This window comes from Roseomonas populi (genome assembly GCF_024594815.1).
Classification (GTDB): domain Bacteria; phylum Pseudomonadota; class Alphaproteobacteria; order Acetobacterales; family Acetobacteraceae; genus Roseomonas; species Roseomonas populi.
Genome location: NZ_JANJOU010000008.1, coordinates 55,185 through 168,927, shown reverse-complemented (window position 1 = coordinate 168,927; position 113,743 = coordinate 55,185). Strand labels below are relative to the sequence as shown.

At 71.1% G+C, this 113,743-nt stretch carries 97 protein-coding genes and 1 pseudogene (2 of these 98 only partly in view); 51 read left to right on the top strand and 47 right to left on the bottom strand.

The genetic code is table 11. The features are described 5' to 3' along the window. The 3 genes in view from NRP21_RS11585 to NRP21_RS11575 are tightly spaced (each overlapping or abutting the next) and all read left to right on the top strand, a layout consistent with a single transcriptional unit that may run on beyond the window. Positions 1-521, top strand: partial view of an FAD binding domain-containing protein gene (locus tag NRP21_RS11585; protein ID WP_257716355.1) — the 3' portion only. It extends 358 nt beyond the left edge of the window; the window shows 521 of its 879 coding nt (coding positions 359-879); the start codon falls outside the window, past its left edge; the stop codon is at positions 519-521. Continuing rightward, the gene (locus NRP21_RS11580) at positions 518-994 is read left to right on the top strand and encodes a (2Fe-2S)-binding protein (RefSeq protein ID WP_257716354.1); all 477 of its coding nucleotides are present in this window, start codon (positions 518-520) and stop codon (positions 992-994) included. The genes NRP21_RS11585 and NRP21_RS11580 overlap by 4 nt, the downstream gene beginning before the upstream one ends. Further along, on the top strand, positions 984-1,790 hold the full coding sequence (locus NRP21_RS11575) for a CoxG family protein (RefSeq protein WP_257716353.1): 807 nt from the start codon (positions 984-986) through the stop codon (positions 1,788-1,790). Before NRP21_RS11580 ends, NRP21_RS11575 begins: the two co-directional genes overlap by 11 nt. Before the next feature lie 9 nt (positions 1,791-1,799). Here NRP21_RS11575 and NRP21_RS11570 read toward each other — a convergent pair whose 3' ends face one another. Both NRP21_RS11570 and NRP21_RS11565 read right to left on the bottom strand, forming a co-directional pair. Continuing rightward, positions 1,800-2,279 (bottom strand): MarR family winged helix-turn-helix transcriptional regulator, encoded by a 480-nt coding sequence (locus tag NRP21_RS11570; protein ID WP_257716352.1) that lies wholly within the window; start codon positions 2,277-2,279, stop codon positions 1,800-1,802. 364 nt (positions 2,280-2,643) lie between these two features. Further along, complete coding sequence (locus tag NRP21_RS11565; protein WP_257716351.1) at positions 2,644-3,594, bottom strand: cupin domain-containing protein; 951 nt, start codon at positions 3,592-3,594, stop codon at positions 2,644-2,646. 81 nt (positions 3,595-3,675) lie between these two features. On the opposite strand from NRP21_RS11565, the gene NRP21_RS11560 reads away from it, so the two are divergent. The 6 genes and pseudogenes from NRP21_RS11560 to NRP21_RS11535 all read left to right on the top strand — a co-directional run bounded on the left by NRP21_RS11560 (position 3,676) and on the right by NRP21_RS11535 (position 10,162). Next, positions 3,676-4,512 carry an IclR family transcriptional regulator gene (locus tag NRP21_RS11560; RefSeq protein ID WP_257716350.1) on the top strand — a complete coding sequence of 279 codons (837 nt, stop codon included), beginning with the start codon at positions 3,676-3,678 and terminating at the stop codon, positions 4,510-4,512. A 72-nt stretch (positions 4,513-4,584) separates the two neighbouring features. Further along, entirely contained in the window at positions 4,585-5,580 is a 996-nt protein-coding gene (locus tag NRP21_RS11555; RefSeq protein WP_257716349.1) for a Bug family tripartite tricarboxylate transporter substrate binding protein, read from the top strand. Positions 5,581-6,223: 643 nt separating this feature from the next. After that, positions 6,224-6,622 (top strand): annotated as a pseudogene (locus NRP21_RS11550) (Csu type fimbrial protein); the annotation flags it as partial. 12 nt (positions 6,623-6,634) lie between these two features. After that, on the top strand, positions 6,635-7,357 hold the full coding sequence (locus tag NRP21_RS11545) for a fimbrial biogenesis chaperone (RefSeq protein ID WP_308219882.1): 723 nt from the start codon (positions 6,635-6,637) through the stop codon (positions 7,355-7,357). Further along, positions 7,335-9,695, top strand: coding sequence for a fimbria/pilus outer membrane usher protein (locus NRP21_RS11540; RefSeq protein ID WP_257716348.1), 2,361 nt, complete (start codon positions 7,335-7,337; stop codon positions 9,693-9,695). The genes NRP21_RS11545 and NRP21_RS11540 overlap by 23 nt, the downstream gene beginning before the upstream one ends. After that, positions 9,686-10,162, top strand: coding sequence for a Csu type fimbrial protein (locus tag NRP21_RS11535; protein WP_257716347.1), 477 nt, complete (start codon positions 9,686-9,688; stop codon positions 10,160-10,162). Before NRP21_RS11540 ends, NRP21_RS11535 begins: the two co-directional genes overlap by 10 nt. A 45-nt stretch (positions 10,163-10,207) precedes the next feature. Here the strand turns inward: NRP21_RS11535 and NRP21_RS11530 are convergent, their stop codons facing one another. Further along, entirely contained in the window at positions 10,208-10,558 is a 351-nt protein-coding gene (locus NRP21_RS11530; protein WP_257716346.1) for a hypothetical protein, read from the bottom strand. A gap of 317 nt (positions 10,559-10,875) precedes the next feature. Between NRP21_RS11530 and NRP21_RS11525 the strand changes: the two genes are divergently transcribed. Genes NRP21_RS11525 through NRP21_RS11515 form a run of 3 tightly spaced genes read left to right on the top strand, consistent with a single transcriptional unit; the run spans position 10,876 to position 13,222 of the window. Next, positions 10,876-12,006, top strand: a complete 1,131-nt coding sequence (locus NRP21_RS11525) for an acyl-CoA dehydrogenase family protein (RefSeq protein WP_257716345.1) — start codon at positions 10,876-10,878, stop codon at positions 12,004-12,006. Beyond that, a complete protein-coding gene (locus NRP21_RS11520; protein ID WP_257716344.1) occupies positions 12,003-12,773 on the top strand; it encodes a 3-ketoacyl-ACP reductase in 771 nt (256 codons plus the stop codon). The genes NRP21_RS11525 and NRP21_RS11520 overlap by 4 nt, the downstream gene beginning before the upstream one ends. Beyond that, a complete protein-coding gene (locus tag NRP21_RS11515) occupies positions 12,773-13,222 on the top strand; it encodes a MaoC family dehydratase (RefSeq protein ID WP_257716343.1) in 450 nt (149 codons plus the stop codon). Before NRP21_RS11520 ends, NRP21_RS11515 begins: the two co-directional genes overlap by 1 nt. 7 nt (positions 13,223-13,229) lie before the next feature. Here NRP21_RS11515 and NRP21_RS11510 read toward each other — a convergent pair whose 3' ends face one another. Both NRP21_RS11510 and NRP21_RS11505 read right to left on the bottom strand, forming a co-directional pair. Next, on the bottom strand, positions 13,230-14,033 hold the full coding sequence (locus NRP21_RS11510) for a shikimate dehydrogenase family protein (RefSeq protein WP_257716342.1): 804 nt from the start codon (positions 14,031-14,033) through the stop codon (positions 13,230-13,232). After that, the gene (locus NRP21_RS11505) at positions 14,030-14,278 is read right to left on the bottom strand and encodes a hypothetical protein (RefSeq protein WP_257716341.1); all 249 of its coding nucleotides are present in this window, start codon (positions 14,276-14,278) and stop codon (positions 14,030-14,032) included. Before NRP21_RS11505 ends, NRP21_RS11510 begins: the two co-directional genes overlap by 4 nt. Before the next feature lie 133 nt (positions 14,279-14,411). Here NRP21_RS11505 and NRP21_RS11500 point away from each other — a divergent pair, with 133 nt between their 5' ends. Further along, positions 14,412-16,025, top strand: a complete 1,614-nt coding sequence (locus NRP21_RS11500; RefSeq protein WP_257716340.1) for an ABC transporter substrate-binding protein — start codon at positions 14,412-14,414, stop codon at positions 16,023-16,025. Between the two features lie 43 nt (positions 16,026-16,068). Here NRP21_RS11500 and NRP21_RS11495 read toward each other — a convergent pair whose 3' ends face one another. Then, positions 16,069-17,055 carry an NAD(P)-dependent oxidoreductase gene (locus tag NRP21_RS11495; protein WP_257716339.1) on the bottom strand — a complete coding sequence of 329 codons (987 nt, stop codon included), beginning with the start codon at positions 17,053-17,055 and terminating at the stop codon, positions 16,069-16,071. Next, positions 17,052-17,819, bottom strand: coding sequence for an enoyl-CoA hydratase/isomerase family protein (locus NRP21_RS11490; protein ID WP_257716338.1), 768 nt, complete (start codon positions 17,817-17,819; stop codon positions 17,052-17,054). The genes NRP21_RS11495 and NRP21_RS11490 overlap by 4 nt, the downstream gene beginning before the upstream one ends. Positions 17,820-17,890: 71 nt before the next feature. Here NRP21_RS11490 and NRP21_RS11485 point away from each other — a divergent pair, with 71 nt between their 5' ends. The 4 genes from NRP21_RS11485 to NRP21_RS11465 are packed head-to-tail and all read left to right on the top strand — an operon-like array spanning position 17,891 to position 23,433. Further along, positions 17,891-18,901, top strand: coding sequence for an ABC transporter permease (locus NRP21_RS11485; RefSeq protein WP_257716337.1), 1,011 nt, complete (start codon positions 17,891-17,893; stop codon positions 18,899-18,901). Further along, positions 18,898-19,782, top strand: coding sequence for an ABC transporter permease (locus NRP21_RS11480; RefSeq protein WP_257716336.1), 885 nt, complete (start codon positions 18,898-18,900; stop codon positions 19,780-19,782). Before NRP21_RS11485 ends, NRP21_RS11480 begins: the two co-directional genes overlap by 4 nt. Continuing rightward, positions 19,752-21,836, top strand: a complete 2,085-nt coding sequence (locus NRP21_RS27890) for an ABC transporter ATP-binding protein (protein ID WP_308219881.1) — start codon at positions 19,752-19,754, stop codon at positions 21,834-21,836. The genes NRP21_RS11480 and NRP21_RS27890 overlap by 31 nt, the downstream gene beginning before the upstream one ends. Before the next feature lie 43 nt (positions 21,837-21,879). Continuing rightward, positions 21,880-23,433, top strand: coding sequence for an acyl CoA:acetate/3-ketoacid CoA transferase (locus tag NRP21_RS11465; protein ID WP_257716335.1), 1,554 nt, complete (start codon positions 21,880-21,882; stop codon positions 23,431-23,433). 123 nt (positions 23,434-23,556) lie between these two features. On the opposite strand, the gene NRP21_RS11460 is transcribed toward NRP21_RS11465, so the two are convergent. The 5 genes from NRP21_RS11460 to NRP21_RS11440 all read right to left on the bottom strand — a co-directional run bounded on the left by NRP21_RS11460 (position 23,557) and on the right by NRP21_RS11440 (position 28,407). After that, positions 23,557-24,060 carry a hypothetical protein gene (locus NRP21_RS11460; protein ID WP_257716334.1) on the bottom strand — a complete coding sequence of 168 codons (504 nt, stop codon included), beginning with the start codon at positions 24,058-24,060 and terminating at the stop codon, positions 23,557-23,559. A gap of 467 nt (positions 24,061-24,527) precedes the next feature. Next, the gene (locus NRP21_RS11455; protein WP_257716333.1) at positions 24,528-25,517 is read right to left on the bottom strand and encodes a Bug family tripartite tricarboxylate transporter substrate binding protein; all 990 of its coding nucleotides are present in this window, start codon (positions 25,515-25,517) and stop codon (positions 24,528-24,530) included. A gap of 33 nt (positions 25,518-25,550) precedes the next feature. Further along, positions 25,551-26,588 carry an Ldh family oxidoreductase gene (locus NRP21_RS11450; RefSeq protein WP_257716332.1) on the bottom strand — a complete coding sequence of 346 codons (1,038 nt, stop codon included), beginning with the start codon at positions 26,586-26,588 and terminating at the stop codon, positions 25,551-25,553. Further along, positions 26,585-27,340, bottom strand: a complete 756-nt coding sequence (locus tag NRP21_RS11445; RefSeq protein WP_257716331.1) for an MBL fold metallo-hydrolase — start codon at positions 27,338-27,340, stop codon at positions 26,585-26,587. Before NRP21_RS11445 ends, NRP21_RS11450 begins: the two co-directional genes overlap by 4 nt. A gap of 11 nt (positions 27,341-27,351) precedes the next feature. Further along, positions 27,352-28,407 (bottom strand): Bug family tripartite tricarboxylate transporter substrate binding protein, encoded by a 1,056-nt coding sequence (locus NRP21_RS11440; RefSeq protein WP_257716330.1) that lies wholly within the window; start codon positions 28,405-28,407, stop codon positions 27,352-27,354. A gap of 237 nt (positions 28,408-28,644) precedes the next feature. Here NRP21_RS11440 and NRP21_RS11435 point away from each other — a divergent pair, with 237 nt between their 5' ends. The 5 genes from NRP21_RS11435 to NRP21_RS11415 all read left to right on the top strand — a co-directional run bounded on the left by NRP21_RS11435 (position 28,645) and on the right by NRP21_RS11415 (position 35,603). Next, complete coding sequence (locus NRP21_RS11435) at positions 28,645-29,577, top strand: GntR family transcriptional regulator (RefSeq protein ID WP_257716329.1); 933 nt, start codon at positions 28,645-28,647, stop codon at positions 29,575-29,577. Positions 29,578-29,777: 200 nt separating this feature from the next. Further along, positions 29,778-32,435: an aconitate hydratase AcnA gene (gene acnA / locus NRP21_RS11430; RefSeq protein ID WP_257716328.1), complete on the top strand. Its 2,658-nt coding sequence runs from the start codon at positions 29,778-29,780 to the stop codon at positions 32,433-32,435. A gap of 67 nt (positions 32,436-32,502) precedes the next feature. Then, positions 32,503-33,495 (top strand): Bug family tripartite tricarboxylate transporter substrate binding protein, encoded by a 993-nt coding sequence (locus NRP21_RS11425; RefSeq protein WP_257716327.1) that lies wholly within the window; start codon positions 32,503-32,505, stop codon positions 33,493-33,495. Between the two features lie 31 nt (positions 33,496-33,526). Beyond that, the gene (locus NRP21_RS11420) at positions 33,527-34,600 is read left to right on the top strand and encodes a lactonase family protein (RefSeq protein WP_257716326.1); all 1,074 of its coding nucleotides are present in this window, start codon (positions 33,527-33,529) and stop codon (positions 34,598-34,600) included. Positions 34,601-34,634: 34 nt separating this feature from the next. Further along, on the top strand, positions 34,635-35,603 hold the full coding sequence (locus NRP21_RS11415) for a GntR family transcriptional regulator (protein ID WP_257716325.1): 969 nt from the start codon (positions 34,635-34,637) through the stop codon (positions 35,601-35,603). On the opposite strand, the gene NRP21_RS11410 is transcribed toward NRP21_RS11415, so the two are convergent. The 4 genes from NRP21_RS11410 to NRP21_RS11395 all read right to left on the bottom strand — a co-directional run bounded on the left by NRP21_RS11410 (position 35,578) and on the right by NRP21_RS11395 (position 39,029). Next, positions 35,578-36,543, bottom strand: coding sequence for a Bug family tripartite tricarboxylate transporter substrate binding protein (locus NRP21_RS11410; RefSeq protein WP_257716324.1), 966 nt, complete (start codon positions 36,541-36,543; stop codon positions 35,578-35,580). The genes NRP21_RS11415 and NRP21_RS11410 overlap by 26 nt on opposite strands. A 251-nt stretch (positions 36,544-36,794) precedes the next feature. After that, positions 36,795-37,487 carry a hypothetical protein gene (locus NRP21_RS11405; protein ID WP_257716323.1) on the bottom strand — a complete coding sequence of 231 codons (693 nt, stop codon included), beginning with the start codon at positions 37,485-37,487 and terminating at the stop codon, positions 36,795-36,797. A 24-nt stretch (positions 37,488-37,511) separates the two neighbouring features. Beyond that, positions 37,512-38,534, bottom strand: a complete 1,023-nt coding sequence (locus tag NRP21_RS11400) for a Bug family tripartite tricarboxylate transporter substrate binding protein (protein WP_257716322.1) — start codon at positions 38,532-38,534, stop codon at positions 37,512-37,514. Positions 38,535-38,594: 60 nt separating this feature from the next. Continuing rightward, on the bottom strand, positions 38,595-39,029 hold the full coding sequence (locus NRP21_RS11395) for a type II 3-dehydroquinate dehydratase (RefSeq protein ID WP_257716321.1): 435 nt from the start codon (positions 39,027-39,029) through the stop codon (positions 38,595-38,597). Positions 39,030-39,304: 275 nt separating this feature from the next. Between NRP21_RS11395 and NRP21_RS11390 the strand changes: the two genes are divergently transcribed. Then, positions 39,305-40,117 (top strand): GntR family transcriptional regulator, encoded by an 813-nt coding sequence (locus NRP21_RS11390; protein WP_257716320.1) that lies wholly within the window; start codon positions 39,305-39,307, stop codon positions 40,115-40,117. A gap of 213 nt (positions 40,118-40,330) precedes the next feature. On the opposite strand, the gene NRP21_RS11385 is transcribed toward NRP21_RS11390, so the two are convergent. The 4 genes from NRP21_RS11385 to NRP21_RS11370 form a co-directional block, all read right to left on the bottom strand. Next, complete coding sequence (locus NRP21_RS11385; RefSeq protein ID WP_257716319.1) at positions 40,331-41,929, bottom strand: copper resistance CopC/CopD family protein; 1,599 nt, start codon at positions 41,927-41,929, stop codon at positions 40,331-40,333. A gap of 32 nt (positions 41,930-41,961) precedes the next feature. After that, positions 41,962-42,468, bottom strand: coding sequence for a YcnI family copper-binding membrane protein (locus NRP21_RS11380; RefSeq protein ID WP_257716318.1), 507 nt, complete (start codon positions 42,466-42,468; stop codon positions 41,962-41,964). 40 nt (positions 42,469-42,508) lie between these two features. Beyond that, entirely contained in the window at positions 42,509-42,985 is a 477-nt protein-coding gene (locus NRP21_RS11375; protein WP_257716317.1) for a copper chaperone PCu(A)C, read from the bottom strand. A 279-nt stretch (positions 42,986-43,264) separates the two neighbouring features. Beyond that, complete coding sequence (locus tag NRP21_RS11370) at positions 43,265-43,609, bottom strand: DUF2946 family protein (RefSeq protein ID WP_257716316.1); 345 nt, start codon at positions 43,607-43,609, stop codon at positions 43,265-43,267. 518 nt (positions 43,610-44,127) lie between these two features. On the opposite strand from NRP21_RS11370, the gene NRP21_RS11365 reads away from it, so the two are divergent. From NRP21_RS11365 to NRP21_RS11355, 3 genes are read left to right on the top strand one after another with little or no spacing between them, the layout of a single operon-like run. Next, positions 44,128-45,216, top strand: coding sequence for an efflux RND transporter periplasmic adaptor subunit (locus NRP21_RS11365; protein WP_257716315.1), 1,089 nt, complete (start codon positions 44,128-44,130; stop codon positions 45,214-45,216). A 3-nt stretch (positions 45,217-45,219) separates the two neighbouring features. Then, positions 45,220-48,384 carry an efflux RND transporter permease subunit gene (locus NRP21_RS11360; protein WP_257716314.1) on the top strand — a complete coding sequence of 1,055 codons (3,165 nt, stop codon included), beginning with the start codon at positions 45,220-45,222 and terminating at the stop codon, positions 48,382-48,384. A 5-nt stretch (positions 48,385-48,389) separates the two neighbouring features. Beyond that, entirely contained in the window at positions 48,390-49,775 is a 1,386-nt protein-coding gene (locus NRP21_RS11355) for a TolC family protein (RefSeq protein WP_308219880.1), read from the top strand. A 67-nt stretch (positions 49,776-49,842) separates the two neighbouring features. Here NRP21_RS11355 and NRP21_RS11350 read toward each other — a convergent pair whose 3' ends face one another. Together NRP21_RS11350 and NRP21_RS11345 are read right to left on the bottom strand one after the other, a co-directional pair. Beyond that, positions 49,843-50,646, bottom strand: coding sequence for an IclR family transcriptional regulator (locus tag NRP21_RS11350; RefSeq protein WP_257716313.1), 804 nt, complete (start codon positions 50,644-50,646; stop codon positions 49,843-49,845). Positions 50,647-50,785: 139 nt separating this feature from the next. Continuing rightward, a complete protein-coding gene (locus NRP21_RS11345) occupies positions 50,786-51,700 on the bottom strand; it encodes a dihydrodipicolinate synthase family protein (protein ID WP_257716312.1) in 915 nt (304 codons plus the stop codon). Positions 51,701-51,966: 266 nt separating this feature from the next. On the opposite strand from NRP21_RS11345, the gene NRP21_RS11340 reads away from it, so the two are divergent. From NRP21_RS11340 to NRP21_RS11320, 5 genes are all read left to right on the top strand, one after another. Beyond that, the gene (locus tag NRP21_RS11340; protein WP_308219879.1) at positions 51,967-53,403 is read left to right on the top strand and encodes an FAD-binding oxidoreductase; all 1,437 of its coding nucleotides are present in this window, start codon (positions 51,967-51,969) and stop codon (positions 53,401-53,403) included. 22 nt (positions 53,404-53,425) lie between these two features. After that, positions 53,426-55,117, top strand: coding sequence for a dihydroxyacetone kinase family protein (locus NRP21_RS11335; RefSeq protein WP_257716311.1), 1,692 nt, complete (start codon positions 53,426-53,428; stop codon positions 55,115-55,117). Between the two features lie 21 nt (positions 55,118-55,138). Further along, the gene (locus tag NRP21_RS11330) at positions 55,139-56,143 is read left to right on the top strand and encodes a Bug family tripartite tricarboxylate transporter substrate binding protein (protein ID WP_257716310.1); all 1,005 of its coding nucleotides are present in this window, start codon (positions 55,139-55,141) and stop codon (positions 56,141-56,143) included. Between the two features lie 114 nt (positions 56,144-56,257). After that, positions 56,258-57,211 (top strand): tripartite tricarboxylate transporter substrate binding protein, encoded by a 954-nt coding sequence (locus NRP21_RS11325; RefSeq protein ID WP_257716309.1) that lies wholly within the window; start codon positions 56,258-56,260, stop codon positions 57,209-57,211. Between the two features lie 87 nt (positions 57,212-57,298). Continuing rightward, entirely contained in the window at positions 57,299-58,279 is a 981-nt protein-coding gene (locus NRP21_RS11320; RefSeq protein WP_257716308.1) for a Bug family tripartite tricarboxylate transporter substrate binding protein, read from the top strand. Between the two features lie 74 nt (positions 58,280-58,353). Here NRP21_RS11320 and NRP21_RS11315 read toward each other — a convergent pair whose 3' ends face one another. Both NRP21_RS11315 and NRP21_RS11310 read right to left on the bottom strand, forming a co-directional pair. Beyond that, positions 58,354-61,839 (bottom strand): AAA family ATPase, encoded by a 3,486-nt coding sequence (locus NRP21_RS11315; protein ID WP_257716307.1) that lies wholly within the window; start codon positions 61,837-61,839, stop codon positions 58,354-58,356. Positions 61,840-61,848: 9 nt separating this feature from the next. Beyond that, positions 61,849-63,123, bottom strand: coding sequence for a metallophosphoesterase family protein (locus NRP21_RS11310; protein WP_257716306.1), 1,275 nt, complete (start codon positions 63,121-63,123; stop codon positions 61,849-61,851). A gap of 198 nt (positions 63,124-63,321) precedes the next feature. Here NRP21_RS11310 and NRP21_RS11305 point away from each other — a divergent pair, with 198 nt between their 5' ends. Genes NRP21_RS11305 through NRP21_RS11295 form a run of 3 tightly spaced genes read left to right on the top strand, consistent with a single transcriptional unit; the run spans position 63,322 to position 66,802 of the window. After that, on the top strand, positions 63,322-64,890 hold the full coding sequence (locus NRP21_RS11305; RefSeq protein ID WP_257716305.1) for an ABC transporter substrate-binding protein: 1,569 nt from the start codon (positions 63,322-63,324) through the stop codon (positions 64,888-64,890). An 8-nt stretch (positions 64,891-64,898) separates the two neighbouring features. Then, positions 64,899-66,152: a 3-oxo-tetronate kinase gene (gene otnK, locus NRP21_RS11300; protein WP_257716304.1), complete on the top strand. Its 1,254-nt coding sequence runs from the start codon at positions 64,899-64,901 to the stop codon at positions 66,150-66,152. After that, positions 66,149-66,802: a class II aldolase/adducin family protein gene (locus NRP21_RS11295; protein WP_257716303.1), complete on the top strand. Its 654-nt coding sequence runs from the start codon at positions 66,149-66,151 to the stop codon at positions 66,800-66,802. The genes otnK and NRP21_RS11295 overlap by 4 nt, the downstream gene beginning before the upstream one ends. A gap of 6 nt (positions 66,803-66,808) precedes the next feature. On the opposite strand, the gene NRP21_RS11290 is transcribed toward NRP21_RS11295, so the two are convergent. The 9 genes from NRP21_RS11290 to NRP21_RS11250 form a co-directional block, all read right to left on the bottom strand. Beyond that, on the bottom strand, positions 66,809-68,056 hold the full coding sequence (locus NRP21_RS11290; protein ID WP_257716302.1) for an aspartate aminotransferase family protein: 1,248 nt from the start codon (positions 68,054-68,056) through the stop codon (positions 66,809-66,811). Between the two features lie 69 nt (positions 68,057-68,125). Continuing rightward, entirely contained in the window at positions 68,126-70,291 is a 2,166-nt protein-coding gene (locus NRP21_RS11285) for an alpha-ketoacid dehydrogenase subunit alpha/beta (protein ID WP_257716301.1), read from the bottom strand. Between the two features lie 34 nt (positions 70,292-70,325). Further along, entirely contained in the window at positions 70,326-72,581 is a 2,256-nt protein-coding gene (locus tag NRP21_RS11280) for a N,N-dimethylformamidase beta subunit family domain-containing protein (RefSeq protein WP_257716300.1), read from the bottom strand. Continuing rightward, complete coding sequence (locus tag NRP21_RS11275) at positions 72,578-72,925, bottom strand: hypothetical protein (protein ID WP_257716299.1); 348 nt, start codon at positions 72,923-72,925, stop codon at positions 72,578-72,580. The genes NRP21_RS11280 and NRP21_RS11275 overlap by 4 nt, the downstream gene beginning before the upstream one ends. A 10-nt stretch (positions 72,926-72,935) precedes the next feature. Continuing rightward, positions 72,936-73,988 (bottom strand): extracellular solute-binding protein, encoded by a 1,053-nt coding sequence (locus tag NRP21_RS11270; protein ID WP_257716298.1) that lies wholly within the window; start codon positions 73,986-73,988, stop codon positions 72,936-72,938. A 31-nt stretch (positions 73,989-74,019) separates the two neighbouring features. Continuing rightward, the gene (locus NRP21_RS11265; protein ID WP_257716297.1) at positions 74,020-74,742 is read right to left on the bottom strand and encodes a GntR family transcriptional regulator; all 723 of its coding nucleotides are present in this window, start codon (positions 74,740-74,742) and stop codon (positions 74,020-74,022) included. Beyond that, positions 74,739-75,560 carry an ABC transporter permease gene (locus tag NRP21_RS11260; protein WP_257716296.1) on the bottom strand — a complete coding sequence of 274 codons (822 nt, stop codon included), beginning with the start codon at positions 75,558-75,560 and terminating at the stop codon, positions 74,739-74,741. The genes NRP21_RS11265 and NRP21_RS11260 overlap by 4 nt, the downstream gene beginning before the upstream one ends. After that, positions 75,557-76,423: an ABC transporter permease gene (locus tag NRP21_RS11255; protein ID WP_257716295.1), complete on the bottom strand. Its 867-nt coding sequence runs from the start codon at positions 76,421-76,423 to the stop codon at positions 75,557-75,559. Before NRP21_RS11255 ends, NRP21_RS11260 begins: the two co-directional genes overlap by 4 nt. After that, positions 76,420-77,508: an ABC transporter ATP-binding protein gene (locus NRP21_RS11250; RefSeq protein WP_408639616.1), complete on the bottom strand. Its 1,089-nt coding sequence runs from the start codon at positions 77,506-77,508 to the stop codon at positions 76,420-76,422. Before NRP21_RS11250 ends, NRP21_RS11255 begins: the two co-directional genes overlap by 4 nt. Before the next feature lie 100 nt (positions 77,509-77,608). On the opposite strand from NRP21_RS11250, the gene NRP21_RS11245 reads away from it, so the two are divergent. Genes NRP21_RS11245 through NRP21_RS11235 form a run of 3 tightly spaced genes read left to right on the top strand, consistent with a single transcriptional unit; the run spans position 77,609 to position 83,011 of the window. After that, the gene (locus NRP21_RS11245) at positions 77,609-79,912 is read left to right on the top strand and encodes a penicillin acylase family protein (RefSeq protein WP_257716293.1); all 2,304 of its coding nucleotides are present in this window, start codon (positions 77,609-77,611) and stop codon (positions 79,910-79,912) included. After that, entirely contained in the window at positions 79,909-81,387 is a 1,479-nt protein-coding gene (locus tag NRP21_RS11240; RefSeq protein WP_257716292.1) for an amidase, read from the top strand. The genes NRP21_RS11245 and NRP21_RS11240 overlap by 4 nt, the downstream gene beginning before the upstream one ends. 40 nt (positions 81,388-81,427) lie before the next feature. Then, entirely contained in the window at positions 81,428-83,011 is a 1,584-nt protein-coding gene (locus tag NRP21_RS11235; RefSeq protein WP_257716291.1) for an ABC transporter substrate-binding protein, read from the top strand. A 36-nt stretch (positions 83,012-83,047) separates the two neighbouring features. On the opposite strand, the gene NRP21_RS11230 is transcribed toward NRP21_RS11235, so the two are convergent. The 4 genes from NRP21_RS11230 to NRP21_RS11215 are packed head-to-tail and all read right to left on the bottom strand — an operon-like array spanning position 83,048 to position 87,577. Next, positions 83,048-84,241 (bottom strand): acyl-CoA dehydrogenase family protein, encoded by a 1,194-nt coding sequence (locus NRP21_RS11230; protein WP_257716290.1) that lies wholly within the window; start codon positions 84,239-84,241, stop codon positions 83,048-83,050. A 14-nt stretch (positions 84,242-84,255) separates the two neighbouring features. After that, positions 84,256-85,056 carry an enoyl-CoA hydratase-related protein gene (locus NRP21_RS11225; RefSeq protein WP_257716289.1) on the bottom strand — a complete coding sequence of 267 codons (801 nt, stop codon included), beginning with the start codon at positions 85,054-85,056 and terminating at the stop codon, positions 84,256-84,258. Next, a complete protein-coding gene (locus tag NRP21_RS11220; protein ID WP_257716288.1) occupies positions 85,053-86,210 on the bottom strand; it encodes a CaiB/BaiF CoA transferase family protein in 1,158 nt (385 codons plus the stop codon). The genes NRP21_RS11225 and NRP21_RS11220 overlap by 4 nt, the downstream gene beginning before the upstream one ends. After that, positions 86,207-87,577: an MmgE/PrpD family protein gene (locus NRP21_RS11215; RefSeq protein WP_257716287.1), complete on the bottom strand. Its 1,371-nt coding sequence runs from the start codon at positions 87,575-87,577 to the stop codon at positions 86,207-86,209. The genes NRP21_RS11220 and NRP21_RS11215 overlap by 4 nt, the downstream gene beginning before the upstream one ends. Before the next feature lie 174 nt (positions 87,578-87,751). Here NRP21_RS11215 and NRP21_RS11210 point away from each other — a divergent pair, with 174 nt between their 5' ends. The 3 genes from NRP21_RS11210 (at position 87,752) to NRP21_RS11200 (ending at position 90,553) form a co-directional block, all read left to right on the top strand. Further along, positions 87,752-88,576 (top strand): IclR family transcriptional regulator, encoded by an 825-nt coding sequence (locus tag NRP21_RS11210; RefSeq protein ID WP_257716286.1) that lies wholly within the window; start codon positions 87,752-87,754, stop codon positions 88,574-88,576. A gap of 106 nt (positions 88,577-88,682) precedes the next feature. Continuing rightward, positions 88,683-89,453, top strand: coding sequence for an SDR family NAD(P)-dependent oxidoreductase (locus NRP21_RS11205; RefSeq protein ID WP_257716285.1), 771 nt, complete (start codon positions 88,683-88,685; stop codon positions 89,451-89,453). A 116-nt stretch (positions 89,454-89,569) separates the two neighbouring features. Next, positions 89,570-90,553 (top strand): Bug family tripartite tricarboxylate transporter substrate binding protein, encoded by a 984-nt coding sequence (locus tag NRP21_RS11200; protein ID WP_257716284.1) that lies wholly within the window; start codon positions 89,570-89,572, stop codon positions 90,551-90,553. A 4-nt stretch (positions 90,554-90,557) separates the two neighbouring features. Here NRP21_RS11200 and NRP21_RS11195 read toward each other — a convergent pair whose 3' ends face one another. After that, positions 90,558-91,862: an aspartate aminotransferase family protein gene (locus tag NRP21_RS11195; protein WP_456300236.1), complete on the bottom strand. Its 1,305-nt coding sequence runs from the start codon at positions 91,860-91,862 to the stop codon at positions 90,558-90,560. 35 nt (positions 91,863-91,897) lie between these two features. Then, entirely contained in the window at positions 91,898-92,908 is a 1,011-nt protein-coding gene (locus NRP21_RS11190) for a phosphotransferase (protein ID WP_257716283.1), read from the bottom strand. Positions 92,909-93,350: 442 nt separating this feature from the next. Here NRP21_RS11190 and NRP21_RS11185 point away from each other — a divergent pair, with 442 nt between their 5' ends. Beyond that, positions 93,351-94,106, top strand: a complete 756-nt coding sequence (locus tag NRP21_RS11185; RefSeq protein ID WP_257716282.1) for a sulfite exporter TauE/SafE family protein — start codon at positions 93,351-93,353, stop codon at positions 94,104-94,106. 58 nt (positions 94,107-94,164) lie between these two features. Here the strand turns inward: NRP21_RS11185 and NRP21_RS11180 are convergent, their stop codons facing one another. Continuing rightward, positions 94,165-94,791 (bottom strand): TetR/AcrR family transcriptional regulator, encoded by a 627-nt coding sequence (locus NRP21_RS11180; RefSeq protein ID WP_257716281.1) that lies wholly within the window; start codon positions 94,789-94,791, stop codon positions 94,165-94,167. A 119-nt stretch (positions 94,792-94,910) separates the two neighbouring features. On the opposite strand from NRP21_RS11180, the gene NRP21_RS11175 reads away from it, so the two are divergent. The 3 genes from NRP21_RS11175 to NRP21_RS11165 all read left to right on the top strand — a co-directional run bounded on the left by NRP21_RS11175 (position 94,911) and on the right by NRP21_RS11165 (position 100,422). Next, positions 94,911-96,047, top strand: coding sequence for an efflux RND transporter periplasmic adaptor subunit (locus NRP21_RS11175; RefSeq protein ID WP_257716280.1), 1,137 nt, complete (start codon positions 94,911-94,913; stop codon positions 96,045-96,047). A gap of 13 nt (positions 96,048-96,060) precedes the next feature. Continuing rightward, positions 96,061-99,234, top strand: a complete 3,174-nt coding sequence (locus NRP21_RS11170; protein WP_257716279.1) for an efflux RND transporter permease subunit — start codon at positions 96,061-96,063, stop codon at positions 99,232-99,234. A gap of 228 nt (positions 99,235-99,462) precedes the next feature. Then, positions 99,463-100,422, top strand: coding sequence for a Bug family tripartite tricarboxylate transporter substrate binding protein (locus NRP21_RS11165; RefSeq protein WP_257716278.1), 960 nt, complete (start codon positions 99,463-99,465; stop codon positions 100,420-100,422). 74 nt (positions 100,423-100,496) lie between these two features. Here NRP21_RS11165 and NRP21_RS11160 read toward each other — a convergent pair whose 3' ends face one another. From NRP21_RS11160 to NRP21_RS11130, 7 genes are all read right to left on the bottom strand, one after another. Next, positions 100,497-101,270 (bottom strand): SDR family NAD(P)-dependent oxidoreductase, encoded by a 774-nt coding sequence (locus NRP21_RS11160; protein ID WP_257716277.1) that lies wholly within the window; start codon positions 101,268-101,270, stop codon positions 100,497-100,499. A gap of 13 nt (positions 101,271-101,283) precedes the next feature. Beyond that, positions 101,284-102,270, bottom strand: coding sequence for an NAD-dependent epimerase/dehydratase family protein (locus NRP21_RS11155; RefSeq protein WP_257716276.1), 987 nt, complete (start codon positions 102,268-102,270; stop codon positions 101,284-101,286). 4 nt (positions 102,271-102,274) lie between these two features. After that, the gene (locus NRP21_RS11150; protein WP_257716275.1) at positions 102,275-102,946 is read right to left on the bottom strand and encodes an amino acid ABC transporter permease; all 672 of its coding nucleotides are present in this window, start codon (positions 102,944-102,946) and stop codon (positions 102,275-102,277) included. A gap of 10 nt (positions 102,947-102,956) precedes the next feature. Continuing rightward, the gene (locus NRP21_RS11145; RefSeq protein ID WP_257716274.1) at positions 102,957-103,628 is read right to left on the bottom strand and encodes an amino acid ABC transporter permease; all 672 of its coding nucleotides are present in this window, start codon (positions 103,626-103,628) and stop codon (positions 102,957-102,959) included. Between the two features lie 51 nt (positions 103,629-103,679). After that, positions 103,680-104,546 (bottom strand): substrate-binding periplasmic protein, encoded by an 867-nt coding sequence (locus tag NRP21_RS11140; RefSeq protein WP_257716273.1) that lies wholly within the window; start codon positions 104,544-104,546, stop codon positions 103,680-103,682. 116 nt (positions 104,547-104,662) lie between these two features. Then, a complete protein-coding gene (locus NRP21_RS11135; protein ID WP_257716272.1) occupies positions 104,663-105,583 on the bottom strand; it encodes an allantoinase PuuE in 921 nt (306 codons plus the stop codon). Further along, positions 105,583-106,062: an ureidoglycolate lyase gene (locus NRP21_RS11130; protein ID WP_257716271.1), complete on the bottom strand. Its 480-nt coding sequence runs from the start codon at positions 106,060-106,062 to the stop codon at positions 105,583-105,585. Before NRP21_RS11130 ends, NRP21_RS11135 begins: the two co-directional genes overlap by 1 nt. Positions 106,063-106,602: 540 nt before the next feature. On the opposite strand from NRP21_RS11130, the gene NRP21_RS11125 reads away from it, so the two are divergent. The 7 genes from NRP21_RS11125 to NRP21_RS11095 all read left to right on the top strand — a co-directional run. Beyond that, positions 106,603-107,292 (top strand): hypothetical protein, encoded by a 690-nt coding sequence (locus NRP21_RS11125; RefSeq protein ID WP_257716270.1) that lies wholly within the window; start codon positions 106,603-106,605, stop codon positions 107,290-107,292. 282 nt (positions 107,293-107,574) lie between these two features. Further along, the gene (locus tag NRP21_RS11120) at positions 107,575-108,720 is read left to right on the top strand and encodes an acyl-CoA dehydrogenase family protein (RefSeq protein ID WP_257716269.1); all 1,146 of its coding nucleotides are present in this window, start codon (positions 107,575-107,577) and stop codon (positions 108,718-108,720) included. Between the two features lie 16 nt (positions 108,721-108,736). Next, positions 108,737-109,597, top strand: coding sequence for an amidohydrolase family protein (locus tag NRP21_RS11115; protein ID WP_257716268.1), 861 nt, complete (start codon positions 108,737-108,739; stop codon positions 109,595-109,597). A 17-nt stretch (positions 109,598-109,614) separates the two neighbouring features. After that, complete coding sequence (locus NRP21_RS11110) at positions 109,615-111,084, top strand: class I adenylate-forming enzyme family protein (protein WP_257716267.1); 1,470 nt, start codon at positions 109,615-109,617, stop codon at positions 111,082-111,084. Between the two features lie 78 nt (positions 111,085-111,162). Continuing rightward, positions 111,163-112,020 (top strand): GntR family transcriptional regulator, encoded by an 858-nt coding sequence (locus NRP21_RS11105; protein WP_308219878.1) that lies wholly within the window; start codon positions 111,163-111,165, stop codon positions 112,018-112,020. A 137-nt stretch (positions 112,021-112,157) separates the two neighbouring features. Then, entirely contained in the window at positions 112,158-113,153 is a 996-nt protein-coding gene (locus tag NRP21_RS11100) for a Bug family tripartite tricarboxylate transporter substrate binding protein (RefSeq protein WP_257716265.1), read from the top strand. An 83-nt stretch (positions 113,154-113,236) separates the two neighbouring features. Beyond that, positions 113,237-113,743, top strand: the 5' portion of a protein-coding gene (locus NRP21_RS11095; RefSeq protein ID WP_257716264.1) for an alpha/beta fold hydrolase. Its footprint extends 360 nt past the window's final position; the window shows 507 of its 867 coding nt (coding positions 1-507); its start codon is at positions 113,237-113,239; its stop codon lies off the right edge, out of view.

The window sequence follows — 113,743 nt, the reverse complement described above, 5'->3', positions numbered from 1 at the left end:
CCACGACGGACCCGCCGACCTGTCTTGCCGCGCTGGAGGCAATGCTGGTGCTGGGTAGCGCCCGCGGGTATCGGTACCTGCCGGTTACAGATTTCCTGGTGGACTACTATGCAAGTGCACTGGAGCCTGACGAGGTCCTGACCGAGATCCGCATTCCGGCGCCGCGCTTCGATTTCGGCTACCACGCTCGCTTCCATCGGACGGCGGCCGAACACCGCCCCCTTATCAACCTCGCTCTCCTTGCTCGACGCGACGGCGACGTCGTGGGCGAGGCACGGTTGGTGGTGGGGGCGACCACGGTTGTGCCAACCCGCGTTGCAGCCGCCGAGGCCGTCCTTGCCGGCCGCAGGGTCACGGCCGCGCTGGCACGGGAAGCGGCCGACATCGTGGCAGAGGCGATCGACCCTGTGTCCGACATTCGCGGTGGCTCCGCCTTCCGTCGCGACATGGTGCGGGTCGTTGCGCGTCGTACGATTGAGCGCCTGGTGGAGCAGGACAGTGAAGGCAGGATCGTTGCATGAGCCGGGTTACGATCGAAGTGGTCGTTAACGGCCAGCCGCACCGGGCGGAGATACCCGCACGGCGGCTGCTGGCGGACTTCATCCGAGATGACCTGTTCCTGACAGGCACAAAGCGCGGCTGCGAAACCGGCGTGTGCGGCGCCTGCTCGGTTCTTCTGGATGGGGAGGTCGTCAAGTCCTGCCTTTCCCTGGCTGTTCAGGCCGAGGGGCACGAGATCACGACGGTCGAAGGAATCACCTCGGGCGGGGAACTGCATCCGTTGCAGGCCTCGTTCGCCGAGCATGGTGGATTTCAGTGCGGCTACTGCACGCCGGGCATGCTCATGGCCGCCATCGCAATCCTGAACGAGTCGCCGAGCCCAACCGAGGCGGAGGTCCGTGCCGGACTGAGCGGCAACCTGTGCCGCTGCACCGGCTACGTCGGCATCGTCGAATCGATCATGGCTGCCGCGGAGAAGATGCGTGGAACTTGAGAAGACACTGACCATCGCAGCGCCGGTGGCACGGGTTTGGGCGCTGCTGCTCGATCCGAAGATCATGGCTGGCTGTGTCCCCGGTACCGGATCGGTCGAGGTACTGAGCGATACCGAGTACCTGGCGGAGATCAAGGTCAAGATCTCCTTCATTGCCGCGCGCTTCAAGGTGAGGACACGGATCCTGGAGGCTCGGGCGCCGGAGTACCTGCGCATCGAGGGCACGGGTGAGGATGCGTCCGTCACGAGCTCAATGCGCCAGAGCAGCGAGTTGTTCCTGACCGACCTTGGCGACGGCAGCACTGAAATCCGCGTGAAGGCAAAAGCGGATGTACTGGGCCGGCTCGGATCCTTCGGCCTTGCCATGATGAAGACCAAGGCCGATCGCATGTGGGAGGAGTTCGGCGCGAATTTCACTGCTGTCGTGCTGCGCGACATGGAATTGGGGCACGGTGCGGACAGCGCGAAGCCGGATGGCCAGGCCTACGCTCCTCCGGGCTCTCCGGCCCTCACGCCCGTTCAGGATGCCGCAGGCGATGCAGCAGCCGAAGGGCTCGGTCCCGTCCTGGCGCCGCAGCCCGTGGGCACGGTACCGCAGGGCCAGCAGGAAGGCTCGACGAAGCCTCGCTGGTGGCAGCGCCTCGTTGGAACAACCCTTTCGCCAACGGGGCTCGGGGAGCGTCGCCTGGCGAGCGACATCTACGTCGAACTGCATCGCGCGGACGGCGTGGTGAAGGTGCTCTGGCCCGCTAGCGCTGCGCCCGAGGCTGCCCGATGGCTCAAGGATCTACGATAAGGGCCGCCGTCAGTCGAGGATCGGAGTCGCCTCCCGCGCAACGTGGTAGACGTTCCGCATCATCGTCCGCAGCACGCGGAACAAGGTCGTTCGGTCCTCGTCGCTGATACCTTCGAAGGCATTGGCGATTTGCGCGGCCGTGGTGGGCAACAGCACCTCAGCGAAACTCGTGCGGCCTTTCTCCGTCAGATTGACCCGCGTTGTCCGGCGGTCGTCCGTGGGGGAGGTTCGGCGGACGAGGCCGCGCTCCTCCAGGGTGCCTACGACGCGTCCAACGAATGAGCGCTCCAGCGTCGTGATGCGCGCCAGCTCAGTCAATGTGAGGTTGTCCGAGTACTGCAGAGTCGAGATCAGGCGCCAGTCCGATTGGGTGAAGCCGTGCCGACGAAGGTCCACGACGACGTTGCCGTCGAACCGGGTGAGGATGTGCGCCAGGAAGAACATCGGGTGGTCAAGGAGATCGAAGCGACTATCATGCTTCGTGTCCATGCTGGCCGTCCGGTCCGGCCGCTCACGTGAACGGGCCCCGTTACCTTTCATTTCGCATCGTTCCCGCTGCGGTGCGTCGCGGCTTGGTCATGTGGCCGGCGGAAGCGCCGGCCGGGCGATGCGCGTCCAACTGCGTACTCAAACTCCAGCCCTCTGCCGCTCTTCCCGCTGAAGATCGCAGAAAGCTATCGCATATCGCTCATCATCTTCCCAGCGCCCCAGGCTCGCCGCGCTTCGCCTTTGCTCCTAACCGGCGCCGATTGACCGTCATTGCTTCGTCGGCCGGCCGATCTCACGGGTGGCGGCGGAGCGGGGGAAAGGTGCCTGGGTGGGGCGGGCAGGTGCCCGACCCACCCACCTGCACTTACGCCGCCTCGAAGCGCACCGTCTCCGGCTCGGCGGTGCCGATCACCTGCCACACGGTCACCGGTCCCGCGCTGTTGTTGCGGAACCAGTGGCGGCGCCCGGCCGGGTTCATCACCAGGTCGCGCGGGCCCAGCTCAACCTCTACGCTGTTTCCGGCCTCATCCTCCCAGCCCACAGTCAGGCTGCCCTCCAGCACCAGGAAGGCGTCCTCCACATCGCGGGAATAGGGCTTCACGCCGGCGCCCACCGGGATGCCCAGCATCTCCTTGCGGCAGGTGTCGCTCTCGATGCCGCCAGGGCCGACATAGACCTTCCGGGTAAAGCCCGCCGGATCCCAGAGGGTCGGCTGCTCGCTGTGGCGGATCACGTAGCGCGCCATGTGCTGGTTCAGCGGGTGCTCGCCGGTGGGGCTGAAGGGGATGGTGTGGCCCGGCTCCGCACCGAAGCTGCGCGCCAGCTCCGGCGCGGTGTTCTTCGGGTGGTAGAGGTAGCGCGGCGGCAGCGGCTTGCCGACATCGACGCTGATGGACATCAGCACGGGCTCGATCCCGTCGTTGCGGAAGCCGTGGCCGATGTCGCGGGCGTTCAGGATCATGTCCTTCGGGCCGAGCTTCACCTCGACCACCTCGCCGTCCTTCTCCCATCCCACCGTCAGCACGCCGTCGATGATCAGGAAGCTCTCCTCGATCTCGTGCGCGTGGCAGGCCGCGTACTTACCGACGTGCTTGTAGATAAGGCTGACCGTGAAGTGCTCCGGCTTCAAGGTGGAGTTGTCGCCCACCTTCGGCGACCCGCCGGCGCCGATATAGCGCATCTGGGCGCGCTCCAGGTCCGGGAAGCCACGATTGCTGGGGAAGGCGTCCCAATCGAACGTCTTGGCGACGTGGCGGCCCACATGGGCGCGGAGCTCGGCCTCGAGGGTAGAGGGAACGGGGGCAAGGACGTTCATGGTGCGCTCTCCGGCTGCTTCCGGCCATCGCCGGCACAGCAAGACTATTCACCGCCCGTTTTGAATGCTAGACACCGTTTTATGGACAAACAGAGTAGCGCAGTCGGCGAGAGTGGCGGCCCGGTGGACGACCGCTACATCGTTCCTGGGCTTCAGCGCGGGCTGGAGGTGATGCTGGCCTTTACGCCGGAGCGGCGACGCATGACGCTGACGGAAATGGGGCAGGTCGTGGGCGTCACCCGCTCAGCCGTGTTCCGCATCGCCTACACGCTCGATCAGCTCGGCTTCCTCACCTACGATCCGGGCACGCGCACCTATGCGCTGGGGCCTCAGGTGCTCCGGCTGGGCTACGGCTATCTCGCCTCGCGCGACCTGCTGGAAGTGGCACGGCCGCAGCTCGAAGCGCTGCGCGACCGAACTGGCTGGTCCGCCCACCTTGGCGTGCTGGAAGGGCGAGAGGTGGTCTATCTGGCGCGGCTCCCTACGCGCCGGTCACTGTCCAGCGTGGTGCAGGTGGGCACGCGCCTGCCGGCGCACGCCACCAGCATGGGGCGCGTGCTGCTGGCCGCTCATTCCACCGCGGAGTTGCGGGACCTCTACGCCGGTGTGGCTCTGGAACAGCACGGGGCACGGACGCCCACTACCTTGCCAGCGCTGCTGGCCCAGGCGGAAGCCGATCGCAGCGCCGGCTTTGCCGCCCATGTCGCGGGTTACGAGGCCGGTGTCGCCAGTGTCGCCGCTCCTGTGCGCGACGTGACCGGCGCGACAGTCGCGGCCATCAACATCTCCACCGTCGCCCTTCTCACCTCGGAGGAGGAGCTGCGTGGCCCCCTGATGCGGGAGGTGGTGGGCACTGCCGCCCGCATCTCTGCCGCCCTCGGCTCCCGATCTGCCGATCCCCGCCCGCGCCAGGCCTGACCCCCTTCCTGCGGCACCATCCTTGCCACCGAACCTCGGAACAGATCCGCCCCTTCATCCAATGAGGTCCCCATGATCCACGTCCAGCCCACCCTGGCGCGCCGCGCATTCGCGCTCGGCGGCCTCGGTCTCCTCGCCCTCTCCCGCACCGGCCGCGCGGCCGAGGCCTGGCCCACTCGTCCCGTCACGGTCGTCGCCCCTTTCACCCCTGGTGGTCCGGTGGACGTGCTGGCACGCGTCATCGCCCAGGGAATCCAGGCGAGCACCGGCCAGCCAGCGGTGGTGGACAACCGCACCGGCGCCCAGGGCAACATCGGCATCGATGCCGTGCGCCGCGCCGCGCCGGACGGCAACACGCTGCTGCTGGTCCCGGCCGGGAACCTGACCATCAACCCCACGCTGATGAGAGACCTGACCTTCGACGTCGAGCGGGACTTCGCGCCCATCAGCCTTCTCGCCACCGCGCCCAACGTCATCGTCTGCGCCAATGATCTGCCCGTGCGCACGATCCCGGAGTTGATCGCCTATGCGAAGTCGCAGCGAGACGGCTTGACCTACGCTTCGCCCGGCGTCGGTAGCCAGCTGCACCTGGCGGGCGAGCTTCTGGCGCAGAAGACGGGCATGCAGATGCTGCATGTTCCCTACAAGGGCTCCAGCCAGGCACTGACGGACGTGATCTCCGGCAACGTGCAGCTGCTCTTCACCAACCTGCCCGCAACGCTGGCGGCGGTCCGCGGGGGGCAGGTGCGCGCCCTGGCCCTGACCACCGCCGCCCGCACCCCCGCCGCGCCGGAGATCCCGACACTGGAGGAACTGGGCGTGGGTGGGTTCGACATCACCTCCTGGTACGGCCTGCTCGCGCCGAAGGCGGTGCCCGGCACTACCCAGACGGCGATCTACGAGGCCATCCGGAGTGTGCTGCACGCCCCGGCCACGCGCGCCGCGCTGGAAGCCCAGGGCCTGGCCGTGAATGACGAGGGACTGGCCGAATTCGCCGCCCGCATCCGCAAGGAGACCGCGACCTGGGCCGAGGTGATCCGCAGCCGCAACATCCAGTCCGGCCTTTGACCGGCCGGCATCGGGAACGCCCGCTGCCTACGCCATCCTGATAGGCGGCAGAGCGCCAGTTCCATATCAGAGCCGCTGACCCAGGCGGTCAGCGGCAGTCGCGCGCCAGAGTGCACCCGCCCCGACGGCGGAACCATGCTGATGCACGTTGCAGGCCCGCAGGTGGTGCTTACCGGCGAGGTCTCGCCGCCGCCGAGGCAACGCCCGCCGCCGGGAAGCACATCCTCGCCGGCACGCTACGCGCGCTCGTCGCCGCGGCGCCGGAGCGACCGGCTCTTCGTTTGAAAACCCCAGGCACGGCCGAGAAGGGCATGCTCGGCCCCATGAACGGTTCATCCGCGAGCATCGTCGTGCCGGGCGCCGCCCCGGGGCTGGTCCGCGCGGCACCGGGGGATGGTTCCTCGCCACCCGCAGCCGGGCCCGGCCGCGGCGGTGGATTTCCGTTGCCTCACTACACGTTAAAGTTGTACTAACCGGGCGTTTCCACAACCTGCCACGGTCTTTCATCGAGCGGATCGCCCAACGTATGTTCATCCCCGGCGTGTCACGGCTTGGAGCAGCATCTTTCGGCGCCGGCCTCTTCGCGGTCGCACTGATGGCTTGCCCCGCATTTTCGCAGACGACCTAGACGGCGACCAGCACCTTCCAGGTCACGGCCACCGTCCTGAAGCTGTGCTCCGTGACGGCCACGAACCTCGCTTTCGGCGACTACACGCCGACGACGGCGCTCGACCAGGCCTCCAGCCTGTCGGTGCTCTGCACGACGAACACGCCCTACACGATCGCCCTGAACCTCGGCTCCGCCACCAGCCCGACCGCGCGGCAGATGACGAGTGCGAGCGCGACGACGACGCTGAATTACCTTCTATACCGGGACTCTTCGCGCACGGCGATCTGGGGCGAGACGACGGGCACCGATACCCTGGCAGGGAACGGGACCGGCGCCACCCAGACCATTCCCGTCTACGGCCGCATCCCCGCCGACCAGCGCCCGCAGCCCGGTGCCTACACGGACACCGTCACGGTGACCCTGACCTACTGAGGGGGGACAGGGATGCTGCCACCGCAGATTTCGCGGTTCCTGGCCGCTCTCGGGCTCGCCGGGGCCGCCTTGCTGCCACCCGGCCCGGCCCGGGCCGGTTCGCTCGAGGTTGCGCCGGTTTCCACGGACCTCATGCCGGGGCAGCAAACCTCCGTCGTGACCGTGACCAACCGGGACGCCACTCCGACCTCCGTCCAGGTGCGCGCCTTCGACTGGAGCCAGGACGCGACGCGTGACCGGCTGACGCCGACGCAGGACCTCCTGGTCAGCCCGCCCGCCTTCCAGCTCGCGCCGGGCGGATCGCAGGTGGTGCGCATGGTGCTTCGCCGCCCGCCGGCAGGGGGGGAGCGGGCCTTCCGCCTGCTCGTGGATCAGATTCCGAGCCCGGCCGATGCCGGGCAGCAGGTGCGCTTCGCCCTCCGCCTCTCGCTGCCGGTCTTCGCCCAGACAAGCGCGAACGGCCGCGCGCAGCTCGAATGGCGCCTCCAGCCGGGCGGGGATCTCGTCATCCTGAACCGTGGGACACGGCGCGCCCAGCTGGCCGGGTTGAGCCTGGCCGCGCCGGGTGGGGCCAGCATTCCGCTCGCCGCGCCGGAAAACCCCTACGTGCTGCCGGGGGTGGAGCGGCATTGGCGCCTGCGTGGCGCCCCGCCCCGCCCGGGGACCACGCTGCGCGCCACCGGAAACGGCGAGGCGGGGCAGTTCGCAGTGGATGTTCCGGTTTCGGGGCGCTGAGCCGGGCCGTACGGGTCGCGCCCTCCTGATCCTCGTCGCGCTGGCTCTTCTGCCCCTCCGCCCGGCCCGGGCAGAGGAGCGGGTCCTGCTGCTCGACGTGGTCGTCAACGGGCGGTCCGTCGGCATGATCGGCACCTTCACGGAGCGCGACGGCGTCCTTTCGGCGCGCGCGGAGGACCTGCGGAGCCTCGGGATCGCGGTCTCCACGGGGATCGCCGGCGAGACGCCGATCCCGCTCTCCAAGCTGCCGGGAATGAGCTTCCGCCTGGACGAGCCGAACCAGCAGATCAGCTTCACCGCCGGGGATGAGAGCCTGATCCCCTCCGAGCTGGGCCGCGGCGGGAGCGCGGCGCCTCCTCCTCGGGCTGAGGCCACCCTCGGGGCCTTGCTCAACTACGACATCAACGTGACCTCGGCGGCCGGCCGCACGCTGGGGGCCGGGTATTTCGAGGGGCGCATCTTCGGCTCCGCCGGCGTCTTCTCCTCGGATGGGCTCGCCTACAGCAGCACGGGGGAGGGGAGGGGGGATCCCTTCGTGCGCCTCGAGACGAGCTTTGTCCGGGATGATGAGGAGGCGTTGCGCCAGTACCGGCTCGGGGATTTCATCAGCGGTGGCCTGGCCTGGACGCGGCCGGTGCGCCTTGGCGGGGCGCAGGTGTCGCGCAGCTTCTCCCTGCGCCCGGATCTCGTGACCTTTCCGGTGCCGATCGTGTCCGGCTCGGCGGCCGTGCCGTCCACCGTGGACGTCCTGGTCAACGGCGTGCAGCAGCTCTCCACCACCACGGGAACCGGCCCCTTCGTCGTCCGCCAGCTTCCCGTCATCACCGGCGCGGGAGAGGTCTCCGTGCGCGTGCGGGACGCGCTGGGGCGCGAGACGACGAGCACCCTGCCGTTCTACGCCTCGTCCGCCCTGCTGGCCCCTGGCCTGTTCTCCTACTCGGCCGAGCTGGGCTTCATCCGCCGCAACTACGGCATCCTCAGCAATGATTATGGCCCGCTCGTCGGCGTGGGCACGCTCCGCTACGGCGTGACGAACTGGCTCACGGCCGAGGCGCACGCCGAGGGTGGTGCGGACCTGCAGATGGGCGGTGCCGGCGCGGCCATGTCGATCGGTGCGCTCGGGTCGGTCACCCTCTCCGCCGCGGGAAGCCGGGCGCGGGGCAGGGCCGGGGGCGACGAACTGGGCTGGCAGGTCGGCGCGGGATTGGAGCGCGTCTCCACCGGCCTCAGCCTCGGCGCGTCCGTCACCTGGGCGAGCGCCCGCTTCGCCGACGTCGCGGCGCTGGAAGGCGCCTCCTATCCGCGCCGGATCACGCGGGCAAGCGCGTCCGTGCCGCTGCTGGGCGGCGCGCTCTCCCTCGCCTACGCCGATGTCCGGCGGGACAAGGGATTGCGGCCCCGGGAAGACGAAAGGGGATTGTTCTTCGCAGATCTGCCGAGCGCCTCGATCCTGTCCGCGACCTACAGCCGCAGCCTGTTCGGCCGCGCGAACTTCTACGCCACCGGGTACACCGACCTGTCCGGCAACAGTGGCGAGGGCCTGCTGTTCGGCCTCTCCTTCGCCCTGGGAGATCGGACCACGGTGGCAGCCACTGCTTCCATGGACCAGGGCCGCGCCTATGGCGGCCTGCAGGCGTCGCGCTCCGCCGTGGCGGCGGGGGACCTGGGGTGGCGTGCCTACGCGGCAGAGGGAGGGCTGTCCCGCCAACTCGGGGAGTTGGAGTACAAGGCCCCGACCGGGCGCGTGCTTGCGGGGGTGGACCGCTTCTCCGGGGAGACGGCCCTGCGCGCCGAGGCTCGCGGCGCAATCACGGCCGCCACCGGTGGGCTCTTCCTCTCGGATACTGTCCAGAACAGCTTCGCGATCGTGGAGACCGGCCAATCCGGCGTCGGTGTGCTGCAGGAGAACCGGCCGGTCGGCCGGACCGACAGCCGAGGCAGGCTGCTCGTGACCGACCTGCGGGCCTACGAGCGCAACCGGATCGGGATCGTGCCGGGCGATGTGCCGCCGGATGCCACGGTCTCCGAGACGAGTCGCTTGGTCACGCCGCGGCAGCGCGCGGGCACCGTGGTGCGCTTCCCCATCTCCCGCGGCGCCAGTGCCCGCGTGCGGCTCGTCGATGCCGCCGGGAAGCCACTTCCGCTCGGCAGCATAGCCCTGCCCACCGAGGGGGAGCGCCTGCCGGTCGGGTACGATGGCGAGGTCTTCATGACGCGGTTGCAGCCCTCGAACAGCGTGGAAGTCCAGCTGCCCGATGGTGGCAGCTGCCAGGCGCGCTTCCCCTTCGTGCCGGTGGAGAACGACCTTCCCCTGGTCGGGCCGGTCCCATGCCGCTGAGTGCCCATGTCCGGCGGTGCGCCCTGTCGGCCTGGCTCCTTCTTTCAGTTGCTGGAGCTGCGCAGGCGGCCTGCTCCGTGCAGGCAACGCCGCTCGCGTTCGGGAACTACTCGCCGGTCAGCACAAGCCCGACGCAGTCGGTCGGAACGGTCACGGTGCGCTGTGCCACGCTGCTTGGCCTGAACCTATCCTACACCATCGCGCTTTCGGCGGGGATGAGTGGAAACCCGGGAAACCGGTACCTCAGCAGCGGCTCGGCCAACCTGCGATACCAGCTCTACCAGGATGCTGCCGGAAGTATTCCCTGGGGTGACGGCTCGTCGGGGACGACCCCCCTAACGGACCGGCAGCTTCTCGTGCTGCTGGGCACAGGGAAGAGCTACTCCATCTACGGGCGGATCATGGCCAGGCAGAATGTTCCGCCGGGAACCTATCAGGACACGATCGTGGTCACCGTAACGTACTGAACTGCTGCGCAGCTTTTGGGTGCGGGCTGGCCTTGCAGCCCTGGATCAGTAGGTCACCGCCACGACGATGACCCCCTGGCTCTCGGGCAGTGTCGCGAGCGTCCAGGGTATGCTGGCCCCCGATCCCGCTGGTACGGCTTGCGGCAGAGAGGTGCCCGTTGCTCCCGGGCGGAGCCGTGGGGCGGAGCCACCTGATGCGTGCGCCACGAAAGGCATGCTGCCGGCACAGGAAACGGCGAGGGCGGCCCGTTCCGTCGCGGACGCGATGCAAGAGGGCGCACGGACCACCGCGCTCACAAGCAGGGCATGGCGCACCTGCTCGGCGCGGAGATCGCCGCCTGCCATGAGGCCGGTCGAGAGGATCAGGCCTGTCAGCCACCGCGTGGCGTGTCGCATCTCAATAGACCTGGAAGGCGGGTGGGGGGCTCATTTCTTATCGGCCCAGGCTAGATGCACAACGTTAATCCGAAGTGTACGGCTCCGATCTCACAGCGAAGTCACCGGGCAACCCTATCGCCCGCGGCCGCGGCGGTGGGAGCGCCCTTGGCGCGGGTGGCAGCATCCGCTGGCCCCTGGAAGCCGACCGTTGCGGAGTTGACCAGCCAAAACGGGGCGCCCAACCTGATCAGCGCGGGAGGACGCACGGCTCAAGATGGCGGACGCCATCTGGACGCCGGCATGATCCGGCGATCCGGGGAGGCATGACAACGGACATGGAACTGTCGGAGACGCATCTGGCGCTGCGCGCGGCCGCGCGCCGCTTCGCTGAGTCCAAGATCGCCCCCCAAGCCTCCGAACTCGACGAACAGGAGCGGTACCCTTCGGAACTCTATGCTGAACTTGCCTCGCTAGGGCTCTTCGGCATCACGGTGCCCGAAGCGCTGGGCGGTGTCGGCGCCGATGTCCTGTCCTATGCGCTGGTGATGGAGGAACTGTCGCGCGGCTACGCCTCCGTCGCCGATCAGGTAGGGCTGGTGGAGTTGCTGGGCACGCTGCTCACGCAGCACAGCACGCCAGCGCAGCAGGACCTCTATCTCCGGCCCCTGCTGCGGGCGGAGCGGCGCTGCGCCTACGCACTGACGGAAGCGGAGGCCGGCTCGGACCTCGGCGGGCTGAAGAGCACGGCGCGCCGGGACGGGGATGGCTGGGTGCTGGATGGGGCCAAGCTGTGGATCCACAATGCGCCTGTGGCCGATTTCGCTGCCGTCCTCGCACGCACGGATCCGGGCGCGGCGCATCGTGGCATGTCCATCTTCCTGGTGGACCTCGACCGCCCCGGCGTCGCGCGGGACCGCAAGGAGCACAAGATGGGCCAGCGCGCCTCGCCCGTGGGGGGGCTGCACTTCGATAGCGTGCGCCTGCCGGGAGACGCGATGCTGGGGCCGGAGGGCCGCGGCTTCCACATGATGATGTCGGTGCTGGACAAGGGGCGCATCGGCATCGCTGCCCTCGCCGTCGGGATTATTGAGGCGGCGCTGGAGGACAGCATCGCCTATGCGAAGCAGCGGCGGCAGTTCGGTCAGCCCATCGCGGATTTCCAGGCAGTGCAGTGGATGATCGCCGACATGGCCAAGGACGCGCATGCCGCCCGACTCATGGTGCATCATGCCGCCCGCGTGCTGGATTCGGGCGGCCGCGCGACGCTGGAAGCGAGCATGGCGAAGTGCTTCGCCTCCGATGCCGCCGTGGCGCGCACGGCGGATGCCGTGCAGATCCATGGGGGCAGCGGGTACATCCGCGGCGTGCGGGTGGAGCGCCTGTTCCGCGATGCGAAGATCACGCAGATCTATGAGGGGACGAACCAGGTGCAGCGCATGATCATGGCACGGGCGCTTCTCGCATGAGTGCGCGTCCTGCGGCCCTCGTCACCGGCGCGCGGCGCGGCATCGGGCGGGCCACCTGCGCGGCGCTGGCGGCCCGGGGCTTCGACGTCTTCGGCGCGGATCTGTCGGATGATGGCGTGGCGGAAACAGCAGCCGCGGTGGAGGCAGCCGGCGGCCGCTTCACCTTCCGGCAGGCCGATGTTGCGGCGCTGGAGGGGCATCCGGCGCTGCTGGATGCCGCCTGGGAAGCGTTTGGCGGGCTGGAGTGCCTGGTGAACAATGCCGGGGTCGGAGCCATGCGGCGCGGCGACCTGCTGGAGGTGACGCCGGAATCCTGGGACCGTGCCTTCGGCGTGAACGTGCGGGCCGGGTTCTTCCTGGCGCAGGGCGTGGCGCGGCGGATGTTGTCGGAGGGCGCGCCGGTGCGGGGAGCGCGCAGCATCGTCTTCGTTTCCTCGGCCAATGCGACCCTCGCCTCCCCGGAGCGGGGCGAGTACGCAGCCTCCAAGGCGGCGGCCTCGATGGTGGCGCGCGTCTTCGCACTACGCCTCGCGGAGGAAGGGATCGCGGTGCACGAGATCCGGCCCGGGGTGATCCGGACCGACATGACGGCGCCCGTCGCCGCCGCCTACGAAGCGCGGATCGCGGCCGGCCTCTCCCCCATTCGCCGTTGGGGTGAGGCCGAGGATGTGGGCCGCACCATTGCTCTTCTGGTGGCAGGCGACCTGCCTTTCACGACGGGCGACGCCTTCCACGTGGATGGCGGCCTGCATCTGGGGCGGCTGTAATGCCGGACCACCGCCTGCATTACGAGGAGATCCCGGAGGGGCTGAACTGGGAGACGCCGGGCATCACGGTGACGGAGGCGCATGTCCTCGCTTTTGCCGGGCTGACGGGCGACTTCTACGACCTGCATGTCGACGACGATTATGCCCGGTCGCTCGGCTACCCGACGAAGGTGGCGCACGGGCTTCTGGGCCTGGCGCTGGCGGATGGGTTGAAGAACCGGTCCTCCGTGCAACTGGCGGCGATCGTTTCCTTGGGTTGGCGCTGGAGCTTCACCGGCCCGATCCTGCCGGGGGACCGGATCAGCGCCACCATCCGGGTGACGGCCCGGCGGGAGACGAAGCGGCCCGAACGCGGGATCGTCACGCTGGATCTCGACCTGCGCAACCAGCGCGGGGAGACGGTGCAGCGCGGCGAGAACGACATGATGGTGCATCGCCGGCCCGGTTGAGCCCCCGTCAGCCCTCCCAGCCCGCAATGCCCAGATAGGCGGCGGCGAGCCGCGCCTGGCCCTCATGCATGGACCGCCCGGTGACGGTGGCACAGCCGGCGGCGCGCGCGGCGGCGATCAGCGGCGTCACCTCGGGATGGGGGATGACATCGGCCACTACCTGCGGCGGGCGCAGGCGGGAGGTGTCGAAGGGAAGGGGATCGCCCTCCCTGAGCCCGAGAGGAGTTGCGTTCAGGATGATGTCGTGGCCCGCACTGTCTACCGCGCCTTCGGCGGCGGAAATGCCGGGATAGGTCTCCGAGAGCGCCTGGGCGAGCGCCGCCGCGCGGCCCGGGGAAGCGTCGTGCAGCACCAGCCGCGCTGCGCCGGCGCGGGCCAGGGCATGGGCGATCGCGCGGCCGGCGGCGCCGCAGCCCACTTGCAGGATCGCGGCGCCGCGCACGGCGTGGCCGGCGCGCTCCAGCCCCTCGCGAAAGCCCTCGCCATCGAACATCTCGCCCTCCCAGCCGCCCTCAGGGCGGCGGCGGACGGTGTTAACCGTGCCGGTGCGCCGGGCTGTGGGACCGAGGGCATCCAGCAGGGGGATCACTGCTTCCTTGTGCGGCATGGTGATCACGAGCCCGTCCAGGTTCCGCAGGCGGGTCAGTCCGGCCCAGGCGGCGGGCAGTTCGCCTGCCGACACCTCGAAGGCGATGAAGGCCACGTCCATGCCGAGCCGTGCGAAGGCCTGGTTGAACAGGGCCGGGGAGCGGAGCGGCGCCACGGGATCCCCGACGATCGCCATCAGGCGGGTTCGGCCGGTGATCGTCACGCGCGGCGGTCCGGGTCGGCCAGCGGCGACTGGACCCGGCGCTGCACCGCCAGGGCAACGCGGCCGCTGCCGGAGGGCTTGCGGCCAGCCTCGATAGGGCCCTGCCCGCCGGTGATCCGGACCCGCCCGGTCCGCTCCGGATCGCGCAGGGGGCCGCGCAGGGGGCCGCGCAGGGGGCCGCGCAGGACCGGCGCTTGCGGCGCAGCGGCCATGCCGGGGCCTGCGAGGCCTCCGCCGGTGGACATCGTCCTCGCTCCCCCTGGTGCTGCCTTTCCGCTTCCCAGGCGCGGCGGCCGCAACCTATCGTTTCCGTGCGCGGGTTCGTCCCGCGCCCACAACGATCCGGCGGAACTGTCGGACGCCCCTGAGGAATTGTCCATGACCGTGATGTCCCTCTCCCGGCGCGATCTCGCGCGGCTGCTCGGTGCCTCCGCGGCACTGCTTCCTCTCCTGCCTGGCGGGCGGGCGCTGGCGCAGTCGCGGCGCGACACGCTGGTGCTCGGCATCGACATCAGCGACACGATCACCCTGGATCCGGTCCGGCAGGCCCAGTACACGCCGCCCCTGACCCTGGCCGCCTGCTACGACAGCCTGATGACGCTGGAGCCGGACGACCTTGTGAACCCGAAGCCCTCGCTGGCCACGAAGTGGGAGCGGCGGCCGGGCGGCGACGGGTGGCGCTTCACGCTGCGCCAGGGCGTGAAGTTCGTCTCCGGCGTGACCATGACGGCGGAGGACGTGAAGTTCACCTTCGACCGGCTGATCAACATGAAGGATCAGACGCAGCAGTACATCAAGGCGGTGGACCGGGTGGAGGTGGTGGACGCCGGCACCGTCGATTTCATCATGAACTCGCCCAATGCGCCAATCCTCTCCATCCTGTGCAACCCGGGCTGCGCGATCCTGGAAAAGGCGGTGCTGCTGCAGCACGGCGGCGTGCAGGGCGTGGAGGCGAAGGACCAGGACAAGGCGACGGACTGGCTGAACAGCAATTCCGCGGGCACCGGGCCCTATCGGCTGGTGCGCTGGGAACGCAACGGGCAGATCCTGCTGCAGCGCAACCCGAACCACTGGCGCGGCGCGCCCGCCTTCGAGCGCGTGGTGATCCGCCACCTCTCGGACAGCGCGGCGCAGCTTCTCGCGGTGCGGCGCGGCGACGTGCACGCCGCCTTCAACCTGATCCCCGAGCAGATCGCGACGCTGCGGGGCGACCCGAATCTTCGCGTGGACCGGCTGCCAAGCCTGGACCACGTCTACATGGCCGTGACGCAGAACCCGGCCGCGAACCCTGCACTGGCCAGGAAGGAGGTGCGGCACGCGATCGGCCACGCCATCGACTATGATGGCATCCTCAACAACCTGCTCGGCGGCGCAGCCTTGCGCGCCGCGCACTTCCTGCCAATCGGCGTCAATGGCAGCACGGAGGCGGTAGCGCGCCAGGTCGGGTTCCACCAGGACCTGGACAAGGCGAGGCAGCTCCTGCAATCCGCCGGGCTGGCCGAGGGGTTCGAGATGGAGATCGCCTACGGCCAGGCCGCCGTGGCCGGCATCTCCTACCAAGTGCTCGGGCAGAAGCTGCAATCGGACCTGGCGCGGGTGGGGATACGGGTGCGGCTGAACCCGATGGATCAGGTGAACCTGCGCACCGTCTATACCCAGGGCCGCATGGCCGGCGGGCTGCTGACCTTCTGGAACCCGCCCGCCGTCTCCAACGACCTCTGGGCCAGCGCCATCGTGGAGCGGGTGGCGAAGCGCGTCGGCTGGGAGGTGCCGGCCGACATGACGGCCCTGACCAAGCGCGCCGCCGAGGAGCAGGACCTGGCGAGAGCCGCCAGTCTCTGGGTGGAGTGGCAGCGCCGGGCGGTGGACCAGGCGAACCACTTCGTCCTGTTCCAGCCGATCTACCAGATCGCGGTCCGGAACACGGTGAAGAACTTCCCCCTCACCGCCGCGGGCTGGCAGCTCGACACGGGGAAGGTGACGCTGGCCTGAAAGCGGAGCGGAGCGGGGGGGGGGGGACGCCTCCCCGCCGCATCTACCGTTTCAGCCGGGCCAGCCGGTGCGCGGCCTCCGTATTCACGGCGCCTTCCGGCACCTGCCCTGCGGCCAGGGCCGCCACCTGCCGCACGGTGTCCATGGCCTGATGCTCCGCCGCCTCCGGCGTCAGCCCCGCCAGATGGGGCGTGGCGATCACGTCCGGGCGGCGGGCGAGGCCGGGGGAGGGCATCTGATCCGGCGCGCGGCCGACATCCATCGCGGCACCGGCCAGGTGGCCGGAATCCAGCGCCGCCTCCAGCGCTGCCTCGTCCACCAGCTCCCCGCGGGACAGGTTGATGAAGAAGGTGCCACGCCGCATCGCCGCGAACGCCTTCCCATCCATCAGGTTCTCGGTCTCTGGCGAGGCGATCGCGAGGCAGACGACGAAGTCCGCCGACAGCGCCTCGGCGAAGCTCGCGGCCTGCACGCCCGGATCCTCCGGAGGAGCGTAGGGGTCGTAGGCCAGGACACGCATGCCGAGGGCGCGCGCGGTAATGGCCATCCGGCGGGCGATGCGGCCATAGCCGATCAGCCCCAGCGTGGAGGCCGAGAGCTGCACGCCCACGGTGGGCGCCGGGGTCTCGCCGCGGTGATAGGCGCTGGCGGCCCGGGTCACGCCGCGCGCAAGGTCCACGAGCATCCCGATGCCCAGCTCCGCCACGGAATCCGTGAAGCCGGGCGTGGCACGGGTGACGAGGATGCCATGAGCCGAAGCGCCGGGCACGTCGATCGTGCTGATGTCCACGGCGCAGCGCAGGAAGGCGACGAGATCCGGCGATGCAGCAAAGGTGGCGGCGGTGCCCGGGCTTCCGCGATAGGCGATGATGGCCTGGCATCCGGCAGCGGCCTGGGCCAGCTCGCCATCCCGCAACTCGCGGTCCGTCATGTTGCGGACAACCTCCGCGTGCTCCTTCAGCGCAGCAAGGGCACGCTCTCCGAAATATCCGGGGAATGTCGCGGTGGAGTGGGAGAGGAAGACCTTCATCGGGCGAACTCCGCCGGGCGCTTCTCGTTGAAGGCGCGGATGCCCTCCAGGTGGTCCCCGGCCGAGAAGCAGAGCACGTTCATCTCGTTCTCATAGGTCAAGCCTGCGGAAAGCGGGGCTTCCAGCGCCATCCGCATCGCCGCCTTCACCGATTGCACCGCGACCGGCGACAGGGCGGCGAGTTTGCGGGCGATCTCCCTCGCACGATCCAGCAGCGCGGATTGCGGAACCACCTCCTCGACGATCCCAAGGCGCAGGGCCTCGGCGGCCTCGATCGGATCGCCGAGCATCAGCAGGCGCGCCGCCTGGCCCTGGCCGATTAGCCGAGGCAGGAGCTGCGAGGCGCCGCCGCCGCCCACCCAACCCCGCTGCACCTCGGGAAAGCCGAAGCGCATAGTTTCCGAGGCCACGCGCAGATCGGCGGAAAGGGCGGTTTCCGCGCCACCCCCCAGGGTCCAGCCCTGCAAGGCCGCCACCACGGGCTTACGGATGTTGCGGATTGCGGTGGCGTACTCCACGCGGTTGCGGAAGTGCCAGGCCGAGGGATAGGCGGCCAGCGCGTTGAGGTCGCTGCCCGCGCAGAAGGCGCGCTCTCCCTCGCCCCGGACCAGGACGGCCCGGACCGCGTCATCCGCGTCCAGGGCGCGGGCATGGTCCAGCAGGCGCCTGGCCATCGCCGGCGTGACCGCGTTGTGCTTGGCGGGGCGGTCCAGCACCAGCTCGGCCACCCCGTCCTCGATCGTCAAGCGCACGTCACCATCCATGGCGATTCCTCCTGTCTTGATCGTATCTGTCCAGCAGGCGCAGAGTGAGCGCAACAAGGAGGAATGTCCGCGTGCCGCGTTACATCGCGACGCGACTGCTTGCGGCCGCCGTCATGGCACTGCTGGCAAGCCTGGTCGTGTTCCTCATCTCCGCGCTGGTGCCCGGCGATCCGGTGCTGGCACAGCTGGGCGACATCCTGGCGAGCAATCCCGTCACCGTCGCGGAATGGCGGGCCCGATGGGGCCTCGACCTGCCCCTGTGGGAACGCTACGGGATCTTCCTGAACGGGCTGGCCCACGGCGATCTCGGCATCTCCATCGCAACGCGGCGGCCGGTGCTGGAGGATATTGCCCAGTACGCCCCGGCCACGCTGGAACTGGCGACGGTCTCCTTCCTGCTCACGCTGGCCGTGGGCGTCCCGCTGGGCATCGCGGCGGCGGTGTGGCGGGACAGCTGGGTGGATTCCCTGGCGCGCGCGATCTCGCTGCTCGGCGTTTCCGCACCCACCTTCTGGCTCGCCTTCATCATGCTCGCGATCTTCTACGGGGGGCTGGAATGGGCGCCGGGGCCCGGCCGCATGGACCCGATCGCCTTCCCGCCCGAAGGTCCGACCGGCCTGTTCCTGGTGGATACGGCGTTGCAGCAGGACTGGGAGGGCTTCCGGGACTGCGCAGCCCACCTGGTCCTGCCCTCGATCGTGCTGGCGGCCGCGACCATCGGCCTGATCACCCGGACGACGCGCGCGGCGATGTTGGACAGCCTGGGGCAGGACTACGTGCGCGTCTCACGCGCCAAGGGGCTGAAGGAACGGGCGATCGTGATGCGCCACGCCCTGCCCAACGCACTCGTGCCGGTGGTGACACTGGGCGGCTTGGCCTTCGCGAACCTGCTGGCCGGCGCGGTGATGACGGAGACGGTCTTCGCCTGGCCGGGCCTCGGCCGCTACACCTTCCGCTCCGCGGCGGCGCTGGACTTCCCGGCGATCATGGGAATCACCCTCGTCGTCTCCGCGACATACCTTCTGGTCAACCTGCTGGTGGACCTCTCCTACGCGGCGCTGGATCCGAGGGTGCGGCGGTGAGCGCGAGCACGATCCCCCCTCTCGCCGTTCCGCCCGCCATGCCGGTGCCGCGGCCGCGCTGGCGCCGCCGGCTGCGCCGCTACGGGCCGGCCTGGCTGGGCGGGGCCGTCGTCCTCCTCTGGATCCTTGTCGCGCTCCTGGCGCCGTGGATCTCGCCCTATTCGCCGGATGCGCAGGAGGTGGCGAACCGGCTGCAGCCGCCGGGCGCGGCGCACTGGCTCGGAACGGACGTGCTGGGGCGGGACGTCTTCTCGCGGCTGCTGCATGGGGCGCGGCTGTCGCTGCTGGCGGGCTTCACCGTGGTGCTGCTGGGGGCTGCCATCGGGACCACGATCGGCATCGTCGCCGCCTGGGCACGCGGCTTCTGGGACGAGGCGCTGATGCGCCTGACAGACCTCGTGCTCTGCTTCCCGCCCATCATCCTCGCGCTGGCCATTGCGGCCGGGCTGGGCATCGGCACGCAGAACACCATCCTGGCGATGCTGGTCGTGTGGTGGCCGAAGTTCGCGCGGCTGGGGCGGGCCCTCGCCCTGGTGCAACGGGGGCAGGAGTACGTGGAGGCGGCGACAGTGCTGGGCCTCAAGCCGAGCCGCATCCTCGGCCGCCACATCCTGCCGAACACGCTGGGGCCGCTGGCCGTGCTGGTGACGCTGGATCTCGGCAACGCGATCCTCACCTTCGCGGGCCTGTCCTTCCTTGGCCTCGGCGTCGTCCCGCCCACGCCGGAATGGGGCTCCATGGTCGCGGAGGGGCGCGAGCTGGTGGAGCAGTGGTGGATCGCCGCCTTCCCCGGCTTCGCCATCCTGACGGTTGTCGTGGGCTTCAACTTCTGCGGCGACGGACTGCGCGATTGGCTGGATCCGAGGGCGAGGTCGCGCTGATGGACGGTTCCCTGCCGAAGCGGGAGGAAGCGGCCAGCACCGCCGCCCCGGTACTCGATGTGGAGGACCTCCGCACCGTCTTCCTAACTGATGCCGGGGCGGTGCGCGCCGTGGACGGCGTTTCCTTCTCTGTCGGCCCTGGCGAGACGCTGGGCATCGTCGGCGAGAGCGGGTCAGGCAAGAGCGTGACGGCCCTCTCGCTGATGCGCCTACTAGAGGAACCCGCCCGCATCATCGGGGGCGCCGTGCGCTTCCAGGGCCGCGACGTTCTGGCGATGAGCGGCGCCGAGCTTCGGGCATGGCGCGGCGACCGGGCCGCCATGGTGTTCCAGGATCCGATGACCGGGCTGAACCCCGTGATCCGCATCCTTCGCCAGGTGACGGAGCATATGATCTCCCACGGCCGGCAGACGCCGGCAAAGGCGCGCGTGCGGGCCGTGGAGCTGCTGCGCCGCATGGGCGTCGCGGCGCCCGAGCGCGCGGCGGCCTCCTTCCCGCACCAGTTCTCCGGCGGGATGCGGCAGCGCGTGATGCTGGCGATCGGCGTCGCCAATGATCCGGTCCTCCTGATCGCGGACGAGCCGACAACGGCGCTCGATGTGACCGTCCAGGCGCAGATCCTGGACCTGCTGCGGAACCTGAACGCCGAGTTCGGCACCGCGATGATCCTGATCAGCCACGACCTCGGCGTGATCGGCACGGTCTGCCGCCGTGTGGCGGTGATGTATGCGGGCGAGGTGGTCGAGGAGGCGGAGACGGAGGCCGTCCTCACCGATCCGCGCCATCCCTACTCCTGGGCGCTGGTGAACGCCGTGCCGCGGCTGGACAGCCCAGCGGGCACGCGGCTCACCAGTATTGAGGGCGCGCCGCCTGATGCCTTGCATCCGCCGCCTGCCTGCCGCTTCGTGGCGCGCTGCCCTTTCAGGATCTCACGCTGCGGGCAGGAGCATCCGCCACTGATGGAGGTGGCGCCCGGCCGCCGTGCCCGCTGCTGGGTGACAGCCGATGGCCGCTCCCTTCCGCCTCCGCCCGTGGCGGCGGAGGCCGCCGCGCGGGAGCAGGAGGCCGATGCACCGCTGCTGCTTGAGGCCAATGGCCTGGTGAAGCACTTCCCCGGCGCGCGCAGCTCCTTCTTCGGCCCGCGCGCCGTGGTGCACGCTGTGAACGGCGTGGACCTGCGCCTGGTGCGCGGTGAGAGCCTGGGGATCGTTGGCGAGAGCGGTTGCGGCAAGTCCACCCTCGCGCGGCTGGTCACGCGCCTGCACGAGCCGACATCGGGCACCGTGCGTTTCGAGGGACAGGACATCACCCATGCCTCCCCGGCCGAGATGCGGCCGCTGCGGCCGCGGTTGCAGATGGTGTTCCAGGACCCCTACGCCTCGCTCAATCCAAGAATGCGCGTGCGCGACATCCTGGCGGAGCCGCTGATGGCGCACGGGCGCGCCGGCAACCGCGCGGAGGCGGACCGCCGCGTGCTGGACCTGATGGGCACGGTCGGGCTGAAGCCGGAATGGGCTGCCCGCTTCCCGCATGAGTTCTCCGGGGGGCAGCGTCAGCGGATCTCCATCGCCCGGGCGCTGGCGCTCGATCCAGCCCTGGTGGTCGCGGATGAGCCTGTCTCGGCGCTGGACGTGAACGTGCAGGCGCAGGTGCTGAACCTGATGCTGGACCTGCGGCAGCGCCTGGGCCTTTCCTACCTGTTCATCGCGCATGACCTGGCCGTCGTGCGCGCCTTCTGCGACCGGGTGGCGGTGATGTATCTCGGCCGCATCATGGAGGAGGGGCCGGCTGTCGCCCTCTTCGCACGGCCGCTCCATCCCTACACCGTCGCCCTGACCAGCGCGGTGCCGGAGCCGGGGCGGGAGCGGGTGATCCTGGGCGGCGAGCCTCCCTCCACCCTAAAGCTGCCCACCGGCTGCGTCTTCCGTGGCCGTTGCCCTATCGCCCAGCCGGTCTGCGAGGAGGCGCCGCCCCTGGCGGAGGTCGAAGCCGGCCGGCGCGTGGCCTGCCACTTCCCGGGCGCCTTCGCACCGCCGCGGGGAATGCCGCAGTGAGCTCCCCGGGGCTCTATCCTCCTTCCCGTCGAGAGGGTTCTGCATGAGGCAGATCACCGCTTCCCAGGCCGCCGCCCTTCTCCAGGATGAGGACACGCTGCTGATCGGCGGATCCGGCGGCGGCCACGCCGTGCCGGATGCACTTCTGGCGGCTGTCGGGGAGCGCTTCCGCGCCACCGGCATGCCCCGCCGCATCACGGCCGTGCACCCCGTGGGGCTGGGAGATGGCAAGGCGCGCGGGGCCGGCCATTTGGCCCAGAAGGGCCTGCTGAGGCGCGTGGCCTCCGGAACCTTCGTCAATTCGCCGGGCATCGCGCGCCTGGCACTCGACGAGGAGATCGAAGCTTACACCCTGCCGCAGGGGGCTTTGTCGCAGCTCATGCGGGAAATGGCCGCTGGCCGGGCGGGGCTGTTGACGAAGATCGGGCTGCACACCTTCGTGGACCCGCGCCTGAACGGCGGGCGACAGAGCGCGCGCGCCGCCGAGGACCTGGTCGAACTCGTGCAGTTCCAGGGGGAGGAGTACCTCTTCTACAAGCCGTACCAGGTGAACGTCGCTTTCCTGCGCGGTTCGGCAGCGGATGAGGACGGCAACATTTCGATGGAGCACGAGGCGGTCACGTTGGAGATGCTGAGCATGGCGCAGGCCACGCGCCGCATGGGCGGGATCGTCGTCGTGCAAGTCAAGCGCATCGTGCCCGCAGGCTCCATCCATCCGAAGATGGTGAAGGTTCCCGGCATCCTGGTCGATGCGGTGGTGGTCGATCCCGAGCAGTGGCAGACCTACGGCACCCAGGATAGCGCGGCCTATTCCGGGCATTTGCGTGTGGCGCTCGAAGACGTTCCCCGCCTGCCACCCGGCCCGCGCCGCATCGTCGCCCGGCGGGGCGCGATGGAACTCTTCGAGGGTGCGATCTGCAATCTCGGCTCCGGTATCTCCACCGGCATCGCCAACGTCGCGGCGGAGGAGGGAATCCTGCGCCGGATCTGCCTGACGAACGAGCAGGGCAATATCGGCGGCGCGCCGGCCAGCGGCAACGAGGCGGGTGCCGCGATGAGCCCCGACGCGCAGGTGGACCAGCCCTATCAGTTCGACTTCTACGATGGCGGCGGCCTCGACCTCGCCTTTCTCTCCTTCGCGGAGTTCGACAGCTCCGGGAACGTGAACGTCTCCCGCTTCGGCGGGCGCATCGTCGGGCCGGGCGGCTTCATCAACATCAGCCAGGGGGCTGGCACCGTGGTGTTCGGAGGAACGCTCACGGCGGGCGCCGCGCCGAAGGCGGTGGAGAGGGTGGAGCAGGTGACCTTCTCCGGCCCCTATGCCCGGAGCCGGGGCCAGCGGGTTCTCTACGTCACGGAGCGTGCCGTGTTCCGGCTTGCCGAGAGCGGGCCGGAACTGATCGAGATTGCGCCCGATGCCGATGTCGAGGCGGATGTGATCGGGCAGATGGGCTTTCGCCCGCGCGTATCCCCCGCGCTGCGACGGATGGACACAGGGCTGTTTGCCGAAGGGCTGATGGGGCTGGCCGCGCGCCTTCCGGCGCGCCCGCCGCGCCCGGCGCTCGATCGCTTCGCGACGGCGCAGGCGGCGGAATAGCGGGCTGCAGGATCGGCCTCCTTGTCGGGGGAGGCGGGGTTCAGCGGGACGATCGCGGCGGCCGACATCGCGGCCGTTCATGGCCCGGAGCGGGACGGATGACGCCCGCTCCGGCGCCTCGCGTCAGAGGTTCTTCTCGAGCAGCCCCGTGATCGCCTGCGTGCGCTCCGTCACGTCGCCGGTGTTGGCGTAGGGGCGCCAGTTGATGCCGAGCGTGCCGCCCTGGAAGGAGAGCCCGTTCGGGTAGTTGGAGGCAGGCGCTGTCTTCTCGTCGTAGCGGATGTGGATGCGCTGAAGCTTCGCGCGCAGCGCATCGCGCCCCATCGCGTCCGCGGTGATGCTCCGCAGCGCGGTGGTCAGGGGCTCGAAGATCGTCTTCCCGAAGTAGTCGTCGCGCGCGTAGTACTGGGCGTCGCCCGGCAGGGTGAGTTGGTCCCACTCCACCTCGACCGGCACGGCGAAGCCGGCGGCCTGCTGGATCCCCGCCTCGATGGCCGGGTACTTCTCCTGGCGATAGGCCGCGATGGCCCGGCGCTCGGCGAGACCGATGCCGCCCTGCGCCCGGGCAAGGCCGGGCGCTGTGGCGAGGGCGGCCGCGAGGCCGAGGGTGCTGCGCCGTGTGATCATCGCGTTCTCCCGGTGGGCGCGGCGGCAGCGGCGGTGCGGGCCGGTTCGCGCGGCGGGAATGGAGCCGGGCCGCACCATTCCGACAAGAACGCTTCCCGTGACAATTGCGCGAGGCTTTCGCGTGACGAAAGGGCGAAGTGCAGTCGGCACCGCTCTCCCGGCCGCACCGCCACTTGGCTTGGCGCCGGTGGTGAGCGGGTTCCTGCCTTCCAGAGCCTGTCCTGAGGACCGGGCGGAGCCAAACCTGGTCGCTCTCGGCCCACGGTGCTGCGAGGCGCGGCGATCGAGGGCTGGATCGCCCCCAACCACCGGCAGAAGCTTGGCCGCCTAGCCTTCGCGCCACTCGTGGACTCGGCCAGCCCTCCTGCCGGCACGACAGCCACTGATGTTCGGCCAGTCTTCTTGCCGAAGACAGCGCCGCCGCCCTGCACGGGAGCTTGGCGCAGCGCCCGCACGGCCCTGCGCGGTCAGCCGTTCGTCACGCCGGCCTGTTTCACGATCGGCCCCCAGCGCTCGAACTCCGCGCGGACGAAGGCGTCCGTGTCAGCCGGTCCGGCCCAGATGTTCTCGGAGCCGCTCTCCACCAGCCGTTCGTGCGTCGTCGGCTCCGCGAGCAGCAGCTTCACCTGTGCGGCGACGCGCTCGATCACCGGTCTCGGCGTCCCGCGTGGGGTGAAGAGGCCGGTCCAGGACTGGATCTCATATCCCTCCACGCCCTGCTCGCCGATGGTCGGCGTGTCCGGCCGGCTCGGGAGGCGCGACTTGCCGCCAATGCCGAGCAGGCGGACCTGCCCAGCCTCGACAGCCGGCATCACGGTGGGAAGATTGAGGAAGGCGACGGGGACGGTGCCGGCGATGAGGTCGCTCAGGGCCGGCCCGCCACCCCGGTAGGGGATATGGTTCAGCTCCACCCCGGTACGCAGCCGGAGCAGTTCCCCGGCAAGGTGGTTGCTGCTGCCGACGCCGGTCGAGGCGTAGCTGAGCCCGCCGGGAGTGGCCCGGATCTTCGTCAGCAGCCCCTGCACGTCGCTCACGCCGAGTGAGGGATGCACGGCCAGGGCGTTCGGCACGTCGACCATCATGCAGATGGCGGACAGGGCCTCGCGCGGATCGTAGCCCTGGTCGGGAACCACGAAGTGGTTGAAGACGTGGTTCGAGGCGGAGGAGACGAGAAGCGTGTACCCATCCGGCCGGGCGCGCGCGACCTGGCCCATGCCGACGGCGCCGCCGCCACCCGCGCGGTTCTCCACCACGAAGGACTTCCCGAAGGCCTTCTGCAGCCCGGGCGAGAGCAGCCGGGCCACCACGTCGTTTGAGCCGCCCGCGGCCCAGGGCACGATCATAGTGACGGAGCGGGAGGGCCAGCCCTCCTGCGCCCGTGCCTCGCGGCCAGCGGCCCCGCCGAAGGCCAGGGCCAGGGCGGCCTGGCCGATGCTGCGCCTCCTCATGGGTGTCATCGTCTCTCTCCCGTGTTGTTTTTCTGCTTGTGGTCAGGCCGCCGCGGAACCCGCCAGCTTCTCGAGCGCGGCGAAATCCTCGGTGGCGATGGAAACGCCCTCGCGGCGCTGGCGGTGAAAGCCTTCGAACTCCATGTCGCCGGGCAGGCGGACCGGACGCGCGGCATCCGCGGCCGGGGTGGAGCGGATGATGCTCTTGAAGTCCTCCATCCGCCCGGCCAGCACCTCCGGCTGCGCCAGCCGCTTCGTGTCGATGAGGATGAAGAAATGCCCGAGGTCCTGGTGCGCCTCCGGCTCCTTGTCCCAGGCCTTGACGCGGGTGAGGTAGGACGCGCCGGAGAGAAGGCCGGACAGCAGGTCCACCATGAGTGACAGGCCATAGCCCTTGTGCCCGCCGAAGGGCAGCAGGAAGCCCGCGAGCGCGGCGGCCGGGTCGGTGGTCGGCTTGCCTTCGGCGTCGGTCGCCCAGCCCTCGGGCAGTGTGGCGCCGTCCTTCAGGGCGCGGCGGATCTTGGCGCGGGCGGCCACGCTCATGGCGAGGTCGAGCAGGATGGGGTCGCCGCCCGGCGTGGGCACGCCGATCCCGAGCGGGTTGTTCCCCAGCCGCGTGTCGCGCCCGCCCCAGGGAGCGATGGTAGTGGTGGCATTGGTGCCGATGATGGAGGCGAAGCCCTCCTCGGCCGCGATCAGCGCGTAGGGCATGATCGGCCCGAAGTGGTTGGAGGCGCGCGCGAAGGCCGCGCCGATGCCGACCTCGCGCGCCGACTCCATGGCCGCTTCCAGCGCGCGCATCCCGACCAGCGGGCCGATGCCGTTGGCGCCGTCCACCAGGGAAAGGCCGGGTGCCACGCGCGTCGCGCGCACCGGGGCGCGCGCATCGACACCGCCCACCTCGACGCGGCCGAGATACTGCGCCACGCGGCTCACGCCGTGGGTGCGCAGGCCGAAGAGGTCGGCGAGCACGAGGATGCGGGCCGTGGGCACGGCATCCTCCTCAGTCATGCCGCCGGCGACGAGGGCACGGGTGGCGAGGGCAAGGAGCGCGTCCTCCGCGATCACGGTGTCGGTCATGGCTGGCCCTCGGTCAGGTCGATGGGGGTGGTCACGGAGAGGTCCTCGTCGAACCAGGCGGCGATCGCCGCCCGGCGCTCGCCGAGGTATTCGGGGCGGCCATCGGCATCCAGGCGCATGGACAGGTCGTGCCCGGGCACCACGATCATGCCCGGCGCCTCCCGCCAGAGCCGCCAGACGGTTTCAAGCGAGGCGCGGCTGGCATCGGCGTCCATGGTCATGTCGGTGCGGAGCGACAGCAGCTCCGCCCGGTTCTTCGCCGCGTCGCCGGTGAAGAGGACCGGCGGCTCGGCCGCGTCCAGCCGGAAGAGCAGGCAGCCCGGGGTATGGCCCGGCGCCGCGACGGCGGTCAGCCCGGGCAGGAACGTCGCGCCGTCCTCGATCAGCCGCACCCGCGGGGAACGGGCCATGTCCTGCACATAGAGTTCCGGCAGCGGGTTGAAGCCGGGCGGAACATCGCGCGCCCACTCCAGTTCCGTGCGGCCGATCCACACCGTCGCCGAGGGGAAGAGCGTGTAGTTCACGCTGTGGTCGTAATGCGCGTGCGTCAGCACGACGTCTGTCACGGCATCGGCCGAGACGCCGCGCGCGGCCAGCTGCTTCTCCAGCTCTTTGCGAATGCCGAAGGCGCCCACGTCGATCAGGATGGTGCGGCCCTCACCGCGCAGCAGGGCAATGGTGCTCCAGCCCAGTCCGCCGTGGCACACGCTCTTCCCGGGATAGCCCTGCACGAGCACATCCAGCCTGTACATCTCAGTGCTCCTCAGTTCTCGGGGCGGATATCCGCCTCCCGGATCAGCTGAGCCAGCTTTGCGCTCTCGGCCGCGACGAAGCCGCGGAACGCGTCGGCCGACATCGGCGCGGCCTCGGCGCCTTGCTCCGCCAGCTTGCGGATCAGCTCGGGATCGCCGAGCGCCCGGGTGGCCGCCGCCTGCAGCCGCTCCAGCACAGGCGCCGGCGTGCCTGCAGGCGCGAAAAGGCCATACCAGTTGACCAGCTCGTAGGAGGCGAGCGCCGGGGTTTCAGACAGGGCGGGGATGTCGGGAAGGCCCGGCACCCGGTTGCGCGAGGTCACGCCGATGGGCCGCAGCTTCCCGTCCCGGATCAGGGGCAGCAGGGCAGGGGCGCCGGCATAGGTCATGCTGACCCGGCCCGCCGCGACGTCCGCCAGGGTGGAGCCGGTGCCGCGATAGGGGACATGGACCGTGTCCACCCCGGCCAGCCGGTTGAACAGCTCGCCGTTGAGGTGCTGGAGATTGCCCACGCCCGAGCTGGCATAGCTCAGCGCGCCCGGCTGGCGCTTCGCGCGCTCGATCAGCTCCGCCGCGTTGCGGATCGGGAGGGTGCTGGAGACGACCAGCAGATTCGGCACCCGGACGACGAGGGTGATCGGCACGAGGTCCTTCGCCGGATCATAGGGAAGGCTCCCGCCGTAGAGGGCGGGCGCTGCCGCGATCTCCCCCGCCGAGGCGAGGAGGAGGGTGTAGCCGTCCGCCGGCGCCTTCGCGGCCGCCTGGGCGCCAAGCTGGCCGCCCGCACCGCCGCGGTTCTCGACCACCAGGGGCACGGCGCCGCTGGGGCTCAGGGCGGCGCGCATCGGCTCCGCGAGAAGGCGCGCCACGATGTCCACCCCGCCGCCTGGCGCGAAGGGAACGATCAGCCGAACCGGCCGGTCCGGGTAGCCGGACTGGGCCCGCGCAGCGTGCGGGGAGGAGAGGGCGACGGAGAGAGCGCCCGCAAGGATTGAGGCGGCCACGCGGCGTCGGGTCGGCGGGCAGGGCGGCGTGTTCTCGGCCCCGGGCACGGCACAGCTGGTCAAGGCACGTCCTCCTCGTTTTGCTCTTGCCGAATTTGTGCATTTACGCCGCAAGAAATGCAAGTATCGAATGCCTGCCGGGGCGCTCAGCCACGGGCGGCACTCCTCAGGCCAGGACGGCACCGTGCCCGGCCGCCCTGCGCCCACGGTCTTGCGGAGGGTTGCCGGATGGGGAGAGAAGGCACTCACGCCGCCGGCCGGAGAGGAAGCCGGCACGAAGGAGCGGTTCCGGTTCAGCCGATGAGCGACGCGACGAAGCGCCTGCCCGGGCGCGTGGTGACGGAGGCGACGGCGGCCATCGCCGCGCTGGTCGCGGAGGGGACCCTGAAGCCCGGGGACCGCCTGCTCGCACAGCGGCTCGCCGACAGGCTGGGGATCTCCCGCTTCCCGATCGGGCAGGCGATGCGAATCCTGGCGGAGCGCGGCCTACTGACCGCGGACCCCGGCCGGGGCTTCAGCGTCGCCACCGACGGGCCGTGCCATGCCGCCAGCTTTCGCGCGGAACGCGGCGGCGGCGACCTCGCATCGGCCTATTTCCGCATCGCCGAGGACCGCCTGAGCGGGGCCCTGCCCGAGCACATCTCAGAACAAGCCATGCGGGACCGCTACGGGCTGGGGCGGGGCCAGTTGGCACAGCTCCTCAACCGGATGGCGGGGGAGGGCTGGGCGGAACGGCGCCCGGGCTATGGCTGGCGCTTCTCCGCGGTGCTTACCACCCCCGCGGCCCTGGAGCAGAGCTACAGGCTCCGCCTGGCCATCGAGCCGGCGAGCCTGCTGGAGCCGGGCTACCGCCTGGACGGGAACCTGCTGCGCCAGTGCCGCGAAGTGGAGCTGCGGATGCTCGACGGGGAAATCGAGACGGCCAGCGCCGACACGCTCTACGAGCGTGGCGTGCGCTTCCATGAAGCCATCGTCGGCGCCTCGGGCAATCCGTTCTTTCTGGACACTCTGAAGCGGGTGAACCGGATCCGGCGCCTTCTCGTCTATCGCTCGCTGGCCGATCGCAGCCGGTACCGGCAGCAGGCGGCGGAGCATCTCGAGCTTCTCGCCACTCTCGAAAGAGGTGCCCAGGCCGAGGCGGCGGCGCTGCTGCGGGCGCATCTGCAGGGCGTGATGGAGAAGCTGTCCGCCGTCCGCCCCCTTCTGGAAGCGAAGTCGCATCCGGAGGGCTGAGGCCACGCCCCCGGCCGGGGAAGGTCCTTCTCGCGTTTCGCGACCCTCAGGCCTCGATCGCGCGCCTGGGCCGACCGCATGCCGTATCACCTCTCCAAGAACTGGAAGATCAGTTTGCCGGGTCACAGATCTCCCTTGCGGTCTTATAAGCTTATATAATACAAATACGGCCAGGGCAGATCGGGAGCGCTCGGGAAGTCATGTCTTGGACCGGTTCCGTCCCTCCCACCCGCAAGCTGGTGGGGCCCTTCGGCCAGCGTCGAATCGTTGATCTGCCCGCCGCCGCAGGCGGTGCCGGGATGTTGGCCCGGCTTCCCTGGTGCCTGCGCGTTCTGCTCGAGAATGTGCTGCGCCAGCCCGAGGCCGATGTGCGGGACGCCGGGCGGGCCGCCCTGATGGCTTGGCTGGAGACGGGCCGCTCGGAAGCGGAAATTCCCTTCGCCCCCGCCCGCATTCTCATGCACGACACAACCTGCGGCCCAGCACTGGTGGACATCGCCGCCATGCGGGACGTGCTGGCTCGCGCCGGGGGCGATCCCGGCCGGCTGAACCCCGCCGTGCCGGTCGCCACCTCCACCGACCACTCATTGCCGGTCGACGTCTCCGCCATTCCCGGCGCGCTGCGGACGAACATGGCGAACGAGATGGCCCGGAATGCGGAGCGCTACCGCTTCATGAAGTGGGCCGCCGGGGCGGTCAGCGGCTTCCGCGTCTTCCCGCCGGGCACCGGCATCATGCACACGATCAACCTGGAGCGCCTCGCGACCGTGGTTGCGACGGAAATTCACGACGGCGAACCCTGGGCCGTGCCGGACACGCTGGTGGGCACGGACAGTCATACGCCGATGGTGAACGGCATCGGCGTGCTGGGCTGGGGCGTCGGCGGGATCGAGGCCGAGGGCGTGATGTTCGACGTGCCCGTCTCGCTGCGCGTGCCGGAGGTGATCGGCGTGCGCCTGTCCGGGGCCTTGCCGGAAGGGAGTTTCGCGACGGACATGGCGCTCGCTGTCACGCAGATGCTGAGGGGCTACGGCATCGCGGGCGAGTTCGTGGAGTTCTTCGGCCCGGGTGTTGGGACCCTCACCGCCGGGCAGCGCGCCGTGGTGTCCAACATGGCGCCTGAATACGGCGCCACCACCGGCATGTTCCCGATCGACGCCCACACGCTGGACTACCTGCGGGTGACAGGGCGCGAAGCGGCGCAGGTCGCGCTGGTGGAGGCCTACGCACGGGCGCAGGGCCTCTGGCACGACCCGGACAACGCCCCGCGCTACACGGACGTGCTGGAGCTGGATCTCTCCTCCCTCCGGCCATCCCTCGCCGGGCCGCGCCGGCCGCAGGACCGGCTGGCGCCCGCGGAGGTGCCGGCCGCGTTGCAGGCGGCAGGAACCCGCATCGCCGCGGCTGGGGAGGGGGGGATTCCCTCCGACGCGGTGGCGATCGCGGCCATCACGTCCTGCACCAACACGACCGATCTCGGCCTGCTCGTCGCGGCGGGGCTGGTGGCGCGCAAGGCCCGTGCGCTCGGCCTTTCCGTGCCGCCCTGGGTGAAGACGTCGCTGACGCCCGGCTCGCCCAGCGCGGAGCGGCGGCTGCAGCGCGTGGGCCTGCTGGAGGACCTGGAGGCGCTCGGCTTCGGGATCGCCGGCTATGGCTGCGCGACCTGCATCGGCAACTCGGGCCCGCTGCTGCCGGCGGTGGCGCAAGCAGTGGAAGGGGCCGGCCTCCGGCCCATCGCCGTGCTCTCGGGCAACCGCAACTTCCCGGGGCGGGTACACGCGCAGATCGAATCTGCCCTGCTCGCCTCCCCGCCCATGGTGGTCGCCTACGCCGTAGCGGGGCGCGCGGGGCTCGACATCACGCGCGACCCATTGGGTGCCGCCCCGGACGGCCGCCCCGTCCACCTGACGGATCTGTGGCCGCACGCGGCGGAGATCGAGGCCGCTGTGGCAGCGGCGAGCGACCCGGCCGACATCGCGGCGGCGGGAGAGGCTGCCGACCTCTCCCCCGCCTGGGCCGCGCTGGAAGCTCCGGCCACGCCGCTCTTCCCCTGGGATCCTGCCTCCACCTACCTGCGCCCGCCGCCCTTCGTGTCCTTCGGGCCGGATAGGCAGGAAGTGGGCGTGCTGGCCGCGCACCCGTTGCTGGTGCTGGGCGACGACATGACCACCGACCACATCTCCCCCGCCGGCGCCATCCCGGCCCGCAGCGACGCCACCATCTGGCTGGTGGAGCGTGGGGAGGATCCGCGCGACCTGAACGTTTACGCCTCCCGCCGCGGCAACTGGGAGGTGATGCTGCGCGGGCTGTTCACGAACAAGGCCGCCGTCAACCACCTCGCACCGGGCTTCCCGGCCGGGCAGACGGTGTTCGCCCCCACGGGCGAGGTGCTGCCCGCGTGGCGCGCCGCGGCGCGCTACGCTGAGGCCGGGCTGCCGGTAGTGATCGTCGCCGGCGAGCGCTACGGCACCGGTTCCTCGCGCGACTGGGCGGCCAAGGGCGCGCAGCTCCTCGGAGCGCGGGCAGTGCTGGCAAACAGCTTCGAGCGCATCCACCGCTCCAACCTCGTCGGCATGGGCGTGCTGCCGCTGCGCATGCCGGAGGGATGGCGCTTCGACGCACTGGGCCTGCGGCCGAGCGAGGTGCTTGAGATCACCTGGAATCCCGCGGCGCTGACGCCCCGTGCCGAGGTGCCGGTCACGCTGCGGCGGGCCGATGGAACCGCCCTGCAAGGCGTCGCCACGGCGCTCCTCGATACGGCGCGCGAGGTCCGCCTCATCCAGGCGGGGGGCATGATCCCGACGATCCTGCGCCGCGCCCTCGTGGCGACGGGGGAGAGGGCGGCCGCGCCCGCCTGAGGCGCCGCCCGGCCCGGTTCAGACAAGAAGGCCGGCGGAAAGCACGGCCGCAGGAGGAATGTTCCCGATGATCCAGAAGCGCGCGCTGCTCGGCGCATCGCTGGCCGCCTCCCTCGTGCCCCTGGCGGTACGGAGCGCCCGGGCGCAGGGCGGCTATCCCGATCGCCCGATCAAGCTCGTCGTCGGCTACGCGCCGGGTGGCGGCGTCGACATCGTCGCGCGGCTGGTCGGCGAGGCCATGCGAAGCGCGCTGGGGCAGGTCCCGATCGTGGAGAACCGCCCGGGCGCCAGCGCCATGATCGGTGCCCAGACGGTCGCGCGCGCGCCGGCGGACGGCTACACCCTGCTGATGGCGGCCGCCGGCGAGATCGCCGCCAACCCCGCCCTGCTCAAGGGCAAGATGCCCTATGATCCGGCACGGGACCTGGTGCCGGTCTCGCTTGTCGCCACCGTGCCCAACGTGCTGGTGGCGGCACCAAACGTGCCGGTGCGGGACCCGGCCACCCTTGTCGCCTATGCCAAGGCCAATCCGGGCAAGCTCAGCTACGCGTCCTCCGGCATCGGCAACCCGCAGCACCTGGCGGGGGAGCTGCTGAACCGGATGGCCGGGATCGACCTGCTGCATGTCCCCTATCGCGGCGCGGCGCCCGCGCTGACCGACGTGGCCTCCGGCCGGGTGACGCTGAACTTCTCCTCCCTTGGCCCTGCGCTGCCACTGATCCGCGACGGCAAGCTGCGCGCGATCGGCGTCACCTCGAAGGAGCGAATGCCGCAGCTGCCGGACTGTCCGTCGCTCTCCGAAGGGCCGGGCCTGGAGGGCTACGAGCTGCTGAACTGGTTCGGCCTCTTCGCCCCGGCCCGCACGCCGGAGCCGGTGGTGGCGCGCCTGGGCAGCGCCGTCGCCGCCGCGCTGCGCGACCCGGGCCTGCGCGCGAAGCTGGAGGAGCAGGGCGCCATCCCGCGCGCCATGCCAGCCGCCGAGTTCCGCCCCTTCGTGGCGGAGGAGACACGCCGCTTCACGCACATCATCGAGGAGGCCGGCATCACGGCCGAGCTGTGATCCGCCCCCAACACCGGAGCAGGGCCGCCCAGTGACCGACGCCTACCACGTCTATGTCGGGTGCCGCACCACGCGCGAGCGCAACGCGCGCGGTGACGGCATCCAGGTTTATCGGATGGAGGCGTCGTCCGGGCGCTGGACGCATGTGCAGCTCGTGGAAGGGCTGGTGAACCCGTCCTTCCTCGCGCTCGACCGCACGGGGCGCTTCCTCTACGCCGTGCACGGCGACCGGGAGGAGATCAGTGCCTTCCGGGTAGAGCCGGGGAGCGGGCGGCTCACCTTCCTCAACGCGGCTTCGACCGGCGGGCGCAATCCCGTCCACCTCGCCGTGGACCCCACCAACCGCTTCATCGTGGTTCCCAACCACGTCACCTCCACCCTCGCCGTGCTCCGGATCGACCGGGAAACGGGGCATCTCAGCGAGCGGACGGACCTCGTGGCGCTGGAGGGAGCGACTGGGCCGCACAAAGTGGAGCAGCCCTTCGCCAAGCCGCACCAGACCGAGTTCGACCGCCAGGGCCGCTTCGTCATCGTCCCCGACAAGGGCCTGGACCGGGTTTTCGCTTTTCGGCTCGATCCTGCGGCGGGGAAGCTGGCGCCGAGCGGGCAAGGCTCCGTCGTCGCGCGGGAGAATGCGGGGCCGCGACACGTGGCGATGCACCCCGGCGGGCGGCTCGCCCATGTGCTGAACGAGCTCGATTCCACCATCACCACCTATCACTACGACCCGGACACGGGAGCGCTGGAGCCGTTCCAGCTGCTTCCCTCGCTCCCGGACAGCTTCACCGGCAACAGCCGGGCCGCGGAGATCACCGTCTCGGCGGATGGCCGCTTCGTCTATGCCTCCAATCGCGGCCATGACTCCGTCGGCGTCTTCGCGGTGGAGAAGGCGACAGGGCGGCTCGCGCCCGTCGAATGGGTTTCGGTCGGCCGCACGCCGCGCTTCATCACGCTCGACCCTTCCGGGCGCTTTCTCTTCGTGGCGAGCGAGGATGACGACGCCATCGCCGCCTTCTCGGTCTCGCCGGAAACCGGCCGGCTCGCCCCCGCCGGGGAGGCGGCGCGGACAGGCAGCCCGGTTTGCATCATCTTCCTGCCCGCCTGACTGACGCGGCGGCCTGGGCTAAGCTGCGACGGCTATGCCACGCCCGCCCGCCGCCATCCTGCACCGCGAACTCGCCCGCGCCATCGTGGAGCAGCTGCGCGCCTCGGCCGCCCAGCCGGGCGAGAGGCTGAGCGAGAACGACTTGGCCGGGCGCCTTGGTACTTCGCGCTCTCCCGTTCGTGGCGCACTCCAGCTTCTGCTGGAAGCGGAAGTGGTGACACGGCAGGAGAACGGGCGGCTGGTCCTGCGCCACCTGCCAGCGGTGGGGGAGGAGATCGGGAGTACCGACGCCGAGGCGGATGCCGTAGAACGCGCCTACTGGCGCCTCGCGGCGGACCGGCTGGCCGGGATCCTGCCGGACGTGGTGGGAGAAGCGGACCTGGTGCGCCGCTACGAGATCCCCCGCGGCCCGGTCCATCGCGCCCTTCTCCAGGCCATGGGAGAGGGCTGGGTGGAGCGCGCGCCCTCCGGGACGTGGCGCTTCCTCTCGCTCATCGACGGCCCGGAGAGCTACGATGAATCCTACCGCTTCCGCCGCGCGATCGAGCCGGCTGCCCTGCTGGACCCTGCCTTCGATCTGCCCCCGCTCACCCTCGCGCGGCTGCGGCGGGAACAGCGCGACCTGCTGGAGCGCGCCGAGGTCGCGAGCCCGCGGGAGGTGTTTGAGCTGAACTCAGGCTTCCACCTCGCCCTCGTGCAGGCGTCCAACAACCGCTTCTTCGCCGACGCGGCGCTTCGCATCACCCGCCTGCGGCGCGTGGTCGGCTACGTGATCGCCCTGGACCACGGCCGGCTCGCCGCGCAATCCACCGAGCACCTGGCGATCCTCGACCGGCTGGAGGCGGGGGATCGGGAGGAAGCCGCCGCGTTGCTCCTGCGGCACCTCGATGCGGGCCGCGCCTCGAAGGCGCGGCTGCTCGCCGATGCGCGGCTGAAGCTGGAAGGGCTGACTTCGGCCGCGCAGGAAGCGAGTGGCCTTACCCCGCCAGGCCGAGCTGCCTGAGGACTCCCTCGATAGAGCCTGTCTCGGCCTTCAGGAACGCTGCGAACTCTGCCGGCGGCATGTAGAGCTCCTGCCAGCCGCGGTTCTTGCACTCGCGCTTCCATTCCTCGGAGCGCACCAAGTCCTCCATGAGGGAGGCGAGCTGCTCCCGATGCTCCTCCGGAATGCCCGGCGGAGCCCAGACGCCGCGCCAATTGTAGAGCACGGCATCCAGCCCGCCCTCGCGCATGGTCGGCACATCCACATCCGGCAGGCGCTCCGTGCCGGAGAGGGCGATGGCGCGCATTCGGCCGCTCGCGACGTGCGGCTCGAACTCGCTCCAGTTGCTGATACCGGCCTTGACCTGCCCGCCGATGATGGCAGTGACCGCCGGACCCCCGCCGGAGAAGGCGACGTAGGAGAGCTGGGTTGCGGGGATCCCGAGGGCGCTGCCCATGATCCCGAGCAGCATGTGGTCCGTTCCCCCGGCGGAGCCGCCGGCCACCGACATGCCTTTCGGGTCCGCCCGGAAGGCCGCGACGAAATCGGACAAGGTGCGGATGGGACTTTCCGCCGGCACGACGAGGACGTGCACCTCGCCGATCAGCCGCGCAACCGGCGTGAGCTGCGAGACGGCGATCGGACTTTTGTTGGTGATGGCCGAACTGATCATGGTGAGGCCGCTGACCATCAGCAGGTTGCGGCGCCCGCGCATGCCAACAAAGCGTGGCAGGCCGACCGTGCCGCCCGCGCCGGGAACATTCTCGAACTGGAGGGAGGAGGCGGCCCGCGTTTCGCGCAGAACCTTCTCAGCGGCCCGCGCCGTGCCGTCCCAGCCGCCACCGGGGGCGGCGGGAACGAAGAGGCGAAGGTCCGGTGGGCTGGAGAAGCGAGCGCCGGCCAGGGTGGCTCCGCTGGTCGGAATCATGGATGCGGCAAGGAGAGTGCGCCGGGAGATCATTCGAGGTTCTTCCTGGACGTTTTGGGATTTGTATTACGATAAAAACCCGAAAGTCCAGTGTCGTTCAGCGCCGTGCCTGAGCGCCGATACCGCCCGTTGATGCCATAGACACGCGGTCACGGTGGCCATGCGAAGCCACGGCCGGGTCCGAGCTCTTGAGGTAAAGGCACGGAAGTGCGGCCGGGCACCGCGAAGGTGCCCAGCTGCATCGGCGCGGATCGGAGCGCGTGGAACTACCTGGCCGACCAGTTCTAAGCCGTGTGAAAGCGGGCTTGGATCGGGGCATCGGCCTGCCCTGTTTCCAGTTCTGCCTTCCGTAGCGAGAAGACGGCCGTGTAGAGCGCCGGGGCTTCTACATCCGTGCCGAGCGCGGCGATGGCATGCCGGTGGCGGGAGAGCGCATCGCGAAGCCCGTCGACTCCCGTGGCCTCGATCAGAAGCAGGCCGGCGAAGCTCCCATCCCCGCCGCGCAGCGCCTTCTCGCTCGTCGGAACGCCCGAGCCCTGCTGGTCGACCTCCAGCAGCCGGGCGGCGCAGACCCGATCCTCCGCCGCCAGGGTGTCCAGCAGGGATTCCGCGCCGCCGGCCGGCCGATCGAGCCGGAGCGGCAGGAGATGCGCGCCGCTGCCGGTCCCGCGCGCGGCCCGCACCGGCCCGCCGCCGCGCGCGAAGTTCCCCAGCGTTGGCATGATGCGCCGGGACCAGGGCGTCGGCTCGTTCAGCCGGGCCATATAGGCCGCGCTGGTCAGCACCGAGGGCGCCGCGAGATCGTAGAGGATCAGGTAGCGGCACGTCTCCGAGAGGTCGGCGCGGAACACGCGCACAGCCTCGAAGCCGGGGATGCCCACGCGCTCCGCCGTGTGCTCGCGCGTCAGCCAGTGCAGGTAGTCCGTCTCCTGCTCCCTCGTCACGTCGCTCCAGATCGCGAGCATCGCGCCGGTCATGATGCGTCCCCCTCCTGCGGCCGACTATTCCATCTTGATGTTGCGGCGGCGGATCAGGTCGCCCCAGCGCCGGGCTTCCTCCGCCTGATAGGGCGGGAAGGCCTCCGAGGTGCCCGCGTAGATGTCGATCGAGGCGGCATCGAGCCGCGCCTTCACCTCCGGCATGGCGAGGATCTCGCGGGCGGCCTCGGAGAGCTGCCTCACGATCGCCGGCGGCGTGCCAGCCGGTGCGAAGAAGCCGAAGTCGTTGGTGGCGCGGTAGCCGGCCAGGCCGCACTCCGCGAGGGTGGGAACCTGCGGGAGCTGGGGGCTGCGCCCGACGCTCGTCACCGCCAGCGCGCGCAGATCGCCGGACTGGACGTGCGGGATGGCCGTCACCGTGTCGATGAAGCCCATGTTCGCCTCACGCCCGATCACGGCCTGCACCTGCAGCCCGCCGGACCGGTAGGCGACGTGCAGCATCTCCGTGCCGGACATGTCGAGCATCAGCTCGGGCGCGAGGTGTGCGATCGTGCCGGCGCCGGCCGAGGCGTAGGTGAGCTTGCCCGGCTGCGCCTTCGCCGCCGCGATCAGGTCGGCATAGGTGTTGATGCCGCTGGCGGAGTGGACGCAGACAAACATGGCGTTGCCGGCCAGGAGGCTGATCGGCGCGAAGCCCTTGTCGCTGTCGTAGGGCAGCTTCTCGAACAGGAAGGGCGCGAGGGCGAAGGTGCCGGTGGGCGAGACGCCGAGGGTGTAGCCGTCCGGCCGGGCGCGGGCGACGGCCCCGTGGCCTACCGTGCCGCTGCCGCCGGCGCGGTTCTCCACCACGAAGTTGCCCCCCAGCCTGGTCGAGAGGTGCTGCGCGAGGAGGCGCGCCACGAAATCGGTCGAGCCGCCCGGCGCGAAGGGAACGATCACCGTGACCGCCCTGTTCGGATAGCCCTGCGCCTGCGCCCGGGCCTCGCCTTGCCCCATCAGGGGCAGGGCGCCGATCCCGCCCATGCCCGCCAGCAGCGCGCGGCGGCGCAGGGCGCCCGGCTTCATGCCGATCTTATCCTCTCGCATCGTCACTCCTCCTCTCGTTCCCGTTGTTCTTCGTGTCCGGGCAGCCCGGGTTGCCGGGCCTCAGCCCAGAAGGTCGTGCATGGACCGTATGGCCGTGGCGTAGCCGCGCGCGCCGAGCCCCGCGATCACCGCGGTTGCCACGGTGGAGACGAGCGAGCGGTGGTAGATCGCGTCCCGCCGGTGGATGTTGGTGATGTGCAGTTCGATGATCGGGCGGCCGAACATCTTCAGCGCGTCCAGTACCGGGATAGAGGTGAAGGTCAGCCCGGCCGGGTTGATGACGATGCCGGCCGCGTCCCCGTCCGTCGCCTCGTGGATCCAGTCCACGAGCTGGCCTTCCCAGTTCGTCTGGCGGAAGACGATCTCGCTGTCGCCGGCGGCCTCGCGGCACATGGCCTCGACCTCGGCGAGCGTCGTCCGCCCGTAGATCTCCGGCTCGCGCTTCCCGAGCCTGTTAAGGTTGGGACCGTTCAGGACATGGATCGGCCCGCTCACGGCAGGCGGCCCGCCATGCGGGGACGAACCCAGGTGCCTATTTCCACATGGCGGGCGCGGCTGCGCGCCCCTGCTCCAACGTCCCGCAAGCCCTGTCCCCTCCGGCCGGCGCGCTCATGAAGCGTGCTGGCCGGACATTACTATGTCCCATCGAAGCGCGAATCAACTGTTTATTTCTGAATCATCGGGCGATCGTGTAAAACAATGATCATCAAGAATTTGGCGCTCCTGACGCTTCGGTGCATGATTGGCTCAACAAGGAGGCACTCTCGACAGTGGACGGTTCTCCAATCCCGGACGTCCCGACGATCGGCGAGGCGGCGTACCGCCGGATCCGCGCCGACATCGTGTTCGGGCGCTTAGCGCCCGGGCAGAAGCTGGGCCTTGACCGGATGCGCGAGACCTATGGCGCGAGCATCAGCACGTTGCGGGAGTTGCTGAGTCGCCTGGCCTCGGAGAGCCTGGTGGTGGCCGAGGGACAGAAGGGGTTCGAGGTCGCGCCCGTGTCGGAGGGCGACTTCGAGGAGGTCACGTCGCTCCGGCTCCTGCTTGAAGCGCACGCGATGGAGCAGTCCTTCGCGGCCGGCGGGCTCGACTGGGAGGGCGGAGTGGTCGCGGCGCACCACAAGCTCGCCGCGCTCGAGCGCCGGCTCCTCGCGCGGGAGGAGGTCGATGTGGAGACCTGGAAGCGCTACGACTGGGAGTTCCACCGCGCGCTGATCGCGGCCTGCGGGTCCAGGCTGCTGCTGCAGACGCACGCGGCCATCTATGACCGCTACCTGCGCTACCAGATCGTCGCCGTGGTGTTCCGCGGAGAGGCGGCCGCGGAGGAGCACCGGCGCCTGCTGGACAGCGCCCTGGCACGCGACAGCGCCACGGGCCGGCAGGCCCTGGCCGAGCACCTGGGCAACTGCGTCCGGCACGTGGTCGAGACCGGCGCTCTCGCGCGCTTCGGCGGCGAGGCCCGGCGCACCCCGGCCGATGCTGCCCCACAGGCACGCTCCCGCTCCGCGCGCGAAGGGGCCGGGAAGAAGGCTGCCGCAAGGTCCGGCGCGGCAGGGCGGCAGGTTCCGGCTGCCAGCGGCTAGTGGCGGGATAGGGGAGAGGAGTTCAGAACTCCGAACGCCTGCCAGCCAGTTCCGTCATCCTCGTTCCGCTGCCCTGCCTGGACAGGCCGCAATCCCTGAGCGTGCTGTCGGCCGCCGGACGAGAGGCGCTTTACCCCCTTCGCCCCCACGCTCTCCAGCCAGGCCGGACCACCTCCGGAGCTTCGACATAGCTGGGTGCCTTCGGCCACCGGCTCACGGCACGACATCGAAGCCCAGATCGGCGGACACCTGCTCGAAGTCGCTGACCAGGATCTCCACCCTGGCAACCCAGCGGCCGGCCAGCGCGAGCTCCGGGCCCTGATACAGGAACTGGCCGGGAGCCTCCGCCCTCATCCGGCGGCGCAGCCCCACGACGCCCGCAGCCGGCTGCGACAGTTCGATCGAGACCTCTTGCGGCCGCGCGGGGCTGCCATCCCCCTGCTCCAGCCGGAGCGTGATCGTGTTGGTGCCGGGACGCGCCGGCCGGACCTCCAGCAGCGCGTCCAGGCCCGCCACCTGGGTCGCGACGATGGCGCCCTGCCGGCTCGGCACGCCATGGTCGTGGGCATGGGCGTGGACGGCGCCGGGATGGGGGGAGGTCATGCCGAGCACCGCCGTGACGCCGAGCAGGACGGCCCCCAGCACCACCTCCAGGCGGATGCTGCGGGACAGTGCCGTGGACGCACCCGTGGACAGGCGCGGCGTGAGGAACAGGCGATTCAGCAAGGCCAGAAGAAGGAGCAGGACGGCCCCGACCGCCTTGGCGACCACCAGCCGGCCGTAGAAGCTACCCAGCAGCCCCCGCCATTCGCCCAGATGCAGCGCGGCCTGGGCGGCTCCGCTCAGGATCAGCACGGCGACCGTGGGGATGGCGATGGAGGAGAAGCGCCGCACCGCCGGCAGCGCGCCCAACCTGCCCATAGAGAGAAGCGCCAGAAGCGGCAGGAAGGCGCCCAGCCAGTAGGCGGCCGCCAGGGCGTGCAGCGCGAGCAGGGCCTGGACCGGCCATCCGCCCGCCGCAGCATGCCCGGAGAGGCTCAGGCCGATGGCGGCGACGGCGGAACCGGCCGCGCCGAGAAGCGCGGCGGAGCCTGCCGGGAGCAGGAGCGAACCGGCGACGACCAGGAGGCCGGCCGCGGTGACCGCCGCGCGCCCGGCGACGGTCGATCCGAGCGCGGCGCGCCAGGTCGCCGGATCGGCAAGTCCCCCGGGGAACGGGGCGTCCTCCATGGCGCCCCCCTGGAAGCCGATCGTGGCAGCGGCCGCCACGACGCCGACCAGCGACGCCGCAGCGAGCCATCGGCGCAGCGATGGGGGAGGAGCCTGGACCAGGGCGCGGAACAGCGCGCCACCCCCGCCCAGCGCGAAGGCACTGAGCAGGAGGAAGCGGAGGACTTCGGCCGCCGCGGTCCAACCGCCCATCCCCGCCCCTGCCGGAGTCGTGGCAGGGACCGGCGCGCTGCCGAGGCCGAAGGCCAGGGTGCCGCCGATCGGATGGCCATCGGCCGAGATCACGCGCCAGCTGACGAGATAGGTGCCGGTTGCGAGCCCTGGCGGCAGGCTCGCCCGGACGGTGTCGCCGCCCGCCTCCGCCGGGGCCGGCTGCGCGACCTCGCCCGCCGGGCCGGCGATGCGGAGCCCGATCAAGGTTACCGCCTCGTCGAAGCGCAGCGTCACGGAGCGTGGCACCTCCGCCAGGGTGGCCCCGTCCTCCGGGCTGGCGGCAACCAGGGCGGCGTGCGCCAAGGCGCCGCCCAGCGGGACCGTGCAGAGAAGGAGCGCGGCCCAGGCGGCACGCAGGAGACGGAGCATGGTGATCGGCGTGGCGCCCTACAGACCTCGCCTCACCCCTTCGGCACGATGCGGATCGCGTAGGCGGGGTAGCGGGGCCGATCGCCGGGCCCGGCGGGCCGCTCGATCCAGCGCGAGACCTTTCCGCCCTCACATTCCTGCACCACCGGGAAGTAAAGCGTCGCGCCTTGCTCGGAGGGGGTCCGGACGAGCATGACGAACTCCTGGTACTGCTCGTCCGGCAGGTTGCCGCCCTGCCAGGAGACCTCGCGGGGGACATGCGCTGTGCCGTGCTCGCCCTGCACGGTCACGCCGCCCTCCATCCGGGTGGTCAGCGTCCAGCCTGCGAGCGGCATGGGCTTCGCACCGCGCAGCTCGGGCGGCACCTGGAGCCGGATGCCGGTGGTGGCGGCACCCTCGCAGCCATGGGGCACGCGGATAGCGATGCGGACGTAGCTGTCGGCGGGCATCGTGGCCCGGTCGACGGTCACATGAGCGAGGGCCGGGCCGGCGAGAAGCGAGAGGCCGATGGCGGCCGCCGGAATTCGGGTGCGGGGCATGGGAGGATCCTTGACGGGGTCAGGTTCGGCACGGGGCCGGTCAGTGCTGGTTGGCGTGCCCCGCGGGACCGGATGCCCCGGCCGCCTGGACGGCGAGCTGCACGGGTACGGCGCCCGCCCGCTCGAAGGTGAGGGTCAGCGGCACGCTGCTGCCGGGCTGCGCCGCCTGGGCCAGGCCGACGAGCATGACGTGCAGGCCGCCCGGCCGGAGCGTGACACTGCCGCCTGCCGGCACCTCGATGGCCTGCACGGGCTGCATCCGCATCACGTCGCCGTCCCGCACGGTGGTGTGCAACTCGACAGCACGGGCGGCCGGGCTGCTGGCCGAAACCAGACGGTCCGGCTGGCTGCCGGTGTTGCGGAGCGTCAGGAAGGCACCGCCGGTGCCGCCCTGGATCGCCGCGCGCATCCAGGGCTGCTCCACGGCGACGCCGCCCGGCGGGGGCTGCTGCGCGGCAACGAGGGCCGGAGCCAGGGCAAGGGCGGCGGCAATCGCGGCGCGACGCGGGATGGACATGGGTCTGTCTCCTTGGTGGTTGCTGATTCTTGTCAGGCCCGACATGCGACCGATTGATTCATCCTGCCGGGGCATGCCCGGCAGGCCGTGCTCAAACCGGCGGCCGGTCGGCGGTGATCGTGCCCTGTAGGCCGGTTGCTAAGGAGGGCGGCGCGGAGGCGGGACCCGCGATGCGTCAGGCATGCGGGCTCGTGAAGCAGGATGGCGGCCACTCACCCCGGCGCGAAACGAGAGGGGCCCGCCAAGGGTCAGGCCCGGGGCGGTGGCCCGATCGCTTCGTCAGGCGTGCGGGGGTGCTCTGGGCTGATGCGGGGGAGAACGCGGCGGAGAGTGGGGTAAGCCGGGATGCCGGAACGGTTCGGCGGCGAGCAGGAAGGTGATGGCTCGGATAACCATCGCGGGCCCGGGCGGCGCATCTCCCATCGCCCACTGGCACAGGCTGCAGCAATCCGTCGCCGGTGCTGGCTGCACGGGCTTGCCGTTCTCGTCCAGCAGGATGGAGCGCTGCCCATCGTGGGTGCAGAGTTCAACCCGCTGGGCCGAGGCCGCTCGCTCCATCGCTCGGGCGTGCGGCACGACCGCGCCCGCCCACTGCATCAGCAGCAGGATCGCGAGAAGGCGCACGAGGCCTGTCCGAGCGCGGGGCATCCGCAAGAGGGTAACAGGGAGGCGCTTCGCCGTCACCGTCCGTTGTGATTTCGACTCAAACGCGAGAGGTCGAGTCCGGTGGCTGTCGGTGGGTGAGGGCTGTCTCGCATTGGCCAGACGTCACTCTGGATCCTGCCATCCTCGACACCTCCGTTGGGCCGAGGCGAGACGCAGGGCCACGTTACTCGTGAGCAGATCGAAAGAGGAACGGCGCCCAGCAACACGCGATCCCACCCGCCAGAAGACGAGATGACGTCAGCCTCGCTGCGACACGCGATTTCGCAAGCTCAGGTGGCTTCACAGACCCGTCAGATGAGGGAGGAGAGGAGCGAATCATCACGAAAGGGAAAGCAACGGCGTCACAAAATGTTGCACTGCACCATGTGTCATTCATGAACACGGTGTCATATCTGGGCCATGTACGACGGCGGGGTGCGGCTATGAGGACAGTTGTGACAACAGGCCGTGCCTTATCGGTTTTTTCGGGTGCCCTGGTGATCCTCGGCCTGATTGCCACGGCATCGGATGCCCGGGCGCAGCAGCGCCTGCCCGTGATCCCGCTTGATGAGCGCGGCATCCGCAGCACGGGTATCGAATGGGCCGTGGTGGAGTCCGAGGAGCGCGCGGCCGAGATCCGGCTGCCCGCCAGCGTCTCGATCCCGCCGCAGCAGCTGCGCGTGGTGGCCGCACCCGTGGGCGGGTTGATCGAGGCACTGCTCGTCACCCCGGACGAGCTTGTGCGCAAGGGCCAGCCCCTGGCGCGCATCCGCAGCACGGAGCTGCTGGAGGCGCAACGCCTGTTCCTGGACGCCATCAACGGTGAGGCGCTCGCGCGCGAGAAGCTGCGGCGCGATGAAGCATTGTCCCGGGAGCGGATCATCGCGGAGCGGCGCCTTCTCGTCACCCGTGCCGAGCACGTGGTGGCGCTGACCACGATGCAGGAGCGCGAGCAGATGCTCGCCCTGCTCGGCATGGCAGCGGCCGAAATCGCACAGCTTCGGCAATCCCGCCGGCTGAATGACAGCGTCACCGTCCACGCCACGGCGGACGGCATCGCCATGGGCCGGGACGCGGTGCCCGGGGAGCGCGTGGCACAGTCCGCGCCGCTCTTCAGCCTGGCGGAGCTGGATCCGCTCTGGCTGAACATCCAGGTTCCGCTCGCCGCAGCCGCGGCGCTGGAGCCGGGCGCGCCTGTGCTGGTGCCCACCCAGGGCGCGGAAGGCCGCGTGCTGCACCTTTCCCGCCGCGCGGACGTGGCCACGCAGTCCGTTTCCGCGGTGGCGGAGATCGACCGCGGCGCTGCGAACCTGCGCCCCGGCCAGGCGGTGGTCGCCGTTCTGCCGCTCCGGGCCAACGGCTCCGGCGGGCAGTGGCGCGTGCCCGCCGGCTCCGTCGTGCGGCACCGCGACCGCAGCTGGGTCTTCGTCCGCCGCCCGGAAGGCTTCGAGCCCCGGCCGGTTCGCGTGCTGTCGGAGACGCCGACCTCCGTCTCGGTCGGCGGTGACCTGGTGGCGAACGACGCCGTGGCCACGCGCGGGATCCTGTTCCTGCTCGGCGCCATGGTCGAGCGCGAGGGGGCCTGACCCGTGCTCGGAAAGCTCGTTTCCGTCGCGCTCCGGCAGCGCCTTCTCGTCATCCTGGCCGCGCTTGGCCTCGCGGTCTGGGGTTGGACCTCCTATCGCTCCCTGCCGATCGACGCTTTCCCCGACGTCTCGCCCACCCAGGTCCTGGTCAGCCTGCGGGCAAACGGGCTGACACCGGAGGAGCTGGAGGAGCGGGTGACCGTGCCCGTGGAACTGGCGATGACGGGGACACCAAGCCTCACCTCCATGCGCTCGACCACCCGTTACTCCGTCGCGCTCCTGACCTTCGAGTTCGCGGAGGGAACCGACATCTTCTGGGCCCGGGCGCAGATCAACGAACGCCTGACGCAGGTGATGGACGAGCTGCCTGACGGGACGGAGGGCGGGCTCGCGCCCATCGTCACGCCGCTGGCGGAGATGCTGCTTTTCACGCTGGACGCGCCGGGCATGACCCTGGAGCAGCAGCGGACGCTGGTGGACTGGACCATCCGGCCCATCCTGCGCTCCGTGCCGGGCGTGGCCGACGTGAACGTGCTCGGCGGCTACGTGCGGACTTACGCCGTGGTGCCCAGCCCCGCCGCCATGGCCGCCCGCGGCATCACCATGTCGATGCTGCGCGACGCGCTCTCCGACAATAACCGCAACGACGGCGCCGGCCGCGTGCGGGACGGAGAGGAGGCGCTGCTGGTGCGGGCCGAGGGCCGCATCCGCAGCCTGGACGAGCTGCGTTCCATCGTGGTGGCCGCGCGGCCGAACGGGGTCGTCCTCGTCTCCGACGTGGCGGAGGTGCGCTACGACACCATGGCCCGCAACGGCGTGGTGTCGCGGGACGGCCAGGGCGAGGCGGTCTGGGCGACCGTGCTCGGCCTGCGCGGCGCCGATGCGCGGCTGGTGGTGGACGGCGTGAAGGCGCGCCTGCCCGAGATCGAGGCCGCCATGCCCGAGGGCGCCAGCGTCAACATCTTCTACGACCGCGCGGAGCTGATCGGCGCCGCCGTCTGGACGGTGCAGAAGGTCCTGCTCGAGGCGGTGGTGCTGGTCGTGGTGCTGCTGATCCTCTTCCTGGGCAACCTGCGCGCGGCCGTCGTCGTCTCGGCGATCCTCCCGCTCGCGGTGCTCGGCACCTTCGGGGTGATGAAGTGGCAGGGGCTGACGGCGAACATCATGTCCCTCGGCGGCCTAGCCATCGCCATCGGCCTGCTGGTGGACTGCGCCGTGGTGGTGGTGGAGAACGCCGCCCACCGGCTCGGCCTCATCGAGGGGAAGGTGGATTTCCGCCGCCGCGCCGGCATCGTGCTGGAAGCGACGCGGGAGGTGGCTGTGCCGCTCGTCTCCGGCGTGGTCATCATCGCGACCGTCTTCTTCCCCCTTCTCTCATTGCAGGGGCTGGAGGGGCGGCTCTTCGGCCCGGTGGCGCTCGCGATCGTCTTCGCCATCTGCACGGCGCTGCTCCTCTCCATCACCGTGGTGCCCGTCCTCTGCGCCATGCTGCTCTCGACGGGGCACCACAAGGAGCCCTGGCTGGTCCGGCAGCTGCACCGGGTCTACGACCCGCTCGTCGCCTCCGCCGTGCGCCGGCCGCTGCCGGTCGTGGCCGTGGCGCTGCTCGGCCTGGGGATCGCCGCCGCCGTTTACCCGCGCATCGGCTCCACCTTCATGCCGACCATGGACGAGGGAACGCCGGTGGTCACCATCCGCAAGCACCCGACGGTGCGGGTGGAGGAGGCGGCCGAGACCGACATGCGGATCCAGCGCGCCCTGATGGAGGAGGTGCCGGAGGTGCGCGGCGTGGTCGCGCGCGCCGGCGCCGACGAGCTGGGCATCGACCCGGTGGGCCTGAATGAGACCGACCTCTACCTGCAGTTCCGCCCGAAGGAGGAGTGGCGCGCCGACGCCGACGGATCCACGGAGTGGGTGATGGAGCGCGTGCGTGAGGTCCTCGCCCGCTTCCCCGGAATCTCCTTCGCCTTCGCCCAGCCCATCGACATGCGCGTGCAGGAGATGATCATCGGTGCGCGCGGCGACGTGGTGGTGAAGGTATTCGGCAACAGCATCGCGGAGCTGAACCGGGTCGCGACCGAGGTGGCCGCCGCCGTGCGGGGCGTGGAGGGCGCGACGGACGTCTTCGCCCTCCGCAACGAGGGCATGAAGTACCTCACGGTGCGGGTGGACCGGCTGGCGGCCGGGCGCCTGGGCCTCAACGTGCGCGACGTGCAGGAGGCGCTGCGGGTCTGGGTGGACGGCCACCAGCTCGGCATCGTGGTGGAGGCCGAGGGCCCGCGCGTGCCGCTGATGCTGCGCGGCTCCGAGCTGCTGCGGCGCTCCGGGCTCGACCTCTCGCGGGTGCCCATCGTGCTGCCGGGCGGCGGGACCGTGCCGCTCAGCGCCATCGCCAACATCCGCGAGGAGGAAGGGCCGGTGCAGGTGGTGCGCGAGGGCAGCGCGCGCTTCGCGACCGTGCTGGCCAACGTCAACGGGCGCGACCTCGTCGGCTTCGTGGCGGAGGCGCAGGCGGCCGCCGCATCCCGGGTGCAGATGCCGCAGGGCTATCGCCTGCAATGGGGTGGGCAGTTCGAGAACCAGCAGCGCGCCTCGGCCCGCCTGGCCGTCGTGGTCCCGCTGGCGCTCGGGGTCATCTTCCTGCTGCTCTATCTCACCTTCGGGTCGATGCGGCAGGCGGTTCTGGTCTTCTGCAACGTGCCCTTCGCGGCGATCGGCGGCATCGTCGCCCTCTGGGCCTCGGGGGAGTTCCTCTCGGTGCCGGCCTCGGTCGGGTTCATTGCCCTGATTGGCATCGCAGTGCTCAACGGCGTCGTGCTCATCAGTGCCATTAACCGCCTGATCGCGGAGGAAGGGCTGAGCCTCCGGGAGGGCGTGCTCGAAGGTGCAAAGCGCCGCATGACGCCGGTGACGCTGACGGCCACTATCGCGGCCTTCGGCCTCGTGCCCTTCCTGTTCGCGGACGGGCCCGGCGCCGAGATCCAGCGGCCGCTGGCGATCGTGGTGATCGGCGGCCTGATCACGGCGACGCTGCTCACCCTCGTGCTGCTACCCATCCTCTACGACCGCTTCGCCCTGCCGCGGGCCAAGCGGACCGAAAGCACCCCTGTTGCCTCGGCCGACGCGGCCAGGACAGGTGCCGCCGGGCTTCCCTCGGCCGCGGAGTGACCGTGATGAGACGTATCCTGCCGGCCGCTCTCGCGGCGACCGCGCTGCTCGCCCTGCCGGCGGCGGCCCAGGGGACAGGCCCCGGGGCAGGCCCGGGGATGGGCCTGAGGACAGGTCAGGGGACAGCCCCGGGGGCAAACCCGGGAATGAGCCGGGGCGGACGTGGCGGGGGTGCCGGCGGAACCGCCGCGAACGCCAACATCGCCGTGCCCTCGGCCCGGGCGCCGGCCGTGCTTCGCGACCATCTCGAGGCCGCGGTATCGCTGGACGCGGATAGCCGCGCCCTCGAGGCCTCGCGTGAGGCGGCGCGCGCGCGCTCGGCCCTGTCCGACAGCCTCGTGCCCGGCAGCTTTGCCGTGTCGGGCAGCATCCGCGGCGATGCCCGCGGCCCACGCACCGCGCGCGAGGGGCAGGTGGAGCTGGCCGCACCGCTCTGGCTGCCGGGCCAGCGCTCCGCCGTGGCGGAAACGGTGGTGCGCGACGTGGCGAGCGCCGAGGAGCGCCTGGGCCTGCGCCGGCTGGAGCTATCCGGGCTGCTGCGGGAAGCCTGGTGGGAGGCCGCGCTGCGCCGGGCGGAGATGCGCGTGCAGCGCGACCGGCTGGCGACAGCGGGCGACCTCGTCAATGAGGCGCGCCGCCGTGTCGACCTGGGCGAGGTGGCCGAGCCGGACCTGCTGCTGGCCCAGAACGAGCGGGTTTCGGCCGAACTCGCCCTCGCCCAGGCGCAGGCAGCGGAGGAGGCGGCGGTGCTCGCCTATCGCACGCTGACCGGCGGCGCCGATCCGGGCCAGGGTGCCGAGGAGCGGGCGCTGCCCGGCCAGCACCCGGCGCTGCGCGCCGCCGCGGCCGCGGTGGAGGCCGCCGAGGCGCAGGTCCGGCTCGTCGCCGCGACCCCGATCGACAACCCGGAGCTGGGCGGCTTCGTCATGCGCCAGGAGGGCGACGTGACGGAGCAGGGCACGAGCTTCGGCCTGCGCCTGCGCGTGCCGTTGCCGAGTGCCGCGCGCAACCGCCCGCGCGAGGCGGCCGCCCAGGCCGAGTTGACGAGCGCGGGCAGCCGCTTGCTGCAGGTGCGTCGCCTGACAGAGGCGGCCGCGGTGCGTGCGGAGGCCGCGCTGCGCCGGGCGGAGGAGGCCCAGACCCTGGCCCGCCGGCGCCTCTCCATTGCGCAGCAGCAGCTCGCCTCGGGCAACCGGGCGTTCCGCGCGGGGGAGATGACGCTGTTCGACCTGGTGAGGATCCGCCAGATCGGGATCGACGCGGCCAGCACGGCCGCGCAGGCCGAGGTGAATGTGGGCCTGGGCCGGGCGCGGCTGAACCAGGCATTGGGCGCCGAGCCCGGAAGCAGGGTTGTCCCGGCCCGTGGGCCGGCGGGCATCCCCGGGGGCTGACGCACGGTCCCGCGCCGGACCCGGCGGGACCGGCCGGTTCAGCCCGTGCAGGCGGCGGCCCGGCGGCTCAGCGCCCCGCGGAGCCGCCCTGATGCCTGCTGTGCTGGCGTCCACCCTGGTCCAGCGCTGCCGGCAGGGAATCCGGCATGAAGCCCAGCCGGACCGAGATGAGCTGGGCGTGCGACATCACAAGGGCCGCGAGCTCCGCGACACGGTCGAGGGTCACGCGCCGGGTGTGGCCACTGACGCTGACCGCGGCGAAGACCTTCCCCGTCGAGTTGCGGATGGGCGCGGCCACGCAGCGCAGCTCCGGCTCGTGCTCGCACTCGTCCACCGCGAAGCCCCGCGCCCGGATGCGCGCCAACTCCTCGCGCAGGGGCCCCGGGGAGATGATCGTCCCCGGCGTGAAGCGGTGCAGCCCGAGGCGGATGATCCGCTCAATGACGGCCTCGTCCTGGAAGGCGAGTGTGGCCTTGCCGACCCCGGTGCTGTGGCACGGGGTGGCCTCCATGGTGGTGACCGTGTTGTGCGGGCGCCCGGAGCCGTGCTCGGACCGCTCCACGAAGACCATCTGGGAGCCGTCGAACACGCAGAGGTGCACCACCTCGCCGCTCATCTTGGAGAGCGTGTCCACGAAGGGGCGCGCCTCGCGGTAGAGGGGAAGGTTCGTGAGGGCCGTGTTGCCGAGCTCGAAGAGCTTGATGCCCAACCGGTAGCGCTCGCGGCTCGCTTCCTGCTCCAGGAAGCCGAGGACGCGAAGGCTGTCGACGATGCGGTGGACGGTGGTGCGCGGCATGCCGGTACGCCGAGCGATCTCGACAACCGTCAGCTCGCGGTCCTGCGTGGAGAAGCACTCCAGAACGTCGAGCATCTTGAGGAGTGACTTGACGCTCTGACGGCCCCCGGCCTCCTGAGGCGGCGGTATCACGGCCATGTCGTCGGGCATTGGAAACGGTTAGGCCGCAGCGGGCGGCGGCGCAAGGGAAATCGCCGCCCGCCGCATCCCACCGCTACTCCGCCGCCGCGCGGACCGGCTTGTCCACGATCTCGAGCAGGTGGCGCAGGGCCGGCTCGATGGCGGCGCGCTGCTTCGCGCTGGCGGCCGGCATCGGGGCACGGGGCAGCCCCACCGGGCAGCCCTGCATCTCCAGCACGGCCTTCACGCAGGCCGGCAGGTTGTCACCCACGATCGTGTTCCAGAAGCGCAGCATCCGGTCGTGCAGCTGCATGGCATAGGCGTGGTCCCCGCGCTGCACCGCGTCCCAAAGGGCGACGCAGGCGGTCGGCACGGCCGTCGGGTTCGCGGCGATCGTGCCCGGCGATCCCAGGGCGAAGGACGGGTAGAGCAGGGCGTCCACCGCGGTGAAGACGAGCTTGCCCTCCGGCACGTCGAGCAGCAGGTCCGCCATCAGCTTCAGGTCGCCCTGGCTCTGCTTCACGCCGATCACGCCGGGTAGCTCGCGCATGATGTGCAGAAGCTGGGCGGGGGTCAGGTAGTTCCAGGGGATGACGTTGTAGATGATGACGGGCTGCTTCACCGATTCCGTCAGCGTCTTGAAGTGGTTGAAGGTCGCCTCTTCGCTCGGCTTGAACAGGTAGTGCACCGGCGTGATCTGCAGCGCGTCGATCGCCAGGTGCTCGATGTCGCGCGCACGCAGGATCGCCTCACGCGTGCTGTTGGCGATGATGCCGGCGATCAGGGGAACGCGGCCGCCCACTTCCTCAGCCGCGATCTCCATCAGCAGCTTGAACTCGTCGCGGGTGAGGGTGTGGCCCTCGCCGGTGCTGCCGCCGACGCAGATGCCGTGCACGCCCGTGCCCAGGAACCACCGGATCTGGTTGCGGTAGGCGCCCTCGTCGATCTCGCCCTCCGCCGTGAAGGGCGTGGTCATCGGCGGGATGATGCCGTGGATCTTGGAAGCCATGTGTCTCCTCCTGGGAATGCCGGTGATGTCCGGATCGCGGACATACTGGAGTGGATCGGTTACTGAGGTCAACGAGGCATTTCAGATTCGGCGGCCGCCCTAAAGAGCATGTTTGCGAACGGCGGATCCAGCCCTTGACAGGCGCGGATCAGGTTGAGCAGCTTATGTCCGGAATATGGACATCCACTCAACAAGTCCGTAGGTGAAAGGGAGGGGCTAGGCCCGTTGCGCCATTCCGGTGCGGCAGCAGCCCCCGAGGAAACGGGATGATCGCAGAACTCGGTGCCGCGCCGCAGACGGCTGATGCCATGCCGCCCGTGGGGGGCACTGTCGGTCCCATTCTGCCCGCGCTCCGCGCCATGCTGGGCGATCGCCTCTCGACCGGGCAGTCCGTGCGCGAGCAGCACGGGCGGGGGGAAGGGGTTCCGGATCTCTACCCGCCCGAAGCCGTCGCCTTTCCGGAGAGCAACGAGGAGGTAGCGGCGATCGCGCGCCTCTGCTGCGCGCACCGTGTGCCTATCGTGCCCTTCGGGGCGGGCACATCGCTGGAAGGGCATGTCACCGCGCTCCGCGGCGGACTCTGCATCAGCCTTTCCCGCATGGACCGCGTGCTGGAGGTCTCGCCGGACGCGCTGGACTGCCGCGTGCAGGCGGGCGTCACGCGTCTGCGGCTGAATGCCGAGCTTCGCTCCCACGGGCTGTTCTTCCCGGTCGATCCGGGCGCCGATGCCTCCATCGGCGGCATGGCGGCGACGCGCGCCTCGGGCACCGCCGCCGTGCGCTACGGCACGATGCGGGAGAACGTGCTGGGCTTGACCGTCGTGACCCCGGACGGCCGCATCGTCCGCACCGGCACCCGCGCGCGGAAGTCGGCCACGGGGCTGGACCTGACGCGGCTCTATGTCGGCTCGGAAGGCACGCTGGGCCTCATCACCGAAGTGCAGCTCCGGCTTTACGGCCTGCCCGAAACGGTCTCGGCAGCCGTATGCCAGTTCCCGGGCGTGCCGGCTGCACTCGACGCCACGGTCGCCATCCTTCAGGCCGGTATCCCCATGGCGAGGATCGAGTTCGTGAACGCGCTGCAGATGCACATGTGCATCCGCTACTCGAAGCTGGACGGGATGGCGGAACTGCCGACTCTGTTCCTGGAGTTCCAGGGCAGTCCCGCCGCCGTCGCCGAGCAGGTGGAGATGGTGCAGGCGGCTTGCGAGGAGATGGGCGGCAGCGGCTTCCTATGGGCCAACCGGCCCGAGGAGCGATCGCGCCTCTGGAAGGCACGGCACCACACCTACTACGCCAACCTGCATTACCTGCCCGGCAAGAGCCAGATGGGGACGGACGCCTGCGTGCCGATCTCGGCACTGGCCGAGTGCATCCTGGAGACCGAGGCGGACGTCGCCGCGACCGGGCTTCTGGCGCCGCTGGTCGGGCATGTCGGGGACGGGAACTTCCATCTCGGCATCCTCTTCGACGCGAACGATCCGGAGGAGCGCGCCCGTGCCGAGGGCCTCGCGCGGCGCACGGGCAAGCGCGCCATTCGCCTGGGCGGCACCTGCTCCGGCGAGCACGGGATCGGGATGCACAAGCTCGACCTCGCGGCGGAGGAGCACGGCGAGGCGCTGTCGCTCATGTGGGCGGTGAAGAAGGCGCTCGATCCGCTCGGGATCATGAATCCGGGCAAGCTGCTGAAGCCGCTGGATTGAGACCACGGAGAAGACGGACGGCATGAAGAAGCTCCTGAACGACCCCCGCGGCGTGGTGCGCGAGATGCTGGAGGGGCAGGTGGACCTGAACCCCGGACAGGCATTGCTGCGGGACGAGGACGTGGTGGTGCGGTCCGACCTGCCGGATCCCGCCGCGCGCGGCGTGGCCGTGCTCTCGGGCGGCGGCAGCGGCCACGAGCCGGCCCATGCGGGCTATGTCGGCGCAGGAATGCTGCACGCCGCGGTCGCGGGCGACGTCTTCACCTCGCCCAGCGTGGATGCGGTGCTGGCGGGCATTCGCGCCGCGGCCGGCCCGGCGGGCGCCGTGCTGATCGTGAAGAACTACACGGGCGACCGGCTGAACTTCGGCCTGGCCGCGGAACTGGCCCGCGCCGAGGGCATTCCTGCCGAGGTGGTGGTGGTGGCGGACGACGTGGCGCTGCGCGACACGGTGGAGCCGGCACGGCGGCGCGGCATCGCCGGGACGGTGCTGGTGCACAAGGTGGCCGGCGCCGCGGCGGCGGCCGGGCTGCCGCTGGAAGCGGTGGTGGCGGAGGCGCGCGCCGCGGCGGCGGCGATCGGCACCATGGGCGTCGCGCTCGGTGCTTGCACCGTGCCCGCCGCGGGAATGCCCGGCTTCTCGCTCCTCGAGGACGAGGCGGAGCTGGGCCTGGGCATCCACGGGGAACAGGGCGTGCGCCGCGTCCCCCTGCGCCCGGCCGACGCGTTCGTGGAGGAGATCCTCGACACAATCCTGGCCGACGCGGCCCTGCGCGCGGGGGAGCGCGTGGCGCTGCTGGTCAATGGGCTGGGCGGCACGCCGCCGATGGAACTGGCCGTGGTTGCCCGCCGTGCCCTGGCCCTGCTGCGCGAGAGGGGGCTGGTGGTGGAGCGCGCCTGGTGCGGCAACCTCCTTACCGCGCTGGAGATGCCCGGCGCGTCGCTGACGGTGATGCGGGTGAACGACGCGCTTGTGGCGCGGCTGGATGCGCCGGCGGACGCCCCTGCCTGGCCTGGCAGCGGCCGGATCGCGGCGGCCCGGAGGCTGATCGGGGTGAGCGCCGTGCCCGCGGCCGATGTCGCGCGCCAGGCCACGCCCGCGGGCGTGGCGGTGCGCCGCGCCGTTCTGGCCGCCGCCTCGGCGCTTGAAGCGGCCGAGGCGCGACTCACCGCGCTGGACAGCGCCGCGGGCGATGGCGACCTGGGCATCAGCATGTCGCGCGGCGCTGCCGCCCTGCAGGCCCTGCCGGATGCCGCCTGGGCAGAGGCGCCGGCCGCGCTGGTGCGGATGGGAGAGGCGCTTCGGCGCGCCATCGCCGGCAGTTCCGGCCCCTTCTACGCCACGGCGCTTCTGCGCGCCGCGCGCGCATTGCCGGCCGAGCCCGCACCCCGGGACTGGTCCCGCGCGCTGACCGCCGCCGTGGATGCCATCGCGGAGTTGGGCGGCGCCAGGCCGGGCGACCGCACCATGCTGGACGCGCTGCGCCCCGCCGCGGAGGCCTTCGCGGGCGCGCTGGAATCGGGGCGCGCGCCAGGCGCGGCCTGGGAGGAGGCTGTGCGGGCCGCACGGGCCGGGGCGGAGGCCACCGCCGCCATGCGCCCGCGCCTCGGCCGGGCCAGCTACCTCGGCGACCGCGCCCTGGGCACGCCGGACGCGGGAGCGGCGGCGGCCGTGGTCTGGCTGGAGGCCCTGAGCCCGCAATTCGCGCACTGAAACCAAGAAGGAGGAACATCCATGACGTCCCGCATTCCCGGCCGGCTGGCGCGGCGCGCCCTGGGTCTCGCCGCGGCCGGCCTCTTCGCGGCCGGTGGCCTCGCGCAGGCCCAGTCCCCCGCCGCGTCCTACCCCAACCGGCCCATCCGCATCGTCGTGCCCTTCGCCGCGGGCGGCGGCGTGGACACGGTCTCGCGCCCTCTTGCCCAGACGCTGAGCAGTATCCTCGGCCAGCCCGTGGTGGTGGACAACCGGCCGGGTGCGGCGGGGAACATCGGCATGGAGCACGTCGCGGAAGCGCCGCCGGACGGCTACACCATCCTGCACTCCAATTCCGGCATCCTCGTCACCAACCCCATCCTCTACAGCAACACGCGCGCCCGACCCTCGCGCGATCTGGTTCCGGTGGGGCAGGTCACCACGGACCCGCTGCTTTACATCGTCCCGGCCAGCCTTCCGGTGAAGGACCTGCGGGAGTTCGTCGCCTATGCCCGGGCGCGGCCGGGGCAGGTCAGCTTCGCGTCCGGCGGCGCCGGCGGCGTGACGCACCTGGTGGGCGAGCTCTTCGCCCTCCGCGCGGGGCTACAGCTGATCCACGTGCCGTATCGCGGCGCGGCGCCCGCGCTGACGGACCTCATCGCCGGGCGCGTCCAGCTGTTGTTCGACACGCTCGGCCTCGTGCAGTCGCACCAGGGGGCGAACAGCATCCGCCTGCTCGCCATCGCCACGCCGCAGCGCCTCCCGGCCCTGCCAGACGTGCCCACCGCCGCCGAGGCCGGGGTCCCCGGGGCCGAGGTGAACAGCTGGCAGGCGCTGCTGGTCCCGGCCAGGACCGACCCTGCCATCGTCGCGAAGCTGACGGCGGCGTTGAAGCAGGCCCTCGCCTCGCCGGAGCTGCTGCGCCTCTACGCCGAGCGCGGCTTCGTGCCGCAGTTCAACCCGCCGGACGTGGTGCGGGCGAACATCGAGAGCGAGACGGCGACCTGGACCGAGGTGATCCGCCAGGCCGAGATCAAGCTGGAGTAGCGCGACGGTCCCTCCGTGCGCCGTGCCGCGGCCCCGGAGGGACCCCCTTCCGACCACGCGCCGGGCCGATCCGGCCGCAACGACAAGAACAAGGACAAAGGGAGGACAACAGCGATGACCACCATCACCCGTCGCGGCGCGCTCGCCGCGACGCTCTCCGCCGCATCCGCCACCCTGGCGCGGCCGGCGCTGGCGCAGGGCGTCGCGGGGCGCCCCATCACCCTGGTGGTGCCCTGGGCGCCCGGCGGCGGCACCGACGTGGTGGCCCGCGCGGTGGCGCCCATCCTGTCCGAACGCCTGGGCGCCACGGTCACGGTGTACAACCGCCCCGGCGGGAACGGCGTGGTCGGGCACATGGCCGTCCGCAGCGCCCCACCGGACGGGACCACGGTTGGGCTGATCGTTCCGAACCTGCTGACCGCACCGCTCTTCGCGCCCTCACCGCTGACATGGCACGACCTCCAGCCGATCGCGCTGCTCAACGTCGATCCCGGCGCCATCACCGTGGCCCGCAACGCGCCCTGGCGGGACCTCGCCGCCCTGGCCGCCCATGCCCGCGCGAACCCGGAAACGGTGCGCGTGGCGAATAGCGGCGCCGGCGGCACATGGCACCTCGTTGCGCTGGAGTTGGAGCGCATCGCCGGGGTGAAGCTTACCCATGTCGTCTATCCCGGCGCGGCGCCCGGGCTGCAGGACCTCGCGGCGGGGAACATCGAGGCCACGGCCTTCAGCGCCGTGGAGGCGCGCGGCCAGGTGGAGGGCGGTGTCGCCCGCATCCTGGCGGTGACGGCGAAGGATCGGCTTCCGGCCTTCCCGGACGCGCCGACCGCGATCGAGCAGGGCTTCGACATCGACGTCGTGACATGGCGCGGCCTCGCCGCCCCGCCCGGCACGCCGGAACCGGTGCTGGCCCGCTGGCGCGACGCCATGCGCGCCGCAGCGGCCGACCCGCGCTTCGTCAGCTTCATGGCGCAGCAGAGCTTCGGCATCCGCTACCTCGACACCGCGGATTTCACGTCGCTGATCCGCGACGAGGATGCGCGCTACCGCCGCTACTTCCAGGGCTGAGCAGCGGGCCGCCGCAGGGGGCCCAGGCGCCACGCGACACCGGGGACGCGACGGGCGGACCCCGGGAACAGAGAAACGGAGGAACTCATGCCATTCGACCGCCGCGGGCTTCTGGCGCTCGGTGCCCTGGCCGCGACAGGCGCCGCCATCCCGTCAGGGGTCCGGGCCCAGGGCTTTCCGAACAGGGCCCTCACCATCGTCGTGCCCTTCGCCCCGGGCGGGAACACCGATCTTGTCGGGCGGATCGTCGCCACGGCGCTCGGCAAGGCACTCGGGCAGTCCGTGGTCGTCGATAACCGGCCCGGCGCGGGCGGTGCCATCGGCGCGGGGCAGGTCGCGCGCAGCGCGCCGGACGGGCACACCCTGCTCCTCGCCGGTGCCGGCGTGATCGTCACGGTGCCGGAGATGACGAGCACGCCCTATACCCGCGCGGATTTCGCACCGCTCAGCCTCGTCAACCGCAGCTCCATGGTGGTGCTGGCCCGCAGCGGCGACGAGCGCCTCCGCAGCTTCGCCGACCTCGCGGCCTATGCCCGTTCGGGGGAGGGCAAGCTCAACGCCGGCCATTCCGGGCCGGGCACGCCGAACCACCTCGCGCTACTCCAGCTCGAGAACCTTCTCGGCACCAAGTTCACCGTGGTCAGCTATCGCGGGTCCGGCCCGGCCCTGAGCGACCTGCTCGGCGGGCAGATCGACGTTCACTTCGACCAGGTCACGAGCGCCCTGCCGCATATCCGGTCCGGCGCGCTGCGCGCGCTCGCCGTTCTCGGCCCGGCGAACGACGCCGCCCTGCCCGACGTGAGGACGGTCTCGCAGCTCGGCTTCGGCGAGGTGGACGGCACCACCTATATCGGCCTCCTCGTTCCCGCCCGCACCCCGAAGGAGCTGCGGGACCGGCTGTCGGACGCGATCCGGGAGGCCGTGGCCGATCCGCAGATGGTGAAGAGCGCCCGCGATCTCGGGAGCGAGGCCTATGCTGGGACCGCTGAGGAGTTCGCGCGCATCCTGGAGGCGGAACACGCCCTCTCCAGCAGGGCGACGAAGGAAGGGCGGCTGAAGGCGGATTAGGGGCCAGGCCGGGCACAGGCACTCGGCCGCCTGCCGTCCGCCAGCTGGGCGTGCCCCGGCCAGGCGGCGATCGCCTACAGCCGTTGCAGATGCAGGGCCGCGCCCGGCAGGCACTTCTCGGCGATGTCCCGCAGGTGCTCGTGGTGGCTCAGCAGGATGACCTGCGTCGTCGTGCTGAGCGCGAGCAGCGCCTGGAGTGCGGCGGCCGCGCGCGCGTCGTCGAAGCTCTGCAGGATGTCGTCACCCACGAAGGGCAGCACGGTCCCGCTGGCCGCCTGGTCCTCGATGGCGACGAGGCGCAGCGCGAGGAAGAGGCCGTCCCGCGTGCCCTCGGAGAGCTGATCCACCCCCGTTTCCTCATCGGGGAAGTCGCGCGACCGCAGGGCCAGCCGCGCCGTGCCGCGCTCATCCTCCTGCGAGGTGACGCCGGTATAGGCCCCGCCGGTCAGCAGGCTGAAGGCCGCGCTGATCCGCCGCAGCAGGGCATCGTCGGCGCCGTCCTGCACCGCGCCCAGCGCCGCCTCCAGCAGGTCCACCGCCACCTGCATCAGCAGGGCGTCGTCCAGCGTCCGGCCGAGCAGGGAAGCCGCTGCCGCCTCGCCCGCCGCGGCCTGCACGGCCATGTCGTCCCCGGCCAGCCGCTGCAACTCCATGTCGAGCGCCGTGGCGCGGGCTACCGCCGCCTGGGCCTCCTCGGCGTGTCGCTGCCCGGCCGCCTGCGCCTCCTCCAGCCCGGCCTCCAGCGTGCCCGGCGGATGGGCCTCGGATTCCTCCCGCACCGCATCGATCGTCAGGCCATCGCTGCCGGCCAGCAGCTCCGCCTCGGCAGCGGCACGCGCCTCCTCCTGCCGCGCCCGTTCGAGCGCCAGCGCGATCCTCTCCTCGGCGGCGTCGGCGTTTTCGGCACCGGCCGCGGCGAGCACGGCGCGGAGCGCGGCATCCGCCTCCGAAAGGGCCGCCTCGCCATTGCGCACCAGCACCGCCTGCCGGTCGCGCTGCTCGATCAGCCCCGCCCGCCGCTCCGCCAGGGCTGCCTCGGCGCGCTGCCGGCGGTCCAGTTCCTTCACCCCGGCGACGGCATCGGACCCCGCCGGCAGGCCGAGCCCGCGGCAGAGCCCGGCATGGCCGGCCTGGAGACGGGCCAGAACCCTCTGCCAATCCGCCACCTGCGCTTCCAGCCGGGATGTCTCGCCCACCGCCTTCGCCAGCTCGTCGTAGCTACCCAAGAGCTCTTCCAGCGCCGCGGGCGGGATCTCAGCCGGCTGCCCGAGTTGCCGCATCGCCGTGGTCCACCCACCTCGCCACTCGTCCCGCCCGAGGGCGATTTCGGCCTCCTCCTGCTCCGCGCCGCGGAGCGCCTCCCGCGCGGCGTCCAACTCGGCCTGCCTCGCCCGCCTCTCCCCCTCGGCCGTCCGGTGTCGGCGCAGGCGGTCCTCGGCCAGGTCGATCAGGACCGGGAGCTCTAGGGCAGGGGCCTCTCCCAGGGCGTGGGCGAGGCGCAGCGCCGTGCCCTCCTGCCAGGCTTCCCGCTCGGCCAGAGCCGCCCCCGCCGCCGCCAGTTCCTGCTGTGCGCCGAGCGCGGCCTCCCGCGCGGCCAGCACGCGCTGGACCTCCGGCAGGCCCGCCCCGCCATCCAGGCCGAGCGGCCGGACCGCCCCTTCCCAGGCCGCACCGGCAGCCGCAAGAACCGCCCGGGCCTCCGCCTCCTCCTGCCGTGCCGCCGCCAGCCCTGCCTCGCGCTCCTCCAGGACCCGCGCGAGGCTTTCGGCCTGTGCGGCGCGCTCCGCATCCGTCCACAGGGCATCGGCCACCCGGTCTGCCCCCGCGACCGCCTCCGAGTAGGCGAAGGGGAGGGGGCGCTCACCGCCATAAACCTGCTCGGCGGACAAGTCCGGCGCTTCGCCAGAGAGGCGACGCAGGACAAGGCTCCATCCAGCCTCCCGGCGGGAACGCGCCAGCGCCAGTGCCTCGCGGGAGGGCGGGGTGCCGCCCGCCTCCAGCCGCGCCCGTTCCTGACGGGCTGTGGCCAGCGCCGCCGCCGCCCGCTCCGTGGCCTCCGCGCGCCGCCCAGCCGCCTGCATGGCCGCCTCGCGGGTGCCGGAGAGGCGTTCCAGCGCGGCGGGATCCGGTGCCGCCATGACCAGGGCCGCGGCCTCCTGACGAGGGCCGGGAAGGCGCGCCAGCGCCGCGGCCAACCGCGCCTCCGCCTCGGAGAGGGTGCGTCGCGCCGCCGCCAGCTGGCGGGTCGGGTCCCCCTCCCGCCGGATCTCGGCCAGGAGAACCTCCAGGCGATCCGTGTCGCCGGGCGGAGGCAGGGCGGCCAGGGCGGCCTCGGCCTCGGCCAGCCGCGCCTGCGCCTCGGCAAGGCGGCGTGGCATTCCGGCCAGTGCCGCAGCCTGAGTCGCGTCCTCCGTGATCAATCGCCGCAGCCGCGACACCAGGGCCGGGGAAGGGATGAGCGCCGCAGGATTCTCAGCCCCGGGATGGCCGAGCCGTAGGAGCGCGGAGGCCACACGAGCCCGCGCTTCCGCCAGGGCCACCTCCGCCGCCGGAAGCCCCTCGGCCGCCTGGGCGGCGAGGCCCAGCATCCCCACCAGCGCCCCGATCTCGTCCCCGAGGGCCAGCAAGGCATCGTTGGTGGCGATGGAGGCGATCTCCTCCTCCAGCCGCGTCAGGGCGGCCCGCGCCGTCTCCAGCCCGTGCGCCGCGCGGGCCACCGTGGCCCGGGCCTCCGGCAACCGGGCGTCCAGGCCGGGCGGCAGGCGCGGGGCCGTGGGATGCGCCTCCAGCCAGGCAGTCGCGGCAGCATGCCGGGCGAGAAGGGGGCGCACGCGGCGGATCCGTTCCAGCCGGCGCAGCCTTTCCGCGGCCTCGCGCGCGGCAGCGTTGCCGGCGTCGCGCGCCGCCTCGGCCTGCCGCAGCTCCGCCTCCCGCGCCGCCCATTCCTCCGGCCGGAGCAGGCTCTGCTTCAGCACCCGCCGGCCCTCCGTCCAGCGGTCCAGGGCCGTGTAGAAGGGCCGCGTGGCCACGCGGCGCAGGGGCGCGAGCTTGTCGCGCTCCTCCTCCAGGCTGCGCCGCAGGGCGGAAGCCTCGCGCAGGCCGCCCGCGGCGGCGAGCAGCGCCTCGGCCAGGGCCCCACCGGACTGCAGCAGCTCCCGCCCGCCCTGGCGAAGCCGCTCCGTGTCCAGGGCGTAGAGTTGGGCGAGAAGTTCCCTATCCGCCCGGCCAAGCTGCCGGTCCAGCCAGGCCTGGTCCAGCGGGGCATCTCCCTCGCCCGTCAGCGTGTTCTTCAGGCCCTTCTTCCGGGTGAACGCGATCGGCGCGCCATCAGCCGACAGGCCCGTGGCCGAGAGCTGCATGCCCGCATAGCCGTGGCGGAAGCCCATGGGCGTCTGCCCGCCGATGCCGAAAAGCAGTTCCCCGAAGGCGTGGCGCAGCACCGACTTGCCCGCCCCGTTCGGCGCGAGGACGAGGTTGATGCGCCCCGGCATCGGGTCGAGCGAGAGGGCCTTCTCGGCGAAGGGGCCGTAGCGCTTCAGGGTAAGGGTGGTCAGGCGCAAGGTCGGCGATCAGCCCTGGGCAAGGCGGGCCAGCAGGAGGTCCCGCGCCCGCCGCAGCATCTCCGGCGGCACCTGGCCGCCCGCCGCCAGCACCGCCGGGTGGTCGGGGCCGAGGGCCTGCCGCAGGCCGCCGGAGGCACGGTCCAGCAGGCCGGTGGCGTAGCCCGGCGCCGCGGGGGCGGCGACCTCCTCCGGCCGCTCCGCCAGGGCCTCGATCGCCCGCACCAGTCGCCCCACCGCATCGTCCCGCGCGCGCAGCGTCTCCAAGTCCTGCATCGGGCGGGTGGCGATGCGGACATCCTCCAGCCAGAAGGAACCCGCCTCAGCGGCCTCCAGCCCGGCCGCCAGGATCTTCTGGCGCAGGCTCGCGGGGTCGCGGGCGAGGGCGAGGTGGGCGGGGCAGGGGCCCTCCAGCCGCAACCGCATGGCGAGCAGGCGACCATCGGCCGCATCCACCGCCGTGCCGATGGCGCGGCGGCAGCGATCCAGCACCGCTTCCTCGTCGGCCGCCCCTTCGCAGTCCACCGTCACGCGCGCCCAGCGCACCGCGTCCAGCGCGTGGTGGTCCAGCGCCACCACGCGGCCGTGCCGCACGGTAACGAGGCTGGCGCCCTTGGCGCCGCCCTCGTTCACGTGGCGGCCCTGGAGATTGCCGGGGAAGACGATCCAGGGATCCCGCAACACCTCCTCGCGCGCGTGGATATGGCCCAGCGCCCAGTAGTCATACCCGTGGGACGCCAGCTGATCGACGGTGCAGGGGGCATAGGAGGCGTGGCCCGGGCGCCCGGTGGCGGCGGTGTGCAGCAGGCCGATGTTGAAGCGATTGGGCGCGGGCTGCGGATAGGACTGGGCCAGGTTCTGCTGCACGTCGCGCGTCTCAAAGCTCTGCCCGTGCAGCACGACGCCAAGCTCCGGCCAGTCCACCGTGTCCGGCCGGTCCGCGCGGAGCAGCGCGGCGCCCTCTGGCAGGCGGAGGGAGCGGGTCAGGACGCTCTCCGCGTCGTGGTTGCCGCGGACGGCCACCACCCGGATGCCGGCGCGGGTCAGCCGGGCAAAGGCGGCGACGAGCGCCTGACCCGTGCGGAAATCCGGCCAGTCACCGTCATAGAGGTCACCGGCCACGACGACGAAATCCACGCGCTCCCGGATCGCGAGGTCCACGAGGTTCCGCAGGGCATCGCGCGTGGCTCCCCGGATGCGCTCGGCCGACGCGTCGGCGCCTAAACCGCGCAGGGGACTATCGAGGTGCAGGTCGGCCGCGTGGAGGAATCGGAAGCTGGTCAAGGTGCCCGATCCTACGCGACCCGCCAGGAGCATTCCAGCGACGGCGCAGGCCCGCACCGCCGGGATTGGGCGCCGGTCCTCACCACACCTGCGGCCTTTCGATATATCATATCTTGCTGTCTCGTCCTGATGTCTTAATGTTCACGGCGCAGGCGGCCGTATGGGCCGAGGGCGCGTGTCACAAGACGGGAGGCTTCCTTGTCTGATCTGCACTCTACCCGCCGGGGATTGCTCGCCGCCGGCTCCCTGGCGCTGCCGGCGTTGCTGATGACGCCCCGGCCCGCCCGGGCCGCGGGAACGGTGACGGCCGTGCTGGAATCCGAGGTGGTGATCGTCGATCCGCACGCCACCACGGCCGCGATCACGCGCAGCTTCGGCTATCAGGTCTTCGACACGCTCTTCGCCCAGGATTCGAAGGGTGCGATCCGCCCGCAGATGGTGGAAGGCCATACCGTGTCCGCCGACGGGCTGGAATGGCGCTTCACCCTGCGCGACGGCCTGGCCTTCCATGACGGCGCGCCGGTGACGGCCGCGGATTGCGTGGCCTCCCTCCGCCGCTGGGCCTCCCGGGACAGCCTGGGGCGGATGCTGCTGGCCGCGATGCGGGAGATGCGGGCGGAGGATGCGCGCAGCTTCTCCATCGCGCTGAAGGAACCCTTCCCGCTGATGCTGGAGGTGCTGGGCAAGCCCAACGCCCCCGTTCCCTTCATCATGCCCGAGCGCATCCTGCCCGCGGGCGAGGCGCGCATCACCGAGATCATCGGCTCCGGACCCTTCACCTTCGTGCGGGAGGCGTGGCGCACCGGGGACCGCATGGTGCTGCGCCGGAACGCGCGCTACGTGCCGCGGGCCGAGCCACCGGACTTCCTGGCGGGCGGCAAGGTGGTGAAGATCGACGAACTCGTGCTCAAGACCATGCCGGACGACGCGACGGGCGCGAACGCGCTCTCCGCCGGCGAGATCGACTACATGCAGTACCTGCCCTTCGACTTCCTGGCCCCGCTGCGCCGCAACCGGGAGGTGCGGCTGATGGGGCTGAAGGGCATCGACATGTTCCAGGGCAATTTCCGCCTGAACCACGCGAGCGGCCCCTTTGCGGATCCCGCGGTGCGGCAGGTGATGTGGAAGCTGGTGGATCAGAAGCAGGTGCTGGACGCCATCGGCATCCCCGCGGAGTTCCGGCAGGAGAACTGCCCGTCCTTCTGGATGTGCGACACGCCGCTGGAGACGGCCGCGGGATCCGAGGTGGCGCGCTTCGACGTGGAGGGCGCGAAGGCGGCGCTGGCCCGCACGGGCTACAAGGGCGAGCCCGTGATCATGCTTGAGGTCTCGGCCTCCATCTCGCAGACGGCCGCGCACGTGCTGGCCGAGAACATGAAGAAGGCCGGCTTCACCGTGGACGAGCAGGTGATGGACTGGGGCACCGTGCTGGCGCGGCGGGCGCGGCCCGACGGGTGGGGGCTGTTCCCCGTCTACGCGAATGGCGTGGACATGATCTCGCCGCTGAACCACTTCTACGTCGCCAACAACTGCTCCGACTATCCCGGGCGGAGCTGCGATGGTCGGATCACGACCCTGCTGCAGGACTTCGTGCGCGCACCGGACGCCGCCGCGCGAAAGGGGGTGGCGGAGCAGATCCAGCGGGCGGCTTACGAGCTGGCGCCGAGCATCATGTGGGGGCAGTTCTCGCGCCCGGCGGGCTACCGCGCGCGGCTGAAGAACCTGATCCCGTCCAGCTTCCCGATGTTCTGGCAGGTGGAGGCCTGAGCGGCCCGATGCTGCTGGGCGGGATCGCGGATGACCTGACGGGCGCGGTGGAGCTCGCGGGGATGCTGGCGGCGGGCGGGATGCGGGTGGCACTGGTGCTGGACGACGCGCCGGTGCCGCCGGGCCAGGACGCGGTGGTGGTGGCAATGCCCTCCCGCGTCGCACCCGTGGAGGAGGCGCGGGCCGGCTTCGCGCGGGCGGCGGAGGCGCTGCTGGGCGCCGGGGCGGAGCGCCTGTTCTTCAAGTACTGCGCGACCTTCGATTCCACGCCCGAAGGCAATATCGGGCCCTGCGCCGACCTGCTGATGGACCGGACAGGGGCCGGTTTCACGATCTTCGCCCCGACCTTCCCGGAGGCGGAGAGGCGGGTGTTCATGGGGCACCTCTTCGTCGGCGCCCAGCTCGTCTCCAACTCGCCGAAGCGCTTCGATCCGCTGACGCCGATGACGGAGCCGGACCTGGTGAAGGTGCTGACGCCGCAGACGCAGCGGCGCGTGGGGCTGATCCCGCTGCACGTCATCGCGCGGGGCGCGGAGGAGGTGGGCCGCCATGTCGCGGCGCTGCGGGCCGACGGCGTGGCCTGCGCGATCGCGGATGCGGGCACGGAGGAGGACCTGGCGACCCTGGCGCGGGCGAGCTGGGACTGGAAGCTGACGACGGGCGGTTCCAACCTCGCGGCGCATTTCCCGGCGATCTGGCGGGAGAAGGGGCTGCTCTCCGCCGCGGCGCCTGAGCCCGCGCCGCGCGCGGCGGGGCACGGCGCCGTGCTGGCCGGAAGCTGCTCCGACCGTACGCGCGAGCAGGTGGAGCACTTCGCCGCACGCCACCCTGCGCTGCGGATCGACTTGGCGCGAATGGATTCGCCGGAGGCCGCGCTGCGTCAGGCAGTGGCCTGGGCCCTGCCGCTGCTGGAGGGCGGGCCGATCTGCGTGACGACGGCGGGCGACCCGGAGGCCGTTTCGGCGGCGCAGGCGCGGTTCGGGCGGGATGGGGCAGCGCGGGCCGCGGAAGGGCTGCTCGGCGCGTTGGCGTCGGCGCTCGTGGACGCGGGCGTGCGGCGCGTTCTGGTGGCGGGTGGCGAGAGCTCCGGCGCGGTGATCCGGGCGCTCGGGATCACGCGGCTGTCCGTGGCACCCTACGTCTCCCCCGGCATCGGCGTCTGCGCGGCGGAGGCGCCGGTTCCGCTGGCGCTTTGCCTGAAGTCAGGGAAGCTGGGGCCGGTGGACATGTTCGGGACGGTGCTGGAGCGGATGCGCGCATGACAAACGCGGAAGCCGCGCGCGGCGAGGTGGCCTGGGCCTACCGGGAATTGGGGCGGCTAGGGCTGAACTTCGGCAGCGCCGGTAACGTCTCCTGCCGGGTCGAGGGCGGGATGGTCATCACCCGGTCCGGAACCACCGTGGATGCCACGGCGGAGGGCGACACGGTGCGGATGGCACTGGACGGCGCCACGCAGGACACCGCCGCGCCATCGAGCGAGTGGCCGATGCACGCGGCGATCCTGCTGGCCTCCCCGGAGGTGGGAAGCGTCGTCCATACCCACGCGGATGCCTGCACGGCGCTGGCCTGCCTCGGCGAGGGACTGCCGGCCTTCCACTACATGATCGCGGGCTTCGGCGGAGACGACGTGCGCTGCGCCCCCTACGTCACCTTCGGCACGCCCGAGTTGGCCGAGGTGGCGGTGGAGGCTCTGCGGGGGCGCACGGCCTGCCTGCTGGGCAACCACGGCATGATTGCCACCGGCCGCGACGTGAAGGCCGCCCTGGCGGCGGCGGTTCGGCTGGAGACGCTGGCGCGGCAATATCTGCTGGCCCGCTCCGCCGGCGCGCCGCGCCTGTTGGACCCGGCGCAGATGGACGCCACGCGGGAACGCTACAAGACCTATGGCGGGGCCGCGCCCTCGCGGGGATAGCGGCGCCTATCCTCTCTGGACCGCCCGGAACCCGGCCTCCGCCGCCTCCAGCGCGCGGTCGATATCGGCCTCCGTGTGGGCGCAGGAAAGAAACATGTTGTGGCGGGGGTGGAAGTAGGCGCCGTGCCGCAGCGCGCTGGCGCAGAAGGCGTCACCCTTTGCCCAATCCGGGTCTTCCTCGAAAATCATCAGCGGCATCTGCGCGGGTCCGGTCTGGCGGACGGGAAGCCCGTACTGGCGCGACAGCGCGTCGAGGCCGGCGCGAAGCCGTTCGCCCATCGCCTTCATGCGGGCCGGACCGTCGATGCGGCGGAGTTCCCCGATCGTGGCGACGGCGGCGGCCATGGGCACGGCGCCGCACCAGAAGGAGCCGGTGGTGTAGACCTGCGTGGCGGCCTCGCGGAAGCGATCCCGGCCAGTGACGGCGGCCAGGGGGTGGCCGTTCGCGATGGCCTTGCTGAAGGCGGAAAGGTCCGGGCGCACGCCAAGCGGTTCCCAGGAGCCGCCGAGATGGATGCGGAACCCCGCGCGCACGTCGTCGAGGATCAGCGCCGCGCCCGTCGCGTCACAGAGGGCGCGGAGGTGGCGTGCGAATTCCGGCGTGGGCAGATCCTGATGGCGGCCGAAATCGTGGCGGAAGGCGGTGACGATGACGGCGGCAAGGTCGCCCTTCGCGGCATCGGCCGCCACGTCCAGGCTCTCCGCGTCGTTGTAGTCGAAGGTCAGGAGGTGGGCGCGATCCTCGGCGGTGACGCCGGCCAGCGACGGCGAGCACCAGGGCACGGCGCCGTGATAGGATCCGCGGGCGACGAGGACCTTGCGGCGCCCAGTGGCCGCGCGAGCGATGGTGACGCAGGCCGTGGTCGCGTCCGTGCCGTTCTTGGCAAGGAGCGCCCAATCCGCGTGGGGGATGGTGTCCACCAGGAGTTCGGCCAGCTCCACCAGCACGGGGGCGGGCCCGTTCATGCAGTCTCCCTGATCGGCCTGGCTCCGCGCCGCCGCTTCCACAAGCGGGTGGCGGTGGCCGAGAACGACGGGCCCCCAGGAGCACATGAAGTCGATGTACTCGCGCCCGTCCGCGTCGCGCAGGCGGCACCCCTCGGCGGAGGTGAAGTACTGCGGGTAGCCCTTCGGCAGCTTCGCGGCGTTCAAATGGCCCCAGAGGCCGCCGGGGATGACGGCGCGAGCGCGGGCGCGCAGGGCATCATCGGATGGGCTGGCGGCGGGGGCCTCGGGGAGGAGAGCCTGCGACATGGACGGTTCCTCGTCTAGCGCCGCTTGATATATCATATTTCTCTTTCGTACGGGAAGTGCCCCGCGGCCTCAGGACACAAGACGGCGCAGGGCGGCCTCGACCTTTCCGGCGTTGCCGAGGGCCGCCAGATTCAGGGGGCGGGAAACCACGGGCGCGGCCTCGCTTCCCGTCACGCGAAGGATCTCGGCATCCAGCCAGTCGAAGAGGCGCTCCCCGATCTCCTGCGCGATGCGGGCGCCGTGGCTCGTGCCGCGCGCTGTCTGCTCGGCGATGAGAACCCGGCCGGTGCGGCGCACGCTCTCCCCGATGCGGTCCCAATCCAGCCCGCCGGGATCAAGGCTGCGGAGGTCGATCACCTCCGCATCGATGCCTGCAGCCTCGGCCGCGCTGATGCCGGCGGAAACCATGGCGGCGTAGGTCAGGACCGTGCAGGCCCGGCCCGGCCGCGCGGTGCGGGCGGTGCCAAGGGGGACGAGGTAGTCCAGGTCGTCCCGGGGCACCGGGCCGGTGGTCTGGAACAGGTCCTGATGCTCGATCACCAGCACAGGGTCGTTGCAGCGGAGCGCCGCGTTCATCAGCCCGATGTAGTCGTGCGGGGTTGAAGGGGAGACGATCCGCCAGGCCGGGTAGAGGGCGAAAAGGGCGGAAGGGTCCATGGAGTGCTGCGATCCATAGCCCGCCTGGGGTGAGACCCGCGCGCGCACCACCACCGGAACATCGGCACCGCCGAACATGTGGGAGAACTTGCCGATGCCGTTGAACATCTGGTCGGCCGCCACGATGCAGAAGTCGCCGAACATGATGTCCACCACCGGCCGCAGCCCGCAGGCGGCGGCGCCCAGCGCCATGCCGGTGAACCCGTTCTCGCAGATGGGGGAAGGGAAGACGCGGTCGGGGAAGCGCTCCACGGCGCCTCGGGTGGAGCCGGAGACGCCGCCGCGCAGCCGGTGCACATCCTCCCCGATCAGGACGATGCGGGGATCGCGCTCCATGTTCCGCAGCAGGGTCGCGGCGATCGCATCGATGTACTTCATCTCCGCCCGCGCCTCGGCCGGGACCGAGGCGGCTTCAAGGAAGCGCTCGCCATTCAGCTCCGAGAGGTCGCCGCGGATGCCGTGCTCCACCGCGGCGGCGTCGGGCAGGGCGCCCGCGCGGATCTGCAGGGCGTTGGAGCCGCGCGGGACCTCGGTGAGGGCGGCCGCGGCATCCTCTACCACCCGCCTGGCGCGGGCATCGAGCGCGGCAAACCCGGCATCGTCCAGTACGCCCAGGGCCTTCAGCCGCGCGGGCATGGTAGCCAGCGGGTCCCGCGCACGCCACTCAGCCTCCTCCTCCTTGCTGCGGTAGCCGAGCTGGCTGCCGAGCAGCGGGCCGCTCTGGTGCAGGAAGCGGTAGAGGATCGCCTCGACGAAGACGGGGCCACCGGTGGTGCGGATGGTCTCCACCGCCCACTGCATCGCCCGGCGCACGGCGACGAGGTCCATGCCGTCGCACTCCACGGAGGGGACGCCGAACATGGCGCCCCGGGTGGTCAGCCGCGTCTCGCGCGTCTGCTCGCTGACATGGGTGGAGACGGCGTAGAAGTTGTTCTCCAGGAAGAAGATGACGGGCAGGTTGTAGAGGGCGGCGAGGTTGATCGCCTCCATCGACTGGCCGGCCATCAGCGTGCCGTCGCCGAAGAAGGCGACGGAGACGTGGTCGCGGCCCAGCACCTTGTCGGCCAGGCCGTAGCCCACGGCATGAGGCAGGTTGCCGCCGATGATGGCACTGGTGCCAACGACGCCCGCGGGCGCCCAGCGCATGTGCATGGAGCCGCCGCGGCCGCCGCAGAACCCTTCCGACAATCCCATGATCTCCGCCATGGCACGGCGGACGAGGGTGCCCGCCTCCTCCACCGCCTCGTCATGGCGCGGGTCGTAGCCATCCGGCAGGGCGCTGTTCAGCAGCTTCGCCAGGATCTGGTGATGCGCGCGATGCGTGCCATTCAGCTTGTCCCCCGTGCCGAGGACGGACATGGCGCCGACCGCCCCCGCCTCCTGCCCGATGGAGGCGTGGGCGGGGCCGTGGACGAGGCCTGCACCGTGCAACTCCAGGATCTTTTCCTCGAAGCGACGGATGAGGAGAAGCTGTTCCATCCAGCGGGCGAGGGCGGCGGGGTCCTCCGCCGCCCAGTCGGCCTCGTCCACCTCCAGCCGGAACCAGGGTGTGTTGGTGGAAATGGTGGTGCGCTGCATCGGGCGTTCCCTGTGATGCGCCTCCTGCCGGCGCTTAGGTGTCGAAGCCCTCGAAAGGAGCGGGATCGAGGAAGCGGCGAAGGATGTTCCCGGTCAGGCGGCTGACGGAATTCTCGTAGCCGTTATGCGAGAGCGCGCAGGCCCAGGCGATGGAGCCCGTCGAGAAGACCGCACCGCCACGCGCTGTTGGGAAGAAGGCGATGTCGGCGCGCACACGCGCGTTCTGGTCGCCCATCGTGCCGCGATGGAGCGTGCGCAACTCCTCCAGCGTCGGGACGCCGCCGTAGTCCAGCCGGTCTGCGGTGGCGAGCCAGAGGAGGTGAGGCGGGGAACTGAGGGTGGGCTCCACGCGGTCCACCTCCAGCCCCGCCGCGCCACCGCCGCGCAGCCCAAAATCGCCCAGCGGGGCATCAAGATCGATGCCTTCCATAGCCCAGGCCACGCGCGGGTCGCGCGCGGGCTCCCGCCAGGCATAGGGGTAGGAGCGGGTGAAGACCTGCGCGTCGAAGCCGACGCCGACGAGGCGCTGCGGCGGACGGCCGCTGGCGCGCCACAGGCCGGAGGGCTCGCCGGTGAAGGAGAGGGCGTTCTCCCCCGGCTCGCCTTCCCAGGTGCGGAGGCCGATCGCGCCGCGCCGGATCTCCATGGTGTGGGGCTGGGTTGGATGCCAGCCGATGCGCCAGTAGAAGCCGTTGCCGCCGAGGTAAATGTGGCGGCCGCCACTGCGCTGGTAGGAATCGAAAGCTTCGATCATCGACCGGCTGAAATACTCGGGGTGCGAGCCGGTGATGACGCAGCGATAGGGCGCGAGGGTCTGCGCGCCGTGGCGGTGGATGTCGTCATCGACGATGATGTCGTAGTCCTGGCCGATCTGCTCGAACCAGTCGATGATGTGCGTGTCGTTGCCGTAGTTGAAGGTGGCGCCGCGGGGCCGCATGTTCAGGATGGGCCGCTTCGCCGTGGAGTAGCACCAGCCGCTGCCGTCGCTGTGCGTGTCGTAGGTGGAGAGGCCGAGCTCCCGGTGCTCCTGCAGGTACACGTCGTCGCGCGAGAGGGCGATGAGGCCCTCCAGCATCGATTCCGCGTGCACCTGATCCAGCCGCAGCGCGGAGTTGGCGTAGGCGAGGAAGGTCGCGGTGCTGGCGACGAAAGCGAGCTCCGAGCGCGGCCTGCCGAGCGGTGCGCGGACGAAGAAGGCGACGAAGCTCTCCACCGGATCCTCTTGCCCCTGCCGGGCACGAAGGCGCAGCGCGTAGAAGCCGCTGCGCCAGTCCCCGGGAACCGTGAGGCGCAGGTCGGGCGTCCAGCCCGCGTCGTGCATGTCGTCGCTGTGGAAATGAATGGCGCCGTAGAGCTCTGGCGCCTCGGTCCACTGCACCGTACGGCCATCCCAGTTGGCGCCGGTGGCGGCGCGCATGGGCATCTGGCGCAGCGCGCCGTCCAGGCGGTTGGCCGAGAGGTCGCGCACTGTGTCCGTGGACATGTCGCGCGAGAAGTCCCAGGCCGCGATCAGGTCGGGATCGGCGGGATGGGGTGTCAGGTTCTCCGCCAGGGTCCGCAGCCGCGCCGCGTCGGGCGCCACGGATAGAAGGCGCGGGCGGTCGATCTTGCCATCGAGATGCCCGCCGGTGCGCGGTGCCGCGCCGGACTCCAGCGCGTGTGCGGCGATGACCAGGGCGGTGTCGGCCGGCCAGGCCGGGTCGCGCGGTCCCTCGGCCGTGGCGGTGCAGCCCGTGTCGCGGCCGGCCTGCGGGTCCAGGCTCTCCTGCGTCACGGTGATGCGTCCCGCGGACGCGTCGAGGCCCGCGGCGACGAAGATCCACTCCCGCTCCATCACCGGGCGCGGGGCGGTAACGCTCCAGACGCAGCCAGCGGCGCCGATGGTGAGCTCCAGCCGCGCCTCCTCCGTCAGCGCCAGCCGCCAGCCTTCTCGTGTGTCCTCGCGCCAGCGGGAAAGGATCGTCTGCGCGCCCGCGCCCGGCGCCGTTGGATAGAAGAAGAGGCCGAGGGAGAGGGAGCCCGCGCGGCCCAGCGCGGGTGCGTCCGGCACAAGGGCGCAGGAGCCCGGCCGAAGTGGCTGGTTCCGCAGCGGGACAGGGCCGTCGATCGGCGTGCCGGGTTGGTGGAAGCGCAGGCCGGGGCCGTCCGGGTCGGGATCGGCGCAACGCACGCGGAGCAGGGTGGCCTCGGCGCTCTCAAGGATAGCGCTGGAGAGATGGAAAGCCACCTCCTCGCCCGGGGAGACGACGAGCGGCCAGGCGTAGCCGAGGACGGCGGTGGTGTCGGTCATTCAGGCTTGTCCCCGGTCTCCTCGATGCGTTGGCCCGTCAGCGCCTCCCAGCGCATGACGAAGACGGCCCATTCGGCGTCGGCAAGGCTGGTGAAGACGCGGTTGGGGAAGGTCTCCACCGGCGCACCGCGGCGGCCGGGCAGGCGGCCCAGCATCCAGCGGCGGTTCGGCTCCAGCACAATCAGCACGTGCCGCTGCCCCACGCCGGACCAGCGCATGCGGTGCAGCAGCTTCTGCAACTCGTCGCTGTGGGGGCCGCGCGGCTTGCGGCGGAACTCCTCCACAAGGTCGCGGCGGGCCGGGTCCACCGGCCAGTGCGCCGCCCCCGGGTCGTTCAACAGCATCCTGCGGGGCCTATCGTGTCAGCCAGCTGACCCAGCGCTCCCGCATCGCGTTGCGGTTGGCGGCGATCCAGTCGTAATCGGCGATGACCAGCCTGTCCCAGTTCTCGGGCCAGGAGGCGCGGTAGCGGCGCTCCGCCTCCGGCACCAGGGCGGCCGTCTCGCGGTTGTTGCTGTCGAAGGAAACCTTCTCGCTGAAGGGCAGGTGCTCCTGCGGGTTCTGCACGAAGAAGTCGAGGAAGCGCATGGCGTTGGCCGTATTTGGGCCGCCCTTCAGCACCGCCCAGTTGCCCACGTCGCGGATGGCGCCGTTCCAGGTGAAGTCGAACTCCCCGCTCTTGGCCAGCGGCACCGCGCGGGAGGAGTAGAGCACGCTCATCACCGCGTCCCCGCCGCGCAGGATATGCATGGAGTTGTCGCCGCTCTTCCACCAGGCGGCGACATGGGGCTTGATCGCGTCCAGCTTGCGGTAGGCCCGGTCCAGGTCCATCGGGAAGAGCTTGTCGCGCGGAACGCCCTCCGCGATCAGGGCGGCGAGGGGGAGCCACCACTCGCGATCCCCCGTATCGGGCAGGGAGCGCGGGCCGGGGAATTTCGCCACGTCGAAGAAATCCGCCCAGGAGGCGGGGCCGCCGTTCGGGAAGGCCTTCTTGCTCCAGGTAATCGCCATGCCGCCGGCGGTGCGGATGATGCCGGTGGGGAAGCAGCCGCCGGGCAGGGCGTGCTGCGTCATCGCGGGCGTGGTGCAGTCCACCGGGGCCAGGATATCCGCGTGCTGGATCAGGTCCGGCGGGGTGGCGGTGACGACGTCGAAGGGAATGTTGCCGCTGCGCTGGCCGGCGCGCGCCCGCGCCCACTGGTCCGGCAGCTCAATCGGGATGGAGCGCACGCGGATGCCCGCCTCGCGCTCGAAACGGCGGTAGAAATGCTCCTGCAGGCTACGCTCCATCAGCCCGCCGGTGGCGCAGACCACCACCTCGCCGGATCCGCGCTGGGCCAGGGCGGGGCGTGCCAGTGCCGCCGCTCCGGCGGTGGCCGCGAGAAGCGCTCTCCTGTTCACGCCCATGTCCCGTCTCCTGCTGAAGGTGGTTGAAGATTCAGCCTGGGGTCACCCAGGCCGCGTCGCGCTCCATGCGGCCGAGCAGGGCGACGAGATTGGCACCGCCCTCCGTCAGGTCCGCGCGCAGGGCTTCGCGCGTGGCGCGGGGATCGCGCGCGCGCAGCCCGTCGATGATGTCGAGGTGCCGGTGGCGGCCGGGGTAGGAGGGGCGCGCATCCGGGTAGAGGAAGGCGTGCATCGGGCCGTTGCGCAGCCAGATGCTCTCGATGATCGAGAGCAGCTCTGGCATGGCGGCGGCGGCATAGAGGGTGTGGTGGAAGGCCCAGTTGGCGCGGTTGGCGGCCAGCGGATCGCCGGCCCCCTCCGCCTCGGTCAGGGCGGCGTGCGCCTTCTCCAGGGCTTCTACCTCGTGCGGGGCGGCGCGCAGGGCAGCGGCCTCGGCGGCCAGCCCCTCAAGCTCCAGGCGGATGGTGCGTAGCTCCAGGTACTGCTCCAGGCTGAGGCCGGCGACCGTGATGGAGCGCGCGGCCTCCAGCCGCAGGGCGCGCTCCCGAGCCAGCTGGACCACCGCCTCCCGCACGGGGGTCTCGGAGACGCCCATGGCGCCGGCGAGGTCACGGATCTTCAGGCGCTGGCCGGGGCGCATCCGCCCCTCGAAGAGGGCGGTGCGGAGCTCCTCATACACGCGGCCGGCCAGGTTCTCCCGGCCGACGGGGGCGACGAAGTCCAGAACTTTGGCAGTCTCAGTCACGGTCTTCACGGTCCGGTCCTGCGCGCCCGCCGCTCCATGCCGCGCTTGAGGGCGTAGCCGAGCAGGAGGGCCGCGATGGTGAGCGCCGTGAGCATGGTGGCCACGGCGGCGAGGGTGGGAGATATATTGAAATCGATGTCCTCGAACATCTTCCGCGGCAGGGTTTTGCGGTCGAGATCCGAGATGAAGAAGGACACCACCGCCTCGTCGAAGGAGATGATGAAGGCGAAGAGGGCGGCGGAGACGAGGCCCGGCGCGATCAGCGGCAGGGTGACGTGGCAGAAGGCGCGAACGGGCCCTGCCCCGCAGGAAAGGGCGGCGCGCTCCAGTTCCGCGTCGAAGCGGTACAATGCGGCCAGCACCGTGAAGACCACGAAGGGCAGGGCCAGCACCGTATGCGCCATGGCGAAGCCGAGAAGGGAGCCGGTGAGGCGCAGCTGCTCGAAGACAAGGAACATCGCCACTGCCAGGGCGATATGTGGGACGATAACGGGGCCGATCACAAGCAGCTCCACCAAGCCCTTGCCCGGCAGGCGGCCGCGCACGATGGCAAGCGCCAGCATGGTGCCGATGGTGGTGGCGCAGAGGGCGGCGATGATCCCGGCTTCCGCGCTGAACAGGGTGGCACGGATCCAGTCCTCGTCCCGGAAGTACTCGGCGTACCAGCGGAGCGAGAAGCCCTTGGGCGGGAAGCTCAGCAGCCGCTCCGGCCCCACGGACATGGGAATGATAATGAGGGTGGGCAGCAGCAGGAACACCGTGACGGCATAGGCGGCGGCGTTCAGAGCCATCCGGCCAGCCCGGTTCGGCGCGCGCGGGCGGCTCACGCGGTCCCCACAAAGCGGTCCAGACGCACCGCGCGCTTGAAGATGACGGTGAGGCCGATGACGAAGAGGAGGAGGATGCCCACCAGCGCGCCGGCGAAGGGCCAGTCCAGCATCTCCCGCACTTGCTGGGAGACGAGAGTGGAGATCATCATCTGCTGCGGCCCGCCGATGAGGGCGGGGGTGACGAAGAAGCCGAGAGCCAGGAGGAAGACCATCAGGCAGCCCGAGGTGACGCCGGGCAGGGCGAGGGGCCAGATCACCTCGCGGAAGGTGGACCAGGCGGAGGCGCCGAGCATCTGCGCGGCGCGGGGCAGGTCCTCCGGGATGCCCTTCAGGGCGGAGAGGATGGGCAGGACCATGAAGGGCAGCAGGACATGCGCCATGGCCAGCACCACGGCCCCTTGCGTGTAGAGGAATTGCACCGGCACATCGATGATCCCCGCCCCCTGCAGTGCCTGATTCAGCACGCCGTTGCGCTGGAGCAGCACCATCCAGGCGTAGGTCCGAACGAGGACGGAAGTCCAGAGCGGCAGCAGAACCGCGGCGGCGAGCAGGCCGAGAAGCAGGCCCTTGCTGCGCGACATCACCCAGGCGAGCGGCCAGGCGAGGACCAGGGCGAGCGCCGTGACGAGCACCGCGATCCAAAGGGTGCGCAGCATGACGCGGAGATACACGGGTTCCGCGAAGGCGCGGGCATAATGCGCCGTCGTGGGCTCCGGCAGGAACAGGCTCTCGTGCAGTAGGGTCGCCAGCGGCAGGATGAAGACGACGGTGATGAGCAGGAGGAAGGGCGCGGCCAGCAGCAGGCTTGCCGCCGGGCTGTAGCGGCGCCCGCCGAGGAGGAAGCGGGAAGGGCGCCTCACGCGGCGAAAGCCCGGGCATCGGTGGGTTGCCAGGAGAGGCGCACCCTTTCCCCCGGCCGGGGCTCGTGCAGCCCCGCCCCGGCGGGGATGCGGGCGCGCAGCCGCCGCCCGCCCTCGCCCTCCAGCATCAGCGTCGTGGCGTTGCCGGCATAGATCGCCTCCGTCACGCGTGCCCCGAGGCCTTCCCCCGCCGGCAGCACCCGAAGCCGCTCCGGGCGCAATGCCACCTTGATCCGGCTCCCCGCCGCCAGGGACTGCGCCGCGGTCGCGGTCATCCGGCCGCCGCCGTCCAGCACGACGGAAACGGGTTCGCCGGCGCGGGCGAACCCGTCCAGCCGGCCCTCGTAGAAATTCGTCTCGCCGATGAAGCCGGCGACGAAGACGGTCTCCGGCGCCTCGTAGAGGTCGCGGGGCGCGCCGACCTGCTGCAGGCACCCGCGGTCCAGCACTGCCACCCGATCCGCCATGGTCAGCGCCTCCGTTTGGTCGTGGGTGACGAAGACGACGGTGATGCCGATCCGCTGCTGGAGATGCTTGATCTCCAGCTGCATCTCCTCCCGCAAGTTCTTGTCGAGGGCAGAGAGGGGTTCGTCCATCAGCAGAACGCGGGGCTGGTAAATGATGGCGCGGGCAATAGCGACGCGCTGCTGCTGCCCGCCGGAAAGCTGGGCGGGGCGGCGCTCCCCCATTCCGCCGAGGCGGACGGTATCGAGCGCGGCGCGCGCCCGCTGCTCCCGCTCCGCGCGGCCCACGCCGCGCATCTTGAGGGGAAAGGCGATGTTCTCCAGCACCGTCATGTGCGGGAAGAGCGTGTAGCGCTGGAAGACCATGCCGAGGTTGCGCCGGTTCGGCGGCGCCCAGGTCACGTCCTCCCCGCCGATGAGGATACGGCCCTCGTCCGGGTACTCGAAGCCCGCGATGGCCATGAGGATGGTGGTCTTGCCGGAGCCGGAAGGGCCGAGCAGCGCGAGGAACTCGCCCGCCCCGACCTCCAGCGTGACGCGGTCCACGGCATTCACCGGCCCGAAGCGCTTCACGAGCGATTCCAGGGCGACGTGCCCCTGGGATCCGTCCGGCACCCCCATCCCACCCCCGCCGATCGACGTGTCAGGTGGATGCTATTTGATATATCGACAGGACCGCAACCCGGTTTCACACTCCGCCGCGTCGTCGGGAGGGACAGGGATGCCGCCACTGGATGCGCAGGGACTGAAGGACGCGCTGCCGCCGATGGAGGGCGAGCTGCATCTGCCCGGCCTTCTCGCGCCCGTGGAGGTGCTGCGCGACTCCTACGGCATCCCGCATCTCCGGGCGGGCACGGCGGCCGATGCCTGGTTCGCGCTGGGCTTCGTGCACGCACAGGACCGGCTGTTCCAGATGGAGCTGACGCGCCGGCGCGCGCTGGGGCGCGCGGCGGAGTGGCTGGGGGCAGGCGCGGCGGAGGCCGACATCCTCGTGCGACGGCTGGGGATGGAGGCGGCCTGCCGCCGCGACCACGCCGCGCTGGGCGAGGCGGCGCGGGCGATGCTGGATTCCTATGCGGCCGGGGTGAACGCCTTCCTCTCCTCCGGCGCGCCCCTGCCGGTGGAGTACACCCTGCTGGAAGCGCGGCCGGAGCCCTGGGAGGGGTGGCACAGCATCGCGGTGATGCGGCGGCTGGGGCTGCTGATGGGCTCGGTCTGGTTCAAGCTCTGGCGCGCGGCGGCGCTGCCGGCCGTGGGCCCGGAGGGCGTCGCGAAGCTCCGCTACGACGATGGTGGCATCGACCTGCTCTGCATCCCGCCGGGCGAGGAAGCGCACCGGCAGGAGGCGGATCTGGCCGCCCTCGCGCCCGCCATCCGGGCGCTGCTCGAATCGCTCGGCCTGCCCGGTGACGAGACGGGGGGCGGCAGCAACAATTGGGCCGTGGGGCCGTCGCGCAGCCGTACCGGCCGGCCGGTGCTGGCGGGCGACCCGCACCGGGTCTTCGAGATGCCGAACATGTACGCGCAGCACCACGTGGCCTGCGACGCCTTCGACATGATCGGCCTGACCGTGCCGGGCGTGCCGGGCTTCCCGCACTTCGCGCAGAACGGGCGCGTGGCCTACTGCGTGACCCACGCCTTCATGGACATCCACGACGTCTTCCTGGAGCGCTTTGACGGCGACGCCGCAAGGGTGATGCACGCGGGCGAGTGGGTGCAAGCAACGCGCCGGGAGGAGACGATCTCCGTGCGCGGGGGGGAGCCGCGGCGCTTCGAGGTGCTGGAAACGCCGAACGGCCCGGTGATCGCGGGCGACCCGCGCAAGGGCACGGCGCTCTCGCTGCGCTCGGTACAGTTCGCGGAGACGGACCTCTCCTTCGACTGCCTGCCTCGCATGACAGGCGCTGGCAGTGTCGAGAACCTGTTCGAGGCGACGCGCGGCTGGGGCCTGATCGACCACAACCTCGTCGCTGCCGACACGCAGGGGCGCATCGGCCACCTTGTGCGGGCGCGCGTGCCGCGTCGCGGGCGGGAGAACGGGTGGTTGCCGGTCCCCGGCTGGACGGGGGAGCATTCCTGGCAGGGCTGGATCGCGCATGATGACATGCCGCAGGTCATCGACCCGGCGGAGGGCCTGATCGTCACCGCCAACAACCGCGTGGTGGCGGACGACCACCCGGACTATCTGTGCACGGACTGCCACCCGCCCTACCGCGCCGCGCGCATCCTGGAACGGCTGCGGGAGATGCCGGCCTTCGGGCCGGAGCACGCGAGCGGGATCCACGGCGACACCCTCTCGCCCAACGCGCTGCTGCTGCGCCAGCGCCTGGCGGCGATGCCGCCGCTGGACGGGGCGGCGGAAGCGCTGCGGGCGCGTCTCCTGGCCTGGAACGCGCGGATGGAGGCGGGCGCGGCGGAGCCGACCGCTTACGCCGCGCTTCGCCGTGCGCTGACCCGCATCCTGGCGGAGCGGAGCGGCCTCTCAGGCGCCGGGGCGCATCCGTGGCTGGCCATGGCGCCGGGCGTCGCGCCGATGAACCAGCTCTGGTGGGCGCTGCCGAACCTGCTGCGCCGGGACGACGCATCTCTGCTGGGTGGGTGGAGCTGGGACGAGGCGATCGCGGCGGCGCTGCGCGAGGCGGCGGAAGCGGAGGCGGCACCCTGGGGAGAGGCGCACCGCCCGCGCTTCTCGCACCCCCTCTCCGCCCTTTTCCCCGAGGCCGCGCCGCTACTGGACCCGCCCGCCCTGCCTATCGGCGGCGACAACGACACGGTTCTGGCGAACGGCCTGCTGGCTTCCGTTGGCCCGGCGGCGGCCTATGGCGCGCTGGCGCGCTACGTCTTCGATGTTGGCGATTGGGACAACAGCCGCTGGGCCGTGTTCCACGGTGTCTCCGGCCAGCCGGGCAGCCCGCACTACACCGACCAGCACGCGGAGTGGGCCGAAGCGCGGATGGTGCCCATGCTCTATGGGTGGGGAGCCGTGCGCGCCGCCGCGCGGTCGGTGCAGGTCCTGCGCCCGTGAGTAGCGCGCCCCCCGTCATCGTCCCGGAACTGTGCCGGATCGACGCCACCCGGCTCGCGGCCATGATCCGCGGGCGCGAGGTGTCCTCGCGCGAGGTGATGGCGGCCTATCTCGGCCACATCGATGCGGCGAACCCGCGCGTGAACGCCATCGTGTCGCTGCGCTCGCGGGAGGAAATCCTGGCCGAGGCGGAGGAAGCGGATCGGGCGGTGGCGCGGGGGGACGCGATCGGGCCGCTGCACGGCCTGCCGCAGGCCATCAAGGACCTGGCCGCGACGAAAGGGCTGCGCACGACGCTCGGCTCTCCCCTCTTCGCCGACCAGGTGCCGGAGGCGGACGCCATCTTCGTCGCCCGGATGCGCGCGGCCGGCGCCATCATCATCGGCAAGACGAACGTGCCGGAATTCGGCTACGGCTCGAACAGCTACAACCCGATCTTCGGTCTGACCCGCAACGCCTACGATCCCTCCCGCGTCGGGGGCGGGTCCAGCGGCGGGGCCGCGGTGGCGCTGGCCACGCGGATGCTGCCCGTCGCCGATGGCGGCGACATGGGCGGCTCGCTCCGCAACCCCGCGGCCTTCAACAACGTCTTCGGCTTCCGCCCCTCCCAGGGCCGCGTGCCGACCGATACGCCCGATCCCTTCTACAGCCAGATGGCGGTGGAGGGCCCGATGGGCCGCTCCGTGCGCGACGTGGCGATGCTGCTCTCGGTCCAGGCCGGCTACGACGTCCGCGCGCCTCTCTCGCTCGATGATCCGGGCTTCCGCTTCGAGGACCGCCTGGAGGAGGGGGGAGGAGAGCTGCGCCTGGGCTGGCTGGGCGACCTCGGCGGGCACCTGCCCTTCGAGCCGGGGGTGCTGGAGCTCTGCACCGCCGCGCTCGGTCTGTTCGAGAGGGCGGGCGGCCGCGTGGAGGAGGCCCGGGTGGACTTCGACCCCGAGCGGCTCTGGCAGGCCTTCGTCGCCCTGCGCCAGCAAGGCATTGGCGGCCGCCAGGACGCGGCCTGGCGCGACCCGGAGCAGCGCCGCCTGCTGAAGCCCGAGGCAATCTGGGAGATCGAGGGCAGCCACCGCCTCACCGCGCTCGACATCCACCGGGCGGGCCTGGACCGTGGCGCATGGTACCGGGCCTTCACGGCCCTCTTCGAGCACTTCGATTTCCTGCTGATCCCCTCGGCCCAGGTCTTCCCCTTCGAGGCGGGCATATACTGGCCGGCGGAGATAAACGGCCGCTGCATGGACAGCTACCACCGCTGGATGGAGGTGGTGGTGGGTGCCACGATGGCCGGCTGCCCGGCCATGGGCGTGCCCGCCGGTTTCGACCTGCGCGGCCTGCCCATGGGCCTGCAGATCATCGGCCCGCCGCGCGGCGACCTGCGCGTGTTGCAGGCCGCCGCCCGCTACGAGGCTCTGTGCCCCTGGATCACCCGCCTGCCGGACTGGCTGGACGCTGCGCCGGCCGAGGTGGGGAAATGAGACCTGCCCGGGTCGAGAATGCACTGTGAGGAGGAAAACGATGAAGCGTCGTGAGGTGCTGGCCCTTTCCGCCGCCACGCTGGCGGCACCGTCCGTCGTCCGGGCCCAGGGCACGCCGGGCGCGCGAAGCGTGCTGCGCTTCGTGCCCCAGGCCGACCTGGCCCTGCTGGACCCGGTCTTCAACACGGCGCTCGTCACGCGCAATCACGCCATGATGGTCTACGACCAGCTCTACGGGCTGGACGAGAACTACGAGCCGCGCCCGCAGCTCGTGGAAGGCCATGTGATCGAGGATGGCGGCCGCACCTGGCGCATCACGCTGCGCGAGGGACCCACCTTCCACGACGGCACGCCCATCCGCGCGGCAGACGCCGTCGCCAGCATCGCCCGCTGGAGCCAGGCGGACGTGCTGGGGCAGAACATCCGCGCCATCACCGACGAGATGACGGCGGTGTCCGATCGCGTCCTCGTCATCCGCCTGAAGAAGCCCTTCCCGTTCCTCGCCGCCGCGCTGGCCAAGCCCTCATCTTTCTGTCCGGTGATGCAGGAGCGCTTCGCACGGCTGCCGACCTCCACCCAGGTGACGGAGATCGTGGGCAGCGGCCCGTTCCGCTGGGTTCCCGGCGAACGCATGGCGGGGTCCCGGGCGGTCTACGCGCGCTTCGAGGGATATGTGCCGCGGAACGAGCCCGCGAGCTTCCTCGCCGGCGGCAAGCGCGCCCACCTCGACCGCGTGGAGTGGCACACCCTACCCGACCCCTCCACCGCCGCGGCTGCCATGCAACAGGGCGAGGTGGACTGGTGGGAGCAGCCGACGCCCGACCTGCTGCCCCTGCTGCGCCGGAACCGCAATCTCCGGGTGGAGGTGAAGGACAAGAGCGGATCGATGTCCATGATCCGGCTGAACCATCTCCAGCCCCCCTTCGACAACCCGGCCATCCGCCGCGCCTTCCTGCCGGGCATCAAGCAGGCCGACTACATGACGGCCGTGCTCGGCGAGGACCGTTCCCTCTGGAACGACCGCTGCGGCTTCTTCCTTCCGGGTAGCCCGCTGGCGACGGAGGTGGGGCTGGAGGCAATGGACGGCGCACCGAACTTCGACCGGGTGAAGCGCAACCTGGAAGCCGCGGGCTACAAGGGTGAGCGCGTCGTCTTCGTCGTCCCCACCGACAACGCGCGGCTGAACACGATGAGCGAGATCGCAGGCGACATGTTCCGCCGCAGCGGCGTCAACCTGGACTACCAGACCGGCGATTGGGGCACGATCGCCGGGCGCGTGAACAACCGCGGCCCGCTCGACCAGGGCGGATGGAGCGTCTGGTGCAACACCATCCCCGGCATCATCGCCACCAGCCCCGCCACGCAGTCCTACCTGCGCGGTCCGGGGCGGGCCGGGACCTATGGCTGGCCGGACCTTCCGAAGATCGAGGCCCTGCGCGACCGGTTCATGGATGCGGAGGACCCCGCGGAGCAGAAGCGCCTTGCCGAGGCAATGCAGCGCCAGGCCTTCGAGGACATTCCCTACCTGCCGACCGGGGGCTTCACCCAGCCAACGGCCTTCCGGTCGGACGTGACGGGCATGCTCAACGGCTTCCCGATCTTCCACAACATCCGACGAGGCTGACCGCCGCTCAGCGGCCAGACCTATTGCAGCAGGCTGTTAGTAGGACTTCGGCATCCCCAGTACATTCTGCCCGATGAAGGCCAGGATCAGGTTGGTGGAGATCGGCGCGATGCGTTGCAGCCTGCAGTCCCGCCACTTCCGCTCGATGTCGAACTCGGTGGCGGCGGCGAAGCCGCCATGGGTCTGCATGCAGGCCTCGGCCGCGTTCCAGGCCGCCTCGGCCGAGAGCAGCTTGGCGATGTTCGCCTCCTCGCCGCAGGGCTTGCCGGCCTCGTAGAGCGCAGCCGCCGCGCGCGTCAGCATCTCCGCCGCGCGGTATTCGGCATAGGCGCGCGCGATGGGGAACTGCACGCCCTGGTTCTGTCCGATCGGCCGGCCGAACACCACCCGGTCCTTCGCGTAGTCCACCGAGCGGCGCGCGAAGTAGCGGCAGTCGCCGATGGATTCGGATGCGGTGAGGATCCGCTCCGCATTCATGCCGTCCAGGATGTAGCGGAAGCCCTGTCCCTCCTCGCCGATCAGCGCGTCGGCGGGAACGCGCAGGTTGTCGAAGAAGACCTCGTTGGTCTGGTGGTTCACCATGGTCTCGATGCGGCGCATGGTCAGGCCGCTGCCCACGGCCTCCCGCATGTCCACCAGCAGCACGGAAAGCCCCTCGGTGCGCTTCTTCACCTCTTCCAGCGGCGTGGTGCGGACCAGTAGCATCATCAGGTCGGACTTGTGCGCGCGGGAAGTCCAGATCTTCTGGCCGTTGATGACGTATCCCTCGTTGTCGCGCACGGCGCGGGTGCGCAGCTTCAGCGTCTCGGACCCCGTGGTCGGTTCGGTCACGCCGAAGGCCTGGAACCGGATCTCGCCCGTGGCGATGCCCGGCAGGTACTTCTGCTTCTGCTGCTCGGTGCCGTGCCGCAGCAGCGCCTTCATCATGTACATCTGCGCGTGGCAGGCGGCGGCCGAGCAGCCGGCGGCGTGCACCTCCTCCAGGATGACGCAGCCCGCGCGCAGCGGCAGGCCGGCGCCGCCGTACTCCTCGGGGATCAGGGCACCGAGGTATCCGGCATCGCTCATCGCGCGCACGAACTCCTCGGCGTAGCCGTCCGTCCGCTCCAGCTCCCGCCAGTAGGCGCCGGGGAAGCCCTTGCACACGGCGCGCACGCCCTCGCGGATGTCGGCGAAGTCCTCGCCCAGCTCGACGCTGGCGCCCGCCAGGGCGGGATCGATGTGGTTCATGCCGCGTCTCCTCTTCAGCGGCCCTGGAACACGGGCCGCCGGCGCTCGTTGAAGGCGCGCACGCCCTCGCGCCGGTCCTCGGTCGGGATGGTGCGCTCATAGGCCTGCACCTCGAGCAGCAGGCCTGTCGTCAGGTCGGTCTGCAGCCCCTGGTGCACGGCCTTGCGGATCTGGCGGACGGAGATCGGGGCGTTGGCGCAGATGGTCCGCGCCACCTCCATCACCCGCGGCATCAGCCCCTCGGGCTCGCAGACCTCGTTGACCATGCCCCAGCGCTCCGCCTCCGCGGCGCTGAAGGGGCGGCCAGTCATCAGCAGCTCCTTCGCGCGCCGCTCGCCCACGGCGCGCGGCAGGTTCTGCGTGCCTCCCGCACCGGGCATGATGCCGCGCGTCACCTCCGGCAGGGCGAAGCTGGCGGTGCTGGCGGCGTAGATGAAGTCGCAGCAGAGCGCGAGCTCGCAGCCGCCCCCGAAGGCCGCGCCGTTAACCGCGGCGATCACCGGTACGGAGGAGTTGAGGACGGCATAGGCGCTCTCCTCGGCGATGGCGTGCTGCAGCCGCCACTCCTCGTCACTCATGCCCTGGCGCTCCTTCAGGTCGCCACCGGCGCAGAAGGCCTTGTCGCCCGTGCCCGTCAGCACGATGCAGCGCAGGCCGCCGGGGGTGAAAGCGAGCGGACCGAACAGCTCCCGCAGGTCCTCCATCGTCGCCGTGTCGATGGCGTTCCGCACCTCCGGCCGGTTGAAGCGCACGATGAGAAGGCCGGGCTCCGCCTCCTCCACCGCCAGGCGGCGCCAGCTCCGCGCCGCGCTCATTCCGCCGCCCTCGCGGGGGTCGTGCCGAGCACGCGCGCCGTCGCCTCGCCAAGCGCGGGCGGGGAGGATCGAAAGGCCGGGCGCTCGCCGTCGAAGCGCAGCGGCAGGCCGAGCAGGGAAAGGTCGCTGTCCGGCGCGCGCTGCATCATTCCCACCGCATCGAACTGCGGCTCCGCGCAGACCTCGTCCAGGCCGAGCACCGGGGCGCAGGGCACGCCCGCCCCCATCAGCGCCTCAAGCCACTCAGCCCGGCTGCGCGTGGCCACCACGCCCTCCACCAGCGCGTTCAGCTCCTCCCGCGCGCGCACGCGGTCAGGGTTGGTGCGGAAGCGCGGATCATCGGCCCATTCCGGGTGCCCCAGCGCGGCGGCGCAGCGGCGGAACAGGTTGTCGTTCCCCGCCGCGATCACCAGCCAGCCGTCGCTCGCCTGGAAGGCGCGGTAGGGCGCGATGCCCGCATTCTCCGTGCCCAGCTTGCGCGGCGCGCGGCCGGAAACGCCGAAGGTGGAAACCTGCGCAGAGACCCAGGCCAGCGCCGTCTCGTAGAGCGAGGTGCCGACCTCGCAGCCCTCCCCGGTCGCATCGCGCCTGCGCAGCGCGGCCAGCACCCCGATCATGCCCCACATGCCCGAGCCCTGGTCCACGAGGGAGGGCCCGACCCGCACGGGCGGCCGCCCCTCCTCCCCCGTGATGCCCATGATGCCGCCATAGGCCTGCATCAGCGGGTCGTAGCCCGGCCGGTCCTTCAGCGGGCCGGCCGGGCCGAAGGCTCCGAGATGGCAGTAGATGAGGGAGGGCTTCTCCGCACGCAGGGTCGCCGCGTCCAGGCCGAGCTTCTCCACCAGCCCGGGCCGCAGGTTCTGCACCACGATGTCCACCTCCGCCGCGATGAAGCGGCGCAGCGCCGCCACCTGGGCCGGGTCCTTCAGGTCGATCGCGGCTGAGCGCTTGTTGCGGTTGAACGCGTTGAAGACGGTGGAGGCGCCATTGGCGAAGGGCGGACCCCAATTCCGGGCGTCGTCGCCGCCCGAGGGAGGCTCGACCTTGATCACCTCGGCCCCCAGCTCCGCCAGGATCATCGCGGCGGAGGGGCCGGCGATGCTCGTGCCCAGCTCCACCGCCATCAGCCCCGCCAGGGGCGCCGCCGCGCTCATGCCGCACCCCGCAGCGCGGGCGCTTCGGGGGAGAACAGCGCTGCCACGCCGGGCAGGCGGTCGATCTCCTGCGCCCGCTCGAAGAGGCGGGCGGCCTCCGCCTCGCCCAGCACGGGCCCTGCGCATCCCATGAACTTCTCCATCAGTTCCTCCGGCCCCGCGGGCGCGCGGAAATGCCCGCGCGGGAAGGCCACAGGGCCGGAATCCAGCACCCGGCCATCGGTCAGCACGATCCGCGCGCGGTCGCTCGGCGCCAAGCTGGGCTCGTCCGGGTTAGACCCCTCGACCGTGCTCACCGACACGCGCGGGAAGAGGGCGCGCAGCTCCGGGCGGGCCAGGAAAGCCTCGCTCAGCTCCGCCGGGCCGCAGCGCCGGGCGACCGCCATGCTGGCGGCGGCGAACTCGGCGCTGAACTTCGCCTCCAGCACGGTGCGGGGCGCGTGCTGGCGCAGCATCCGCGCCTGGCCCACGCCGATCTCCAGCTCCACCCTCTCGATCGCGGCGGGATCCACGTCCTGCGTCCGGCACAACACGCCCACCGCGTCCAGCACCCGGTGCGCGGCGTAGCAAACAGGGTAAAGCTTCACGTTCAGCCCGCGCTCCAGCAGGTGCCAACGCGTGCCGAAAGCGGCGGGTGAGGCGGTGTCCACCGCACCGCGCGGCGAGAGGGCGCGCAGCAGGCCCAGCCCGTGCTCCAGCGCGTCGGGGGAGGCGGTCAGCCCCGCTTCCGCCAGCCGCGCCGCCTCCAGGCCGGACCGCACGGCGTGGCCGAGCTGGAAGGACTTCGTCATGGAACCGAAGTTGGAGACCACCCCGCCGGCGAGAGAGGCGGCGATACCGACGGCGTGGGTCGCCGCGTCCTCGTCCAGCCGGCGCAGCACCGCCGAGGCGGCCGCGGCGGCAAGCGCCCCGAACACGGCGCTGGGATGCCAGCCCTTCTCGTGGTGGGGGTCGCCCTCCCGCCCGATCAGCTCGGCCCAGGTCTCGTAGCCCGCGGCGTAGGCCGCGGCCATTGCCGCGCCGTCGGCGCCCGTCGCCGCGGCCTCGGCCAGGATCGCGGGGACCAGCACGGCACTGGGATGGCCGCTCAGGCCGGTGTCGTCGAAGTCCAGTACATGGGCGGCGGTGCCGAGAAGCAGCCCGGCCTCCGGCGCCGGGACCGTGCCGCGCAGCAGCCCCGCCCAGTCGCGGCCGGCGTCGCCGGTAACCGCCTTCCGCACCACGCGGCAGGCCGGCTCGTCCCAGCCGGCGAGCATGACGCCGAGGAGGTCCGTAAAGCCCGTGCGGATGATCGGGCGCGCCGCCTCCGGCAACCTCTCGCCGACCATGCCTGTAACGAAGCGGCCGATCTCCCGCGTCAGGCCCACGCGCACCTCCCCCCAGGGCTCTTGTCAGCCCCGTCACGGCCAGAGAGAACTAGAAATGTTGACCTGTCAACACATGTGTTGAGAACAGCCCGGGTGGTCGGCTGGAGCGACGGCGACGGCGGCTGTATCCTGCCGCGCCGGCAGGTTCCGGCCCGGGAGCAAGGGAACGGTCGGATGGGAGATGACGGCTTCGCGCGGCCCGAGGGCGCGGAAGGCGGCGAGGAGGTCGATCCCCGCTACATCGTGCCCAGCCTGTCGCGCGGCCTGGCCCTTCTCCAGCTTTTCAGCCGGCAGCGCCCCGCGCAGACGCTGCAGGAGCTCGCCGCCGGCCTCGGGATCACCCGCTCTGCCGCCTATCGCCTCGCCTACACGCTGGAAAAGGACGGGTTCATCATCCGGGACGCGGCGACGCGGCGCTATCGGCTGACCGCGCACGTGCTGACGCTGGGGTTCGACTACCTCAACTCCCAGCCGCTGACGGGCCTTGCCGGCCCAGCTCTGCAACAGTTGAGCAGCCTGACATCCGCCGCGACACACCTTGTCGTGCTGGACGGGTGGCAGGTGGTCTACCTCGCCCGCGTGGCGCCGCCCGTGGCGCTGGTGAGCAACCTGCAGGTCGGCACGCGGCTGCCCTGCCACATCACCGCCAGCGGTCGCGCTTTGCTGGCCTGCCTGGACGAGGCAGAACTCCGCAGGATCTACGGCGTCCTTCGCCGCGAGAGCCGTGACGTGCCGCCGCCCTCCTCCTTCGAGGCGCTGGCGGAGCAGGCGGCGGAGGACCGGGCCCGCGGCTACGTCTTCCGCGGCTCCATCCTCGATCCCGGGCTGATGACCTTTGCCTGCGTGGTGCGGGACGGCGCGGGCAAGGCCGCTGGCGCCGTGAACGTGGTGGGCCCGGCGGCCCTGCTGGAGCGCTTCGGCGGAGAGGAGGCGCTGCGCGGCGCGGTGCTGGAGGCGGCGTCCTCCGTCTCCCGGCAACTCGGTTTCCAGGGCGGCTGACCGCCGCCGCCGGTCCATCCCGGGCAGCGTTGTTTGACAAACACCTCTGTTGAGGGGCCAACTTCCAGGCAATCGGCCCGCGGAACGGGCCGGCGCGGGAGGAACGATGCTGACGAACGCCGATTTCAGCCTGGAAGGGCGCGTCGCCCTCGTCACCGGCTCGGGCCGCAACATCGGCCGCGCGGTGGCCGAGGCCTACGCGGCCGCCGGTGCCCGGGTGGTGGTGAACGGCCACAAGGACCGCGACGCCATCGAGGCCGTGGCCGCCGGCATCCGGGAGCGCGGCGGGGAGGCGATCGCGGTCCTCGCCGACGTCTCGGACCCCGCCGCCGTCTCGGCGATGGTGGCGGAGACGGTGGAACGGTTCGGCGGGCTGGACATCACCGTCTCGAACGTCTCGGTCCGGCCCTATCAGGCCTTCCTGGACATCAGCCTGGAGGACTGGGACCGGGTGATCCGGACCAACCTCTCCTCCACCTTCTTCCTCGCCCGCGCGGCGCTGCCGCACATGATCGCCCGCGGCCGGGGGCGGCTGATCCACATCTCCGGGATGGACGGCTTCTTCGGCAATGTCACCCACCGCGCCCACAACGTGACGGCGAAGGCCGGCATGCACGGGCTGGCCAAGGCCATCGCCCGCGAGTTCGGGCCGCAGGGCATCACCGCCAACACCGTCGCCCCGGGCCCGATCGACACGGAGCGTGACTGGACCCAGTACGTCCACCAGGAGCGGGAGCAGGTGCGCGCCGGGGTCCCCCTCGGGCGCTACGGCGGCGTGGACGAGGTGGCCGGGGCCTGCCTGTTCCTTGCCAGCGATGCCGGTGGCTACGTCTCCGGCCAGGTGATCCATGTGAACGGCGGCTACCTGATGGCCTGAACCCGAAGGATTACTGTTGGTGGGCCAACAATCGGTTTGACATCCTAACCTCAGTGCCTAGGCTCCGCTGGGGGACGCGCCAGAGAGCGCGCCGGAAACGGGCCGGGAGCCAAACCATGCCGTTCAGCACGTCGCGCCGCTCGCTCATCATGGCCGGGGCGGCGCTCACGGCCGGTCCGGCCAGGGTGTGGGCGCAGGAACGATACCCGGCCAAGCCGATCACCCTCGTCATCCCGTTCCCGCCCGGCGCCTCCACCGACCTGGTCGGCCGCCCGCTCGCGCAGCGCATGTCGGAGGCGCTGGGCGTGCCTGTTGTCGTGGAGAACCGCGCCGGCGCGGGGGGCATGCTCGGCTCCGAGTACGTCGCCCGGCAGAAGCCGGACGGCTACACGCTGGAGATCGCGCTGAACGCGACGCACGGCCTCATCTCGCTGTTCAACCGCAACGTCTCCTACGACCCGTTCCGCGACTTCAGCTACGTCGTCCTCGCGGCCAGCGCGCCCACCGCCTTCATGGCGCATCCCTCCGTGCCCGCCTCCAACGTCGCGGAGCTGCTGGACTATGCCAGACGCAGCCAGGACAACCTGCAGGTCGGCAGTTCCGGCGTGGGCTCCCACCACCACCTCGGCGTTGCGCTGCTGCGCCAGCGCACCGGCCTGCCCTTCGTGCACGTGCCCTTCCGCGGCGGCGGAGAGGCGATGACGGCGCTCATCGGCGGCCATGTGCCGCTCGCCTTCGGCACCCTCTCCACCGCGCTGGAGGCGGCACGGGGCAAGCAGGTGAAGATCCTCGGCCTCATGGACGCGGAGCGGGCCACGGTCGCCCCGGGCGTGCCGACGATCGGCGAGACGCTGGAGGGCTACAGCGCGCCCTCCGTCCTCATCGGCGTCCTCGGGCCCGCACGGATGCCGGAGCCCGTCGTGGCGCGCCTCAACGCCACCATCAACGAGGCCCTCTCGAACGAGGCGGTGCGCACCCGGCTGATGGAGCTGGGAGTCCAACCCGTGGGCGGCACGCCGGATGCCTTCCGGGACCGCTTCAGGGCGGACATGGACCGCTTCCGCGGCATCATGGAAACGGCAGGGATCCAGCCGGAGTAGCGGATCACCAGCTGCCGAGCACCTCATCCACCGTATCCAGGAACAGGTCCGCCTGCTCGCGTGTCAGGCACAGGGGCGGCCTGATCTTCAGGATGTTGGCCCCCGGCCCGGAGGCGCTGATGAGCACGCGGCGCTCGCGCAGCGCATTGACCAGCCGCCCCGTCTCCGCCGTGGCGGGCTCCTTCGTGCCACGGTCCCGCACCAGTTCCACGCCGATGGAGAGACCCGCACCGCGCACGTCGCCGATAATGGCGCAGCGCGAGGCCAGCGCCCCGAGGCCGTCCAGCAGGTAGGCGCCCACGGCGGCCGCGTTCTCCGCCAAGCCTTCCTCCCGCAGCACCCCGAGCACGGCCAGGCCCGCGGCCGCCGAGACGGGATTTCCCCCGAAGGTGTTGAAGTAGCGCACCTGCCCGCCGAAGCGCTCCAGCAGCGCCGGCCGGATCACCAACCCGGCCAGGGGGTGCCCGTTCCCCATGGGCTTGCCCATGGTCACGATGTCCGGCTCCACCCCGTGCCGCTGGAAGCCCCACATGGCGCCCGTGCGCCCGAAGCCCGGCTGCACCTCGTCGGCGATGAACAGGGCGCCCGCCGCCCGGGCCGCCTCGACGGCACCGGCCAGGAAGCCCGCCGGGTCGGGGAAGACGCCGTCCGAGGTGAACATCGTGTCCACCAGCAGCGCGCAGGGGCGGATGCCGTGCCGGGCCAGCCCCGCGAAAGCCGCCGCCACATCCGCCGCGAAGCGCGCCGGCATCTCCGCCCCACCCCGATAGGCATCGGGCGGCGAAACCGTCGCCACGTGCCGGCCCAGCGGCACGCCTTCCCCGAGCGAGGGCGAGAGCTCGGCGAGCGAGGACGTGACCCCGTGATAGGCGAGGCTGGTGACGACGATCCCTTCACCACCCGTATGGGCGCGCGCGATCCGCAGCGCGAGGTCGTTTGCCTCCGACCCCGTGCAGGTGAACATCGCGTGCCCCAGCGAGGCAGGGAAGGTCGCCAGCAGCGCCTCGGCATAGTCCAGCACCGTCTCGTGCAGGTAGCGCGTGTGAGTGTTCAGCAGCGCCGCCTGGCGCGCGATCGCCTCCACCACGCGCGGGTGCGCGTGGCCCATGGAGGCGACGTTGTTGTAGCAGTCGAGGTAGCGGTTCCCCTCCGCGTCGAACAGCCAGGCGCCTTCCCCGCGCACGAGATGCACGGGGTGCTCGTAGAAGAGCCGGTAGGCCGGGCCGAGCAGGCGCTGCCGCCGCTCCACCATCGCCCGTTCATGCTCCGACAGGCCCGTGGCGCGGGTCGGGTCGAAAGCGTTGATCATGGCCATGCCGCGCGGGGCGTCATCGGGCATCGCGTCTATCCTTCGAAGGCCCGCGCATCCGCGCCGCGCGCCAGGGCTTCCAGCCCCGCCCGCGCGCCGGGCATGTTGCGCAGGATATAGGCCGCGTTCTCGGGCTGCCGCCGCGCGCGCCAATGGGTGATCAGCACCGTCATCGCCATCCGGGTCGCGATCAGCGCCGGCAACAGGGCCGCCTGTTCATCGGGCAGGGGCAGCACGCGCCGATACCCCGCGACGAAAGCCGCAGGCCCCGCCAGGGGTGCGCCCCCGGGCTGCACGAGATAGGCGCAGGCCGTCGCCACCTCCTGCAGCAGCGAGGCGCGCACCATGTCGCCGAAATCGATGATGCCGGCGAGTTGTCCGTCCGCATCCGCCAGCACGTTATGCGGGTTCAGGTCGTTGTGGATCACCTGCATCGGCAGCGCGGTCAGCGCAGCCGAGGGACCGCCCTCGAAGCGGTCCAGCGCCGCCTCCGCCAACCGCCGCAGCCCGGCATCGGCCACGTCCGGAAGGAATTCCCGCAGGGACGGCGCCTCCCGGATGTCCCAGAGCAGCCGCCGCGCGTCCGCCGGGTGCGCGAAGCCCGCCAGCGCCGCGTCCAGCCGCGCCGTGAGTTCACCCAGTGCCTCCGCCGGCACAGGCGGTGCGACAGGCCTCCCGGGCAGGTAGGTGAGCACGCGCAGCAGGCAGGTCCGCCCGTCCTCAGCCGGGTGCGCCCGTTCCGTCGCCCCGTTGCGCGCGCGGACCATGTGCGGAAGCGGCAGGTCGGGCGCCGCCGCCTCGAGATGCAGCAGGGCCCGTGTCTGGAAATCCGTGATCGCGGGATCTTCGTCCGGGTGCCCCAGCTTTACCAGCAGCGGCGGTGCGCCCTCGCGCTCCAGTCGGAAGTTCCGGTCCCGCTCCCCGCCCAGCGGGTGCAATACGCCGCCCAGGCCCCAGTCCCGGCGCAGCGCCTCCGCCAGCGGCAGCGCCCCGATCACGGGCGGCGCGGCCAGCATCAGCGGGTCGTGGATCGGGTGGATCAGCATTGATCTCGACTTAGCCGCGATCCGGGCAAGGTGCCAGAATATGGAATGCCACTTCTGGCATCCACGAAGCGACATCCCAGAGTGCCATGTACCGTGCCAGCTACTCGCCGGTGCTCTGCGCGGCCAACCGGCCCGTCTGGCTGCGGGTCGGGCCCTAGGTGGGGCGAATACTGCCTGTATTGGGCGGCGCTGCTCGTCTCCGTCCCCCAGCACCGCGAAATTACCGAGGCGCTCGCCCGGCACGACGGCAAGGGGGCCGAGATCACCTCGGCAGAGGAGCGCCGCGCTCCGCCCCCGCCTCGGCGGGCATGATGGTCCCCTCCGGGTACTCTCGTCGCGGGCCTGGAGCTTGCGCCGCGTGGTCCGGTCGCGCTTGATCGGGCAAACGAGCCGGGAGGATCCACGTGACGGAACCGCATGCATCGGGGGCGGTCTAAGGCCCATGGACCTCGACGCGACACTCATCCTCCTCGGGGCGGGACTGCTGGCGGGCGCGATGAACGCGGCCGCCGGCGGGGGCTCCTTCATCACCATCCCCGCCATGGTCTTCGTGGGGCTGCCCTCGATCGCGGCCAACGCGTCGAGCACCGTGGCGCTGCTCCCCGGCACGCTCGCCAGCGCCTGGGCGTGGCGGCGGGACTACCGCGCCCTGCACGGCATTCCCTTCCGCATCATGCTGCTGATCAGCTTCCTGGGCGGGCTGGCCGGGGCGCTGCTGCTCCTCGCGACCACCTCCCGCGCCTTCGACCGGCTGCTGCCCTGGCTCATGCTGGTCGGAACCCTGGCCTTCGCCTTCGGCCGCCCGCTCGGCGCCGCCCTGCGCCAGCGGGTGCGGATCGGGCGCGGCGCCGTGCTCGGCGCCCAGGTTCTGCTCTCGGTCTATGCCGGCTACTTCGGCGGCGGAGTCGGAATCATGATGCTGGCCGCCTGGGGACTGCTGGGCGACCTCGACATCAAGGCGATGAGCGCGCTCCGCACCATCCTGGTCAGCGCGGCCAACTTCGTCGCGGTGCTCTGCTTCGCCTTGGCGGGCCCCGTGCACTGGCCGGCCACGGGTATCATGCTCGTCGCCGCGATCATCGGCGGTTACCTGGGGGCTATCCTGGCCAGCCGGATGCCGGCGCCTGTCCTGCGGGGCTTCGTCATCGTCTTCAGCGCCGCCATGACGGCCGCCTTCTTCTGGCGGGCCTGGGCATGAAGGCCGGCTGACAGCAGAGGAAGCCCGGACCGCACGGGCCGGGCCTCCGCTGGGCGGGCTAGCCCTCCGCGGACGAGCGGCAGGAGGAGGCCCCGGATCCCGGCGGCAGGGCAGAGGCCAGGAGCTGCTGGCCGGCCCGCTCCAGCGCGGCCGCGGCCTCGTCGGTCCCGAGATAGGCGGCGGAGGAGAACGCCCCCTCCGTCAGCATCATCAGCGAGTCGCCCAGCATGTCCGGGTTGTGGGCACCGGCTTCCGCGCACATCCGGCGCAGCGCGTCGCGCATCCCGCGCTTGTAGTTGTCGGCCACCTTCCGGGCGGGGTGCTCGGGATCGGGGAACTCCGCGATGGCGAGGCCGAGCGAGCAGCCCCGGAAGCCGGGCTGGCGCAGCTCCGCCGCGGCCGCGGCCAGGTAGGCCGAGGGGCGTTCCCGCGGCGGAAGATCCGGGCCGAGGGCCACCTGGTACCAGGCCGATTCCTGCTCGCAGTCGTCGCGCAGGATGCAGGCCACCAGCTCATCCTTGGATGGGAAGGCCCGGTACAGGCTGATCTTCGTGGTGCCGGCCACCCGGCACAGCTCCTCGACTCCCGTGGCGCGGATGCCCTGCCGATAGAACAGGTCCCGGGCCACCTCCCTCAGGCGCTGCGCCGCCGATCGGCGCTGCGGAGTCGCGGGCGCTTCGCTCACTTCCACCTCTCCATTCTGCCGGGCGTAAAGCACGGACCGGCGGGGCTTGTAATGTGACCGACCGGTTCGTATCGTTGTAGACGAACCGGTCGGTTACATCCGACCCCCGGAGATTGGCCATGCCGACCCCTTTCCGCAAGAGCCTCGCGCCGCTGGCGCTCGCTCTTGCCCTCCCTCTTCTCCCATTCTCCCTCGCGGCGCAGCCGGCGCCCCCGACCGTCACCGTGTCCGAGCCGCTGCGGCGGAACATCACGGAGTGGGAGGAGCACATCGCGCGGCTGGAGCCCTCGGCCCGTGTGGAGCTGCGCCCCCGCGTCTCCGGCCAGGTGGAGCGGGTGCATTTCCGCGACGGGCAGATCGTCCGCGCGGGCGACCTTCTCTTCACCCTCGACGGGCGGCCCTTCGACATCGCCATCGAGAGCGCCCGCGCCGAGTTGGCCCGCGCCGAGGCGAAGCTGGAGTTGGCGCGTCAGGAGATCGACCGCACCTCCTCCCTCGTCCGGGACCGCTTCGCGCCCCAGGCCCAGCTGGACACCCGCCGCGCCGCCCAGCGGGACGCGGAGGCCGGCATCGCCGACGCCCGCGCCCGGCTGCGCCAGGCCGAGCTGGAGCGGAGCTGGGCCGAGGTGCGCGCCCCGCAATCCGGCCGCGTCTCGGACCGGCGGGTGGACGCCGGCAACCTCGTCCAGGCCGGGACCACCCTGCTGACCACAATCGTGGCCCTGGACCCGATCTACGCGACCTTCGACCTGAGCGAGGCCGACCTCCTCCGCTTCACCCGCCGCGGCACGTCCCGCCCGGAAGGTGGCGTGCCGGAGCCGGTGCGGCTGCGGCTGGCCGACGAGACGGAGTGGGACCGCCAGGGCCGGCTGGACTTCCTCGACACGGCGCTGGACGCCCGTTCCGGCACCATCCGTGCCCGGGCCACGCTCCCCAATCCCGACCTCTTCCTCACCCCCGGCACCTTCGCCCGGCTTCGGCTCCGCGCAGGGGAAGGGGAGGTGCTGATGGTGCCGGACGCCGCCATCGCCGCCGACCAAGCCGCGCGGGTGGTTATGACAGTGGCCGCGGACGGCACGGTGGTGGCCAAGCCCGTCACCCTTGGCCCCGTGGTGGACGGGATGCGCGTGGTGCGCGGCGGCCTCTCCCCGGCGGACCAGGTGATCACGGCCGGGCTGCACCTGGCGCGCCCCGGCGGGCGGGTGACGGCGGAGGTAAAGCCCCTTTCCCCCGCCCGCCTGGCCCAGGCACGCTGAGAGGGCCGCCGCCATGCGCTTCGCCCAGTTCTTCATATCCCGGCCGGTCTTCGCCTCGGTCATCTCCATCGCCATCGTGCTGATCGGTGCCATCTCCGGCTTCCGCCTGCCGATCAGCGAGTACCCGGAGATCGCACCGCCTACCGTCACCATCGCCGCCACCTATCCCGGCGCCTCCGCCGCCGTGATCGCGGAGACGGTTGCCTCCCCGATCGAGCAGGAAATTAACGGGGTGGAGGGGATGCTCTACGTCTCCTCCCAGGCCACGGGCGACGGGCGGCTCTCCGTCAACGTCGTCTTTCGCCAGGGCGTGGACGTGGACCAGGCGCAGGTCCTCGTCCAGAACCGCATGGCGGTGGCCGAGGCGCGGCTGCCCGAGGAGGTGCGGCGCCTCGGCATCACCGTCCGCAAGGCCTCGCCGGACATCATGATGGTGATCCACTTCACCTCGCCGGACGGCTCGCGCGACGAGAGCTACATCTCCAACTACGCGATGCTGAACGTGAAGGACCGCATCGCCCGGCTGGACGGCGTGGGAGACGTGCAGGTGTTCGGCGCGCGCGACTACGCCATGCGGATCTGGCTGGACCCGGCGAAGGTGGCCGCCCGCGGCCTGACGCCGGGCGAGGTGCTGGACGCGCTGCGCCGGGCCAACGTGCAGGTGGCCGCCGGCGGCCTGAACCAGCCGCCCACCGCCGCCTCCAACGGCGCCTTCCAGCTCAACATCCAGGCCCTCGGTCGCCTGCGCGACGTGGAGGAATTCTCCGACATCGTGATCGCCACGAGCGAGGCCGGCGCGCCGCTGCGGCTGCGCGACGTGGCGCGGGTGGAGCTGGGCGCGCAGGACTACACCCTCAGCGCCTACCTGGATGCCGACAAGGCCGTGGCCATGCCGGTGTTCCAGCGCCCGGGCTCCAACGCGCTCGCCACCGCCGCCGCGCTGCGAGCCACGCTGGAAGAGCTGAAGAAGGACTTCCCGCCCGGCCTGGCCTACCACACGGTTTACGACACCACACGCTTCATCGAGCAGTCGATGGAGGCGGTGGTCCACACCTTCGTGGAAGCCATCATCCTCGTCGTACTGGTGGTGATTCTGTTCCTGCAGTCCTGGCGGGCTTCCATCATCCCGCTGGCGGCCATCCCCGTCTCCATCATCGGCACGCTCGCCTTCATGGCGGCGCTGGGGATCTCGCTGAACAACCTGTCCATGTTCGGCCTGATCCTGGCCATCGGCATCGTGGTGGACGACGCCATCGTGGTGGTGGAGAACGTGGAGCGGCACATGGCGGAGGGGATGGACCCCGTTGCCGCCACGCGCCGCACCATGGACGAGGTGGGCTTCGCACTGCTGGCCATCGCCCTCGTCCTCTGCGCCGTCTTCGTGCCCACCGCCTTCATCGAGGGGCTGTCCGGCTCCTTCTACAAGCAGTTCGCCGTGACCATCGCGGTGGCCACCCTGCTCTCGGCCCTCGTCTCGCTCACGCTCTCGCCGGCCCTGGCCGCGCTGCTGCTGCGGCCCCATTCGCATGAGAAGGCAACGGGGTGGCGGGCCTGGGTGGGGGCGCCCTTCGGGCTGTTCTTCCGCGGCTTCAACTGGATGTTCGACAGGCTCTCCATCGGCTACGGCGCCCTGACGCGCCGGCTCGTGCGGCTCTCGGCGGTGCTGCTGGTCCTCTTCGCCGGGCTGCTGGGTTTGACGGGATGGACGGTCTGGACCACCCCCACCGGGCTGATCCCGCCACTGGACCGAGGCTACCTCATCGCCGCCTTCCAGCTGCCGCCCGGCGCCTCCCTCGCCCGCACGGACGCGGTGATCCGCCAGGCGACGCGGGACGTGCTGGAGGTTCCGGGCGTCGCCAACTCCATCGCCTTCACGGGCTTTGACGGCGCCACCTTCACCAACGCGCCGAATTCCGGCGTGATCTTCGTCAACCTCAAGTCATTCGAGGAGCGCGAGGCGCAGCACCTGACCTTCGCGGGGATCACCGGGGCGGTCCAGGCGCGCCTGATGCAGCAGCGGGATGCGCTGGCCCTCGTCATCCCGCCGCCCTCCGTGCCGGGCATTGGCACGGGCGGCGGCTTCAAGCTCTACATCCAGGATCGGGGCGACCGCGGCGCCCGCGCGCTGGAGGAGGTGACGAACCGGATCGTCGCAGCGGCGAATGCCCGGCCGGAGATCGCCATGGCCTTCACCCTGTTCAACACCAAGACCCCCACCCTGCGGGCCGAGGTGGACCGGACGAAGGCCGAGATGCTCGGCGTGCCGCTCTCCCGCGTCTCGGAGGCGCTGTCCACCTATCTCGGCTCCACCTTCGTGAACGACTTCAACATCCTCGGCCGCACCTACCGCGTGACGGCCCAGGCGGAGGAGACGCAGCGACTGACGCCGCGCGACGTGGCCCTGCTGCGCACGCGGAACGAGGCCGGGGCCATGGTGCCGCTCGGCGCCCTGGCCAGCCTGGAGGAGGACAGCGCGGCCTACCGCGTGCCCCGATACAACCTCTACCCCGCCGCCGAGGTGCAGGGCGCGCCCAAGCCCGGTGTCTCCACCGGCCAGGCGATCGCGGCCATGGAGGAGATGCTCCGGCAGGAGCTGCCCCCGGGCTTCGGCTTCGAGTGGACGGAGATCGCGCTGCAGGAGACGACGCAGGGCAACACCGCGCCGATCGCCTTCGGGCTGGCGGTCGTCTTCGTCATCCTTCTCCTGGCCGCGCTCTACGAGAGCTGGCTGCTGCCACTGGCCGTGGTGCTCATCGCGCCGATGTCGGTGCTGGCCGCGCTCACGGGCGTGGTGTGGCGGGGCCTGGACAACAACGTGCTCGTCCAGGTCGGGCTGGTCGTCCTGATTGGCCTGGCGGCGAAGAACGCGATCCTGATCGTGGAATTCGCCCGCCACGCCGAGGGGGAGGGCATGACCCGCTGGCAGGCCGCCGAGGCCGCGGCCCGCACGCGCCTCCGCCCGATCCTGATGACCTCGCTCGCCTTCATCCTCGGCGTGCTGCCGTTGGCGGTTGCCACCGGTGCGGGCGCGGAGATGCGTCAGAGCCTCGGAACCGCCGTCTTCGCGGGGATGCTGGGGGTGACCGGCTTCGGGCTGGTCTTCACCCCGGTCTTCTACGTCGTGGCCCGGGCGATGGCGCGCCGGGAGCGCGCCCGGCCGGCAGCGCTGGAACCGGCGGCGACCTGAATGCAGTGCCGCACCCGGACCAGGGTTGACGCCCTGGTCCGGGTGGGAAGGGAGAAGGGGAGGGGGCCAGCTGGCCGGGGCCGGTGGGTCACTCCCTCATCAATGGGGAGGCGAGTCGACGGTTCGACCCGGAAGGCGAAGTGCGGTGGTGGCGCAGCCTCCACCGCACGTGCCACCCTCCCGCCCAACGCCGCGCCCGAAGCGGCGATGAAACGGGAGCCCACCAGGATGCAACGTCGCACACTCGTCGCCGCCCTCGCTGCCACCCCTGCGCTCGGGCACCGGGCCCGGGCGCAGGCCGCCTACCCTGACCGCCCGGTCCAGATGATCGTCGCCTACCCGCCCGGCGGCGGCACCGATATCGCCGCCCGCACTCTCGCGCAGTTCCTGGAGCGCGAGCTCGGCCAGCCCGTCCCGGTGCTCAACCGGGCCGGCGCCGGCGGCGAGATCGGTTTCGGCGAGCTCGCCCGCGCCCGGCCGGACGGCTACACGATCGGGTTCCTCAACACCCCCAACATCGTCACCATGCCGATCGAGCGCCGCACCGGCTACAAGCTCGACGACATCGCCCCGATCGCGAACATCGTGGACGACCCTGGCGGCTTCTTCGTCCCCAGCGACAGCCCGCACCGCACGCTGGCCGACCTCGTCACCTACGCGAAGGCCAACCCGGAGAAGGTGACCTACGCCACCACAGGCATCGGCTCTGACGACCACCTCGCCGCCCTTGCCTTCTCCCGCCAGGCCGGGGTGCGGATGACCCACGTTCCCTACAACGGCGCCGCCCAGACCCGGAACGCCCTCCTCACCCGCCAGGTAACGCTGGCCTCCGTCAACATGAGCGAGGGGCTGCCGGATGCGCAGCAGGGCACCGCCCGCGCGCTCGGCCAGATGTCCACCGCCCGCTGGGAGGGCATGCCCGACGTGCCCACCTTCCGGGAGCAGGGCTACGACGTGATCCAGTCCTCCATGCGCGGCGTCGGCGCGCCCGCCGGCACGCCGCCCGCGATCCTCAACCGCCTCGCCGATGCCATGCGCCGCATCGTGGACAATCCGGAGTTCCGGCGCCTCGCCACCCAGCAGACCCTGCCGCTCCGCTTCCTCGGCCCCGACGAGTACCGCACCGAGCTGACCACCTTGCGGACAGACTTCGAGAAGCTCTGGGCGCAACACCCCTGGCGCGACTGAGCCCGACCCAGCCACGGAACCATTGTTCCGGCACCCCGGATGTGGCGTGGGCGAGGCCGCTCAAGCGCACAGCGTCACGCCGCCATCCAGCCGCCATCCACCATGAGGTTGTGGCCGTTGACAAAGCTCGCCTCGCCGCTGGCGAGGAAGAGCGCGGCGCGCGCGACATCCACGGGCGCGCCGAGGCGCGGAAACGGCGTGCGCGCCTCGGAGTAGACGATCCAGCGCGGCTCGATGGCACGGCCGGACTTCCCCGTCAGGATCTTGCCCGGCGCCACGGCGTTGCAAACGATGTGCTGGCGCCCGTAATCCGCCGCGATCTGCCGCGTCATGTAGACGAGGCCGGACTTGCTGACCCCGTAGGCGAAGTCCTCCGGCGCGGCGATCATGCCGTGCTGGGAGGAGATGTTGACGATGCGTCCCCGCGCCTCCTCAACCACGGGCTGCCGCAGCATCTGCCGCACGGCGGCGCGGGCACAGAGAAAAGCACCCTTCAGGTTGACGGCGATCACGCTGTCCCACAGCGCCTCCTCCGTCTCGGCCAGCGGCTTGCCGGCGCGGATGGCGGCGTTGTTGACGAGGATGTCCACGCTGCCGTGGCGCGCAATCGTCTCGGCGAAGAGGGCCTCCACCTCCGCGGCGCGGGATACGTCGCAGCGGATGAACTCCGCCCCGTGCCCATCGGCCCGGATCGCCTCCAGCACGGGCTCGCCGCCCTCCACCACCTCCTCCGTCGCGTCGGCGACGACGACACGTGCGCCCTCCTGCGCGAAGAGCCGCGCGATCGCGCGACCGATGCCCGAGGACCCACCTGTCACGATCGCGACCTTGCCGGCCAGCCTTGCCATGCTCGTCCTCTCTTCAGGCGCCGCAGAGGGCGATACCCTCGGGGCTGTTGCGCCAGGCCAGGTAGCGCCGGGCGATCCCGGCCAGGTCCTTCGTGAAGGGTGCGCGCCCGATCGCCGCGCGCAGGCGGCCCGTCTCCATCGGCGCGCGGTCCCGCTCCAGCCCGTAGCGAACCGTGGGCGCCCCGGCATCGATGCGCCAGCGGAAGCCCGGGTGGAGTGAGGCGAGTGCCTCGCACCAGGCCGCGGCCGTGGTCAGGGCGCTGCCCCCGAGATTGAAGATGCGGTGCGGCGGGGACGGCACCGCGAGGAGGTCGGCGATTGCGCCCGCCGCCTCTTCCACATCGATCCAATCGGCCGCCATGGGGCGGGGCAGCACGCAATCCCGCCCGGCACGCGCCGCCTCCGCGCACTGCCAGTGCGGCGAGAGCAGCGGGCGCACGCCGGTTGCGTGCTCACGCGCCCCGAAGCAGGGGCCGAGGCGCACGGTCAGCGTCTCGATGCCGTAGAGGGCGCCGAGGCGATGGATGGCCTGCTCCGCCGCGAGCTTGGTAATCCCGTAGAGGGCAGCGGGCTGCGGCGGGGTTGATTCCTCGTGCAGCCGCCCGTCGGCTGCCGGCGCGGCGTAGCCATAGACCGCGACGGAGCTGAGCCCGAGCACCCGCCGCACGCCGGCCCGGTGCGCGGCCTGCATGAGGCGCACGGTGCCGCCCAGGTTCACCTCGGTGATCACATCCGGCCGCTCGGCCTCGGCCTGGGCATCGGGCGTGAGGGCGGCGGCGTGGATGACGCGATCGATAGCCTGGGCAGCGAAGGCGCGATCCAGGGAGTCCGGCACGCGGATGTCGCCGGCCACGAAGCACGCATCGGCAAGCGAGCCGCCGGCCAGGGCTTCCGGCGGTGGCGCCGGCGCGAAAAGCACGACCTTCTCACCCCGTGCCAGCAAGGCGTGAGCGATGTTCAAGCCGACGAAGCCGGTTGCGCCGGTAAGTAGGACGGCCATGGGGTCAGTGCCTCGCGATCGCCCGCCGCTCCAGCACCGCCACCCAGTGGGAGAAAGGCCAGAGGAGGACGAAGTAGATCAACGCCGCCGCCATCAGCGGAGTCGGGTTGTAGGTCTGCTCTTGCGCCACGCGGGCGGAGCGAAGCAGCTCCGGCATGGCCACCAGCGCGCCGATGGACGTGGTCTTCACCAGCTCCAGTGCATTGCCGGCGAGCGGGGCCATCACCTTCCGCACGGCTTGCGGCAGCAACACGAGGACGAGGACCTGGAAGCGGCTGAGGCCGAGCGCCGTCGCGGCCTCCGCCTGCCCCCGCGGGATGGAGGCAAGGCCGGCGCGGAAAATCTCCCCGAAATAACCCGTGTTGTTCAGCCCGAGCGCGAGCACCACCGCGGCGAAGCTGCCGAGGCGTATGCCGAGGAAGGGCAGCCCGTAGAAGACAAGTACGAGCAGCACGAGGACGGGGAAGGCGCGCAGGAAATCGATCAGCACGATGAGGAGGCGGCGCGTGACCTTGCCGCCGAAGCTGTAGAGCAGCGCGACGGTAAGCCCGCCCGCGAGCGCCGTGGGCAGCGCCACCGCGGCGAGAAGAAGCGTAAGCCAGAGCCCCTGCAGCAGCAGAGGATAGACATCTATCAGGCTGTCCAGGTTGGCGAAATTGTCGATGAGTTCCTGCATTGCCCGGCGCCTAGCCCGCCCGCGCCGCGCGCCGCTCAAGCCAGCGGCTGAGGATCACGAGGGGGATGAAGAAGGCGAGGTAGAAGGCCGCCGCCAGGGTGAGGGGGGAGGGGTTGGCCGTAATGGCCGTCACGCTCTGCGCGCTGCTCAGCGCCTCCGGCAGCGCCACGGCGGAGCCCAGGGCGGTGCCCTTGGCGATGGCGATGGCGCGGTTGGTCAGCAGCGGCACCGCCAGGGTGATGGCCTGGGGCAGCACAACATGCGTAAAGACGCGCCCGGTCCGCAGCCCCAGCGCCCGCGCCGCGTCCCACTGGCCGCGCGGGACCGCCATGATGGAGGCGTAGAAGATGTCGGCCGCGAAGGCGGAGAGGACGCAGCCCAGCGCGAGCACCGTGGTGGCGAAGGGCGAGAGCGCGAGATCCAAGTAGGGGAGCGCGAAGTAGAGGACGATGATGATGACCAGCTGCGGCAGCGTGCGGAACACGTCCACATAGGCAGCGACCACCCAGCGCAGCGGCCGCACGGGCGCGCAGCGCAGCAGAGCCAGCGCCAGCCCGAGACTCAGCCCGAGGGCGATGATGCAGAGCGAGACCATCACCGTGATACTGAAGCCGCGCAGCACCTCCGGCAGGGCGCCAGCCATGACGGCCGCGTTGAAGTAGTGATCGATCAGCCGTTCCATAACGCGTCCCCGGAGGGCAGGGCCATCACTAGCCCCGCCCCCTTATCGGTCTCAGCCGCAGCTGGCGGCGTGCGGCGTGGCGTCGTGGCCCTCGAAGCCCGGCGCGCCGTAGCCGTCATAGACGGTGGTGAGGGAGGAACCCTCGGCGGGTGCCTCGCCGTACCACTTCTCGTAGAGGCCGCGCAGGCTGCCGTCGCGCTTCATGCACTCCAGTACGCCTTCCACCCGGTTGCGGTACTCGGCGTCCTCCAGCCGGAAGGCGTAGCCGAAGTTGCGGCCATTGAAGTCCTTGAACCCGACCTTGATTCCGCGGTTTCGGGAGGCGGCATAGACGGTTGTGGGAATCTCGTTCAGCGCGGTAAAGGCGCGGCGCGTCAGCACGGCCTGCACGGTGTCCGGGAAGGTGTCGTAGCGCTGCACCTCGAAACCGTAGCGCGCCGCGTTCTCCGTCGCCCAGGTGTCGGAGATGGTGCCGCGGTTCACGGCCAGCACCTTGCCGCGCAGGTCCTCGAAGCCGTTCATCGTGTCCGCCTGGCGGATGATGAAGCCGTTGCCGGTGGCGAAGAACGGCTCGGTGTAGAGCATGCGCGCGGCGCGCTCCGCCGTGATGTTCAGCGGGTTCACGGTGAACTCGATCCGCTTTGAGAAGAGCGCAGGAAAGAGGCCGGAGAAGTTGATGTCGACGATCTCGACCGAGGGACGGCCGAGGCGCTTGCCAATCTCGCGGATCAGGTCGGCGCCGAACCCTTCCGGCCCGCCAGCCCCGCGCACCATCCAGGGCGCCACGCCGAAATCAGAGCCGACGACCATGGGCGCGTTGGAGGGGTGGTCCGCCTCCTGCGCGATCGCGCCGGCCTGCAGGCCCAGCGCCAGCAGCGAGGCGCAGCAGAGGTGCCCGAGGGCTTTCAATCGGATCATCGGTATCGCTCCGGTTCGGTGCTTCGGTCGCAGAACGGCCGCTTGGTCAGGGTTTGGACAGGGCTTGCTCGTGCCGACCGGTCTTGAGCAACGGCCGCCGAGCAAACCCCATGCCATCACTCGTTCAGTCCTCGTCCCGTATAGGGATGCGTCGCAGCCCAGTGCCGCGCGATGTCGATGCGCCGCGTGATCCACACCTTGTCGTGCCGGGCGATATGGTCCAGCAGCCGCGCCAGGCCGATCGCGCGGGCGGGGTGGCCGATCATGCGCATGTGCAGGCCGATCGACATCATCTTCGGCGTCTCGCCCCCCTCCGCGTAGAGCATGTCAAAACCGTCGCGGATGAAGGCGAACCAGTCGTCGGCGGTGCCGACGCTGCCCATGTACTTGCCGTCGTTGTGGGTGAGCGAGTAGGGCACGACGAGGTGCCCCTTGCCCTCCACGGTCACCCACCAGGGCAGCTCATCCGCGTAGCTGTCGCTGTCATAGAGGAATCCGCCTTCCTCCACGAGCAGGCGCCGCGTGTTCACGCCGGGCCCATAGCGGCAGTACCAGCCATCCGGGCGATGCCCGACCGTCCTCTCCAGCGAGGCGACGGCGCGGCGGACGTGCTCCCGCTCCTCGGCCTCGGGCAGCTGGAAATGCTTCACCCAGCGCCAGCCATGGCAGCACACGTCATAGCCGGAATCCCGGATCGCTGCCGCGGCCTCCGGGTTGCGTTCAAGGGCAAGGGCGCAACCGAAGATCGTCATGGGCAGGCCGCGCTCCTGGAACAGCCGCATCAGCCGCCAGAAACCGACCCGGGAGCCGTACTCGAACATCCCCTCTGCCGCGAGGTCGCGCCCGCTGCCCGCACCCTGGCCGCCGGAATCGGAGACGCCCCATTCGGAGACGCCATCCCCGTCCGGATACGAGAGTTCCGACCCTTCCTCGTAATTCATGACGAAGTTCACGGCGATTCGCGCACCGCCCGGCCACTTCGGATCGGGCGGATTGGCGCCGTAGCCGCGGAAGTCGCGGCGCACCTCATAGGCCATCAGCGCAGCTCCTGCGGGAGGTCCAGGTCGAAGGGAGCCACGTCCACGAACTCCTCGTCCTCCGCCGTTCCGGCTTGCCATATCAGGACGGCGAAGCGGGCGGGCGCATCAAGCACGGTCATGCCGTGATGCCAGACATTCGCACCATAGGTAATCCCTTGTCCGAAGCCCGCCAGGAAGGCCTCGGCACGCGTCATGTCCGGCCCGCCCTGCGGCGCATGGGGCGCAACGAGGACAAGGAACCGTGCCGGGGCCAGCGGGATGAAGCTCTGCGAGGAGAAGACGTGCCGCTCCATTTGCCGCACGCGCAGGGGCAGCGCCAGGGGATCGCGCTGGCTGAAGGTGAGGACCGGCTTCGCCTCGGGCCGGGTGGAGAGAAGCGCCCGCTCATAGGACCGGCGCCCGTTCGAGACGGGAACGGTGAGCACCTCGCCATAGGCCGCGAAAGCGTCCTCCGTCAGCGGCTGAACCGATATCATCCTGCCATGTGCCTCCCGGGAGGGTCGGAGCGGGGGAGCAGACGGCGTGTTGCTCCCGTCCAAGGCACGACCCGAAGCCCCGCCATATGCCGTCGTGACCAGTGCTGGCCACCCGACGACGAGATCGCGATGGCCTTCCGGGAGGAAAGCACAAACCACGCCAGCGGGGCGAGGGGGAAGGCAGGACGACAAGACGTCTTCAGGCAACCGGGTGCGTCAGGCAGGCGCGCAGCCGCACCAGCGCATGGAGATGCTGCCGGAACTCAAACAGCACGCGCAGCTCCGGCACCGGCGGGGGCTCGTAGGCCCGCCCTGAAGGCGGGCAGCGCGGAGGGGGCGTGCAGGCGGTCTCGAACCCTCAGCTCGAAATCGGAGAGCTGGCCGCGCGTGTGGCGGGTGAGGGCGTAGGGCGTGATGCCTATCCCCAAGCAGGCCGACCCGGCGCTTACGTTTCGATTGTGTTACGGAATGCCTGTATCTAGCCTCGGCTGCGGTCGGCTTCCAGCAGATTGCTGAGCCGGATAGGAACGGGAGGTACGAATGGGCAGTCACGCCGATCGGAATGACGAGGGGCGGCACAGCGGTCACGGGCATGATGATTGGGCAGGCCTGATTCAACCGGCCAGCGGCCATGGCGACAAGGGTTTCCCAGGCGACCACCACGACGACTATCCGGGCTTCGACCTCGACATGCTGCAGGTCCTGCCCTGGGAGGATGCGCTGCTGTGGAGCTGGAGCTACAGCGCCGAGGACATCTTCGCGCACGGCGTCCTGAAAACCGCGGATACGGCCGATGCTCAGGGCTTCTACCTAATCACGGATATCGCCGGAGAGCGCAACGGCGAGAGGATCATCGGCCTGCAGCCGACCGGGACGGCCGTTCCGGGGAACGAGCCCTTCGCCGTGGACAACCTGATCCGCGCGGGTGACCAGCAGCTCACGGGCAACGGCTTCGGCTACGCGCTTGAGGACGGCACCTTCGCCAACCCGTTCTTCGCCGATTTCCTCTCGCCGGAAACGTACAGGGAGTTCTTCTCAGCCCCGCCCTTCACCTCCGGAATCGGGCCGGAAGACAGCGAAGTGTCGATCGACTTCGCGGCCCACCAGCGCCCCCACCGGCCAGCACGCCCCCATGATGAGCCCTGGAACCACCGCCACCACGGCGGCTCGGATGACTGGGAGGGGCACGGGCACTCCGGGATGCACCAGGCGGATCCTTGGTTCGCGTGATGCCATCCGTCCCTTCGCGGGCAGATAGCGACGAGATGAGTGCCGGATCGGCAACCCATCCAGCGTCTCCGTGCTTCACCGAGCGCCGTTGCGCGCCGTAAAGAGGCGCGATTGCGGCCCAGCCGTGAGCGCGGCGCGAGGCGGCGTGGTGCGATTGACAGGCCGGTATCGATATGTCCTAGTTTTAGTACAACATGACGATCGGCCCCGGAATGCTCCTCCAAGATGGCCTGGGGCCGACGATCCACATCTCCTCCGGAAGCCGCGCCGCGGATCCCGCGCATGATTGACTTCGCACCGGACGAGACCCAGCTCGCCATCCTCGATTCAGTCGATCGCTTCCTGCAGGACCGGCTGCCGCCCGACGAAATCCGCCGCCGCGACGCCGGTCACGTTCCCCCCTACGACCTGCTGCCGGCGCTCGGTGAGCTGGGCCTGTTCCGGCTGGCCGTGCCCGAGGAGGAGGGCGGGCTGGGGCTGGACTGGCGGACCGTCATGCTCGTGCAGGAGCGGCTGGGTCGCCACGCCTACATGGTCGCCTCCATCTTCAACCGCGTTGTTGGCTTCGGGATCGCCTCGGTGAAGGGCTATGGCAGCGCGGCGCAACGCGCGGCCCTGATGCCGAAGCTGCTGGAAGGGCGCCTCCTGATCGCGCTTGCCCTGACCGAGCCCGAGGCAGGGACGGACGCATCGGCCATCCGCACGCGCGCCATGCGGGTGGAGGGCGGCTGGCGGATCCGGGGCAGGAAAACGTGGATCAGCGACGCGAAGGGGGCCGACTACCTCCTCGTCGCCGCCCGCACCGATCCGGAGAGCAGCGGGAGCCGCGGGATCTCCCTCTTTCTGGTGCCGCCCACGGCAGAGGGCGTGGCAATGACGCCGCTCTCGAAGGTCGGCAACAACTGCATGCCCTCCTGGGACATCGGCTTCGACGACGTCTTCGTGCCCGACCATGCGATGATGGGGCAGGAAGGCCAGGGCTTCCGCCACATGATGTCCACGCTGCACAACTCGCGCGCCTCCATGGCCGCGACGGTCACGGGCTGCGCGCAGGCGGCGGTGGATTGCGCGCTGGCGCACGCGAAGGAGCGTGTCCAGTTCGGCCGTCCCCTCGGCGCACTGCAATCGGTGCGGCACCGGCTGGCCGACATGCAGATGCGCGTCGATCAGTCCCGCCTGACGGTCTGGCACCTCGGCTGGCTCATCGCGACAGGGCAGAAGGCGCAGCGGGAAGCCTCGGCCGCGAAGGTCATCGCGACGGAGACGCTGCAGTACGTCACCCATCACGGCATGCAGATCCTCGCCTCGGCGGGCTACTCCTCCGAGAGCGACATGCAGCGCTTCTGGCGTGACGGGCGCCTCTACACGTTCGGCGAAGGCGCTAACGAGATCCAACGAGAGATCATCGCGCGCGAAATGGGACTTTGAGGGGATGGGTACGGACGTGGACGAGGAAGTCTGGGCGATCGATGCCGTCGTGAACATCTGGACGGAGGAGGCTCTGGCCGGCCGGCCGGAACGGGGCAGCTTCTACCGCGGCAAGATCGGCGTGGATGCGGAGACGTTCCAGGGTGTCTCCCTCGACGAGATGCTCCGCCGTATGGACAAGGCGCGGATCGAGCGGTCCTTCCTGATCGCGGCAAAGGTGGGTACGATCGGCCACCCGGCCTGCTACCACGTTCCCTATGATCTCGTGGCCAAGGCGGTGGCGGCGCATCCGGACCGCTTCAGCGGCCTAGCCGGGCTGGACCCCACCGAAGGCATGGACGGCGTGCGGGCGCTGGAGCGCGCGGTGCGCGACCACGGTTTCATCGGCGCCCACTTCTACCCACACTGGTACGAGCTGCCGCCGGACCATGCCCGGTGGTATCCGTTCTACGCCAAGTGCGTGGAGCTGGACATCCCGGTCCAGCTGCAGGTCGGCCAATCCCTCGTCTATGATCCGCGCTATCCCCGCCGCTCCGTGGGGCGGCCCATCACCCTCGATTCGGTGGCCTGCGACTTCCCCGAGCTGAAGATCATCGGCATCCACCTCGGCGTGCCCTGGATGGACGAGATGATCGCAATGGCCTGGAAGCATCAGAACGTCTTCATCGGGACGGACGCCCACAGCCCGCGCTACTGGCCCGCCTCCCTCATCCACTACATGAACACTTACGGCCGGAAGAAGGTGATCTTCGGCACGGACTTCCCCGTGCTCGGCTTCGAGCGGACGCGCGAGGAATTCGAGGCGCTGGATCTCCGGCCGGAGTCGAAGCGCGCCGTGCTGCGCGACAACACCCTTCGCATCTACAAGCTCGCCTGAGGAGGGCCGGGACGGTGATGAACCTCGCTGACGCGCTCGCCCACCACGTCGCGGCCCGGCCGGACCAGGCGGCGCTGATCCATGGCGAGCGCGTGATCCTCTACCGCGACCTGGACGGGCTGGTGCGGCGCTGGGCCGCCCATCTCTTCTCCCTCGGCATCGGGCGCGGGGAGGTGCTGGGCATCGCGCTGCGGGACACGGCGGATCACGTGCTGGCGCTCTACGCCTCGGCCCGGCTCGGCGCGATCACCCTGCCCATCGACGTGCGCTGGACGGATGCGGAGAAGCAGTCGGTCGCCACCCGCTTCCGGGCCAGGATCCTGCTCGTCGAGCCGGATGCCGCCCCGATCGAGGGCGTTCGGTGCGTGGCGCTGGACGAGGGCTTCCTGGCCGCCGCCGCATCTGCCCCAGCGGAGCTGGAATTTCCCACCGGTTCCGATTGCGGCGACATGCCGCTGCTCGTCTCACTCTCATCGGGCACGACCGGCCGGCCGAAGGGCCCGGTCGTCACCCACTACCAGTTCCTCCGGCGGTTCTGGACCCACTGGATCGACCTCGGCCTGGATGCGCGGCAGACCTATGTCTCGGCCACGCCGCTCTACTTCGGGGGCGGGCGGACCTTCGCGATGTCGCAGCTCTTCTGCGGCGGCACCGTCGTCCTCTTCCCGCCGCCCTACAAGCCGGAGGCGCTGGTGCGCGAGGTCGAGCTGCGCGAGGCCACGAGCTGCTTTCTCGTGCCCACCCTCATCCGGCGCCTGCTGGACCTGCCGGCGGAGGCGCTGGCACCCATGAAGCGCCTGTCGCTGCTGCTCTCCTCCGGCGCGCCGCTGCACGCCAACGAGCGCACCCTGATACGGGAGCGCATCTCGGCGGGCTTCCATGAGTACTACGCCTCGACGGAAGGGGGCGGCGTGTCCCTTCTGCGCCCGGAGGACATCGACCGCGCCGCGGATTCCGTGGGCCGCCCGGTCTTCGGGGTGGAGGTCCGCGTCCTCGACGACGAGGGGCAGCCCCTTCCGCCGGGCGAGGTGGGCCGGCTGGCCTATCGCGGCCCCGGCGTGGCCAGCGGGTTCTTCGACGACGCGGAGGCGAATGCGGACGCCTTCGAGGACGGGTGGTTCCTGCCGGGCGACCTGGCGACGGTGGACGAGGCCGGGTTCATCCGGCTGCGGGGGCGGCGGAAGGACATGATCATCCGCGCCGGCATCAACATCTATCCGATGGAAGTGGAAGCGGTCCTCGCCTCCCACCCCGCGGTGCACGAGGCCGTCGTCGTCGGCTGGCCCGCGAAGGAGATGGGCGAGGAGGTCGCGGCCTTCATCCTGCCGCGCGAGCCCGTGGACCAGGCGGAGCTGGAGGCGCTCTGCGCCAGCCGGCTGGCCCCCTACAAGCGGCCGCGCGCCTTCTTCGTGGTGGAGGAGCTGCCCCGCAACGCCTCGGGCAAGGTGCTGAAGGCGGAGCTCGCCCGAACCCTGCCGGCCATCTGACCCACGGTGGTTCCGGCCCGGCCCCGCGGCGCGCCGGCCCCCGGCCGGCCTGCCTGGCCTCTCGCGGGGCCGTGCGTCATGGTCGCCCCGCCCCGAACCATCTCGCGCGAGCCTGGAGCCATCCCTGCCATGCGGAAATCCCCTCCCGGCCGAAAGGCAGGCCGATCCGGGACCGAGGGGCCCCTGCCGCTCTACCACCGGATTTTCACCGTGCTCCGGCAGGAGATCACGGAAGGCACCTGGCCGGATGGGGTCTCCCTGCCCAACGAGCACGAGCTGGCCGCACGCTTCGGGGTGGCGCGCATCACCATCCGCCGCGCCCTGGATGATCTAGCCCGTGAAGGGCTGCTCGACCGGACCCGCGGGAAGGGAACCTTCGCGCGGGTGGGAACGGAGCCGCCCTTCCGGCAGGACCTCCGCGGCCTGCTCGAGAGCCTCATCATCATGGGGCGCGAGACCAGCGTCAGCATCCTGGACTTCGCCTATGTCGCGGCGCCACCCGAGGTGGCGGCCGCGCTGGAGATCCCGCCCCAGGCCGTGGTGCAGAAGTCCGTCCGCGTGCGCAGCCACGGCGGGAAGCGCTTCTCCTATCTCACCACCTGGGTGCCGGAGGAGATCGGCCGGCATTTCGAGCGGGACGACCTGGCCCGCGCGCCGCTGCTGAGCCTTCTGGACGCGGCGGGCTACCGGGTGTCCAGGGCGGACCAGGTCATCTCGGCCCGGGCGGCGGACCCGATGGTCGCGGAGGCCCTGGCCGTCCCGCTGGGCACCGCGCTGCTCTCCATCCGGCGGCAGGTGCGGGACGAGAGCGGGCGCGTGGTCGAGTACATCCAGGCGCTCTATCAGCCCGAGCTCTACGAGTACCAAATGGACATGCAGCGCGTCCTGCGGTCGGGCCGGTCCCTCTGGGCCGTCGCGGCCGAGGCCGCCGAATGACCGGGCACACAGAAAGGGCGCTGGCGCCGTACCAACGGTTGGCCGCCACCATACCAGAACATCCGGGGCCAAATCCGGAGCGGAAAACGCAAGCACGGCGATCCACGTGAATCCGGTGATCTGATGGGAGACCCTGCATGACCACGCGCCTCGTTGGCCGTCGCGCACTGATCGGCGCCATGGCGGCCGTACCCTGGGCCGGGGCCGCCATGGCCCAAAGCCAGAGCCAGAGCCAGAACTGGCCGGACCGGCCGATCCGCCTGATTAACCCCTGGCCGCCCGGCGGCCCTTCCGACCTGCTGTCCCGGCCGCTGACCCAGAGGTTGACCTCTACGCTCGGGCGGCCGGTGGTGATGGAGAACCGCCCCGGCGCGAACGGGACCATCGCCACCACCCTCGCGCTGCGATCCCCGCCGGACGGCTACACCATCCTGCTCGCCCATGCGGGGCCGCTGACCCTGGCACCGGTCTTCCAGTCGAACGTGTCCTACGATCCGCTGAAGGACCTGGAGCCGGTGATGCAGATCGCCTCCGTGCCGACCGTGCTGGTCTGCCGTGCCGATCTCGGTGCGACCGACCTGGCCTCGTTCATCGCCATCGCGAAGGCGGCGCCCCAGCCGCTCACCTATGCCTCGGTCGGGCAGGGGAGCACCACGCATCTTGGCACCGAGCTGCTGTCCCAGCTCTCCGGGGCGCCCATGCTCCACGTGCCCTATACCGGGTCCACCCAGCCCATCATCGACATGCTGGCGGGCCGCATCGACTTCGCCCTCTTCAGCATCGGGGCCGTCACGGGCCATCTCGAGGCCGGCCGCCTCAAGGGCCTCGCCGTTTCCACCCTGACGCGGGTGGCCCGCCTGCCGGATCTCCCGGCGATCGCCGAGACCTATCCAGGGTACGAGCTGAACTCCTGGTACGGCATCGCCATGCCGGCCGGGACACCCCGCTGGCTGATCGAGCGGCTGCACCGGGAGTTCGGCGCGGCGCTGAACGTCGCGGACTACCAGGCATCCGTCCAGGACAGCGGGATGGTGATCGAGGGCACCGACCCGGCCTCCTTCGGCCGGAAGATCGCGGAGGACCTGAAGCGCTGGGGCGACTTCGCGCGGACCACCGGCATCCGCGCCGGCTGATGCCGCCCCTGCGCGCCGGGAGCCTTACGGGTCCCCCGGCGCGCGCAGGCCGCCCTGGCCTCCCACCCCGTGAAGGATGAGCGATGACTGGCAGCCAAACTTCTTCCCGCATCCGCCGCGGCTTTGCCGACATCGCGGAGGGGCAGGTACACTTCCGCACGGCCGGAGAGGATCGAGGCGGCACCCCGCTGGTGATGCTGCATGCTTCGCCGGGCTCGGCGAAGATGCTCGAACCGTTGATGCTGGCCCTTGCCGGGGGCCGGCGGGTGATCGGGACGGACACGCTGGGCAACGGCGATTCCTCTGCGCCGCAGGCCGGCGACAAGCCCCCGATCACCTACTTCGCCGACGCGCATCTCCGGGCGCTCGACGCGCTCGGCCTCGAAACCTTCGATCTCTACGGCACCCATACCGGCGCGAACATCGCCTGCGAGATCGCCATCGCCCATCCCCGCCGCGTGCGCCGCCTCATCCTGGACGGCGTCTCGCTCTACGCGCCGGAGGAGCAGGCGGACATGCTGGCGAACTACGCGCCCGGCGTGACCTTGGACCTGAACGGCAGCCAGCTGCACTGGATCTGGCACTTCGTG

Excerpts from the sequence above, each read along its gene's own strand:
- NRP21_RS11580 (WP_257716354.1), top strand. The coding sequence starts at position 518 with ATGAGCCGGGTTACGATCGAAGTGGTCGTTAACGGCCAGCCGCACCGG.
- NRP21_RS11570 (WP_257716352.1), bottom strand. The coding sequence starts at position 2,279 with ATGGACACGAAGCATGATAGTCGCTTCGATCTCCTTGACCACCCGATG.
- NRP21_RS11565 (WP_257716351.1), bottom strand. The coding sequence starts at position 3,594 with ATGAACGTCCTTGCCCCCGTTCCCTCTACCCTCGAGGCCGAGCTCCGC.
- NRP21_RS11560 (WP_257716350.1), top strand. The coding sequence starts at position 3,676 with ATGGACAAACAGAGTAGCGCAGTCGGCGAGAGTGGCGGCCCGGTGGAC.
- NRP21_RS11555 (WP_257716349.1), top strand. The coding sequence starts at position 4,585 with ATGATCCACGTCCAGCCCACCCTGGCGCGCCGCGCATTCGCGCTCGGC.
- NRP21_RS11545 (WP_308219882.1), top strand. The coding sequence starts at position 6,635 with ATGCTGCCACCGCAGATTTCGCGGTTCCTGGCCGCTCTCGGGCTCGCC.
- NRP21_RS11540 (WP_257716348.1), top strand. The coding sequence starts at position 7,335 with ATGTTCCGGTTTCGGGGCGCTGAGCCGGGCCGTACGGGTCGCGCCCTC.
- NRP21_RS11535 (WP_257716347.1), top strand. The coding sequence starts at position 9,686 with ATGCCGCTGAGTGCCCATGTCCGGCGGTGCGCCCTGTCGGCCTGGCTC.
- NRP21_RS11530 (WP_257716346.1), bottom strand. The coding sequence starts at position 10,558 with ATGCGACACGCCACGCGGTGGCTGACAGGCCTGATCCTCTCGACCGGC.
- NRP21_RS11525 (WP_257716345.1), top strand. The coding sequence starts at position 10,876 with ATGGAACTGTCGGAGACGCATCTGGCGCTGCGCGCGGCCGCGCGCCGC.
- NRP21_RS11520 (WP_257716344.1), top strand. The coding sequence starts at position 12,003 with ATGAGTGCGCGTCCTGCGGCCCTCGTCACCGGCGCGCGGCGCGGCATC.
- NRP21_RS11515 (WP_257716343.1), top strand. The coding sequence starts at position 12,773 with ATGCCGGACCACCGCCTGCATTACGAGGAGATCCCGGAGGGGCTGAAC.
- NRP21_RS11505 (WP_257716341.1), bottom strand. The coding sequence starts at position 14,278 with ATGTCCACCGGCGGAGGCCTCGCAGGCCCCGGCATGGCCGCTGCGCCG.
- NRP21_RS11500 (WP_257716340.1), top strand. The coding sequence starts at position 14,412 with ATGACCGTGATGTCCCTCTCCCGGCGCGATCTCGCGCGGCTGCTCGGT.
- NRP21_RS11495 (WP_257716339.1), bottom strand. The coding sequence starts at position 17,055 with ATGAAGGTCTTCCTCTCCCACTCCACCGCGACATTCCCCGGATATTTC.
- NRP21_RS11490 (WP_257716338.1), bottom strand. The coding sequence starts at position 17,819 with ATGGATGGTGACGTGCGCTTGACGATCGAGGACGGGGTGGCCGAGCTG.
- NRP21_RS11465 (WP_257716335.1), top strand. The coding sequence starts at position 21,880 with ATGAGGCAGATCACCGCTTCCCAGGCCGCCGCCCTTCTCCAGGATGAG.
- NRP21_RS11460 (WP_257716334.1), bottom strand. The coding sequence starts at position 24,060 with ATGATCACACGGCGCAGCACCCTCGGCCTCGCGGCCGCCCTCGCCACA.
- NRP21_RS11455 (WP_257716333.1), bottom strand. The coding sequence starts at position 25,517 with ATGACACCCATGAGGAGGCGCAGCATCGGCCAGGCCGCCCTGGCCCTG.
- NRP21_RS11450 (WP_257716332.1), bottom strand. The coding sequence starts at position 26,588 with ATGACCGACACCGTGATCGCGGAGGACGCGCTCCTTGCCCTCGCCACC.
- NRP21_RS11445 (WP_257716331.1), bottom strand. The coding sequence starts at position 27,340 with ATGTACAGGCTGGATGTGCTCGTGCAGGGCTATCCCGGGAAGAGCGTG.
- NRP21_RS11435 (WP_257716329.1), top strand. The coding sequence starts at position 28,645 with ATGAGCGACGCGACGAAGCGCCTGCCCGGGCGCGTGGTGACGGAGGCG.
- acnA (WP_257716328.1), top strand. The coding sequence starts at position 29,778 with ATGTCTTGGACCGGTTCCGTCCCTCCCACCCGCAAGCTGGTGGGGCCC.
- NRP21_RS11425 (WP_257716327.1), top strand. The coding sequence starts at position 32,503 with ATGATCCAGAAGCGCGCGCTGCTCGGCGCATCGCTGGCCGCCTCCCTC.
- NRP21_RS11415 (WP_257716325.1), top strand. The coding sequence starts at position 34,635 with ATGCCACGCCCGCCCGCCGCCATCCTGCACCGCGAACTCGCCCGCGCC.
- NRP21_RS11410 (WP_257716324.1), bottom strand. The coding sequence starts at position 36,543 with ATGATCTCCCGGCGCACTCTCCTTGCCGCATCCATGATTCCGACCAGC.
- NRP21_RS11405 (WP_257716323.1), bottom strand. The coding sequence starts at position 37,487 with ATGACCGGCGCGATGCTCGCGATCTGGAGCGACGTGACGAGGGAGCAG.
- NRP21_RS11400 (WP_257716322.1), bottom strand. The coding sequence starts at position 38,534 with ATGCGAGAGGATAAGATCGGCATGAAGCCGGGCGCCCTGCGCCGCCGC.
- NRP21_RS11385 (WP_257716319.1), bottom strand. The coding sequence starts at position 41,929 with ATGCTCCGTCTCCTGCGTGCCGCCTGGGCCGCGCTCCTTCTCTGCACG.
- NRP21_RS11380 (WP_257716318.1), bottom strand. The coding sequence starts at position 42,468 with ATGCCCCGCACCCGAATTCCGGCGGCCGCCATCGGCCTCTCGCTTCTC.
- NRP21_RS11375 (WP_257716317.1), bottom strand. The coding sequence starts at position 42,985 with ATGTCCATCCCGCGTCGCGCCGCGATTGCCGCCGCCCTTGCCCTGGCT.
- NRP21_RS11355 (WP_308219880.1), top strand. The coding sequence starts at position 48,390 with ATGAGACGTATCCTGCCGGCCGCTCTCGCGGCGACCGCGCTGCTCGCC.
- NRP21_RS11350 (WP_257716313.1), bottom strand. The coding sequence starts at position 50,646 with ATGCTCGACGTTCTGGAGTGCTTCTCCACGCAGGACCGCGAGCTGACG.
- NRP21_RS11345 (WP_257716312.1), bottom strand. The coding sequence starts at position 51,700 with ATGGCTTCCAAGATCCACGGCATCATCCCGCCGATGACCACGCCCTTC.
- NRP21_RS11340 (WP_308219879.1), top strand. The coding sequence starts at position 51,967 with ATGATCGCAGAACTCGGTGCCGCGCCGCAGACGGCTGATGCCATGCCG.
- NRP21_RS11335 (WP_257716311.1), top strand. The coding sequence starts at position 53,426 with ATGAAGAAGCTCCTGAACGACCCCCGCGGCGTGGTGCGCGAGATGCTG.
- NRP21_RS11330 (WP_257716310.1), top strand. The coding sequence starts at position 55,139 with ATGACGTCCCGCATTCCCGGCCGGCTGGCGCGGCGCGCCCTGGGTCTC.
- NRP21_RS11325 (WP_257716309.1), top strand. The coding sequence starts at position 56,258 with ATGACCACCATCACCCGTCGCGGCGCGCTCGCCGCGACGCTCTCCGCC.
- NRP21_RS11320 (WP_257716308.1), top strand. The coding sequence starts at position 57,299 with ATGCCATTCGACCGCCGCGGGCTTCTGGCGCTCGGTGCCCTGGCCGCG.
- otnK (WP_257716304.1), top strand. The coding sequence starts at position 64,899 with ATGCTGCTGGGCGGGATCGCGGATGACCTGACGGGCGCGGTGGAGCTC.
- NRP21_RS11295 (WP_257716303.1), top strand. The coding sequence starts at position 66,149 with ATGACAAACGCGGAAGCCGCGCGCGGCGAGGTGGCCTGGGCCTACCGG.
- NRP21_RS11290 (WP_257716302.1), bottom strand. The coding sequence starts at position 68,056 with ATGTCGCAGGCTCTCCTCCCCGAGGCCCCCGCCGCCAGCCCATCCGAT.
- NRP21_RS11285 (WP_257716301.1), bottom strand. The coding sequence starts at position 70,291 with ATGCAGCGCACCACCATTTCCACCAACACACCCTGGTTCCGGCTGGAG.
- NRP21_RS11280 (WP_257716300.1), bottom strand. The coding sequence starts at position 72,581 with ATGACCGACACCACCGCCGTCCTCGGCTACGCCTGGCCGCTCGTCGTC.
- NRP21_RS11275 (WP_257716299.1), bottom strand. The coding sequence starts at position 72,925 with ATGCTGTTGAACGACCCGGGGGCGGCGCACTGGCCGGTGGACCCGGCC.
- NRP21_RS11270 (WP_257716298.1), bottom strand. The coding sequence starts at position 73,988 with ATGGGCGTGAACAGGAGAGCGCTTCTCGCGGCCACCGCCGGAGCGGCG.
- NRP21_RS11250 (WP_408639616.1), bottom strand. The coding sequence starts at position 77,508 with ATGGGGGTGCCGGACGGATCCCAGGGGCACGTCGCCCTGGAATCGCTC.
- NRP21_RS11245 (WP_257716293.1), top strand. The coding sequence starts at position 77,609 with ATGCCGCCACTGGATGCGCAGGGACTGAAGGACGCGCTGCCGCCGATG.
- NRP21_RS11235 (WP_257716291.1), top strand. The coding sequence starts at position 81,428 with ATGAAGCGTCGTGAGGTGCTGGCCCTTTCCGCCGCCACGCTGGCGGCA.
- NRP21_RS11230 (WP_257716290.1), bottom strand. The coding sequence starts at position 84,241 with ATGAACCACATCGATCCCGCCCTGGCGGGCGCCAGCGTCGAGCTGGGC.
- NRP21_RS11225 (WP_257716289.1), bottom strand. The coding sequence starts at position 85,056 with ATGAGCGCGGCGCGGAGCTGGCGCCGCCTGGCGGTGGAGGAGGCGGAG.
- NRP21_RS11220 (WP_257716288.1), bottom strand. The coding sequence starts at position 86,210 with ATGAGCGCGGCGGCGCCCCTGGCGGGGCTGATGGCGGTGGAGCTGGGC.
- NRP21_RS11210 (WP_257716286.1), top strand. The coding sequence starts at position 87,752 with ATGGGAGATGACGGCTTCGCGCGGCCCGAGGGCGCGGAAGGCGGCGAG.
- NRP21_RS11205 (WP_257716285.1), top strand. The coding sequence starts at position 88,683 with ATGCTGACGAACGCCGATTTCAGCCTGGAAGGGCGCGTCGCCCTCGTC.
- NRP21_RS11200 (WP_257716284.1), top strand. The coding sequence starts at position 89,570 with ATGCCGTTCAGCACGTCGCGCCGCTCGCTCATCATGGCCGGGGCGGCG.
- NRP21_RS11195 (WP_456300236.1), bottom strand. The coding sequence starts at position 91,862 with ATGATCAACGCTTTCGACCCGACCCGCGCCACGGGCCTGTCGGAGCAT.
- NRP21_RS11190 (WP_257716283.1), bottom strand. The coding sequence starts at position 92,908 with ATGCTGATCCACCCGATCCACGACCCGCTGATGCTGGCCGCGCCGCCC.
- NRP21_RS11185 (WP_257716282.1), top strand. The coding sequence starts at position 93,351 with ATGGACCTCGACGCGACACTCATCCTCCTCGGGGCGGGACTGCTGGCG.
- NRP21_RS11175 (WP_257716280.1), top strand. The coding sequence starts at position 94,911 with ATGCCGACCCCTTTCCGCAAGAGCCTCGCGCCGCTGGCGCTCGCTCTT.
- NRP21_RS11170 (WP_257716279.1), top strand. The coding sequence starts at position 96,061 with ATGCGCTTCGCCCAGTTCTTCATATCCCGGCCGGTCTTCGCCTCGGTC.
- NRP21_RS11165 (WP_257716278.1), top strand. The coding sequence starts at position 99,463 with ATGCAACGTCGCACACTCGTCGCCGCCCTCGCTGCCACCCCTGCGCTC.
- NRP21_RS11160 (WP_257716277.1), bottom strand. The coding sequence starts at position 101,270 with ATGGCAAGGCTGGCCGGCAAGGTCGCGATCGTGACAGGTGGGTCCTCG.
- NRP21_RS11155 (WP_257716276.1), bottom strand. The coding sequence starts at position 102,270 with ATGGCCGTCCTACTTACCGGCGCAACCGGCTTCGTCGGCTTGAACATC.
- NRP21_RS11150 (WP_257716275.1), bottom strand. The coding sequence starts at position 102,946 with ATGCAGGAACTCATCGACAATTTCGCCAACCTGGACAGCCTGATAGAT.
- NRP21_RS11145 (WP_257716274.1), bottom strand. The coding sequence starts at position 103,628 with ATGGAACGGCTGATCGATCACTACTTCAACGCGGCCGTCATGGCTGGC.
- NRP21_RS11140 (WP_257716273.1), bottom strand. The coding sequence starts at position 104,546 with ATGATCCGATTGAAAGCCCTCGGGCACCTCTGCTGCGCCTCGCTGCTG.
- NRP21_RS11135 (WP_257716272.1), bottom strand. The coding sequence starts at position 105,583 with ATGGCCTATGAGGTGCGCCGCGACTTCCGCGGCTACGGCGCCAATCCG.
- NRP21_RS11130 (WP_257716271.1), bottom strand. The coding sequence starts at position 106,062 with ATGATATCGGTTCAGCCGCTGACGGAGGACGCTTTCGCGGCCTATGGC.
- NRP21_RS11125 (WP_257716270.1), top strand. The coding sequence starts at position 106,603 with ATGGGCAGTCACGCCGATCGGAATGACGAGGGGCGGCACAGCGGTCAC.
- NRP21_RS11120 (WP_257716269.1), top strand. The coding sequence starts at position 107,575 with ATGATTGACTTCGCACCGGACGAGACCCAGCTCGCCATCCTCGATTCA.
- NRP21_RS11110 (WP_257716267.1), top strand. The coding sequence starts at position 109,615 with ATGAACCTCGCTGACGCGCTCGCCCACCACGTCGCGGCCCGGCCGGAC.
- NRP21_RS11105 (WP_308219878.1), top strand. The coding sequence starts at position 111,163 with ATGGTCGCCCCGCCCCGAACCATCTCGCGCGAGCCTGGAGCCATCCCT.
- NRP21_RS11100 (WP_257716265.1), top strand. The coding sequence starts at position 112,158 with ATGACCACGCGCCTCGTTGGCCGTCGCGCACTGATCGGCGCCATGGCG.